Raw genomic sequence first — 115,343 nt, 5'->3', positions numbered from 1 at the left:
TCAGGCAAAAATCAGGGCGATAGATCATCCATTTAGATAAACATCCGTGTTAATCGAGTATGCTGTTTTTAGGTTGGATATCTATCGGGCTTTCGTTTTAAAAGTTGAAAGCGATCTTCATTTTTAGCCACTTTTAGCATTTAACTGATAAAAGCTGAAAAGTTACGCTGGAATTTACAGCAGGGTAGAAATGCCGGAATAGGTCTGTGCTACAATTATCAGCTAATAAGCTTCATTGTTAATTGAGAGAATTTACGTGGAAATTAATCCTTATCTAAACCAATTAAAAGATTTGAACGAACGTAGTCAAACACTTCGGGGGTATCTTTGACTACGATCTGAAAAAAGAGCGTTTAGAAGAGGTTCTCCGCGAGTTAGAAGATCCTGCAATTTGGAATGATCAAAGTCGTGCGCAAGCCATGGCCAAAGAAAAGGGCGAGCTTGAAAACGTGATTCATGTCCTAGAAGGTTTGGCGACACAGTTAGAAGATGCCCAAGCCATGTTGGACTTAGCCGTTGAAGCCGATGATGAAAGTCTGTTGGCTGATGTGCAAGCTGAATTGACTTCTGCAGAAGAAGAACTGGCGAAATTAGAATTCCGCCGTATGTTCAGTAATCCAATGGATCCAAACCCATGCTATGTTGAAATTCAGGCGGGTTCGGGGGGTACAGAAGCACAAGACTGGGCATCGATGCTGTTGCGTATGTATATGCGCTGGATTGAACGTCACGGCTTTAAAGCAGAATTGATGGAAGAATCGGATGGTGATGTGGCAGGGATTAAATCTGCGACCATTCGCGTTGAAGGCGAATATGCCTATGGTTGGTTACGCACTGAATCGGGTGTGCATCGTTTAGTGCGTAAATCGCCATTTGACTCGGGTAACCGTCGTCATACGTCATTTTCTGCAGTGTTTGTTTCACCAGAAGTGGATGACAACATTGAAATTGATATTAACCCTGCCGATGTTCGTACAGATACTTACCGTGCTTCAGGTGCGGGTGGTCAGCACATTAACAAAACCGACTCTGCGGTACGTTTAACCCACGCACCTACAGGTATTGTGGTCGCTTGTCAGAACCAGCGTTCACAACACGCCAACCGTGATCATGCTTGGAAACAGTTACGTGCCAAGTTGTACGAATTGGAAATGAGTAAACGTAATGAGGCCGCTCAAGCTTTAGAAGACTCGAAGTCTGATATTGGTTGGGGCAGCCAAATTCGTTCTTATGTATTGGATGATTCACGTATTAAAGACTTGCGTACAGGCGTGGAAACTTCAAATACAAGTGCAGTTTTAGATGGTGATTTAGACAAGTTTATTGAAGCCAGTTTAAAACAGGGCCTATAAGTTACGGTCTGTAAGATCCTAATGAGCCTGCCCAATTCAGTTGAGTTACTTAAAAATTTACATAAATCGTAAAAAAACGATATTAATATCGAAAAAATACGATATATTAAAAGCAGCTGCTGAATTGGGCTTATATTTACGAATATGTGTCTGAATGATGGATGTCGATTTAATCTTTAAAGCCTTAGCCAATCCTACTCGTCGACAAATTTTAGAATGGTTAAAAGCACCAGAACAATTTTTGTCGGTAGATGACTGTGGCGACTTTAAGCGTGGCGTATGTGCAGGACACATTGAGCGTTTGGGCAAAGTGTCGCAATCGACCATGTCAAATCATTTATCGGTACTGCAACAGGCAGGTCTTATTCGTGCAGAAAAATACGGACAATGGTCGTATTTTTCTCGTAATGAAGCACTCATTCAGCAATATGTCGAATATTTAAAACACTCACTTTAACTGTGAGATTAGAGGCAAAAATGGCTGAATTAGACTCTCCTTTGGTTTTGGGTGATCTGCATCTTAAAAACCGTGTCATCATGGCGCCGCTGACCCGTAACCGCGCAACTACTGATCGCGTTCCAACCCCAATGATGGTTGAGTACTATGCGCAACGTGCAAGTGCTGGCCTGATAATTTCTGAAGCTACCGTGATTTCTGAAGAAGCCAATGGCTATTTAAATACTCCAGGATTGTTTACCGATGCTCAGGTCGAAGGCTGGAAAAAGGTCACTCAAGCGGTTCATGAGAAGGGCGGTCTGATTGTTGCCCAGCTTTGGCATGTTGGTCGTGTATCGCATCCGGATCTGTTAAATGGTGAAACACCAGTATCAGCAAGTGCTGTGCAACAGGCTGGTCATGTCAGCTTACTACGTCCAAAACGTCCTTATGTATTGCCACGTGCTTTAGAAATTGCAGAAATCCACGCCATTACTGAGCAATATAAACAAGCCGCGATCCGTGCCAAAGAGGCAGGATTTGACGGAGTAGAATTGCATGCAGCGAATGGTTATTTGATTGATCAATTCCTGCAAAGCAAAACCAACCAACGTGACGATGAATATGGTGGTTCAGTTGAAAATCGTGCACGTTTCTTGTTGGAAGTGGTGGATGCCTTAATTGAAGTCTGGGGCGCAGGTCGCGTCGGTGTGCATTTAGCACCACGTGGCGATGAGCATGACATGGGCGATGATGATCCACGTGAAACCTTTGGTTATGTCATGCAGCAATTGGGTCAGCGTAAAATCGCCTTTTTCTTTACCCGTGAATATTTGGCCGAAGACAGTATTTCCGAAGAAATGAAAGCACGTTCAGGCGGTGTGCCATATATTGCTAACATGCGTTTAAGTCGTGCCGATGCCGTGGAATTATTGGCTTCAGGCAAGGCCGATGCAGTGTCTTTTGGTAAGGCGTATATTGCCAATCCAGACTTGTATGAGCGTTTATTGGTAGATGCACCTTTAAATGAACTCAAACTGGAAACTATGATTGGCACTGCTGTTGCAGAAGGCTATATCGATTATCCAACTTTGGCTGAAACACAACACGCTGTAGAATAAAAGCCCGTATAGCGCCACATGCAATTAACATGCGCGTGTGGCTCTGTTATATTTTGCCGACAGTCTTTCTTTGGGACGTATCTTTTGGCTACTCCATTTTGGTATAACGCAGCATTAGCGCTGTTAAAACCGATTTATCAGTCACGTATTAGTAAACGTGCCGAACATCCTGAGCAATTACAACAAGAACTGCTTGAGCGTTTTGGCCCATTTCAGCCCGCTAAAAATTTACATGCCATTTGGTTTCATGTGGTGTCGGTAGGGGAAACCAATGCCGCGCAACCTTTAATTGAACATTATTTAAAAGCGGGACATCCCGTTTTAGTCACCAATACCACCAAAACGGGGCAGGCGCGTGCCAAATCATTATTTTTAAAAGCGCCGTATTTAGATTTATTTCAAGCCGTGTATTTACCTGCCGATCAGGTACATTTAATTCGTGAGTTTTATCAGAAATATCAGCCCAAATTATTGGCGTTGGTTGAAACAGAACTGTGGCCAAATTTGATTGATCAGGCGCAGCATTTTAAAGTCCCGTGTTTGTTAATTAATGCACGGCTTTCGGAAAAATCAGCCAAAGGCTATGCCAAAGTTAAAGGATTGACACGGGGCATGTTGCAAAATTTGCAGCAACTTTTGGCGCAAGACCTTGCCACACAACAGCGTTTTATTTCATTGGGGATGCCTACCGAGCGTACAAACGTGGTGGGTAATATTAAATTTGATATTAGTGCCCCAGAAGATTTTGTAGAGCAAGCCGTGCAGTTACAACAGACATGGCAATTGGAAGATCGTAAAATTATTACCCTTGCCAGTACCCATGCACCAGAAGAACAGCAATTATTGACTGCACTGAAACCTTATTTTGCAGAGCATCCTGAACTGTTATGTATTGTTGTCCCGCGTCATCCAGAGCGTTTTGATGAAGTGGCTGCGCAGGTACAAAAACTGAAACTCAATATGCAGCGTCGTAGTTTGGCTGAAGTGATCCAACCCGAAACACAGGTGTATTTAGCCGATAGTATGGGTGAAATGTGGTTATGGTACGCCTTGAGTCAGGCGTGTTATGTTGGCGGCTCGCTGAATGAACCTGGCGGTGGTCATAATATTTTAGAGCCTTTGGCCTTAAGTGTCGCCACAGTATTGGGTAAAAATTATTTTAATTTCCAAAGTATTGTGGATGAGTTTGTTGCAGCAGAAGCGGTGTACGTGGTCGAAGATGCTGAACAAGCTGTAGAGACGTTAACGCAATTGTTGTTTGAACCTGCTTTGCGTGCACAATTGAACCAGAACGCCCAAGTGATAATGTATAAAAATCGTGGTTCTTTAACGGAGCATATTCACGTGATTAATCAGTATCTTTAAATATGAATATCGTTTTGCTTGACCCACGACAGGCCCCAAATGAAGTGTGGTCTATTAGCGACCAGCGCCAAGTGCAGCATTTGCATACGCATGTCGGTGTGCAAGTGGGTGACAGCTTAAAAGTCGGGATTCGCGGAGGCAAGCGTTATTTGACCGAAGTGGTGGAAGTTCGTGAGCAGCGGATTCAAGTCAAAGCGCTACATGAAGAAGCAGTCCCGAAAAAACTGCCTGTGACCCTGATTGTGGCTTTACCTCGTCCCAAGGTATTGCGTCGTTTAATTATGGATAGCGTGACGCTAGGTGTGGAAAAAATTATTTTACTGCACAGCTATCGGGTCGATAAAAGCTATTGGCAAACGCCATTTTTGCAGCAACTCGATCAATATGTAACTTTGGGTTTGGAACAAGCAGGCGATACCATTGCACCTGAGATCCAACTTTATAAACGCTTTAAACCCTTTGTGGAAGATGTTTTGTCCGGTTTGATTTCTGCCGGTTGTCCTGCTTATGTGGCGCATCCTTATACCGATCAAGCTATGCCACATACCATTCAGCATCCATGTAGTATTGTGATTGGTCCAGAAGGTGGATTTATTCCCTACGAAATTGATTTGCTAGAAAAAAACGGCTGCCAAGCGCGGCACTTGGGCAACCGTATTATTCGTACTGAAACTGTGATTGCTTATGTTTTAGGGCGTTTGTTTAGCACGAGCTGAATCATCTTCATTGACTGCTGCATCACCACGATAAATTTTCACTTCCTGCACAGGATAAGGAATGGAAATATGATGTTCGGCAAAAGCGGCAATCACCCGCTCCTGCACTTCACTGATGGACGCTGAGGTACTAGTTTCCGTAGTATTAACCCACCAACGCACATTTAAATTAATCGAAAAATCGGCCAAGGCAGTGACATTGACGCTAAATGCAGGTTGGCTCAAGATTTTGATGTCACGGTCTAAAATGGCCAAAATAATATCTTTGGCTTTTTGCACGTCATCTTCATAACCAATACCCACCACAAACTCGCAACGACGACGGGTATAAGCCGTATTGACCGTTACCGCACTGGTATACACTGTAGCATTTGGAATCACGATGCGACGCCCATCGGGAGAGCGCAGGAAGGTAGCACGAATCTGAATATCTTCTACCGTACCTTCCATATTATTTACGATGATGTCATCACCAATTTTAAATGGCTCGCCAAGCAAAATCAGTACACCCGACAATAAATTCTGGAAAATATCTTTAAAAGCAAAACCAATTGCAACTGAGCCTAGACCCAAAGCACTCATGAGTTGGCTAGGGGTAAAACCTGGAATCGCAATCACCATCGCAATCAGAAAACCAAAGAAAATAATTGCAGAACTACCGACCCGATTCAGCACCAAAACCAGATTTTGTCGGGTATAGGAACGATTGTTTAGGGTCTTGCGGACAGACCATTTAAACACGCGAGCAAGCAGCCAAAACACAATCAGCACCACGGCTGCAATTATCAAATACGGCACACGCTCCCAAAATCCTTCCATAATTTTGTCGATGGTGGAATAGGCGTCATTGTACTTGGCCGTATGATTGATCACGGTCTGCGTAGTTTTTTCAGTGGCTTCTTGCAACAGTTGAGTGGTGTTTTCAGACACTTCACTGAGTGAGGGTTTTGATTCTGCCACAATAATTCCGATTTCAAAATGAAGTGACTATTTTGCCTGAAAAACTCAATTTGGTTAATGCTGCAACGCTTGCTTGTGAGTATTTTAGACAACTTGGAAAGATGTGATGAGCGTACTATTTTGTAGCACTTAGGCTGCTAGTTATATGTTGTTTTTACTATAAGACAGGGTCGCAGGTATGAATGATTGGCTGCGTAAAAAAATGTTAATACTCACGGTTATTAGACGATATTTTCTTTAAAAATAATGCAATGCGCAGTACAGTGGCATGTAAACCTGAAAAGTATGAATGCAAGAACATAGCATTCGGTCAACGATTTGGCATGCTATTGTTTGTATAAAGTTTATGCGACTAAAGCCGAATGGTGAGCCATAAAAAAGAAAGTTCATACTGTGAATATGCGGAAATAATAATCAATAACGTGGCATACATCTCGTGATGAGATGCAAGAACATTAAGGAAGTAGCAGATGAAAGACGTATATCCTGTTCCAGATGAATTTAAAAAGACTGCCCGCACCACTGAGGCAGAATATTTTCAACGCTATCAACAATCTATAGATGACCCTGAAACTTATTGGGCAGAGCAGGCCCAACGCTTAGATTGGATTAAACCTTTTACCCAAGTCAAAAATACCAACTTTGACCCCGAGCATTTTAAAATTGAATGGTTTGTGGATGGGCAACTGAATGTCAGTGCCAATTGCTTAGATCGCCATTTAAAAGAACATCCACATAAACCTGCAATTATTTGGGAAGGAGACCATCCGTCTCGGCATAAAGTGGTTTCTTTTGCTTCTTTGCATGATGAAACCTGCCGTTTTGCCAACGTGCTGAAAAAGAACGGGGTGCAAAAAGGGGATCGGGTGGTGCTGTACATGCCAATGGTTTCCGAAGCTGCGATTGCCATGCTGGCCTGCGCACGGATTGGTGCAGTGCATTGTGTGGTTTTTGGTGGTTTTTCTCCCGATGCTTTGGCTAGCCGAATTGAAGACTGTCAGGCCAAGCTGATTGTTACTGCAGACGCGGCCATGCGTGGTGGCAAGCCAATTTATTTAAAAGCCAATGTCGATGCTGCCCTAAAAGTAGCAGGTACTGACTGTGTACAAAATGTGATTGTGGTGCATCGTACAGGGAATCCGATTGAGATGCTGCCTGAACGCGACTTGTGGTATCACATGGAAATTATGTCGGTGAATGACATCTGCCCACCCGAACCGATGAATGCCGAAGACCCACTATTTATTTTATATACCTCGGGTTCTACTGGAAAACCCAAAGGTGTTTTGCATACCACAGGCGGTTATCTGACCTATGTGAATAGCACATTTCGAGAAGTCTTTGATCTGAAACAGGATGATGTGTTTTGGTGTACCGCTGATGTAGGCTGGATTACAGGGCATTCCTATGTTTTGTATGGTCCTTTATCGAATGGTACATCCACTGTGATGTTTGAAGGGGTGCCAAACTATCCGAGTTGGGCGCGCACAGGGCATATTGTCGATAAACACAACATCACCATTTTATATACTGCGCCGACTGCCATTCGCGCCATGATGCGAGAGAGAGATCGTTTTGTGCGTGAAAGTGACCGTAGTAGTTTGCGTTTATTGGGCTCGGTTGGCGAGCCGATTAATCCTGAAGCATGGAACTGGTATTACAACGTGGTAGGCGAAGGACGTTGCCCAATTGTAGATACATGGTGGCAGACCGAAACAGGGGGGATATTAATTTCAGCATTGCCCGGTGCAACTCCGCTGAAACCAGGTTCGGCAACACGCCCTTTATTTGGGGTACAACCTGCAATTGTCGATGCCGAAGGTCATGAACTTGAAGGAGCGACCGAAGGCAATTTAATTATCAAAGATTCATGGCCGGGGCAGATGCGTGGTATTTGGGGTGATCCTGCGCGTTTTATTGAAGCGTATTTTTCGACTTATCCTGGTGCGTATTTTACAGGAGATGGTGCGCGCCGTGATGAAGATGGCTATTACTGGATTACGGGGCGTGTGGATGATGTCTTGAATATTTCAGGGCACCGTTTAGGGACCGCAGAAATTGAAAGTGCCTTGGTGGCGCATGAAGCTGTGGCTGAAGCGGCAGTGGTGGGTATGCCGCATGAGATTAAAGGACAGGGGATTTGTACCTTTGTAACTTTACAAGTTGGTACACCCGAGTCAGAGGAATTGCGTGAAGAATTAATCAACTGGGTACGCAAAATTTTGGGACCTGTTGCAACGCCTGATGCTTTGCATTGGGCACCTGCTTTACCCAAAACCCGTTCAGGTAAAATTATGCGCCGTATTTTGCGCAAAATTGCAGCGAATGAATTGGATAGTTTAGGAGATACATCTACTTTGGCTGAGCCGCAAGTGGTGGAGCATTTGATTGCAACGGTGTATGGGGAGAGGTAGTTTTTAACCAACCTGTGTTCGATATGAAAAAAGAGGGCTTTGTTGCACAAACCTATGTGTAAAGGCTTTTTTCAGTAATATAATTTACAAATGAAGAAGCCTACACACAAAATCTACCGCACAACCAATTGGCCTGCATATAACCGAGCACTCATGAGTCGCGGAAATATTGCCATTTGGTTTGATCCTGCTACGCAATGGTATACTCCATCAAAAGGCATTCTATTGTTGTGAGCACGATATGGTCACATCTTGGTCACAAAATACAAATTACATTAAGAATATTTTTTTTGAATCGAATAGCGAAAGAAGAAGAGCTTTCCAAAAAATATATTAAAATCAACAATAAAAAAAGCCCCAATCTTTCGATTAGGGCTTTTTGAATTTGGAGCGGGAAACGAGACTCGAACTCGCGACCCCAACCTTGGCAAGGTTGTGCTCTACCAACTGAGCTATTCCCGCATGCGGTGTATAATACATGATGCAAAAATAGGGTCAATCATTTTTTTCATGCCATCGTACTGACTGAATAAATAAACAACATTTTAAGAAAATAGAGTGTTTAAATGACTTAGGTTGTTTGTTTTATAAAAGTTTTTATTGTCTGCTTAAGTCTCAATAACGCTTGCTGTGCACTGGTGTTATGCGAAAAACAAAAAGTATCAGACATAAAAAATCCGCAGTACTAAATTTGTAAAAATGAAGCTGACTGCGGATTTTCAAGTGATTTAAAATAATCTTATTAAATTCAAATTATTGAATTTAATAAATATTATTCAACTGTTACACTTTTTGCCAGGTTTCTAGGTTGGTCGACATCTGTACCGCGTAAAACTGCCACGTGGTAAGACAACAACTGTACAGGAATACTATATACAATTGGCGCAAGCAACGCGCTAACCTGTGGCACATAAACCACATGCTGACGCTCTTTATCTGCAGGAATGCCGCTGTTCTCATCTGCAAATACAAACAGCTCACCACCACGTGCCTGTACTTCTTCCATATTGGATTTTAGTTTATCCAGCATGTCATCTTGCGGTGCTAAAATCACCACAGGCATGTCATTGTCTACCAATGCCAATGGGCCGTGCTTCAATTCACCCGCAGCATAACCTTCTGCGTGAATATATGAAATTTCTTTCAGTTTTAACGCACCTTCCAAGGCAATTGGGAATTGTGTGCCACGACCCAAGAACAAGCAGTGATTTTTCTCTACAAACAATTCAGACAAACGTAAAATTGCCGTATCATTTTGCAAAGTATCTAAAATCACTTTTGGTGTGTGCCACAAGCCTGCAATAATTTCAGCCGTATCTGTCGCTGCTATTGCATTTTTCACCTGACCAATTTTGAGCACCAACAGCATTAATGCTGCCAACTGTGTGGTAAAGGCTTTGGTCGATGCCACACCAATTTCAGGACCAGCAAGCGTCAACAAACTATGTTGGGTTTCACGCACCATAGATGAGGTCGCTACGTTACAAATGGTCATGGTGCTAATATTTAAGCCTTTTGCAGCAGCACGTTTTTGCGTGTCGCGTAAAGCAGCTAAAGTATCTGCAGTTTCACCCGATTGTGAAATGCACACATACAACGTATTATTCACAATCACTGGCGTGCGATAACGATATTCGCTGGCAATTTCCACATGACATGGCAAGTTAATCAGCTGTTCAAACCAATATTTTGCAATCATCCCCGCATGGTAGCTGGTACCACAGGCAATAATCTGTACCTGTTGAATCTTGGCAAAATCAAGCTCAGCATCTTTCAGGAAATCTTCACGTAAAGCGTTGCCATTTAATGCTTGTGAAATGGTTTGTTGAATCGCTTCAGGTTGCTCATAAATTTCTTTGAGCATGTAGTGCTTATATTCACCCTTCGATGCATTGCTTACAGTTGCATCCAGCTCTTTTATAGGGCGTTCAACCGTTTGACCATTTACAAAAACTTCAATGCTGTCGCGGGTTAAGCGGGCAATATCACCTTCTTCCAAATACATGAAACGGTTGGTAATTGGCAATAACGCCAATTGGTCTGAACTGATAAAGTTTTCGCCAATACCGACACCAATCACCAAAGGCGAACCTTCACGCACAGTGATCAACTCATCTGGATAATCGGTATGGATAATTCCAAGTGCATAAGCACCTTTCAGTTGAGGTACCACTTGCTGTACCGCAACCAGTAAATTCGGAGCAGTTTTAAGTGCATGGTCGACCAAATGGGCAACCACTTCAGTATCCGTTTGAGAACTGAACACATAACCTAAAGTTTCCAGCTCGTCTTTCAGTTCTTGATAATTTTCGATAATCCCGTTGTGTACGACAGCAACATTGCCAGAAATATGCGGATGCGCATTGTTTTCTGTCGGTTTACCATGTGTTGCCCAGCGCGTGTGCGCAATACCGAGTGAACCTGTTATTTGAGAATCTACAACTGCTTGCTCAAGATTTGCTACTTTACCGACACGACGCTCACGCAAGACCTGACCCTGACTAATCAATGCCAAACCTGCGGAATCATAACCGCGATATTCTAAACGCTTTAAACCTTCAATGAGGATATTGGTAATACTACGTTCTGCAACGCCACCGACAATACCGCACATAGGAACTTCCTCTTATTTTTTCAATTTTTGTGGACGTTGATAATTTTCTTTAGTGAACTGTTTAGAACGTTCCACAGCTAAACACTGTTCTGCAACATCACGGGTAATGGTCGAACCTGCGCCTACCGTTGCACCATTGGCAATGGTGATAGGTGCAACCAATGAACTATTTGAACCAATAAAGACTTGGTCACCAATAATAGTTTTAAATTTATTGGCACCATCATAATTGCAAGTAATCGTACCTGCACCAATATTGCTGCCTGCACCCACTTCGGCATCCCCTAAGTAGGTAAAGTGGTTGGCTTTGGAGCCTAAACCAATTTGACTGTTTTTCACTTCAACAAAGTTGCCAATATGTACTTCATTGGCCAATATCGCACCCGGACGTAAACGTGAGAATGGGCCAATTTGTGCATCTTCACCTACAATCGCTTGGTCAAATACGCTATACGGCTGAACTTTAGTGCCCGCAGCAATTTTGGTGTTTTTGAGGATGCAGCCTGCACCAATTTCTACGCCATCACCTAGTTCGCAATTACCTTCAATAATCACGTTAATGTCAATGCGAACGTCTTTACCTGCAGTGAGATTACCACGTAAATCAAAACGGGTTGGGTCGATTAAATGCACACCTTGTTGCATCAATTGCTTGGCTTGGAAGTTTTGGAACTCACGCTCTAAGGCAGCCAGTTGCACACGGTCATTTACGCCTTCGACTTCAAAAGCCAATTCAGGTTCCACAGAGGCAACCTCTAAGCCATCGGCAATGGCCATCGCCACAATATCGGTCAGGTAATATTCACCTTGGGCATTGTTATTGCTCAGTTGAGGTAGCCACTCGTGTAATTTGGCATTGCTGACGCAATAAATCCCAGTGTTAATTTCCTGAATTTGACGCTGTGTTTCAGAGGCATCTTTATGTTCAACAATCGCTTGAATTTTGCCGTTTTCACGTACAATACGACCATAACCTGCTGCATCAGCAAGCTTAAGTGTGACTAAGCCAATTTGCGTTTCACGTGAAACGTCGAGCAGCTTTTGTAGGGTTTGCTCTGTAATGCAAGGTACATCTCCCGATAAAATCAGTGATACACCTTCACGTGGTAAAACAGGCAAAGTCACTTGGACTGCGTGACCTGTGCCCAGCTGTTCAGCCTGTTCGACCCACTGTATCTGTTCATGCGCAAAAGCATTTTGAACCAAAGTACCGCCATGACCGTAAATGGTAATAATATGATCGGCTTGTAATTTTTTTGCGGTATCAATCACGTGACCCAAAAGAGGTCGTCCTGCAAGAGGTTGTAATACTTTTGGTAAATTTGAACGCATGCGCGTGCCTTTACCTGCAGCAAGAATAATCACGGTGGTAGACATGTTGAATCCTAGTGATGGCTAAACCAAAGTAAAAGATAAATAAATATATATACATAATGCGGCCCAAAGACCCGCAATAATATCGTCCAGCATGATGCCAAAACCACCGTCGACCTGACGATCAATGACACGAATTGGCCAAGGTTTCCACACATCAAATAGTCGGAATAAGGCAAAACCCACAATTACCCAGCCCCAGCTGATTTGATTGATAAAAATCAGGGGTAAAAAGGTAATCGATTGTCCTGCAAACTCATCCCAAACAATACGACCATCATCATGTACGCCCATAACTTGTGCAGTACGCCCACAGATATATATGCCAACGAGGGACATCATAGCAATGGCAAAAAAGCTTGGACCGAAACCAAGTGCGAACCAAATGGGAATGAAGAGTAGGGCAAAGGCCGAACCAAAGGTACCAGGTGCTTTGGGCAGTAGACCTGAACCGAAGCCAACACCACAGCAGACAATCAGTCGGTCAGTCCAAGACATGGCTTTGAAATTAATCGCGGGTTTGTGCAAAGTGTTGGTATCCATGAAAATGAAGTGAACGATCTACGCCATTCTGTTCAAAGCTTAAGCGGTTTTGGTTGTTAATTTTGCCAATAATATGAATAGGGGTATTCAGCGGTTTTTGCAAAAGCTGCTGATAATTTTGTGGGCTTATTGTAAAGCATAATTCATAGTCATCGCCACCTGCCAAGGCATATTGCCACTGCTTTTGTTGTGGTAATTCGGTTAATGCAGCATCTATAGGCAGTTGGCTGAGTTCAATACAAGCGCCGACCTGAGAGGCTTTGAGAATATGCCCTAAATCTTGTGCCAATCCATCGGAAACATCAATCATGCTTGAAGCCAAGCCTTTGAGTTGTTGTCCAAGTTGACAACGTGGTGTTGGGTAGTCGAGGCGTTGTTTTAAGAGGTGATCGAGATGATCTAAACCAAAAGCGGCATCACCGACTTGTCCGCTGACGCAAATATAATCGTCGACTTGCGCACCTGAACGGGTAATGGCTTGTCCGTGTTCAATCCAGCCTAAGGCGGTAACGGAAATGGTGAGATGGGGACTTTGTGTGGTATCTCCACCGATTAAACTTACCCCAAATTGATCGCAACAATCATACAAACCCTGACTAAACCCTTTGAGCCAATCATGATCAATTTGGGGTAGGCTCAATGCCAGTAAAATACTATGTGGGGTGGCACCCATGGCGGCAATGTCAGATAAATTGACCGCAACCGATTTCCAACCAATCGCATGTGGGTTGGTATCGAGGGGGAAATGTCGTCCAGCGACTAAAGTGTCGGCACAAATGACCAATTGCTGTTGCGGCGGAGGGGTGAGCAGAGCTGAGTCATCACCGACACCTAAATCGACTGCATTTGGACGCGGTCTGTTGAAATAGGTCTCAATAATGGAAAACTCAGCCATACAACAATCGACTCAATATTTTGAATTAGTTGCTTTGTTGCTTTTCTGCTGCACGTAAGCTGTTGGCAAGACGGTCTAATACACCATTGATGTATTTGTGGCTGTCTGCACCGCCAAAGTGTTTTGCCAATTCAATCGCTTCATCCAATACCACACGGTATGGAATTTCCAGATGTTGTTCTAACTCATACGCACCTAAACGTAAGGTAGCGAGTTCAACACCATCTAGGGCTTGAATATCACGATCAAGAACAGGCACCAGTAATGCATCCAATGCTTCATGATTGGCAACCACTTGAGTCAACAATTCATGATAATAGCCGAGATCCACTTTGTGCATGGCATTTTCCACACGGGTACGTGCTTCAATCTCATGTACTGGATTGTGGCTCATCTGCCATTCATAAATACCTTGCACAGCAAAACGACGTGCTTTACGTTTTGCTGCATAAGTTGCTTGAAGTGTTTGCGACATAGCGTTAAATAGCCTTTAACAAGTTAACCATTTCAATTGCAGTTAAGGCAGCTTCACTTCCTTTATTACCTGCTTTTGTTCCAGAGCGTTCAATCGCTTGTTCAATACTGTCCGTAGTCAATACACCGTTAATCACAGGTAAGCCTGTATCTAAACCCACCACGCCTAAACCTTTGGCACATTCGCCTGCAACAAAGTCAAAGTGTGGTGTGCTACCGCGAATCACTGCGCCGAGTGCAATAATCGCGTCATAACCATTCGATGCAGCTAATTTTTTAGCCACAACAGGAAGTTCCCAAGCGCCTGGTGCATGAACAACGGTGATATTATCCTCTGATACGCCATGACGTTTCAATGTGTCAATTGCGCCATCAAGCAAATGCTCAACCACAAAACTATTAAAACGACCGACTAAAATCGCATAACGGCCTTCGCTAGCGAGATGTAATAAACCTTCAATACGGCGAATTGCCATAGCAACCTCGATTATTTCTCTGATGTTGGATCTGCGGTGACGTATTCCACCACTTCTAAGTTAAAGCCTGATAAAGCATTGAAACGTAATGGTGAGCTGAGCAGCTTCATTTTTTCAACGCCTAAATCACGTAAAATTTGTGCACCCACGCCAATGGTTTGGTACTGCTGTGACAATGCAGCATTGGCTTTGCCCTGTTTCGGATTTTTAAGGCTATCTAGGGCAGGGCCCAAGTCTTGCAATTGAGTTTGACCAATCCAGACCAAAACACCACGTTCACTGTTGGCAATTTCTTTTAAAGCGCGGTCTAAATTCCAAGTGGCCGAAGTATCTGCTTTTTTAAGCTTGAGTAAATCACGGGTTGGATTAAAACCATGCACACGTACTGTAGTAACGCCTTCTTTTGGTTCACCTTTGACCAATGCTAAGTGAATGTCAGGATTACCCAGTTCACGGTAGCGATATAAGTCAAAAGTACCATATTCAGTGTCGATGCTTTGCTGATCCAAACGTTCTACGGTTTGCTCATTGGTCATGCGGTAGTGGATTAAATCGGCAATGGTACCAATTTTCAATCCGTGCTTTTCAGCAAAAATTTCTAAATCAGGACGACGCGCCATGGTGCCGTCTTCATTGATGATTTCACAAATCACCGATGCAGGCTCTAAACCTGCCAAACGGGCAAGATCACAACCTGCTTCGGTATGTCCTGCACGGTGCAATACACCACCTGGTTGTGCCATGAGTGGGAAAATATGCCCAGGCTGAACAATATCGGCAGGCTTAGCATGTGCAGCGACCGCAGTTTGAATGGTATGCGCACGTTCTGCGGCAGAAATACCTGTGGTAATGCCTTCAGCCGCTTCAATCGACAAAGTAAAGTTCGTACCGTGTTGTGCGCCATTGGCATCAACCATTAACGGTAAGTTTAATTGCTGGCAACGGTCACGACTTAAGGTCAGGCAAACAAGACCACGTGCGTGTGTGATCATGAAGTTGATATCTTCAGGGCGAACGTGGGTTGCGGCAATGACTAAATCACCTTCATTTTCGCGATCTTCATCATCCATGAGGATGACCATTTTTCCTGCACGGATATCTGCTACAAGCTCTTCGACAGTATTGAGCGGCATCAATCTTCACCTTCTTATTTGTCTGAAACGACATTGAATGAGAGAGATGCATAGTCTAACGGTTTTTTACCTGTTTTGCCTATGCTTATCATTTTCATTGCGTGACTTATGGTTATACACAGTGTCATCAGGCTTGGAAAGAGGCGAAAATAAGGATTTGCAGCGTTGCTGTAGATTGTTTAGGCAATTGAGATGAAATGCAAAATCTGTAAAAAATAAAATTGTATTAGATATTGGGATCATCGTCCTTATCCTTGCCTTCACGTGAACCGACCTGGGTTTTGGGAAAGGCAAGACGTAGGGGTGAGATGATTCATTAAATTCAAGTATAAGTAAATTTCAGTTTAGCGCTCACGAAAGGCTTTTTTGGCTTTGTTGAATGGTTTGATCAGATAATCCAACACCGTTTTTCACACGTTTTCATAGCGACTATTGCGACCGCTAGGGTAATCTCAAACGCTTGTCCTGCTTTATGGTTAAGCTTATCTGAATCGGTGCGAATATAAACCCGATAATAAAACTGATTTTGTTTGACTTCATCGCTTAGGGTATCAGGAGAAATCACTGTGACTTTTCTGAACCGTACGAACCGTACCGAGTTTGTCGCAGACCAACTTTCCTGAGATGAGAATCATCGCTTAGTAAGGGAACATCGAGCGAAGCGAGATCTACATGATGAGTATCATGCTGAGTAAATCAAACGAATTTAGAAAAAGTTCAGGTCGGTATGGCGTTCCTAAAGTCTGGCAACAACTGCAACGAGAAGTTATGTTATTGCGCACTATACGGTTGCTCGATTGATGCAAAAGCTTGAAATACAAGGTGTATTGCATGGTAAGAATAAGCGAGCGACCTGTAACCGAGATGATCAAAAACGAGCAGATGATTTAGTGAAACGTAATTTTACTGCTGATCATCCTGACCAACTGTGGATGAGTGACTTTAGGTATATTCAAACAAATTCAGGTTGGGACTAAACACCTAATCCCTTTTAATTTTATCCATTATATAAATGGATTTTCAATTTCATCCACTTCGGGACGATCTAACTTCACAGGCAAATTGGGGGTCTGTTCCAAAGTCGCAACAACTTCATTTAAAAATGCCTGCAGTGCTTTGGCTGCTTGTAAACCTGCCTGATCTTTGCTGATTTGCAAATTGCCATACATATTGATGCAATCCAAATCATTTTCTAAGGTTAAGTCATGAATCGCATGTGATTCAGTCCCATTTTGAAACGGTTTAAACATTGAATTCACCCTAGAATGAAGGTTGCAATATCCATTATCTTAACCCAGTTTAAGATTTCAACAACTGTAAAATATATTGCAATAAAGCTTCAATCAACTGCTTCACAATTGCATCTTGGGTATTTGCATCAATGCTAGCACCCGATGCTGGACTACTACCCGAGCGTTTAAACTCGGTTTGTAAAGCTTGTAATTGCTCGGCAGATACATCTTCCGCACACTGACTTTCTGCATCCCAATGCGAATAAGCAATTGGTGTATTGGCTTTTACAGCATTTGCAGTCAACGGCAATTTATAGGTATTGCGCTTTTGTTCTTCAGTTAATTGTGGGAATAAATTGATGCCTAACTGTTCTTCTAAATAGCAGACACTCACCACTTGAACCTGTAGCGAGTCGTTATTGGGCGCGTAATAAGCCCCTATCGCGCCTGTTTTAGGCATATACACGGCTTTATACACCGCAGTCGGTACAATAACGCCCTGACCAATGGTTTTTAGACGTTTGGCATTAAAACTAGGCCCCGTAATTACATAGACATCTTGCTTTTGTTTGGTCACCACCGCCCGTGTAGCTTCTTCAAGTTCACGCCAAACCTGCTGATTATTTTTAGGGGCTTGCGGCACCATATTTGCCAAAGAAAAGCTATCAAACTGGGCTGCCAAGTTAGTCATGTCGGCATTTGGTGCCATGTGTCCACGGTCATAACCCGAACCACGATAATCCTGCAAAGTTGCACGATGCTCGGCTTTGACGCGCGGTTCTTCGTGAAAGTTATCTTCACGCGGAATCCGCTGGCTCAAACGCGTAGGCGTTAAGGCTTCTGCCACCCATAACGGGGTTTTAGATACCCCTGAATACATCACATTAAAGTCATTAAAACACAGCGGATAGCTGTCTTTTTTCAGGCTGTTTTTCAGTAAATAGGGCGGCGTTTCCCGATAAAACTGAGTTAAGCAAGCATTATTTCCTGTGCTCGGCACCAGTGAAGTCCACTGACTAATTTTTTCTTGACCAAAAGCAATCACAAAACTGCCTGTTGCTACTACACCGAGTAGCACTTTCAGGCTGTTTTGATTGAAAATTTGAGTCCAAATATTGTTGGAATTGCGCCGTTTTCTTGCCATAACCGTTACTGTGACTTCGCTCTAAATCCGCAGAGTTTGCCTGAGCTTAACAATCCACTCACAGCTTGTATATGAAGCACCTCTTGTTCGCCTAACAATTAAACAAAACCCGCGCCATAACACCACAAAAGCCACACACAGCCTGAGTTTTAAGCACTTTTGACATCAGTCTAGATCAAGTTTGGTAGGTTTGATTGCATCCGTTTCAGCGAATCTGCCAAGCTAAATACACCTTCAAGACATCGCCTAGCGGCACCTAAGCACATTACGATGTTCTCGCTAGGTGTGATTGACGATTTAAATTGGTTTTAACTTTATTTTTACGATTTTTGATGGAGAAATACATGCGTTTTCATCTTTGTGCTTGTGCTTGTGCTTTGGTCAGCAGCATCAGCATTTCTACCTTTGCCGAACCACCCATTCAGGCAGGTGATACTTTGGAAAGCTTATCTAAGGTAAAAATAAGCACCACGATTAATGGACAAGCAGGCTCACTACAAGAATTAATTGCCAATGGTCAAATCCGGATTGTAACGAGTGCAGATGCAAATTTAACGAATCCAACAGAAAATATGGCGCAACAACCTGCAAACCAAATTACCGCCGAACAAGCCAATCTGGCTCAAGAAAATACGCCTATGACGATGCCTGTCGGAACCGAATCTGAACCGCAACACGCAGCGCAGGCTAAACAGATGAGCGAACAACACATACAAGCCCCGTCAGTTCCCTTATTGTCATCTTCAGCCGACTTACCTGTAAATGTTGGAGATGATGTGGATGTCACCGCAGAAGCGCTTAATGCTGCACCACCAAGCCCTGCTGCATCTGAACAGGCAGCAGTCAATCTGCCCACGACTAAGCGGCTTGAAACCACAGCACCTGCAGCACAGGATACAGATATAAACGATATAGATTTAAATCATGTACCGCAAAATGATACGGAAAAATAAGATCTGTTTAAGACCAATCTTGAGCTAAAAATAAAAAACCAGCACGATGTAATGCTGGTTTTTTTTAAGCTGTTGAGTGATTTTAAATTTCGATTTGACTACCCAATTCCACCACACGGTTGGTTGGAATTTGATAAAAATCACTCACTGGACTGGTATTGCGCTGCATTGAAATAAACAGTTTTTCACGCCACGGTGACATACCATCACCCACCGTATGCACAATCCGATCACGCGAAATAAAGAAGCTCATTTGCATCATATCGAATTCAAACCCAAGCTGCTCATAAGCTTGTTGCAAGGCATTTGGAATATTCGGCTGATCTTTAAAACCGTAATACATGGTAATCCGATAAAAACGATCATCCAGTTTTTCGACTTGAATCCGATCTTGCTGCGCCACAAATGGAATATCACGCGTGATAACCGTTACCATGATATTACGTTCATGTAACACCTTGTTGTGCTTAATATTATGCAACATGGCATGCGGCACAATATTGGGCGTACCTGTCAGGAAAATCGCATCGCCAGGGACAAATTTGGTTTCATTGCCCAAACTAACACTATGAATGAATAGGTCTATCGGCAAAGCATCTTTTTCCAAACGATTGAAAACCAATGCACGACCATCTTTCCACGTCATTAAAATGGTATACATGATGGCACCAATTAAAATTGGTACCCAGCCACCCGCTACAATTTTGAGTGAGGTCGAGGCCACAAAAATCAAATCTAGAGTTAAAAATGGCACTGCAAAAAGGGCAACTTTCCACATTGGCCAACGCCAAAAACCATAGGCCAACACTGAAATTAGGATAGTGCCACACAGCATGGTCATGGTCACTGCCACGCCATAAGCACTGGCAAGATTGGCACTATTTTCAAACAGTAAAATTAAGATCAGCACTGAAATAAATAAGGCCCAGTTAATGAACGGCAAATAGATTTGACCACGCTCGACATCCGACGTATGGCGTACGGTCAGGCGCGGTAAATAACGCAATTGAATGGCCTGATTGACCATTGAAAATACTCCTGTGATCACCGCTTGAGAAGCGATCACTGCGGCAGCCGTGGCTAAACCAATCATCGGGTATAAGCCCCATTCAGGCACCAACATATAGAACGGATTTTCAATTGCTGCAGGGTTGCGTAGCAATAATGCGCCTTGTCCCGCGTAATTCAATAACAAACAAGGTAGGACAATCAAAAACCATGCAAGCCGAATGGGCATCCGCCCAAAATGTCCCATATCGGCATAGAGTGCTTCGCCACCCGTCATGGTCAAAATCACCGCGCCCATGGTGAGAAATGCAACAAAGGGTTGCTCTACTACAAAGTTAAACGCCCAATGTGGACTGACCATGGCCAATACAAACGGGGTTTGGATAATACTGAGCAGCCCTGCACCACCAATGGCTAAAAACCACAGCAAAGTCAGTGGGCCAAAAAATTTGCCCATAGTGCCTGTACCATGACGCTGCACAATGAACAGTCCCGCCAAAATACCAATTGAGAGCGGCACGAGCCATTGATTAAAGATAGGAGTGGCAATACTTAGTCCTTCAATGGCAGACAATACTGAAATAGCGGGGGTGATAATACCATCGCCAAAGAACAGGGATGCGCCAATAAAGCCAAGTGCGATCAGGAAGATTTTTTTGTCTTCGGCAATGCGAGTGGTGCGCAGGTTCAATGCCAATAATGACATGATCCCGCCTTCGCCATTGTTATCGGCACGCATAATAATGGTGACGTATTTAAAGCTGATGGTGAGCATCATGCACCAGAAAATTAGGGATAAAATTCCCAATACACTGGCTTGGGTAATTGCAAGATGCGCCGTTAAAAAAGTTTGTCGGAAGGCGTAAAGTGGACTGGTGCCAATGTCCCCAAATACAACTCCGAGTGCAGCCAAGGTAATGACGGGTAAGGCTGCTTTTTTTGCAGTACTTTGCATAGGTGTCTTCGATTTAGACGGTATTTTTGAGAATCATAGCACTACGCTGAAAATTTTTCTCTAAATCAAATGTTTCAACTTGGCTTTGTACTATTTTTTGGTTATTATCCACCGCCTATGGTGAGGTGTCCGAGTGGCTGAAGGAGCACGCCTGGAAAGTGTGTATACGTTAATAGCGTATCGAGGGTTCGAATCCCTCTCTCACCGCCAAATTCTAAGGAATTGCAATCCAACGCAATGAATAAAGACTTAAATCTAAAGGGTTTAGGTCTTTTTTATTGTCTATGGCAAAGAAGTGCATTCCCCTGCAATCGTTGGTATATTGTTGGTATAAGAGTTGGTATGAAAACAATACCAACGCATTTATACCAACAAAGGGGTATAGCAACATGCTCACTGATACAAAGATTAGACGCTTAAAGCCTACTCCAGATAAGAAGACCCCAGACAAATATAGTGACGGTAATGGTCTGCAGCTCCATATATTCCCTACTGGTCGCATGACTTGGATCTTCGCATATCGCTTTAGTGGGAAACAAAAGAACCTGACCCTAGGCTCATATGAGTTTATGAGCCTAGCACAAGCTAGAATAAAGCATTTGGAAGCACGAGCATTACTTGCAAAAGGTATTGACCCAGCTGAACAGAAAAAGCAGCAGAAATCCAAAGCAACAGAGAACACCTCATTTAAAAGCTTAGCGCTTGAATGGATGGAAGGTCGAAAAGGCTTTGTTAAAGAGCCTACATATTTACGAGATCTATCTGTCTTTGAAAAAGACCTTTTCCCTTATCTCGGTAAAATACCTATCGACCAAATCAAGGGAAAGGACATTTTGGAATGTGCACAACGTATAGAAGCTCGCGGTGCTCAAGAAATGGCTAAGCGATCCATTCCATTAGCAGGTCGAATATTTAGATATGCCATACGGAAAGGCTTAATTGAAAATGACCCGACCCCACATCTACACGAGGCATTAAAGCCTAGAAAAGTTAAGAACATGGCTCGACTTGATATATCAGAGTTTCCAGATTTCTTGCATCGTATGGATCGATATCATGGCAACATTCTAGTGAAGACAGCACTCCAGTTGATAACACTAACATTTGTTCGAACAGCAGAACTTCGGATGATGGAATGGGAAGAAATTAATTTTGAAACCAAAGAATGGCGTATCCCACCTCACAAAATGAAGATGGCTTTACTGCATATTGTTCCACTTTCCAGCCAAGCTATTGAGCTACTGGAAAGCCTAAAGCCATTAACTGGGCACAAACAATACGTTTTTTATAATCATAGTACAGGCAAGCCATTAAGCAGTAATGCTCTGTTAAGCGCGATTAGGACTATGGGCTACATGGGCAAAATGACAGGTCATGGTTTTAGAGGGTTAGCGTCGACAACATTACATGAACAGGGATATCTGCACGATGCGATTGAAGTACAACTGGCACACAAAACTGGTAACGCCGTATCCCAAGCATACAACCATGCACAACACCTACAGTATAGAACCAAAATGATGCAGGAATGGGCAGATTTTATAGATAGCTTGAGGAATAATATTATCCCATTCCCAAACGAGAAGCGGGCTTAAGTATATAAACATATTTCAAATTACTTACTCATTGGAAGTGAGTATATTTTTGCTATAGTTGATTTGCTAAGTCTAGCTCGACGGAGCGAAAGTCGGACACCCAATCCGATTGGCTTAGCTCTTATTTATGGGAATGCCGTGGGAAGCAAATGAAAAAACCGAAGCCACAAGCTCTCTTAGAAAGATTACCTTTTCCAGAACTACGTACATTATCGCTATTAAGCAAGTTCCTGCCTGAAGAAGAGCAGCTAAAACATGAAGCTGAAGTTAAAGCTCATAATGATGCTGTAATAGAAAATCTGAAGGAGTTAACTTTTATAAAATTGTTTTTACTGATGAAATATCATGATATTGATCCAGCAGATCCTAATCACTGGCTCTTGTTAGCCACAAAGTTAGCTCAACAATATGAGCCTGGCTTTCAAATGCAGTCTGCACCTTCTGGTAGGTCAAATAAATGGGATTTCGTAAATCTACTAGGCCTTTTCACTCTAGTTGAATACATTTGCGAGAGTAAAAAAAATTGCTCCGTCAGCAATGCTTGTAACATCATTAACAATCAATATCTGCCAGATCTTAAATCTTCCAAAAAAACATTAGAAAATAAATATCTAGATGCCAAAAATAATAAATTATTAGTCAAATGGTATGGCATTGCTCTAAGTGTCGATCAAATCCAAGGTAATTTTTCAGTAAGGAATATGATTTTAAAAGAAGCTTTTGGGATAGAAATTTAGTATCCCGATAACTCTCTTCTCCCCTATTTCTGGGATATTCAAAAAATTAAAACTAGCCCTATCAAGCCGATGCAATGAACTGCAACGGCTATCTATTTTTCTCAATAAATAGGATGGGTGAATATGTCATCTCTTAATAATGCAGACCAGTTTTTACGTATCAAGGACCTTGCTAACTACCCAGCTAAACAAGCGACTAAACACACTTATAAAAGCGGTATTAGCAAAGGCAAAACCAAAAATATAAACGCTCGCCCCGCCTCCAAAGGATTAATTGGTGTGTCAGATAAAACAATCTGGCAATGGGTTAAACGTGGTGAATTTCCTGCGCCAATCAAATTGAGTCCTACCGTTACAGTGTGGCGTCTTTCTGAAGTCCAAACATGGATGAAAGAAAAAGGGCTGGAGGCATAATCATGAATGTTTCGTATGCCCCAACAGTGCTTACCCAGTCATCTTCTCAAATTAATATTGACGGCGATGTTATTAATCAGGATCAATACAGTCGTTATTGCTTGAATGATTTACATAAGGCAAGCGGTGGAGAAGAAAAGCATGCACCTTATCGTTTTATTCGAAATGAGCAAACTCAAGAGTTAATTCGAGAAATTGAGCAGTCACCAAATTTGGTGAGTGCTTGCGAAGTAATAAATGGTGGAAATGGTCGTGGCACATACGTTGTCAAAGAATTAGTTTATGCATATGCCATGTGGATTAGTGCGGCCTTTCATCTCAAAGTCATTCGTATATTTGATACAGCGATCACCCAAAAACCTCAACTACCCCAATCATTCGCTGAAGCACTCCAGTTAGCAGCAGATCAGGCACGAAAAATCGAGCAAGATAAACCTAAAATTGACTACTACGAAAAGATTGTAGTCCGTGACACCTTGCTTAATGCAACGCAAGTTGCTCAAAAACTTAGTATCTCAGCAGTATCTCTAAATAAACACCTTGAAGAGCTAGATGTATACAACAGGTCCATAAAACGCTGCCGTGTTTTCCAGCAATGGTTCGTAGATCAAGGATTAGGGCTACTTAAGCAAACCGAACTTGGCTACTCTCAGCCAATGTTCACTTTGAAAGGCGAAGCATGGGTAATTGAAAAACTGATAAGCGAGGGTGCTATTTCATGAGATTTAAAATTATTTTTTTAATAGCCCTTCTCAAACTAAAGCGATTCGGCTATATTGATTCTGTTCGATGCAAAATCATCGAATCAGCTTTGGTCGGCTGTTTATATCTAGGCGCACAGTCCGCTATCAGGGCTTTTTTTGTGCGTAATCCTTCCGCATCTGCGTCTTATGGCAGGGCTGAAGGGGGACACTTTCGAGTGTGCGAGTCACCTAGATTACTCGTCGACCAACCCCCTTTTGCTTTGCCACCATATCTCTTGGTCGTGATAATTGGCAAAGCTTCTAATAATCTAGGAGCGCATTCATCATGAACGCTAAAGTACAAATTCAATTTCCAGAACAATTAATTCCTTTTTACAGTGTCACTGATATTATCAGTGCTTACTCAATTGCATCTGAAGCTGCCACACAGCTTCGAACTTTAGCTAACCAAATCAACAAAGCAACGGCTTTCGTTAAAGCATTTGTACAAGAAAATGATAGAGCCGACTCCTCTGCTTTTGCTGAACTAGAAAATCTAATCATAATTTCCCAGCAGCTTGCTAATAGCCAGGCAGACACTTACATGCGTGAACTTAACAGACATACGCATAAGCCTGATGATCAGTACGGTGCTGGGGATCTGTTCGATGCTTACTCTCTTGCTCATGAAAATACATCATGGCTTGAGACCATGTTTTATCAAATTAAAGATGAAGTCGAAGTAGTCAAAGAAACTATCAAGCAGAGTACTCATGGCGCCGTCTTTGGGACTCTTGAGCACTTAATTCATATTGCTGCTTATTTAGCAGAGAGTCATAGCAACACTTTCGATGTTGAACGCGAAAAGTATGAAGCAGAATGGGAGGCTACTAAAAATGGATAAGCCTTCTATCCCATCAAAGCAAACTCAAGAACAACTAGAGCCTGTTGTCGATCAGACAGCAATGCCTCCATCAGCTGCATATGTTGAATCAGTACATATTACTCCAGAGCGTCTGTGGAATGCCGTATTGAAAAATCATTATCAGCAAGGAGGGCCTAGTGAGCATTGATGCAACACGCTGGGCTTGGACTGCTCCAGTAAATAACTCTTCACAACGTCTCGTTCTGCTTTCATTAGCGGATCGAGCAGGTGAAGAACATACGGCTTGGCCAAGCATAGAGCGCCTGGCCAAAGATACTGTGCTGGACAAAAAAACAGTTCAAAAAGTTATTCTAGATTTAATCGACTTTGGTCTGATTAAAGATACTGGCGACCGTACGGGACCTACCAGACGTGTTCGCGTTCTCAAACTCAACGGCGTCAAAGGTCGCGAGGAATGCAACCAAAATCAGAATGATTCTAATACACCCAAAAACGGGAACATTAAACAATCCCAAAAACGGAATGATTCCAAAAATGGGAATGATCCCGAAAACCGGACGTTGAACGATCCCCAAAACGGGGTACAGAATCTATCAGGGAATCTACCATTTAATCTCTCTCAAGAGCATGACTGGACTCCTGATGTAGATCAGCTGTCAACAAAGATAAAAATGGCAGGGTATGGGAATAGTCTTGACCTGATCTTTGGTTTGCCTAGTTTTGAGTTCGAGCTTAGTGCATTTAACTCTCATTTTGACAGTCAGGCTCTATCTGAAGGTAAAAAGCTTCATAAGTTCACAGCCTGGATCGTAGATAAGTTTGAGCGCTACAAAAAGCAGAATCCTGAATATGGCATTCAGTCTCTGGCCGAACAGCAAGCTAATACTGCTCAACCATTTCTTAATTTACCGACCAAGCCTAAAAGCCTATTAGGAGGTCCTCAATGAATACGCCTATTCATAATCTACAAATTGAACAAGCTGTACTTGCAGCACTGATGACTGTTTCAAACTCGTATAGCCAAGTTGAGAACCTGCTTACTGAAGATGATTTCCATGCTACACGCCACAAACTGATTTTTCAGGCCGTGGTTGATCTGGATTCGAAGAATTCACCATATGACGCCGTATTAGTAAACCAGTGGTTAGAAACGCATAGCTATTCTGAAGCCACTGGAGGTGAGCAGTATATTATGCAGATTTTAGGTGATGCACCTTCCAGCTTTTATAATCTGGTGTCTTATGCTGAGAAATTGAAAGATCTTACTACATGCCGGCAAGTTGAAGCCGAAGCAATGAAAGTGATTAGTCAGGCTCGAAACCTAACTGTTAGCCGTGGTGAGCTGGTCCAGAATGCGCAAACTGCTTTTGCAGATCTGAATACTGAATCGGGAAGTGAATCCCTTTTTCATATCCATGATGCTGCATCCAATACATTTCTTGAGATGCACCGAAAGATTGAAGCTGCACTTGCTGGCAATTCGATGATTAAAGGAATCCAGACCGGTATATATGACTTAGACAAAAAGTTAGGTGATGTCGAACCTGGATGTCTAATGGTGGTGGCTGCACGGCCCGCGATGGGTAAGACTACGATGCTCCAGCTCATTGCAAACAATGTAGCAGTCATACAAAAGAAGCCTGCCCTGATCATGTCTGGCGAAATGCCAAAAGAACAGATCGCTATGCGTCTCTGTTGCGCGATTGCACCGGCAGATATTGGAGTAGTACGCAATTCCCCTCACCTGCTACCTAAAGAGGAATTTACAGCATATACAAACGCCGTTGTGATGCTTCAAAAAGTACCAATGCAGATCAATGATACTTCCCGTCCATCTATTGCAAATATCAGGGAGTCTATCCGTAAAGTAAAACATCAGTATGGCTCTGTCGGTGTGGTTCTGGTTGATTATCTTCAGATCATGAAGACAACAAAGCAATTCGCCCGGGAGGATTTAAAGATTGCTTATTTTACCGGTGAGCTGAAAGCCATGGCCAAAGAGTTTGATTGCGTCATTGTCCTTTTATCTCAGCTCAATCGTGAGTTAGAGAAGCGACCAAACAAAAGACCAATGATGTCGGATCTACGTGAATCAGGTGCAATTGAACAAGATGCCGACCAAATTATTTTTTTGTACCGGGACGAAGTTTATAACAAAGAATCCCAATACCGAGGTATTGCCGAGGCTATCGTAGGGAAGAATCGTCATGGCGAATCAGGTACAACATATATGCATGCTCAACTAAAATATTGCCAATTTAGTAATTTGGATCCTGAAGCACTTAATGAAATTCAAGGAGTAAAAATTAATGTTGCATAGCATTGATTACACCACAAGCCAGAAGGCAGCAGCTGCTCGATTCATCAACTTAAGAACAAAAAAGAAAGTTAAAGAATTTATTGTAAAACAGCGTGGTTACAAGTGCCCTGATTTTAACCGCATGATTTTAGACCTTTGCAAACTTGGCTGGACACACGAAAAGATTGCGTTTGTCTTGCCAGTCGCGAATGCCTCTACAGTTAGTGAATGGGCACGAGGTGGAATGCCAAACTTTGAGAACGGCGAAGCATTTATAGAACTATGGAAAAGTGAAACAGGTATAGATAGGATTCCACGCAAAGGTGAATGGCAAAGCTACAAATATGAAATTGGACAATTAAACCTGCTGTAATTTCTCATTTACCTAATAAGACTCATATCAAGGCCAGCTTGCGCAAAAAAGAAATGGAGAGACCGAAACGGCGCATATCGGGAAAATAACTGAGATTAGAACCGATGTGCTGCAGTTGCTATAGCTCAGATGTTAACTAGCTAGGAAGTGCTCTTTTTACTCTTAGCCTTCCTAGGCTGCTTAACCTTATCTGCAGGCTTACGAACAGACTTTAGATTTAATACACAGTGTCTTACCTTATATCCACTCAAACCAGAGTGTGGGTGTACTTGCGTACTATAAAAAAGATTAGTGTCTTTATCTGGCCAAGTTAATTCAAGATCTTCCAAATTTGTATTACGAGCTGGATCTTTTCCCGCACTTTCTAGCTCTGTGTACCATGTTTTTAAAATTTTATTTGTCGAATAAGTAGTATTAACAGCATAAATTAATACACCACCACATTTTTCATTTTTTTCACCAGTAGAATAATCCTCTAATAATTGCTTAAATCCACCATCAATTTTTGTGACACCACTCCATATTTTAGATTCCCCAAACCATTTATATGGATAGCCTGCTAGTTCTACATGAATATCTACATGACCATTTTCAAATTTATCATGAGCAGCATCATAACTTAAGATTTTCAGATCCCTAACTATTTGAGTATTAATATCATCCTCGAATACTTTTAGCGCCTCTTTATTTGAATCATTTATAGGATACTTTTGAGCTATGATCTTTCGACTAGCCTGTATCTCTCTTAAAATTTCATCTAAATCAGAATAAAGAAAATCTACAAATTCTTGATAAGACTTTGGATTTAATCGAGTCATCAATTTAATAACTCTAGGATCTAATAAGCCTGGATTAGTGAGCATGTAGATTACTCACAAATAATTGAGATGGGGAGAAATACGTTAATACCTGCTGGTTAAACTCTTCTGCGGTTAATACATCACCATTCAAAGGATGTATATATTCACCAGTAGATATTGAATCTAAGATTTGTCTCACATCATCAAAGTCTGCAACTGTTTCGAACCTATTAACTGCAAAATTATAAGCCTCAAACTTTTGAGTCAGAACATTGATATTATTTTTTGTTAGAAAAAAAACAGCACTATAAAAGATATCTTCTGAAGTCGAGGGATCTACACGCTTGTAGAGATCTACAAAAGTTAGATGACTTTTCTTAGAAGGGGCAATTGAAACGTAATCAACCATATTAAGACACGCACTCAGCATTTCAGTTGAAACGTCTTTCAACTGAATTTCCAATCTTTGCTTTAGCTCTGTCAAATATTGAGAGCGTGTCATTGTAAAATTACCTTAATGTTAAAAGCTTATTGAGAACAAATTCAATATCTTCATAAGATCGACTACCTATTACAAATGCATTGTAAAGATGGCTACCATTAATATTATTTAAAGCGTTATAGCTACTATTTAATGAAATTTCTATATTTCGATCATAGTATTTTTTACTAATCCGATACGGTGTAATTGTTTCATCAAGTTTCACACCATCAACTTCTGTATTTTTTAAGCCATTAACACCAGACTCATGATATATAACTTGTCTGATATCAACGCTATCCCCACGTAATTTTTCATGATGAGCTGTACCTTCAGTAGTTGTAAAATAAATTTCCGTTACACCACTGATCTTATCAACAGCTTCATCATAAAATTCTTGAATGCATGGAAATAAGTCTAATGGGGCTGCTAAGAAATTATATTTTTGCATGATTTCTAGGCCTAATTCTCTTTTAATGAAATGAGAAAAATTACTATGAATTACGTTAAGTTCATTCCTTGGCATAACTCTAGCCAAGTCTACTAGAATAATTAATAGACTACGCTCCTCATCGATTATGACTGAATCAAAACATCTTAATTCAGTAGTTTTGAAGCCAAAAACAGAGCTATATAATCCACTGATACTATCTTTTAAATCATCTGTGTCAATTTCTTGCCTAACTGTTAATTCTCGCACTTGAGAGAATTGATATGAAATTATGAGGTCATCACGGATATCGTGTTTTTGAAATGGATAAAAAGTCCTTTTATTAACTTGTAATTCAGCCTCAGAATCTGGCTGATAATTTTCAAAAATCGCATCTAATTTTTGCTTAATCTCAGTAATATTTTCTACACTTTGGTAAATGGTAAGAAATTTATCATCAAATAGAATATGCTTATCAACTGTATCTGATATTTTTTCCTGTAACTTTTCTAATTTTTCTAAATCATAGATAGATGATAATTTTTGTTGTAAGTCAGAGAATTTTCGACCACTTAAGTTCCTACCGACAGTCTTAAAAATTTTTTGAAACTCTTTCAGAGACATAGCCCTTTCTTCAGCAATATCCAAAGTAGATGCTATTACTTCACGTACATCATCTGTGTCTTGTTTTTGATCACCAGTCATTTTAAGTTAGATACCCTAAAAATTAGAATTAATTTAAAAATTAAATCATACATTCACAGCAACCAATTTATATAATTTTTCTCTAAATAATATTGTAAATATAAGCATCTCTTAGTCGTTTAAATCTTGACTATATCGTAAAACTATCAATTAAATTTTGATAGTAAAAAGCTATAAATAAAAAAATAACCAGATAAAACTATTGACAAGATTTAGCTATTTTTAGCTATAAGTAGCTGTAGTTTAGTTATTTTGTTTTGACATTATTACAGACAAATATTTAGCAAAATATTTCACTTGGTTGTGTAACGGTTTTCAAATTCCCGTGTAACACTTTTAAAATTCCCGTGTAACAGAACCCGAAAAAGTATGTATCGAACATGAAAAAAAGCTCAAAAAAGTATGTATTGAACATGGGCCTTTGTATGTATTGAACATAACTTTTCCTGAGTAACGGTAGATGTGAGCATTATTTGATCAATGTTTCAGGTTTTCTATTCAAATAATCATTAACACTGGCTTAATCAGTTCTCGAAATTTGAGACTTGCAAAATCTATCACTATTAAGCATGTAATAAAGAACACCTGCCGTAATCGAATACATATAAACTTAATTAATTTTAAACTTCATAGGCTGAAAGTCATCGATATGAACTTTTTTTGCCTTCAACAAATCCTCTCTTTGGCCATCCACAACCAAGACGGCGCGCTTAACTTGAACTGTCCAGGTACGATCAGCTGCACACATAGTCTCTGATTCGATAAAGACATTACCAAATGCTTTACCTTGGAGGTTTTGTATATCGCCGTAAGTTATTACATTCTCTGAAGTCCCCTGCACTCTACCGGCTTTATCCTTTGCCACAAGGTCTAAATACAGTTTGTCATAGGTTCCAAGAAAATCATGGATCGTTACATCCACCACTGCGGAACAGATCCCAGAGTTCACATAGCTGGTCTTAGAATGTTGAAGTGTAATTGGAGTGGCCATAACAATAGAACTGCATAGATATGTCATTAGCCCAAGTAGTCTTTTCATGCATCAGTTCCTAATTATTTAATTCAACAATTTCTTTTGCTAATCCATAGACCAAATCTAACCCCTTCAAATCATACTTATATGATGCATATTTATTATCTGATTTGATTGAATAGTTAAAGCGATTTGCTTTTAATAAGCTCGCTATAAAACTATTTGTTTTAGCCGAAGGTGTAATAATGGTGCTAGGCAATGTCTGCATTGGCTTTCCATCTATACGATAATTTACTTCAAATAAATATTTATTAGACTTAACAAAATTTTCTCTATCAAAAAGAACCATCGTTCCTTCTGGAGCAACATGCATAGCAAAACGATTATCTTTGGATAGGATTAAGCAATCTACAGTTGGCAAACCTTTAATGATTGTTTTGGAGCACCCCATGTACCAAAACAGATTGTCCTGTAACCCAATATAAGCATAAGTAATTTTATTTTTAGTATTTTTATAATCGGTAAATACTGAACCGTCTTGAATTAAATATTTTTGCATATCTGGACTGATCATATTTTCACTGGAATAAACTGTTGAGCAAAAGACTATTGATAGCAAAGCAATACTAATTTTCACACGATGTCCCTTTAGAATTCGATAGTTATAAATTTAAGCCACCTTCGTACACACTTGTATAACATAATCTAAAAATTAAAAAAGGAGCCGAAGCTCCTAATTTTATTCCGATAAATCCCACCAGTAACTATTACCTAGGTTCTCCAGGCGCTGCTGTGTTCTTGGTAAATAATCAGGATCAATCATATTCTGCATTTTGGAATACAGCATTCGATCTACGACCAGCTTACTGTACCAAAGATTCTGCAATGGAATATTACTCTTAAGGGTATTAGCTACTTCCATCATCCGGGTAGATTCTTTTCCCTCAATGATGTTATTCCCCATACCAGTCAGCAGCATACCCAACTTCATGCTCTGGCCTAATAGTGGTCCGCTGATAAAGTCGGATGCACTTCTACCAGTAGGATCTGAAAGCGCAGACATAATATCGCCCAAGAAGGAAAGCCCACCACCTTTGAGCATAGATTTGCCAAAGAAATCAATAGTAAATACAGGCTCTGGATTCTTACCATTGGCCAAGTTCTGAGTCTGAACGATCAATGCCCCTGCTAAAGTTTGATAAGCTAATAGCGAAGCCAGGAACGTCACTCTGCTCTTAATATCTCCTTGGGCAAAGGCACGGTGACCAATACGGAACATATAAGCCAATGGAAAGCCCTTAAACTGAAATAATGTACGCCCTAATTCCCCTTGAATAGTACCAGCCTCACCTAAATTGATAATGCTACGCTCCCGTACACCAGCTTCAATAATTGCCACAGACTCTTCGTTAAAGATATGCGTCTGATACTTCATTGCAGCCTTGTAGCGAAAATCAGCAATCGCATTAGCATTGTCCTGCTTATCCAATGGTAAAAACTGCTTAATCACATCATCTGGCGCGTTAAAGAAATCATTCTGAGTTAATACAGCGGTTCCATCTTCACGCTTACTTGGCTCCAGCTGCTGCCATAACTGCCAATCACGCTCAGTAATACCATTCCCTTGTAGAATCTTTAGATCATCAGCACCGAGATCTTTCCAATCTGTTTTACGAGTCATTTCAGCAAGCTTATTCATGTGCACCAAATTAAGCGCTCGTTTCGCTCCAGCAGTGACGGCGTTTAATCCTGACACTTTCATAGTCATTGCAGCAAACGCCTGCATCCTTGCGTTAAATCGACCTGACTTGGTAGCACTACTAACAATATCAGCATCACCAAACCGTGTCATGGAACCAGCCATTTCACTAATACCTAAACCAAATCGCAATGCTTCATCGCGTGCAGCACCCTGTTTCAATTGCTTCATGTATTCAGGAAGAATGGATTTGGTATAAGACAAGCCCAGCATATTGGCTACTTTCTTCATGCTGGCATGATCACCAAAGGTCGTTAATGTGGTGCCACCCAATTTAGATGAAACCATTAAGGCACGAAGACCACCCATAACATTCCCCAGAGTTGAATCAATTGCTCGGGTATTAGCATCCAAAGTGTTGTACATCGACATGGCACGATGAGCCTGCTTATCAATCTCACCGTGTTTCATGCCGTTCTGTGGATCTGCTTTTAGTTTGATCTTGGCTTCATCCAATAGCGACTCAAATGTATGGCGAGGATTGGAACCAAGATTCTGCATCATTGCTACTTCAGTACTCATACGCTGAGTATGATTTTTCAGAATCTCATGAAAGCCTGCTTCATCATAAGTTCCATATTTCTTTTGATATGCCAGCCATGCATCACCATCCTTGAAATGCAAAGCACGTGATTCCTGATGACGATTTGCCATTTTCGAACGACCACCTACAGGCGATGCACCTGTTTTAGCCTGTTTATTCAGTACCGATAAATCTTTATTAGCGCCGTTGGTTGAAATGGTCTTGTAAATATCCTCGAGCATGGATTTAAGTTCCAGCTCATCCATCAGTTCACCGGTCTCTTTGACATATTGATTCCGATCCAGTCCTGCCAATGCATCATTCACCCATTCGGATTGATCGGTTAAGGCAACCTTCTTTTGATCGTGTGAAGTCATAAAACCGAAGTTATCGAGCTTTTTGATATTCCCACCAGCACGGTTAAAAGCTAACCGCATTTCCTCTAGGACGGTGCTCACATCTTTGGCCATTGCTGTTATTTCTGGATTATCAGACTTGCCACCAAACATGACTCGGATAATATCGTCAGTCATTGCCTTGTTCACTGACATTCCAAAGCGCTCTTGAGTCTTAGTGAATACATCAGCAACCAATGACATCCATCGACTGTGTAAGGCTTGAGATTGCTTCTCTATAGATTGGATACCACTTTGATCTGAGAAGTATGCAATTTTCCGCATTAAAGCCTGAACTGGATTTAATTTAGGATGGTTATAAATTTCATTCTGCACCTGCGCCTTAATGACAGCATCTCTGGCAATATTTTGATTATTCTTGGCAATCTGTACGGCGAGATCTGAAGCTGTTTTCTGAGCAATGGCTTCCGCACGCTCAGCAGGACTTTTGAAAATCCAATCTGCATCAGTTCTAGCCAACGTATTTTGTGCTCGAATATACAGTGATGAAATGCGATTACTATCAGCTGCACTGAGTCTTTTTTTTCCTAATGCTTTTGCAACTTGTTCTCTACATTCAGCTCTCATGCTGCTTCACTCCCAAATCTTAATGCGCAGCTAGCCAATGCTTTCACTGCCTGAATTTCGTCTTTTGCGATTTCTTCTTGCTCTTTGACATAGTCCAGTAAATCACGGGATGACATCGTCACAATTTCTTCATCCCCATTTTCATCCAGACGAGTAAAAGTTACTTCCATGTCGGGATCTGCTTCCAGAATTGAAACCGCTTCCCTTCCATCTGCCGTGTCAGTGAATGAACCGTACTCACCTTTACTGGACTTGGTTAAGTCTGGTGCACCATCGACTTTGACCTTACCTGGCTTCCAGAACTCCCGCTCTAATGCCTGAGCAGCCTTATGCTGTACTGCAGTTAGTTCAGCACTATCTGCTTTACCATTTGCAGGATGAGCAAACAGGTCTTCGCCATTACGTGTAGCCTTTACTGGGCTAATAGTGCCGTCCTGATTGACTTGCCGCTGAAAAGTTGTATTAGAGGTCTTATTGTGTAGCTCTTGAATGATGCCCCCATCATCCGTTGATCGCTCTCGTTTAAGGTAGTTTTGCGACCTGGTGGGAGTCCAGTTATCTATTCCGGCAGTAATTGCATTTTGCGGAACATTTGAACCTGGTGTTCTGGCATTAAGATCCAAAGTATTCGGCTCAGGATCTGTAACAATAACTCTTTGCTGTTCAGGTACGAATTGTTGAAGATCGGCGTCTAATGTGTCCAAAGTACGATTAGCACTATTACCAGGCCCAGATAAATCAACCTGAGGTTCAACATACGGCGTCCGGTAAGCACCGCCATTAGAATATTGATAATGCGCCGTAGCCTTGAGGTATTCCAGATCCTCTTTAGTCAATGGGGAGGATAGAGCATCAAACTCTTCCTGGAGTGATTTAACACTATGTTCATCTGCACTGAACACAAAAGGCATTGCCTCAATTTCAGCATCAGATTGGGACTTGTATGCAGGAGGTGCCGCTATATCAGACTCAAACTCTGGAAACTCTGATTCACTTCCACGGACTTCGGTAGACCGCGCTGTGGTTTGTGCCCCCACATCACTATAAAGACTGGCTATTTCATTCCAGCGTTTCTCGTATTTGGCCTTTACCTGTCCTACGGTCATGCCATTAAACTGATGAGAGGAAGTAATTTCTTCCGCTATCTGACGCGCAGTTTTTTTACTATTCCCTTTACTCCAGCGTGTGGCCACATCTACAAAAAGCTCATTATCTTTAGCCTTTAAAAATACTGGTCCACCCCCTTCACCGAAGAAATGCAGATAGTAAAGTTCTAAACCATTAGGATCCCGATTAAAGTGACCACGAAAAACCTTAGCATTATGCTCATAGTAGTTCAGGCCCGCTTTAATTTGATCATTACCATCAAACTTATTCTTCCCACCCATTCGTGCAAAGGTACTATCCAGAGTCTGGAATAAACCTGTTGCAGAAGAAAGTAACTCACCCTTTCTATTCTTTGGCTGGATGGAAGTGCTAAAGGTACCGCCAGTTTCAAGGTGAGATATGATCAGCGCGTCTACTGGATTAATGCCTCGTTTAGAAGCTTCTTGAGCAATCGTTTTTGCCCACGGTTTTGTATTCAATACAGGATTAGACAAGACATCGGCTATTACTGGCGCTTTAGGTTCATCAGTATTGATACCACCTGGTCTTACAATAGCTTTCGGTGTACCTGTTATCGGTACAACAGGTGCAGTGGGTACAGGTACTTTAGGTGTTCCGCTCACTGGTGCTTTTAAGCTCACCAACTCATCATTCAATGCACTCTCCATTGCACTATCCAGTGCATCAAAGTGTGAATTGGCTTCTTTTGCATTAGTTGGATTAAATGGATTCGTCCCCTCTGCATGCTCAATGTTAGCCTGTACATGAGCAGCATCATTCATCGTATCAACATTACCGTGTTCTTTTACCTGCTCAGGTCTCAATCGGCCTTTATTGGCCCACAAGTTGAGTAGGAGTGCCATCCCGCCGTTTGCTGCTAATGTCGATGGACTTAAAGCATTTTCCTTTAATGCTTCACCGTATTGAGCGACCTTTTTATTTTCATTGTTTTCAAGAAATGAACCTTCCAGATAATCACCAGCTGAGCCTGCAGCCGTAGCTAGCGCAGTAGTGCCTACAGCATCCGCCACTGCCGATTTAGCAACACCACGGGTAGGAATAGCAAAACCCAAAGCATCTGTAACCCCTTTAATCGCTCCACCAGTTCGAGCAGTTTTTATGTCTGCCCCTTTATTCAGTAAGTCTGATTTCTCCGCTTCAAAGGTCTGGTACCCAAATAGCCCAGAGTTCAAAACTAAGCCTGGTACACCGCCAGTCCCCAAAGTAGTGACGGCGTTCCATCCAATACGGGTAAAGTCTTTAGTAAGCCCATAAGTAAACTCACCGACTCCTCCCAAGTCATCAGGTTTAAAAATCTCAAGGTTTTGCGCTCTCAATGCAGCTGCTTTCTTATCTCCCCGTATTAAGGCATCTGGAGCAGTGGCAGCCTCAACGGTACCCATGGCAACACCAGAAACAACACCCAAAGCCCCGTCACTAAATCCACCGCGTTCACTTTTAGGTTTAAAACGAGGATCTTCTTGATTTAACGTTAATTCATCATCTGCTAAAAAATCCATCTTTACCTCATCTCACTTTAAATGTTAAACGTGTTTGACGCTTCTTATCGGTGGCATCCATGATGTACTTGGTACCATTCTTGAAGTAGTAGACATATGGGTTTTTAGGGTCTTGTTCCAAAGGAAGATCTAAGAAGAAATCCTTATCAGAGCCACCATAGTTACGCGCATTGCGAGAGTTAAAGTTCTCCAGCTGCTCGCGAAAAGATTTTTCACTGACAGTATGAGGCCGCAGTACTACCGATTTACTTCCGAAATATCCTCCTGAAGTGAATTTGCCACCAGTTACATTTAGAATTGCTTTATTGAACAAATCCTCATCTATGGTTTTATTTAATATGCTTCCCTTTGAATCGGCTACTTTCTCGGACTTTTGAACCAAATAAGCATAGTTAGCTTTAACTGACTCCAAATAAATCTGAAAGTCTGGTTTACCTGGTGAAGTGATGCCAGCTAAGTAGGTTGCGGTATAGGTTCTTAGGGCATTGTCATCAACTTTTACCAAGTTCTTATCCAATAGATCCTGCCCGGTAATAATCTGCCCAGCAATATCTTGCAAGCCACGGTTATTAAGTGAAGCAGATAATCGATATGCACCGCTTTCGCCAGCAATGCTACTAATCATATCTCTGGATGCATTGGCATTACCCGCACTGGATTTGTAAAGACTGGTTAGCAAGCTCAACTTGTCCCCTGGTCTAGCTTTTTCCCAGAACTGTTTTAGTTCAGCTTGCTGCTGGGTAGTGAATGGATTTAAAGACCCTACAGTCCCGTTCAATACGTTGTTCGCATGAATAGATTTGATGTTCTTGGATAGAGCTGCAATAGCTTCAGGGTTACCACTGAGAATTGCATGAGTAGGTACTACAGTTAGATCTTGACCAGTCTTGATCGAATAAGCTAAGGCTGAGTTATTTTTCTCATAGCCAAGCATATTCTCATGCGTTTTAGAGAGAAGATTTAATTTCCAACTCACATCTTTAGCATTATCTTGCGCCGTATTTTGAGCTTCTGAGCGCTTTTTACTAAGGTAGGCTTCACGATCATCTGGACCTAAGCGCATGAACTGTTGTACTTCAACCAAAGCACCGCTGTACTGAATAAACTCAGACTCTCTTTCTGTACCTTTAACACGTGCCAAACGAGATTTGATGACGTCTTCACTTGGAATTAACCCAGTCTCGATGTCCGCCTTCATCTCATTAACAGCATCTTTGGCATCATTTTCTAACTGCTTCTGCTGCAAGGCAGCCGCACGTTTATTCTGATCCATTTGAGTGAGTGCACGACCACTCCAGTAAACGGCTTGTTCCTGAGTCAAGTTGGGATGTTTTTTTAAAACAGCTTCAGGAGTTGATAGCTCTGCCAGTTGCTCATTGTCTGACTTATTTCCTAGATAGAAGGTTGCTACATCATTACCAGCTCTATTGTTCTTATATTCATTAAATGTGCTTTGAACATGCGATACTGGCAACCCTTTTGACTGCGCATATAAAGCTAATCCATTCCAAACATCCTTTTCAGAAGCATTTGGATCTTTAAGATAATTCTCCCTCATATCCTTAAGTTGAACGATAGCTTGTTGTTGTTCTGACTTTTGAGCGATAGGCAAATACTTTGCTGCACTACCATAGGAATGGTGATCAAAATAATTATTGAAACTTTGCTCAAACTGCTTAGGAACAGCAGTCTTATACTGCCCTTTGATTGTTTCTAAACTATCCTGTCTTTGTTTAACTGCATCATCATAAGACAATTCACCACTTTGCATTTTAATGAGCAGATCACTATCAACTACACTAATATCAGCCCCTATTTTGGAAGATTGCAGGGCAAAATCAGCTTTGTCTTTCTTGTCCTGCTCTGCTTTTTTTTGTTCAGCCTGCTGTTTAGCAACCTGGCCTACAGCTTGACCCAAGTTACCCATAGCCTGTGCCAATTGCCCTGTGTTTCGCTGTGGCATTTGGATGCGATCCACTTGCGGTAGTGAATTACCAAAATTGCCCATCGGGATTCTAGCCATTTATTTTTCCATCTAAGCCTAATTAATAGGTTTAATTTTGGATGCATATAACAATCAAAAAATGGGTAAATTTAGAAGTAAAAAAAGGAGACAAGCAAAGCCTCCTTTTTTGAGACTTAAGTATTGCTAAATAGAGTGTAAAATACTCTTAATACCCGACTTGCGACCCACAGCAAGAGATTGTAGTACAGGCTTTATAAACTGTATTTTTTTTAAAACCTGTTCCACTTCAAAATTAAAAGTATTTCTATTAACTAGGCGCTTAAATTCCCGTTCTGGATCAAGATAGAATGCTGTAATAATGAATACATTTGGTGCGCAGCTTATACTTTTAATAATTGCGTATAAATGCCGAAAATAAAATTCCTTGTTATTCTTATTAACCAAATAAATAAGCCTATGAATCAACTCTTCCAGATGGTTAGCAATTTTTAATAATTGTTGTTTATATTCAATTTTATATAGTTGATTAGGCTCCTTGCCATTTGTTTCCCTTTGAAACTCATCGATTAAGTATTCAATGCCATTGCATAACTGGATCGATCTCTCCATATCATCGCAATTTAAAGGCCTGAAATTTTGTGGTCTGTTATTCGCCATGTCTTAAATACTCCAGTATTGAATTCTAGGGATGTCAAAATCAGACTTCCCAGTTAAGGATTTCCAAAGTTCAACAAATAGCTCGCCGTTCTCAAAATTTGGTTTGCTGCCTTGCGCCCATTCAGACACGGTACTGGCGTTCGCAACAGGTAAAACAAATGCAATCTTTTCATGCGTCATTTCATGATGTGCCTTTAATTCATCAAGCATTTCTTTATAGTCAGGTGTGCCGTACCTAATTTCAGTTTTGATAAAGATCAATCTGTTCGGGGTCTCAAAATTATCAAGTTCAACATATATCCCCATACTTATCTCCGCGTATTTTTATCTTATTACGGCGTAATGTAAGCATCTAAAAAATGGGTATTTTTGACAAAACGCGCGCGCGCGCGAGGGAGACCATGAAATCCTATATTTTCAGTGTAAGCATCCAAACTAAAATTTGTGAGATAAGAGAAGTTTGTTAAACGCCATATCTTGCGTTTTAAGACATCAAAGAATTAATTGTGTACCTTTGGTCATTTTTATAATTTAAATCTCGTACAGCTCAAGCCAGTGCAAAATTGACACATAAGCTAGATTGGTTCCAGCTTTTAATTATAAGTATTTTTGAAAAACACCTAAAAACTTGAACAGCTCTCCAAAAGAGATGATCGGTTCAATGGTAGATTCTTTGATAGGTTCTGCATCCCAAAAACGGGTACATTCAAAATCCCAAAAACGGGTACATTCAAAATCCCAATATTGGGAATATTGCCGTTTTCGGAATAATTCCAATATTGGGTATGTTTTTATTCCCCATTTTTTGGGGACAACTTATTTTTTATTTTGATAGTTAATGACGCAATCTTAAATGCTGATCGATGGGTTGAATATCCCAGCCTAATCTATCTATTTCTGTTCTCATCTGTTCATAGACAGGCAATTCAGAGTCAGTGCTTCGAATGGTCAAAACCAAAGTTGCATTTTGAGCATAATCTGGTTTTGGCTCCTCAGCTCTACGAATTACTTTCATTTTAAGACGCCAAGTTTCCACGTCAATTCGTGTAAATTTTTTATAATATGCTTTCACTGGTGACCACTTAAAACCATGCTCAATTTGAGCAGATTCATATCTTTCTTTCATATCATCTGGAGTAGCTGGAACTAGACTTTGAAAGATCGGGTTTCCTTTCTCATCTAGCTCTGTCCGTCCCATACCCACATCGATATTTGTTCGACAATACTCGGAGGCAAAACTCCTATTAATTAAAGGGGAGTAGACCAAAGTCATTAGTATTTCACCTTGAAACTTACCTGAAGTATTTAACAAGCAAGACGCCATAGGAAATGGAACTTTTTCGAACTCAAAACCACCATGCCTAACATCGACATTGAAGAATAAAGTTATGGCATTAGGATCACAGTACAAACTATCTATTACATCTTGGGGACGACCAAACCCATAATAATTTAATGTTTCAGAAGAAACTTTATTTTTATTACTCACTAATGCTGAATGTATTAATAGAGCCTTTACCATTTCAGGTGCAACGGGTTCAGGATTATTTTTAGAGAGATAATGATGGATATTTGCAGCCAAACTACTCACGATAGGTGTCGCGAAACTAGTGCCTACTGATTCTACCAAATTATCATTAGGTCCAAGTGAGAGCACACCTGTTTGAGCATAGTTACCATTGATACAATTATTACCACCATAATGGGTAACCTCAGGTTTAGGAATAAAGCAAGGCCCTGGTCCAATACGTGAAAAAGGTGAAACTTCTTCGGACTTAACCAATGTTTGAGCTGTTTCTCTATGAGCAATACTTCCTACTGTCAACCCTCTAATAGAGTCAGCAGGGGAAGATAATCTATTATCTTCTGAATAAATGCTGTTACTCATAGTTGGCCAACATGTACTATTAACCTGATTACCTGAAGCAATAACAAACAAGCATTGATAGTTATCATGCATTTCATCTAAAAAGCATGCAAAATCAGAGAATTGATCCTGACCTACTGGATTAGAGGCTCCAAGAGAAAGATTCCAAATTTTTACATCTGGATACTTAGGCACCACTTCACTAATAATTGAAATTAAGTCTTCTTCCGAAACATTACCATCATTAGGAAAGACGTTAATATCGACAATTTTAGCCTGTGTATCAGGAAACCTTGTATCTCCATGATTCAGTGATCTCCCATTCACAATTAATCCCGCGACCATCGTTCCATGTAAATAATTTTCCTGACCGGTTGGTACGTATGTTTCTTTCGCAATAATCCACGGAGTCAATAAAGTATTGGATGGACAGATTCCTGAATCAATAAGACCTACCACTGGATAATCTTTCTGAATATCGGGCGGTAAGCAAACATGAGAACTTGCCTTACTAACAATATTCATCTGGGTATAAAGATCTAAAGGCTTATAATGAGGCATGGGTATTAATGACCGAAGACCTATAAATTTTCTTAACGCTTCTTTAGCATCTTGGCTTTGTGTTTCAACTACAAAAAGATTATCAATACTGCCATAACTTAATTCTCTAATTTTTATTTGATAACTTTCTGCTAATTGTCTTAATGCCCCCTTAATTTTTATATTTTTTTCTTCATTCTGGTGATCAAAAACTGAGAGTTTGATTTTATTAGATTCTACATTCTCATTGAACTCAGCCCAATCCAGATTTAATAGTCGCTCTTCTTCTGTATACGGCTCTATTCTCTCAATTGTAGAAATATTTGCGACAGTTTTTTGAGTTTGTGAAACTTCAATTTTCCTCTTAAGTTCCGTTAAACCTTTCCTTGAAGCGCTAATTAATACTTCACCTAAGCCTAACGTACCAATAATTGGACAAGTTCTATTACTAAACAAATCAGTTGGTCTATGAGACTTTGCCACGGCCTCTGGCTTTAAAATCACTTTTGCAACAGCGGGCAATTCAGGCCATTTAGCAAAATCTGAAGCAAATTTTTTCTGTATATTATCAACCTGATGAGATAACTCTTTTCTTCGTTCTAAGGATGCCCCATCATCAAACACCTTAAGCCTACCACTAGGATCGCGTGGTGGGCGATGATCACTCTGTCCTGGTTTAACTATTAATATTGGATTTCGTAATTTATCCATTTATCCACCCTGATTATCTTTTGAAGCTGTTGTAATTTTTGAAATTTTTCCTGTAGAAACATTAAACATCGATGATAGTCTTTGTACTGTGAATAACTTTGAATCAGCACATCTCAATTGAATAATTTTTTCTTCTACATCAATATCTTTTGAAATGATTTCATCATACTGATGTTTAATTAATTTAAAAATTAGATCATCAGAATCAATAACTTTTTTATCATTCAAAATCGCATTACGAATAGCTGCCTGACAGGCTTGCTTGATAACTGCACCGTTCACCCCATGACTAACCTCAACAATAGATTTGAGATTACTGGAAACATATTTTCCTAAAAATTGTTTAAGTAGCAACTCTCTTAGCCCCTTATCTGGTAAAGGGATCTGAAGTCTGTATGCAAAACGGCGCCATACTGCAGGATCTAATAACTCATGGTGATTTGTAGCTGCTAATAAAATCGTATTTGTAGGTAAATTATCAATATTTTGAAGAAGACTCACAACAACTCGCTTAAGTTCCCCTAATTCATGTTGATCATCTCTAGCTTTAGCTAATGAATCAAACTCATCTAAAAATAGGACACATGGTCTACTTGCAGCATGCTCAAATAAATTACGAAGATTTTTAGAGGTTGACCCTAAATATGATGAAATTAATGAATCACATCGAGCAGTAATTAAAGGTAGGTCTAATCTTGCAGCTATATAATTTGCTAATACTGTTTTTCCACAACCAGGAGGGCCGTAAATCAGCATTGAAGGGGCAATGCCTACCCCTTCATCTTCTAAAAGACTAGCTTTTTCAATAAATTTTAAGAATTCATCAATCTGGTTTTGTATATAAGAGCTGAAAAGTACTTGGTTATCTTCCAAAATTGGACGTGACTCATCACCTAAAGACAAGCGACTTTCTTTGTCCAAAGGAATAGAAGTAGTAGAAGATCCTGAATGTAATGATGCAGGTGAATAACTTCTTGTCGAAGATAACGAGCTTTCAATCTTCTTTCTAATATTCTCAGCTTGACGGACTAAACCTTCTTTTTCTAATTTTTCAGCTAGCAAAGTTGCATAGGAATTTACTTGGGTTGTATTTCCTTTTAGTGCTCCCTCAATAATTTTTAAAACCTCTAGAGTATGCTCCATACCACAACCTCAAAACGTCAACCAAGGTTAGTATACAATCAATAATGAAAATTATGCAAAATAAATGAAAAATAGTGAGAATTAATGAAATAAAATTAACATATATGAAAATTTTAAAATTAAACACTAACTATAAGATATATAGATCATCCGTTAACACTTCGATAACTTGTTGGTATAAGTGTTGGTATTTAAAAATTACAGGCTAAACATTTAATTTAAAAAACAATAGCTTAAATCAACAACATGAATCCCTCTCTCCCGCCAAATTAGTTGTTTACGGTATTATCTCGTAGTGTTAAGGGCTTGAATCTAAAGGGTTTAAGCCCTTTTTTATTGCATGTGATAATACGGTAAAACACGGTGGCATACCGACATATTTGTCGGTATATTTGTCGGTATAAATGCAAAATAGCTAAATTTTAATCAGCAAGCTACAAAAGTGCCGATTTTATACCGACAAATAAGGGAGAAACTAAACATGGCAAAACACATAGACAAACTCGATGCTATAAAAGTTCTAAAATCTACGTTTCGATATAAATGGTGCTAAAAAGCAAAGACACCCTGATGGCGGTGGGGCTTAGTTGTGTAAATACCTAAAACTATGATTTATTATATTTATTTTTGTTAAATTTCCCCAAACCTTTAAAAATTAGTATCTTGCAAAATATTTAAGTAACAAAACTCACTACAGCGTAAAACGGTAGCATATCCACAACTTTGTTGGTATCACCCTCTTATCAACCACACACCTAAAAAAACCGCTGCTCAATCCTCGAGATCAACACAGCGGTTTTAAACTCATCTTTTTCAGATCAGTCACATATTACATTTTCTTTTCTTCAATATTTAAAGCATTAATTGCCAATACCGCCTGAGTACGATTTTGCACACCCAATTTACGGAAAATTGCGGTTACGTGCGCTTTAATCGTTGCTTCAGAAACATCTAATTCATAGGCAATTTGTTTATTCAACAAACCTTCTGCCACCATCATCAAAACACGGAATTGCTGAGGCGTTAAAGACTGTATTCGTTCAGCCAAAGCCGTTTCATCTGCTGCGCGAGGGTCAAAGTTAACATTCGCAGCCAAGTTTGGCGGCAACCAAATCTCACCTTCTAAAACTTGACGAATTGCTTCACCAATATGGCTCGGATGTGCAGATTTTGGGATATAACCCATCGCCCCATGTGCAATTGAACGTTGAATAATCGATGCTTCTTCGTGAGCAGACACCACAATAATTGGGATAGATGGATATTGCGCACGTACATGCACCAATGCAGAAAAGCCTGATGCCCCTGGTAAATTCAAGTCCAATAACACAAGATCAGGCTCAGGCCCATTTTCCAAACGTTCGTACAATTCATTAACTGCAGCAGTTTCATGAATTTGAGCTTGTGGTAAGCTATAACGAACCGCCTGAATTAAGGCATGGCGAAACAGCGGATGATCATCAACGATTAATATATTCATAACAGACGTGAGAGATCTTGGGCACAGTTGTTATATTCTAACCACACAAAGACAATTAAGGATATGCAAGACATGACTTTTTTGCATTTATTGTGCAATTAATCACAGAAAAGCGTTTATTTTTTATATTTTCAAGAAAAACTCCTAATTTTTCTGTATTTCACCTCATCGTTTTGTTGCAGTACTCCAATCGCCTCTACGCTTGATCATATAGTTGATATTTCAAGCAATTAATGTTCAAACCTTTAACTTGGAATATTTCGAATAAACGCAATATCACGAGGAGAATACGCGCTTGAATCAGCAGTTGTTCATCCAGTGGCACAATCATCATCAGTTTGCCATTTTGTGAAACGATGCCGCCCAAGGTCATCACATCAATTTCTTTGACAATACCATGTACAGACCATGCACAGGCGATTTGAAAATAGTACGATTGAGAGTGTCTGATTTACTTTTAACCACTTGCGATTGGGTTTTAATATCGGTGTTGGTTTTAGCCAATTCTTCACGTGCTTTCACATATTATTAATTGGGTTTTGTTGTAAAAATATCTAACATTCTGATTTTATTATCTTTATTTTCCACTCAAATTTTCATAAACCTTTAAAAATCAGTATTTTGCAAAACATTTATGCAAAAAAGCCCTTTTGAGTGTTCATAGCATTTCATCAACTTGTAAAAGAGCTGTTGATACAAGGTAGCAGGCTGCTGCTCGTTAATTAGTGCCAGTGTGCTTCGGGGAATAGACTTTGTTCCGAAATGACTCAGTTTGCCTGTTAGCACGCCAGATTGGATCGAATATCTCTCAGACTTTGCCTGCAGGAAAGTTGAGACATCAATATGGCAATAAACTGATCCCACTTTGAAGCTGCTCTAAATTTCTGTCCAAGATGGTGTACTTTGGAAGTTGTTAAAATCCTTTCGCTGATGAAATACGGTATTCCGATGTGACAAAACCTGAATCCTGCTCGTGAAAGTGTTTGTTTGCACTCATATTTTAATGATCTGGACTCGGGTTTTTATTTAAACCAAACCATGGGACAGTAGTGACCTTTTTGCTCTTTTTTTTCTGCCTGTATTTTTGAGCTAAATAAAAAAGTGTAACCCGAAGATTACACTTTTGAAGCTCAAAAATTAAAGTCTAAAACTGTTTTGTTTTGAAAATTATAAACGCATTTCAATGCCTTGCGCTGCCAAATATTGTTTGGCTTCTGGAATAGTATGCTGACCAAAGTGGAAAATTGAGGCAGCCAGTACCGCATCGGCGCCGCCTTTTAAAATACCATCTGCCAAGTGCTGTAAATTGCCCACACCGCCAGATGCAATCGTCGGTACAGTGACACGGTCATTGATGGCACGCATGAGCGCCAAGTCATAGCCTGCTTTGGTACCATCTGCATCCATTGAAGTGACCAATAGCTCACCTGCGCCATAGTCGGCCATTTTTACTGCCCATTCAATCGCATCAATACCTGTTGGTTTACGGCCACCGTGAGTGAAAATTTCCCATTTGTTATCCCCCGTTTTTTTCGCATCAATCGCAACCACAATACATTGCGCGCCAAAACGCTGTGAGGCTTCTTGCACAAATTCAGGGTTAAAGACTGCTGCCGAGTTAATACTGACCTTGTCTGCACCTGCGTTCAGCAATAGGCGGATGTCTTCAACCTTACGCACGCCACCACCCACGGTGAGGGGCACGAACACGGTTTCTGCCATACGCTCAACGGTACGATAGGTCGTATCACGGCCATGATGGGTAGCAGTAATGTCTAAAAAGGTGATTTCATCGGCACCTTGTTCATTATAACGACGCGCCACTTCGACAGGGTCGCCCGCATCACGAATATCAAGGAATTGCACGCCCTTGACCACGCGACCATTATCTACGTCTAGGCAAGGAATAATACGTTTCGCTAGCATAAATTTTTCCAATTATTACAGCCGATTATGAAACTCACCCACACAAGCGCTACACCTTGGCAGATGGAGCGGGTATTCTATCAAACTTAGCTCAGGTTTTTCGCAGGTTTTCTATGTCGGTTTATACTCCTTTGACTTTAAAGGAAGTTCAGGTTTTTGCAGCGCCTTATGGGTTGGAAGTGGTCGAGCTGATTCCCATTCAAGGTGGGATTCAAAATACCAATTATTTTTTGCGCTGCGACAATCAAAACCAGTACGTGCTGACCATTTTTGAAGAATTAGATCAGCAAGCGGCAGGCGAATTAATTCCTGTGTTACAGTATTTGGGGCAAGTCGATTTGCCTGTGGCAGTGCCCTTGTCACACTCAGGACAAGCCATTCATCGTTTAAAAGATAAACCTGCACAAATTGCACCACGTTTAATTGGGCAGCATCCGACACTGACAACAGTGGCGCAAGTGGAAGCGATTGCGATTGCACAAGCAAAAATGCATGTGGCGTTACAAAATTTCTCTTTGCAGCGCGATCATGTACGTGATCATGCTTATTGGGCAGGAGTTGCCCGCCAATTAAAACCAAGCATGCATGTGGCAGATCAAGCCTTATTATCCAAACTTTTGGGCTTGTATGAGGCTTTAACCGCAGTCTATCCGCAGCGTCCTAAAGGTTTTATTCATTCGGATTTATTTCGTGACAATACCTTGTTCGCAGATGATCATTTACAAGGTATTTTAGATTTTTATGAATTAAATCAAGATGAATTGCTATTTGATATTGCGATTACCCTCAATGATTTTTGTACCGATTTTCCCGAGCTGAGCTTAAATGAAAGCAAGGCGATTGCATTTTTAAATGCCTACGAAACGGTGCGTCCTTTAACCCAAGACGAAAAAGCCTGTTTGGAACTGTATTTGGCAATGGCGGCAGGACGTTTTTGGTTAATGCGTTTGCAAGTAGCTGCTAAAAATTTAGCAGAAGGACGGACAGGCGCAGATATTTTGCAGAAAAATCCAGATGAAATGCGGAATATGCTGATTGAACGCTTAAAGTTTGTGACAGCTTGAGGAATATAGAACATGCGTGATCAAGGGCATTTAGTTGAATGGTTTGATGAGCAGGGTTATGGGTTTATTCAGCCGAATGACCGTCAAAAAGATCGCGTGTTTTTACACATTAAGGACTTCGCCCGACAAGGGCCACGTCCAATTGTGGGCTGTGCTTTGGAATATACCTTAACTGTGGATGAACGCGGACGTTACCGAGCGCAGCAAGCGGTGTATTTAAAAGCTTCGCAGACCAAAGCAGCAAAGGCATCTGCTGTGAGTGCGAAAACATCCAACAGCACGCAAAAAATGCAGCCGATGCAAATATTGTGTGTGGCTTATATTGTTGTTTTGGCTTTGCTGACGCTGTTGGGATTGCTCAGTGGCATATTGTTATTATTCATTAGTTTTATGAATGTGCTGAGTTATTGGCTGTATGCACAAGATAAAGAAGCTGCCCAGCAGGGCGGGCGTCGTATCTCTGAAAATAACTTGCATATTGTGGCTTTTTTAGGGGGTTGGCCTGCAGCATGGTTGGCACAACAAAAATTACGCCACAAAACACAAAAACAACCCTTTGGTAAGATTTATTTTTGTACGATAGGCTTAAATATCTTGCTGATTTTATGGCTGATTTCTCCGCTAAATCAGCTCAGTATCTTATTAATACTATTGTTCTAGTAACAGGCTTGTCAGGTGCATTATGTCAGACGCAGAGCATTCATATCCAGTAGATCAAGACCCACATCGTTCATTGACCATGATTTTATATGTGCTGTATATCGTGGCGATTTTTTCTGCGGGGATATTGGCCGTTATTGCCTTGATCATCAACTATTTAAAACGTGGTGATGTGCAAGGTTCAATTTTTGCCAGTCATTTTACTTGGCAAATTCGCAGCTTCTGGTGGTATCTGTTTTGGAATATTGTTGCATTTGTACCTTTCTTTTTGGTGTTCTTTAGTCCAGATGCGCAAAGCTTTGCCAGTATGACTTTGGCTGCGACACTTTTCTGTATCGCAGTGGTTGCTATTTCGTGGCTATGGATTGTTTACCGTGCTATTCGTGGTTTAATTCGCGTGAATGACAATTTGCCAATGTATCATTAATCCACCTTCGTGCTTCTTTGTAAGATGTTTTGAGCAATCTCACTGAAATGCTGTTCATTCAACTTTTTGGGATGATGTGTTTCGATTTAAAAATTTTGGTCGCCATTCGCTGACCAGTACGCCTAAAACCACCAGTAGTCCCCCGAACAATGCCACAACTGCTAAGCGTTCGCCTGCCAAACGTCCAATCAATACGGCCCAAACAGGTTCACCTGCATAAATAATAGCAGCTTGCGCAGGGTCGACTTGTCGTTGCGCCCAGTTCATCACCAATTGAATGACGGCACTGGCAATACCTAAGCCAAGTAAAACAGCAAGGAGCGACCAGTGGAATTCGGGCAATTGAGTTTCTCCGACCAGTGGTGCAATCGCAAAACACAATAACGATGCACAGCCCAGTTGAATGAGAGTAACGCGCTTTAAATTGACCCGATTGGCAAAATAGCCAATTAAAACAATTTCAAAGGCAATCGCAATTGAACCCATTAAAGTTATGGCTTGTCCAAAATTTAACTGAATTGCGTCTAAGCCATTGCCTGTTAAAAAGACCAAGCCGATAAATGCCAAAATAGTACCCAACCAAGTCATGATATGCGGACGTTGACCAAAGCATAACCACAGCAATAGCGGTACAAGCGGAACATACAGCGCCGTTAAAAAGGCGGATTCGCTACTGCTAATACTTTGTAAGCCAATCGTTTGAGTGACATAACCTAGCGCAATCACTGCGCCTATGGCAAAGCCTGCATAGAGTTCATCGAGCCTAAAACCACGTAGGCTTCGCCATGAAATCAATCCCACAGCCAAAGTGGCTGCAGCAAAGCGTAAGCCTACAAACAGTACAGGACTGCTGAAATTCAAACCGTATTGCACGGTAATGAAGGTTGCTCCCCAAATCAAGGTAATCAAAATGAGTGACAGTTGTGGGGCTTTGCTACGAAGTATTGATGAAAGCTGAGACATATAATCAGTAGGAGGTGAAAAAAACTCGAAATGAGTAAAATAAACTTAAAATAAAAAAGAGGTCCGCAGACCTCTTTAAAAAATGCGGCAGAATTACAAAGATTGCTCATCTAAAAGTAACTGTGCTTCACGCAGGCTTAAGGTACCCTCATAAATTGCACGACCTGTAATTGCGCCTAAAATGCCTGGCTGACCTTTTAGGTGACGTACGTCATCTAAATTAGTTACACCGCCAGAAGCAATTACTGGTAAGCCTGAATATTGCGCCAAGTTCACGGTTTGTTCAACGTTCACACCTTGCATCATACCATCACGGGCAATATCGGTATAAACAATGCTAGATACACCTGCATCGGCAAAACGCTTGGCTAAATCTGTTGCTTTAACGTCTGTAACGTTGGCCCAGCCATCGGTAGCCACCATACCATTCATGGCATCAATGCCGACAATGATGTGTCCTGCAAATTTCTTGCAGGCTTCATCTACAAAAGCAGGCTCTTGTACGGCTTTGGTACCAATAATCACGAATGATACGCCTGCATCTAAATAGTGTTCGATGGTTTCGAGTGAGCGAATACCGCCCCCAATTTGAATTGGGAGATCTGGTTGTGATTTTGCAATCGCTTCAACCACAGGTTTATGAATTGGCGTACCTGCGAAAGCGCCGTTTAAATCGACTAAATGCAAGCGACGTGCGCCTTCATTTACCCAATGTTGTGCTGTCGCCACTGGATCGTCAGAAAATACAGTATCATCTTCCATACGACCTTGTTTTAAACGAACACATTTGCCATCTTTCAGGTCAATTGCAGGGATGATCAGCATGCTTTCGCTCCTTGCCAAAAACTTATTGAATTCAATTTATGCATCTTAACAAAGTATTGTTAAATCTCTAAGCATCTGTTGTAGGTTTTGTTTTAGAGGGACGAATCCGCAATTTGAGTGAACTGTTGGGAATATGCTCGGGCAATAGGCCTAAACGTCCCAATTCTTCAAATATCAATACAGGCGCGTAGGCATCGGCAGCAGCATAGGCAATTTGTGCTTCACTGAGCTGTTTGCGTGCCCAGTTTGAGGTACTGATTCTTCGGCTTTTAGGGAAATGAACGTGAAATAATAAGGCCATGGCATTTTTAAGCCCAAGTGGACTTTTAAAACCAAAACTGCCAAAACACTTAGATAATTCAATCACGCTATTCAGTGGTATGCCTTTTTTTCGAAATAAATGCGCATCATTTTTCAGTCCAAACCCCACTTTAATTTGATCCCGATTGGCAAAAATTGGCTGTAAAAATTGCCAAATTTCATCATTGAGCTGAAATAAATACGCTTTTTCTAAGGTTGCAAGCTGAATTAAATGCGGGCCTGTAGAAACTTCACCTACATTAAACGTCGGTTTGGATTCAGAATCGAAACCCAAGACAGCTGCGGTTTTCAGTTCAGCTTCAATCGCTCGACATTGTTCTAGAGTTTGAATCAGAACAATATTTTGACGGGCAATATTTTCAAATAGTGGCAATTGCCGAATTTCATCAGGGCTAGGCAGGGTACGCAGACGAGTTAGATCCATAACATTCAAAGCGGCAAAGAAGCGGTTTTAGCCTAAAGCGTTTTGCAGAATTTGGCAAAGTTTAAACGATTGAAAATACTGTGCAAGGCAGAGATTGACGTGAATATCCTGAAAAAATAGCCCAACAGATGGGCTATTTTGAAAGATCAATCAAGCGGAATATTTTTGCTTAGAGGTTGCTGAATATGCCTGCCGAGAAGCTGCCAATAATCGCCAAAATCATCAGCACAATAAAAATCCAAGCCAGTACTTTTTCCCAACCTGCAGTTTCACGTACTGCACCATAGCTATTTTGACGATCATCGCCAGGTGCAAATACCAAATATAGACCCAAAATAATATTCACCAAAGGCACCAAAATCAGCAAAGACAACCAGCCAGTATGATTACGGTCATGCAAGCGGCGGATGGTGAAAATAAAGCTAAAATAGAATGCGACGATATAAATGATCACAAGCAAGATCATGCCGATGCCCATAGAGCCAGAGCCGAGCTCTAGCAATAAATTGGGTGCAACAACGGCAATAATTGCAATCAGTACTGCAAGCCCCAAACTGAGCAAGCAGTTCCACGCTAAAAATGATAATCGACCAAACCGCCCCGCAGCACTCAGTGCAGAATCTTCTACATATTGACTCATTGTTGTAATTCCTAGATTTTTTGAATTTTCTGTCGCATCACGTATATTTGCTCAAAAATCTTGTGAGATCTCTCTCACAGTACAAAGATAGACAAATTATGGACAGACCCTCAATTTATTTTGAATAAAAGGTATAAAACGCTTTAATTTTAAACACAAATCGATGTGCAATAACAGTGAAAAACATTCACGCATAAATAATGCCGAGATTAACTCGGCTTTAAAGGGAGGATCATCTTGAATATTAGATGTTCCATTCCACAAAGTTTTTTAGTAACTGCAAACCAACAGTGTGACTTTTTTCTGGATGGAACTGTGTTGCAAACAAGTTTTCTTGATGCAGGGCCGTACAGAAAGTTAAACCATAATCACAGGTCGCAGCCACGATTTTTTCATTTTGTGGTTCCACATAAAAACTATGCACGAAGTAAAAACGTGCATCTTGTTCAATGTTGTTCCACATAGGGTGGCTCGGGTCACGTTGATGTACCTGATTCCAGCCCATGTGTGGTACTTTCAAACCTGGTACTTCAGGAAAGCGTTTGACTGTGCCTGCAAAAACACCCAGTGCATCTGCACCACCATTTTCTTCAGAATGTTGCATCAATGCCTGCATGCCTACACAAATTGCAAGTACAGGTTTATTAAAGACCGCATTGCGCACCACCTCATCAATGCCAGCTTCATGCATGCCTTGCATACAGTCACGCATGGCACCCACACCTGGAAACACAATTTTATCGGCTTGTGCAATCAGTTTTGGGTCATTGGTCACATCTACCGTTGCACCCACATGCTCTAAAGCTTTCGCTGCAGAGTGTAAATTTCCCATGCCATAGTCAAGAAGGGCAATTCGGGTCATTAGAGTGTTCCTTTGGTTGATGCCACTGTATTTTCAGCACGCGGATCGACTTCACATGCCATGCGTAAAGCACGTGCAAATGCTTTAAATACGCTTTCAATTTGGTGGTGGCTGTTTTTACCTTTGAGGTTGTCGATGTGCAGCGTCATTAGCGCGTGGTTGACAAAGCCTTGGAAGAATTCTGAGAATAAATCCACATCAAAAGTACCAATACGCGCGCGGGTAAATGGAATATCCATAAATAAACCCGGACGGCCCGATAAATCTACAATCACGCGGCTTAAAGATTCATCAAGCGGTGCGTAAAAGTGACCGTAGCGTCGTAAACCTTTTTTATCACCCAAAGCTTGAGCAAAAGCTTGTCCAAGCGTAATACCGCAGTCTTCCACAGTGTGGTGATCATCAATTTCCAAGTCGCCATCACAATGAATATCAATATCAAACAAACCGTGTCGCTTGATTTGATCAATCATATGGTCTAAAAATGGAACTCCAGTGTTGAGTGTGCCTTGACCCGTACCGTCCAGATTCACACGAACTCGAATTTTAGTTTCGTTGGTATTCCTCACCACTTCACTGATACGTTGGGTCATAGACACGTTCCTCAAAAAAACGTCAAAAATGATTGATGTAAAATGTTTTCGCTGTGACGAAGTCTCAGCATATTAGATTGCTCAGGAGGGTTAATCAATGCCTATTACCGTACATGCCTATACTTCACTAGAAAATACCGAAGTGCGCAGCCAGCTTGAGCGACTGTATGATACCAGCCCTGAATTTGGCGATGGGCAAGATGCGGTAAGCCAACTTGAGCAGAACTTGGCTCAGTATACCCTACTTTACACGGCAGAATTTAATACTAAAGTGATTGGTGCGATTTGGTGTACAGGCCAAGATGATCATCGCACGCTTGAATATATTGTGGTGCATCCTGCAAACCGAGGTCGAGGCGTGGCAGATCGCTTGGTAAGTGAAGTGTGCCGTATGGAAGAAGCAAAAGGTGTGCAGCATTTTCAGCCAGGCTGTGGTGCGATTCATCGTTGTTTAGCGCATTTGGGTAAGTTGTGAGTCGTCATAGCCACTAAGTCTATAATACAAGGTGTTTTTCCATCCAATTCATGCAGATGTTGCTTTAAAAGTAAACATTTACACTGAAAAGCGAAAAAGACTATTGACGATTTACAGCTGAAACTGTTTAATACGCGTCATTGGCGTGATAGCTCAGTCGGTAGAGCAACGGATTGAAAATCCGTGTGTCCCCAGTTCGATCCTGGGTCTCGCCACCATATTCAAAACGGTTAAACGTTTTCAATCCCTGATCCCATCAGGGATTTTTTTTGCATAAAGTTTATGCGATCAAATAAAAAAGTGATGATTTTTATTGACTATTCAGCCGAGATACGGCTTAATACACGGCATTGGCGTGATAGCTCAGTCGGTAGAGCAACGGATTGAAAATCCGTGTGTCCCCAGTTCGATCCTGGGTCTCGCCACCATATTCAAAAAACCCCAAACAGTGTTTGGGGTTTTTTTTATGCCCCAATTTTTTTTATGTCTAAAACAAAGCCTTGTACTCAAAGCCGCTTTGCATCTTCATCTAAAGTCTACGATACCTGTGAAAAAAAGCTGGATTAGAATGAAGGACTCATGGTCCGGGAATGCAGCATGAAAGATTTGTTTTCGCAGGGCAGCGATTTATATCGTCAGGCACGTCCACAATATTCAACCGCAATTGTCGATACGATTTTACAGTATGTGCCAGAGCACGGTTTGGCATGGGACTGCGGTGCAGGTTCAGGGCAGTTTACTCAGTTATTAGCACCACATTTTCAGCAGATTTTAGCCACAGATTTAAGTCAGGCACAGTTGGATCAAGCACCACAATGGGCGAATGTGCGTTATCGCGCTTGTTTGGCGCAAGACAGTGGATTGGCAGATGCAAGTGTGGATTTAATTACCGTTGCGCAAGCGATTCACTGGTTCAATTTTGAAGCCTTTTACGCCGAAGTACATCGGGTGCTAAAACCGAGTGGAGTATTCGCTGCGGTGGGCTATGGGCTGATTCAAGTTGTAGATACTGAGGTGAATGCCGCAATTCAACGCTTGTATTTTCAGACCTTAAAAGGTTATTGGGATGCTGAGCGCCGTTATATTGATGACTTATATCGCACGATTCCTTTCCCATTTAAAGAAATTGTGACACCTGAACTTTGCCTAAAATATCGCTGGTCGGCAGCACAATTGCTGAATTATTTAAACACTTGGTCGGGACTGCAGCATTATTTAAAGCAGCATATAGAGACGCCTTTGCTTGAATTACAGCAATTGTTGCAGCAGCAACCTGCTCAGGACTTGGAAATTGAGTTTCCCGTTTTGCTGCGTTTAGGTTGTTTGGTATAAAAAATCACTGTTTTTAGATGGCATTGAGATTAAAATAAGGCTTGGGTGAAAAAGGATATTTCTCCACACGTGTAATGACGGAATGTGTGAGGTGTTCTATGTTTAAATTCTCTCTCCCTGTTTTATTCGGCCTTGTGCTGTGCCTTCCTGTGACTGCTTTTGCCAATCTTGATCAGCCTTTACAGGCCTTGGATGATCATGCATTAAGTGCTGAATACGGGCAATCCAACACCCTGAATTTAGTACAAGATCAATACCGTTTTACTGCGCAAGATCTGGTGAATCAAGTTCGATTTGAACAAAACCAAGACTTGGCAAGTAACTTTGCAGCTTTAGGTTCTCGTTTTTATATCAATCCGCAAGGTCAAACTGTGCTGCAAATTCAACGTGATGTCGTGTCTTTAGGTGTGATTGAAACCACACTCAGTGTGGATGGTTTACGCCAGTTAGGGCAGCATTTTATAGATGAATTTAAAGCTTTGGCATTTGAGTAAAGTGGAAGGCGTTGTCGCAAATGACCTTGTGGCAATCTAAAACATAAAAACCTAAGACATAAAAAACGCCCTGAAAAATCAGGGCGTTTTTTATTGCACATGAGTTACGCTGGTTGCGCAGATTCTTGTTGTGCAGGAGTCAACATGTGACCATGTTCTTCGAAGTTTGCATGCCAAGACAATGCTTCACGAAGTAGGTGAGGCGTGTGACCACCTTTTGCACATGCACGCTCGAAGTAATCGTTCAAGGCATTGCGGTACATTGGGTGTACACAGTTGTCGATAATCGCACGAGCGCGTTCACGTGGTGCAAGACCGCGTAAATCTGCTAAACCTTGCTCAGTAACCAAAATGTCAACGTCGTGTTCGTTGTGGTCTACGTGCGCAGCCATTGGAACGATAGATGAAATGTCACCGCCTTTCGCAATTGATTTAGTCACGAAAATCGCCAAGTGTGCGTTACGCGCGAAGTCACCTGAACCACCAATACCGTTCATCATTTTGGTACCGCATACGTGTGTTGAGTTCACGTTACCGTAAATATCAAACTCAAGTGCAGTGTTAATACCAATGATGCCTAAACGACGAACTAACTCTGGGAAGTTAGAAATTTCTTGTGGGCGTAAAATGAATTTGTCTTTGTAGTGTGCAAGATTGCCAAATACGCGATCACCACATTTTTCAGACAAAGTCATTGAACAGCCAGAAGCGAACTTCATTTTGCCTGCATCAATCAATTCAAAGGTACAGTCTTGAAGTACTTCTGAGTACATGACCAAGTCTTCAAAGTTAGAGTGTTTGAAGCCTGTTAATACTGCGTTTGCAATTGAACCGATACCTGCTTGTAATGGCGCTAGGTTTTTCGGTAAACGACCTTGTGCAACTTCATTTTCAAAGAATGCGATCAAGTGATCTGCAATAGCTTGAGTTTCGTCATCTGGATCAGTCACGTTAGATGGAGAGTCAAGCAAAGTATCGTTAAATACAATACCTACAACTTTCGCTGGGTCTAACTGAATACCTTTGGTACCGATACGTTGGTCAACGTGAGTTAACGGTACTGGACCACGTGTTGGGCGTGCTTCAGGAATATAAATGTCGTGTAGACCTTCAAATTCTGTGCTTACCGTAGTGTTGATTTCAATAATGACTTTATCTGCAAATTCAACAAAGCTTGCAGAGTTACCTACAGAAGTTGTTGGAATAATTAAGCTGTCTTCAGTAATAGCTACTGCTTCAACAATCGCGATGTCTGGGCGTTTAAGCGTATTGTTACGCATTTGCTCAACAGTTTCAGACAAGTGCTGGTCAATAAACATAACTTGACCTTGATTAATTGCTTTACGCAAAGTGTTGTCTACTTGGAACGGCATACGGCGTGCCAAAACACCAGCTTCAGTCAATTGCTTGTCTAAATCGTTACCTAGACTTGCACCTGTAATTAAATCAATTTTTAAAGGATTGGTTTTTGCACGTGCAACCAATGCAAGTGGAACTGCTTTTGCTTCACCCGCACGAGTAAAGCCACTCATACCTACGGTCATACCATCTTGAACGAATTCAGCAGCTTGTTCTGCGCTGATTACTTTGTCGTGGAGGGAGGCTAAACGAATGCGATCTAAAGACATGGTGAACTCTCGTAAAATACTAAACTGATACCGATTGTACCGATCAAAAAAGGTATTTTGCATAGGTGTTAGGCTAAGGTCTAATTTTTTGCCTAAATGGTGGTATAAAAATATTAAATAATATATAAATAGTTGAATTTATTGTTTATTTATATATCACTTGATAAATGTAAAAATTTATTTGATATATTTTTATACAATTTTGATATGCGCTGTGAGAAGTTTTTGCTTTGATCCTTCCTGCGATTTGCTGTTGGTCTGAAATTGCTATATAGCAAGCCAGATGGAGATCAAATGAATCAGCCGTTTAGAAATGTTCACTCAAACTTTGTTTGATTTTTTCCAGCGTGCCAACATTATTTTTTTCTTCAACGATTTCAGGTTGTAACGGCAGGGTAATGATGGCTTCAAGACCACCGTGTTCACGGTTTTGAATGGTGAGCTCGCCCTGATGAATATCAACAATACGTTTTACAATTGCCAAACCTAAGCCACTGCCTTGTACAGTACGTGCTTCATTGCCGCGTACAAAAGGCTGCATTAAATCGGCAATTTGGTCTTCTGGAATGCCTGTACCGTTGTCTGCCACGCTAATCCGAATGTGTTCATCCAGCACTTCTGCAGACAACTCAATTGGCTCTGCACCATAGCGTTTAGAGTTGTTAATCAAGTTACCAATCAGACGTTTTAGTGACAAACTACGCGCCTGAATTAGAGGTAATTCTTGTGCGTTAAAGCGAATATCCAACGGTTTAAATTGAATAATCAATTCCTGCAGCAAAACATTTAAATCGGTTTCTTGTAATTCTTCATCAGAACCATCACGCATATAAGAAATGAATTGATTCAAAATCGCATCCATATCTTCTACATCGTAAATTAAGCCTTCTTTTAAAAAATCATCATCAGGCATCATTTCAGCACTTAAACGAATCCGTGTCAGTGGCGTGCGCAGGTCATGTGAAATACCCGCCAACATGATACGACGGTCACGTTCAGTCTGTTCCAAGGTATAAATCATGTGGTTAAAGGCTTGGTTGACCTCACGAATTTCCTGCGGGCCGTGATTGGTTTCCAAATAAGGGGCTTTACCTGTTTTACTGTAGCTGTTGGCGGCATTTTGCAGACGACGCAAAGGACGGTTCAGCTGACGCACCAAAGTTAAAATAATAGCGGCTGCGAAAAGTGGGATACCCAAGAGCCAGCCAAACACCAGTTCAGGACTGTAATTGGCATAGGTTTTGAGGGGTTCACGTACCCAGTTGCCATTCATTTCTGGGGTTTGAATCCAAATACGCGGGCTTGGTTTGAACTGGAAATAGACCGTGACATCCTGCATTTTTAATTCAGTTGCTAGCTTCTTTTCAATTTGTCGGGTAAAAAATTCGGCAATCACTTTTTCCCGTACATTCGGATACTCACGTGGATCGGTCACATATTCAATGCCGACCCGATTTTTGAGCCATGCATCAACATCGACTTCGGCTTCATTGTGAAAAATGCGCAAATCTGGATTGTTTAAAATTTCCAGTTCAACCGCTAAATAGCGCGCATGCTGTTGAATTTCAGGTAAATACAAAGTGCGCCAAAAGAACCACAACGACATAAACAGACTGAACAGCACCACAAAAACCACCAGCACCGCAGTGCGCATCGCGGCAGAACGTGGTTTGATTTTGTCCAAAAAACGCTCCCAGCGTGTACGTTTCTTTTCAGAATACGCCACATAATCGGTAAATTCTTGTGGGTCGAGGGGTTCGAGTTTCACATCTTGTCCTGTGGCAGAGGTTGTAAAGCGAATTTGGTGAGTGAAATTTTATGATGAATATACTTTTTATTGGAATGTCTATTCTTTAAATCTTGCACAATGATCGGTATGTATGAATTTCGATCATTGTATGAAGATGTGAGGCTGAAGCCTCACATCATTTCTAACTTATTCCGCACCATCTGGAACAAATACATAACCTACACCCCAAACCGTTTGAATATAACGTGCGCGGGCAGGGTTTTCTTCAATTAAACGACGTAAACGAGAAACTTGAACATCAATTGAGCGTTCCATTGCACCCCATTCACGGCCACGTGCCAAATTCATCAATTTGTCACGGGTCAAAGGTTCGCGTGGGTGTTGTACCAAAGCTTTGAGTACCGCAAATTCACCTGTAGTCAGTGTTACAACTTGACCTTCACGCGTTAAAGTACGGGTCGATAAATCTAGCGACCATGGGCCAAAACCGACCACTTCCATTTGCTGACTTGGTGCGCCTGGTACTTCTCGCACTTGACGACGCAATACGGCACGAATACGTGCTAACAGCTCGTTTGGATTAAATGGTTTTGGCAAATAATCATCTGCACCTGCTTCAAGACCTGCAATACGGTCAGAGTCACTGCCGCGAGCCGTCAGCATAATAATTGGCGTGTCGATGTTAGATTGACGTAAACGACGGCAAATACTTAAACCATCTTCTACAGGCAGCATAAAATCCAGCACGATTAAAGAGAACAGTTCACGCTGTAACAAACGATCCATTTGCGTTGCATCGTGGGCAGTTTTAACCACAAAGCCCTTATCTTCCAAGAAACGTTGTAACAGGGTACGTAAACGCACATCATCATCCACAACGAGAATGCGTTCAACGCGGTCAGTTTCGCTGTGTACGGCATCTGTTTTTTCAGCAGGTACAACTAAACTCATGATGTGCTCCTTTATTCTTTATTGTCATCGTAAACAAAAAGTTGAGTTGGCTTTGAGTATACGATTCATTGGTATCTTTTGCCTATGCTCTAAAGCAACAAATATTGCAGATAAAATCAAGACATAGATACCAAATATATACAGCATTCCCATGCCAAAAACTGACATATTTGCCCGTTTGAGTCTAACATCAGCCTGAATTTTATTTAGATTTATAAAATTTTGCCGAATTGGCAAAAATCGCCAAAACACCACCATTTATAAAATTCATAAAACAATTGTGGATTTTATAGTCTTGGTCTTTATAATCATGGCTTTTAGTACTTATCCTTGTAGGATCACACACGATGACTGACTTAGTTCAGCAGTTAGCAAAAGAACTTGCCGTACGACCAAATCAAGTAGAAGCTGCCATCAAACTTATTGATGAAGGTGCTAGCGTTCCATTTATTGCACGTTACCGTAAAGAAGTGACGCAAGGTTTAGATGACACGCAGCTACGTCAGCTCGATACACGTTTATCGTATTTACGTGATTTATATGAGCGTCGCGAAAAAGTAATAGAATCACTCAAAGAACAAGATAAATTATCTGATGATTTATTGGCACGGGTAAACGCTGCTGAAACCAAAAATGCCTTAGAAGAAATTTATGCGCCTTACCGTCCTAAACGTACTAGTAAATCGTTTAAAGCCAAAGAAGCAGGTTTAGGTCCAATTGCAGCGCGAATTTTTGCAGAACAAGTCGAGCCAAGCGAAGCTTTAGCAGGCTTTAGCCATGCAGACTATCCAGATGTAGACAGTCAGCTAGATGCTGTGCAACACATTCTAATTGATGAATGGGCACAAAATATTGCCTTGACCACCGAATTAAAAGAAATTTTTGCCAAAACAGCGGTATTAAAAAGCTTGGTTGCTTCTGATGAGAAAAAAGAAGTGGGCAAAAAATTCCGCGATTACTTTGATTTTTCAGAAAACCTGAACAAAGTGCCATCCCATCGTTTATTGGCGATGTTGCGTGGTCGCCAAGAAAACGTCTTGGGCTTAAAAGTTGATGGTGAAGACAGTGCACCTTTGGCACGTATTGAAACTGAATACAATTTAGATCAGATTCAGCCGCAAGCACGCCAGGACTTTTTAAAACAAACGGCAAAATTGTTCTGGTTGGGCAAAGTACGTCCACAAATCGAACATTCATTATTGACTGAAAAACGTTTGGCTGCCGAAGCAGAAGCAATGGATGTGTTTGCAGAAAACTTGCGTCATTTATTGCTTTCTGCACCTGCAGGCGCACGTTGTACGCTAGGTGTAGACCCTGGTATCCGTACAGGTGTGAAACTAGCTGTGGTGAACCAATCTGGCGATGTGGTTGCACATAGCACGGTTTATCCATTTGCACCTAAAGAAGACAAAGCAGGCGCGATTGAAGAGCTTGCACGTTTATGCCGTGAGCACCATGTTGATTTAATCGCGATTGGTAACGGGACTGCAAGCCGTGAAACTGAAGCGGTGGTGGCAGAAATGATGGCTGCACACAGCGACTTAAAATTGACGCGTGTATCTGTATCTGAAGCAGGTGCATCGGTATATTCAGCTTCTGAGTTGGCATCGCAAGAGTTGCCAGAGCTAGATGTGTCGATTCGTGGTGCAGTGTCTATTGCCCGTCGTTTACAGGACCCATTGGCTGAATTGGTTAAAATTGATCCGAAATCAATTGGTGTAGGTCAGTATCAACACGACGTGAATCAGGCAGGTTTGGCAAAAACCTTAGAAGCCGTGGTCGAAGACTGTGTGAACTCGGTAGGTGTTGATGTCAATACGGCATCTTCAGCAATTTTAGGTTATATCGCAGGTCTGAATAAAGCCATTGCACAGCAAATTGTAGATTACCGTAAAGAACATGGTCGTTTTGATAACCGCCAAGCCTTGAAAAACGTACCACGTTTAGGCGAGCGTACTTTTGAACAAGCCGCAGGTTTCTTGCGTATTCAAGCGGGTTCTGAGCCTTTAGATGCCTCAGCTGTTCACCCTGAATCTTATGGTTTGGTAGAAAAAATTGTGGCTGCTAAAGCGACTACAGTCAAAGACATCATTGGCAATACCGAAATTATCCGTTCAGTGAATGCTGAAGAATTTGTGGATGATCAAGTCGGCTTACCTACCATTCAAGATGTTTTATCTGAATTGGAAAAACCAGGTCGTGACCCACGTCCTGAATTCCGTACGGCTAAGTTCCGTGAAGATATTACTGAGGTGGCACAGCTGACTGAAGGCATGCAGCTTGAAGGTGTGGTGACCAATGTAACTAACTTTGGTGCATTTGTAGATGTTGGCGTGCATCAGGATGGTTTGGTACATATTTCTGAATTGGCCAATGAGTTTGTGGCTGATCCGCATAAAGTTGTGAAACCTGGTCAAATCGTGCAAGTGCGAGTGTTGCAGGTTGATGTAGAACGTAACCGCGTGAATTTATCGATGCGTCCTGAAGGTTCGGCTGCACCTGTTAAAGCGGCACGTCCAGCACGTCGTGATCAAGAGCAACGTACAGAGCGTAAGCCACAGGCGAAGCGTCCACAGCAGTCGCGCCCTCAGGCGGATCGCCCACAGGCTAAAAAGCCACAAGCTGCTAAACCACAAGAGAATAAAATTGGTGGTTTAGGTGCATTGTTGTTGCAAGCGGGAATTAAAGGTTCGAAGTAATCTTGAATTGTTCCAATAAAAAGCTCCCGAATTTCGGGGGCTTTTTGTTTTTGTTTTCAGTATATTAAATAAAAACAAAACTGAAGTTTGAAGATATTGAAAAGCTATTACCAGAATGAGTTCAAAAATTTCTTAGAAGCAACAGATGTATCTATATTGGGGAGTTTGGCACGACATCATGAGTTTGCATTAGATGAACTGCAGAAGAATGCTTGGTTAAAATAAATTCAAATATTGAAACAGCATTTAGGGGTTTTTAAGAGTGGGCAAGTCTTTTTTGAGTTTAGTATCCCGCGTATGGGGAAACGGGTAGATAATATTCTAATTATTCGTGATTTAATTTTTGTGGTCGAATTTAAAGTGGGTGATCGACAATTCACTTCACAAGCAAAAACACAGGTGATTGATTATTGTCTGGATTTATTAAACTTTCATGCGGGATGTCATCACCAAAAAGTGATCCCAGTTTTGGTTGCAACACAAGCCAATTCAATTGAACAGGACTGGCAGGCGATTCGGGAGCTGAATGATGCTTTATGTTGTAATACGGAGCAACTAACAAATTATTTACTAGAAGCCATACAGTATTTTTCTGAATCTACTTACTTTGATTTATCTACGTGGATTAATTCAACTTATAAACCTACCCCCACAATTATTGAAGCTGCGCAGGCGTTATATCAAGGGCATCGTGTTGAAGATATTTCACGAAGTGATGCGGGTGCAATTAATTTAGAAATCACATCAAAGCGAATTGAGCAGATTATCGAACTCACTAAGCTGAATAAACATAAAGCCATTTGCTTTCTAACGGGTGTGCCCGGAGCAGGAAAAACCTTGGCAGGTTTAAATATTGCCAATCAGCGCTTAAAAGCAGATGAGTCTGAGCACTCTGTATTTTTATCAGGAAATGGCCCACTTGTGGATGTGCTACGAGAGGCCTTGATACGTGATACTGTGAATAGTGCTAAGCAAAATAACCAATTGATCAAGCGTACAGATGCTGAGCGTCATGCTAAAACATTTATTCAAAATATTCATCACTTTCGTGATCATTATTTAAAATCATCAGAAGCGCCGATTGAGAAAGTCGTTGTTTTTGATGAGGCTCAACGTGCTTGGCAAAAAGAGCAAGTTTCCAATTTTATGAAACAAAAAAAAGGCATTGAAAATTTTGCGATGTCAGAGCCAGAATTTTTAATCAGCGTTATGGATCGGCACTCAGATTGGTGTGTGATCGTGTGTTTAATTGGTGGCGGGCAAGAGATTAATACAGGTGAAGCGGGTGTTTCGGAATGGATTTCCGCTTTGCAGAATAGTTTTAAAGATTGGACCGTATATTATTCACATCAAATCTTACAGCAGACAGTCTATCTTGAGTCAAATGAACAGATCGCTTGGTTGAAAGCTTTTGGGCAGCATGAGTCAAATTTACATTTAGCAGTTTCTGTTCGCTCATTTAGAAGTGAGCGTGTTTCTAATTTAGTCCAAGCGATATTGGACAATCAACCAGACATTGCAAAGCAAATTTATCAGGAAATTAAGCAAGATTATCCGATCGTGTTGTGTCGTAATTTAAATCAAGCAAAAGATTGGCTAAAAGAAAAAGCGAAAGGTTCAGAGCGTTACGGTATTGTGGCAAGTTCGGGTGGGCGTCGTTTAAAGGCAGAGGGTTTGGATGTTAAAAACAAAATGGAGCCATCGGATTGGTTTTTAAATAACAATTTTGATGTGCATTCCTCTTATTATTTAGAAGACGTTGCAATTGAATTTGATATACAGGGCTTGGAAATAGATCATACCTGTGTGGCTTGGGATATTAACTTTTATTTTGATCAACAATGGTGTTACCAGAGTTTTAGGGGAAGTAAGTGGCAGCAAATCCATAATGATGCCAATAAAAAATACTTATTGAATGTCTATCGGGTTTTATTAACGCGTGCCCGTCAAGGTATGGTGATTTATGTACCATGTGTTTACGATGATGATTGGACACGACCTGCGCGACAATATGATTTGACGTATGAGTTTCTGTTGAGCTGTGGGTTTGATGTGTTAAAAACCAAAAGTATAGGCAGCTTATAAGTCTTTTAGCTCTCTTGGAATAAAGGATGATTTTTTAAATCAACGGCACAATCCAACTCACTAAAATCAGCATAATTCCCAAATGCCCAAGTTTACGCGTCACTGCCACTAGTTTTGATGGTGGTGCTTCAAGCTGACGAGCATATTCCTGAAGATTTAAACCTTGTGAGGCTTTGCTGCTAAATAAAAATACGCCCAAATCAATACAAATTAAAATCGTGCCTACATCGGCAACAACTTCTAAGAGTTCATATTCTTGCTGATAAAGCGCCGTTGCAACTTGATAACTCAAAAATAAGGCAAAGGCAAAACAGCCATACTGTAAAATGAGGGCTAGTGCTCGCATAATCCATTCAAAATACTCAAAACAGCTGTGTTATAGCATAAACGATCTATAAATTGAATGTTTGTTTGAGCTGCATGGACACAAGATAAAGCTTGTTAGCGTTATCTCTTGCAATAGATGTGGCAAGATTGAAAACGTAGGATGAAGTGATTGCTAATAAAATAGGCGACCCGTAGGTCGCCTAAAGCAAAACTTGAATGTGTATAAATTACCAGTGTTCGCCCGGGAACAGGCGTGCATATGCTCTTTGTACCCAGTTCAGTTTTTGCTGCTCGCCTACAGAAGCGGTTGAGCTTGGGAACAAGTTATAACCAATTGACATGAGTTTGTTGTTGATATCTGGTGCAATCGCATATGTAATTGAAGCCAGGCGACCCAAGTGTGTCGCAATTTTCTTCGGACGTTTCACAATCGCATAAGCAATTAAATCTGCAGCTTGTTCAGGTGAAAGCGTTGGGACGTACTTATAAATTTTAGTTGGTGCGATCATCGGGGTGCGTACCAATGGCATATACACCGACGTAATCGCAATTTTGTGCGTATGCGCTTCTGCAGATAGACAGCGACTAAATGCATCCAGCGCAGCTTTAGATGCCACATAAGCCGAGAAGCGAGTTGCGTTGGCTAATACGCCAATTGAGCTAATGTTGATGATATGACCATCTTTACGGTGCATCATTTGCGGTAAAATATTCAGCACCAAACGCACAGCACCAAAATAGTTGAGTTGCATGGTACGTTCAAAGTCGTGGAAACGATCAACCGACTCGTGAACTGCACGACGAATTGAACGTCCTGCGTTGTTAATTAAAATATCAATATGGTCGACTGAAGCAAGAATCTGTTGTGATACCGCATCAATAGAGTCCATATCGTTTAAATCACAAGGAAAAACTGAAGCTTTGCCACCACGTGCTTCAATTTCGGCTTTGACTTGTTCTAAGGTTTCCTGAGTACGTGCAACTAAGAGCACATGCGCACCCGCATCGGCTAGTTTATGTGCTACGGTTAAACCAATACCACTCGATGCACCTGTAATAAGGGCAACTTTACCATTTACACGCTGTTGAAAAAGTTTCTCTAATTTTGGCTTCACGCTAATATTCCTGATTTTGATTCCTGAGTTGTCATTTTTATTGAGATTGACGATTCAAATTTCAGGCTGAATTTGAACTGTTTTCCTTGGCTTTATAATAGCCGATTTCACAAAAAAAGCTATGCAATAAGTGGTTGAATTTAAAAATGAATTTAGAGTAATTGCTCTATTTTTGTGAGCTGTATATCTTTATTTTTACCATAAACTAAAGCTAATGCAAAGACATACAAAGAAAAATTAAAATAAAAAAGCATCCTGTTGAAATTAATCAGCAGGATGCCAGTACAAAGCTTGAACTGATGAGTTTTTATACGGCTGCTAAAGCTTGCTCTAAATCAGCAATTAAGTCATCGGCATGTTCAATCCCGATGGATAAACGCACCATATCTTCACTCACACCTGCAGCCTTGAGTTCATCTGCACTCAACTGACGGTGAGTGGTGGTCGCAGGGTGGCAAGCCAGACTTTTGGCATCGCCAATATTGACCAAGCGTGTGAATAATTGCAGCGCATCAATAAAACGAGTTCCGCCTTCACGACCATCTTGCACGCCAAAGGACAGAATTGCAGCAGGTTTTCCTTTCACATATTTTTGTGCCAACGCATGTTGTGGATGATTTCTTAAACCTGCGTAATTGACCCATTTCACTTTTGGATGTGCCTGTAGATATTCCGCAATTTTTTGTGCATTTTCAGTATGACGTTCCATGCGCAGGCTTAATGTTTCTAAACCTTGTAAAATCAGGAACACATTATGCGGGCTAATTGCTGCACCTGTGTTGCGTAGTGGAACCACACGCGCACGTGCGATATATGCTGCTTCCCCCAAAACTTCGACATAGTTCACGCCATGGTAGCTTGGATCAGGCGTATTCAGGGCAGGGAAACGTTCAGGATATTTACCCCACGGGAATTTGCCGCTATCCACAATAATGCCGCCAATTGAATTGCCATGACCACCGATATATTTGGTCAGGGAATGCACCACAATATCCGCACCAAAGTCGAAAGATTTTTGTAGTACTGGGGTGGCAACGGTATTGTCGACAATCACCGGTACGCCATATTCATGTGCAATTTTAGCAATGGCTTCCAGATCAATAATATTACCCAGTGGATTACCAATCGATTCGACAAAGACCAGTTTGGTTTTTTCATCAATCAAGTCACGCAGACTTTCCGGCTTTTCATAATCAAAGAAACGGACTTCAATGCCCTGTTTTGGTAGGGTATGGGCAAAGAGGTTATAGGTACCGCCATATAGCGTTGACACAGAAGCAATGTTGTCACCCGCTTCCGCAATGGTCTGAATCGCATAAGTAATCGCAGCCATGCCAGAGGCCAAAGCCAGCGCGCCAATTCCACCTTCCAGTGCTGCGACACGTTGTTCCAGAACCGCAGTGGTCGGGTTCATAATTCGGGTATAGATATTGCCCTGAACCTTTAAATCGAAGAGATCGGCCCCATGTTGAGTATTGTCAAAGGCATAAGACGTGGTTTGGTAAATCGGCACTGCAACAGCTTTGGTGGTTGCTTCTGGGGTATAACCTGCATGAATCGCAAGGGTTTCTGCTTTATAACTCATTCTGTTTGATCTTCTAGTTTAAGTTTATGGCTTGAGTGTAGCATTTTCACATATGAGTAAAAGTGCAATTTTATTGAAATAAATATATGAAATATTCATATATCGACCTGGATTTGAGTCGTTTATTTTACTGAAAACAACTGTTTAAAAAAACATCATCAATAAACTTGTAACAATGCATTGAAGTTCATGGCAATGGCTTATGTTTTCGCAGCTTTCTGCGTATAATACCCGATTATTTTTTCGCTCATTAGAGCAGGGGCTGCTCATCTGAGCCCCAGATTTGGTTTTCTATTGAGGAGTCCTACGTGGCCCAATATATTTATACGATGAACCGAGTGTCGAAAATGGTTCCGCCTAAGCGCGAAATCCTGAAAGACATCTCTTTATCATTTTTCCCAGGCGCTAAAATTGGTGTGCTTGGTTTAAACGGTGCAGGTAAATCTACCTTGCTTCGTATTATGGCGGGCGTAGATAAAGATTTCTCTGGTGAAGCACGTGCGCAACCGGGTATAAAAATCGGTTATCTTGAGCAAGAACCACCTTTAGATGAAACTAAAGACGTTCGTGGTAACGTCGAAGATGGTTTACGTGAACCGCTTGATGCCTTGGCACGTCTGGATGAAGTCTTTGCTGAATATGCAGCAGAAGATGCGGATTTCGATGCACTTGCGAAAGAGCAAGAGAAGCTTGAAGCGATTATCCAGACTTGGGATGCGCATAACCTTGCGAACCAGATGGATCAAGCAGCTGCAGCATTGAACTTGCCTGCTTGGGATGCAGATGTATCTAAGCTTTCAGGTGGTGAACGTCGTCGTGTGGCGCTGTGCCGATTACTTCTGTCTAAACCAGATATGTTACTTCTAGACGAACCAACGAACCATTTAGATGCTTCATCTGTATCTTGGTTGGAACGTTTCTTGAAAGACTTCCCGGGTACCATCGTCGCTATTACGCATGACCGTTACTTCTTGGATAACGTTGCTGAATGGATTCTTGAGCTTGACCGTGGTATGGGCATTCCGTATCAAGGTAACTACTCTTCTTGGCTTGAGCAGAAAAATGCCCGTTTAGAGCAAGAGAACAAGCAGGAAGAATCTTTTGCTAAAGCATTGAAAAAAGAACTTGAATGGGTTCGTTCTAATGCCAAAGGTCAGCAAAAGAAAAACAAAGCGCGTATGGAGCGTTTTGAAGAGCTTAACTCGCGCGAATTCCAGCAACGTAACGAAACTTCTGAAATCTACATTCCACCTGGCCCACGTCTGGGCAACAAGGTTGTAGAAGTTGAAGGCATCAGTAAATCGTTTGGTGATCGCTTACTGTACAAGGATTTAACCTTCACAGTACCACCTGCTGCAATTGTGGGTATCGTGGGTGAGAACGGTGCGGGTAAAACCACGCTATTCCGTATGATGACTGGCGAACAGCAACCAGATACCGGTACGGTAACGCTGGGTGAATCGGTTAAAGTGGCTTATGTCGGTCAGATCCGTGACACGCTAGACAACAACAAAACGGTTTGGGAAGAAGTGTCTGGTGGTTTAGATATCTTGAAGATTGGTGATTACGAAATCGCATCTCGTGCGTATATCGGTCGCTTTAACTTTAAAGGCCAAGATCAGCAAAAGCGCGTAGGTCAATTGTCAGGTGGTGAGCGTAACCGTTTACAACTTGCGAAAATCCTGCAAATGGGTGCAAACGTGATCTTGCTGGATGAACCATCGAACGACTTGGACATCGAAACCTTGCGTGCACTTGAGGATGCCATTCTGGTATTCCCGGGTACTGTGATGGTGATCTCGCATGACCGTTGGTTCCTGGATCGTATTGCAACGCACATCTTGTCATTCGAAGGTGAAACACCTGAATTCTTCACTGGTAACTATGCTGAGTTTGAAGAATATCGCCGTAAGCGTGATGGTGATGATCTTGTAGCCAAGCGTCAAAAATATCGCAAAATCGGTGTTTAATCATCTCCGACTTTTGTAAATAAAAAAACCAGCCTCAGGGCTGGTTTTTTTATGTTTATTATATGGTGGAGGGTAAATTAGATTTCCCACTCATGATTACATTCACGGCATTTCCATTGTTTTTGCGACTGCATAAAAGCTTGCATAGAAATTTTAAAATCAGGCAAATCTCGGTAGAACAGGAAACCTGCAATCACACACAGTACAAATACCGCTACAGTAATGCTTTGTAAGGCTGTACCTGCACCATCACCAAAAATCCACATGGCAATACTGATCAAGACAAGAAGTAATAAGACAAATACCGCTGGAATAAGCATCACCAAGCTTTTTGGCACCACAGGACGTGGTGTTGCTTGTCCTGCCTGCGCAACAGGCATGATTTTTGGGCTTTGGCATTTAGGGCATCGGTATTGCATTACAACTCCAAAATTCTAATCTGATCGTTATTCTAACCAAATGTACAGCAAATCAAAAACAGTCTGTCAGAAAACAGGGCAATAAAAAAGCCCAAGTCATTGCTTGAGCTTTGTTATAAGATGAAAAAAATAGATTTATATTCATCTTGAATATGGCGTCCCTACGGGGATTCGAACCCCGGTTACCGCCGTGAAAGGGCGATGTCCTAGGCCTCTAGACGATAGGGACTTGATGAGGCAACACAGGTAAAGCCTGAATTAAACTTGGTGGAGTCAAGCGGGATCGAACCGCTGACCTCTACAATGCCATTGTAGCGCTCTACCAACTGAGCTATGACCCCAGTCTGTGTGAGCGCAATATTAGGGCTATTGCGCTTACACGTCAACAAAAAAATGAATTAAGCAGGATCAATTGCATTATTTTTCGGCAATTTGATGCTTTCATTCAGTTTTTCCCAGACTTTCACTTCTTTTTTGCTTGGTCCGCCAACCACTTCTAAGGCATGACGTAAACGCGCAAAGGTCAGATCAGGGCCAATGGTGACCATGGTTTGCATTACAGGTGTAGATGCGGTTGAACCTGCAATTGCAATAAAGAATGCAGGCATGAAATCACGCAATTTGATTTCCATTTGGTTCGCTAAATCCATCAGGGTTTGGCTTACCGTGTCGTTGTTCCAAGTAAATAGACTTTCTAAACGCCAAATTGCAAATTGCAGGCTTTGGCGCACTTGTTCTTCAGACAGTTTTTTACTTTCAAACTGTTGCTTGCTCAAAGTTGGGAAGTGGTTGAAGTAATGTGCAGACCAATTCACTGCTTCTGAGAGCAAATGAATACGTGGTTGAATCGCGGCAGCAATCTCTTCCAATTTGGCACGATCTGCTTTCCAGGTCAATAAGGTGTCTAATAGTTCAGCAGGTGAAAGTGCTTTAATCCATTGACCATTTAGCCAATTGAGTTTTTCCACATCAAAGATAGGGCCGCCTAATGAGACACGTTGAATATCAAAGTGTTCAATCATTTCGGCCAAGGTGAATTTTTCGCTTTCATCGGGCATTGACCAGCCCATGCGACCTAAATAGTTCAGCAACGCTTCGGGTAATACGCCAATGTCTTTGTAGTAGTTAATTGAAGTCGGGTTTTTACGTTTAGATAATTTTGATTTGTCTGGGTTGCGCAACAGTGGCATGTGGCACAACACAGGCATATCCCAACCAAAATACTGATAAAGCAATTGGTGTTTCGGTGCCGATGGAATCCATTCTTCACCACGAATCACGTGGGTGATTTGCATCAAATGGTCATCGACCACGTTTGCTAAATGATAAGTTGGCAAACCATCTGTTTTCAGTAGAATTTGCATATCGACTTGCGCCCATGGAATTTCCACTTCACCGCGCAGCATGTCATTAAATTTACATACGCCTTCGGATGGCACTTTCATACGAATAACATGCGCTTCGCCTGCGGCTAAACGACGCTGCACTTCATCTGCAGACAAGTTTAAACCACGACCATCGTAGCGCGGGCTTTCACCACGTGCTTGCTGTTCTGCACGCATTTGATCTAGTTCTTCGCTAGTAGCGAAGCAATAGAAAGCATGTCCTTGTTCAACCAATTGCAAAGCATATTGCTTATAAATATCCATACGTTCAGATTGGCGATACGGTGCATGCGGGCCGCCTACATCTGGACCTTCTGCCCAATTTAAGCCTAACCAACGCAATGAATCCAAAATCATTTTTTCAGACTCAGGGGTTGAACGCAGTTGGTCTGTATCTTCAATACGAAGAATAAATTCACCACCGTGTTGTTTGGCAAAACATAAGTTAAACAAGGCGATATACGCTGTTCCCACGTGCGGGAAACCAGTAGGAGAAGGCGCGATACGAGTACGAACAGTCATAAGCAAAAATTAATTCAAAATGTAAATTGCAACCATTATAACGAAAAAGCCCAAGTACTTAATGTTAAATTCAACATTCTGTACTTGGGCGTTTCAACTGCATTTGAAAAGGGGATCAAAGGCAGTGAGTTTGATGCAGGCTTATGAGTTGCCTTGCGGGAATAAGGCTTGTACGAAACGGCTAAAACGCTGATTTTGTAAGGCAAAGAAATTTTGAGTTGGAGCGACATGAATAGAAGTCAGCACTTTTAAATCATTATTTGATTCAAACTTTTGCTTGTCTGCCTGTTTTTGTTGGGTAATGGCTTTTTCAATTAAAGAGCCTTTTTCCGCAGTTAAATTGGTTTTACTTTCAGCAGACTTGATCACGGCACTGTGACCGACTGTACTTAAACTGAGTAATGCTGCGAACATGAGTTTAGATTTCATCTTGATTCCCCCCTTTCCTTTATGAATGAACTCACAATTTATAAATTGTTTTAATCACCTTAATATTTAATCACAAGAATCATAACAAAAGTAGACTTAAGTCACACTTTTAATAAAATCTGTATCATTATTTACTCACTATATACAGGTTTTTCCAATGATCCTTGATTTAGAACATGTTGTAACAAACAACTGTGGAGATATCGTGAAGATTTTTACAAAAGTCACAATAAAATTAATTTGAGAAGGTTGGTTTGATGTGATGTTGTTTATTTTGCCATTAAGTTTGAAAATGGATCAAATTTTTATTCACTTTTCATATATCTAATTCATAAAAAGGTATAACTTTTGAATAAACGCTGTATCTTAAATTAAATTGAATAAAAACAAATAAATAAAGCTGAATTTATTGAGTTTAATCAATTTTTTTGTATTTTTTACAAATTGCGCAGTGCCTAAGCATTACATATATTGAGTGACAGATTAAAAGTGATGTGTATTGTGATGAAAACTCAATTGAAAGCTTTATTGACTGCTGCTCTATTGGCAACAGGTTTAGCTGCAACGACTGCTCAGGCTGCAGATCGTCAGTTTTTAAATGTATCGTATGATGCAACCCGCGAATTTTATGATGAATTTAACAAGTCGTTTGGTGGGTACTGGAAAAAACGTACAGGTTTAGACGTAAACTTTAAACAATCACATGGTGGTTCGGGCAAGCAAGCGCGTTCAGTGGTCGATGGCTTAAAGGGCGATGTCGTCACTTTGGCATTGGCGAATGACATTGAAGAAATTGTAAAGTCAGGTCAAATCCAAGCAGGTTGGCAAAAAGAATTTCCTCATAACTCTGCGCCTTATACCTCGACCATCGTCTTTATGGTGCGTAAAGGCAATCCGAAAAAAATTAAAGACTGGAATGACTTAACCAAACCAGGCGTACAAATTATTACCCCAAACCCGAAAACAGGTGGTTTGCCACGTTGGGTGTATTTGTCGGCTTGGGGTTATGCAGAAAAGCAACCAGGTGGTTCTAAAGCCAAAGCTCAAGAATTTGTAGGCAAGATGTACCACAACGTAAAAGTGATGGATTCAGCAGCACGTGCGTCGATGACGACATTTGCTGAACGTGGCATTGGTGACGTGTTGTTGACTTGGGAAAATGAAGCCCTGGTAACCTTAAAAACTTTAGGCAAAGACAAGTTTGATATTGTTTATCCATCTATTTCTATTTTGACTGAGCCTTCTGTGGCAATTGTAGACCGTACAGTAGAAAAAAATGGCAATAAATGGTTGGCGACCGGTTATATCAACTATTTATATTCACCTTTAGGTCAGGAAATGGCAGCTAAGCATTTCTACCGTCCACGTAATGAAAAAGTTCTTGCAAAATATGCAGCGCAATTTCCGAAATTAAAAACTTTCACCATTGATGAAGTGTTCGGTGGTTGGGAAAATGCACAAAAAACACATTTTGTGAATGGTGCGATTTTTGACCAAATTTATAATGCTAAGCGTTAAGCACATATTCATTTCTGTCTAATCTTTGATTGGATTGGCGCACAAAAAAATCTCTACGGAGATTTTTTTGTGCTTTAAAAAAGTCAAAAACGGTTTTCCCTATGAAAAGTAATATTTATCTACAAAAAGACGTTTGGAGCTTTGCTAAAACAAGGTAATAATGTGCAGTTACATTTTAGCTGTATTGATTGAACCTTATGTCGCATATTTCTGTATTACTTCATGAAACTGTTGATGCCGTGTTGGCAGATCGCAATACAGGAATTTATGTCGATGCTACCTTTGGGCGAGGTGGGCATACGCGTTTGTTATTAGCTAAATTGGATGCGCAGGCACGAGTCTATGCCTTTGATAAAGATCCACAAGCTTTGGCTGTGGCAGCAGAATTGGCGCAGCAAGATTCTCGCTTTCAAATTATTCATGCCAGTTTTGCCGATATGCAGCAAGCGTTGAATGATATGGGTGTCACTCAGGTCGATGGTGTGATGGCCGATTTAGGCGTGTCGTCACCACAGCTAGATCAGGCAGAACGCGGTTTTAGCTTTATGAAAGATGGCCCGCTTGATATGCGAATGGACAATTCACAAGGCCCGACTGCAGCAGAGTGGTTGGTGGATATTGAAGAAGAAGCCTTAGCCAATGTAATTTTTCAATATGGTGAAGAGCGTTATAGCCGCCGTATTGCCAAAGCCATTAAACAGGCGGGTTATATTCAAACCACCGCACAATTGGCTGAAATTGTAAAAGTTGCCCATCCGAAGTGGGAAAAAAATAAACACGCTGCAACACGTACTTTTCAGGCAATTCGTATTGCGATTAATAAAGAATTAGAAGATATTGAAAACTTCTTGCCGCAGGCGGTTGAGGTGTTAAAACCCGAAGGTCGTTTGGCAGTAATTAGCTTCCATTCTTTGGAAGATCGTTTAATTAAACAGTTTATTCAAAAAGAATCGAGCCTGCCTGAAGATTCAGGTTGGGGCTTGCCACAACAGCAACAAGATACACGTCGATTGAAAAAAATCTCACGTGTGCGTGCCAGTGATGAAGAAGTCAAAGCCAATCCACGCTCACGCAGCGCATGGTTACGTGTTGCAGAACGATTAGCTTGAACAGGCCAATAATGAAAACTGAAAGCGTTGAAAAAAATCAATCTCAAGTGCGACTGAAAAAAATGGTCGCCTATTTTATTTTATTGGCGCTGGTGTTTATCAGCGCGATTATGGTGGTGTTTCAGGTGTTTGAATATCGGCATGATTATCGTGAGCTGAGTTCTTATATGCGCGAGCGAGATGACTTAAATGCCGAGTGGGGGCGTTTGTTAATTGAACAGCAGACCTTTGGTGCAACTGCCCAAATTGGCACCCGTGCGGTGACGCAATTGCGCATGTATTCACCGCCTGCACAGCAAACGGTGGTGATTTCTTTGCCTACAACTTCAGCACAACAATAAGGCGAGTTGCACATGGTAGATACGCGCAAAAAGCAAACCCGAAAGAAACAGCAATCGGTAACTGGAAAAAATGCCATTCATGTAGAAATGTGGCGTTTTTACTTAATGTGGGCTGTGGTACTGCTGGTGTTCGTGGCACTGGTGGGGCGTGCGTTTTATGTGCAAATTGTGAACCATGACTTTTTACAGAATAAAGCCAATGCGAATATTTTAAGAACAGAAAAGCTCAAAGCCATGCGTGGGGTGATTTATGATCGCAACGGTGTGCCTTTGGCAATTAGTACCCCTGTAATGAAAGTGGTGATTGATCCACGTGATTATTTTGATAATAAAAAACTGTTTGAAGAAATTACAGCCGATTTAGCAAAAAATCCGACCAGTCGTAAATTGCAACGCCAATTGCCAGATAAAAACCTAAATTTAGATGAACTTGCCGATGCGGTGGGGATGGATCGTCAAGAACTTAAAAATAAAATGAACGAGCGTCCACGTTCACGTTATTTGGTTTTGCAAAAAGAAGTGCCACCGCAACAGGCAGAGTTGATTCTGAAGCGTAACTTCCAAGGGGTATATACCGAAAAGAACTATAAGCGTTATTACCCGCAGCCACAGCCGAATGCACAAATTATTGGTTTGACCAACAGTGAAGGCACAGGCATTGAGGGCTTGGAAATGCAGCTAAATACCCGCTTGGCAGGGGTAGATGGTGAACAACAAATCGTACGTGATAAAAAAGGTAACCGTGTCAAAGACCCTGAAGTGGTGAAGGAGGTTGAACCGGGTGAAAATATTACCCTGAGTATCGACTCACGTTTGCAATATATTATGTATCGTGAATTGACTGCGGCAGGGGTAGCAAATAATGCCCGTTCAGCTACAGCAATTGCGGTAGATGTTAAAACCGGTGAAATTTTAGCGATGACCAGTTGGCCGTCGTATAACCCGAATGATAAAAAAAGTTTGTCCAATAAAGATGCCATGCGTAACCGTGGTGCGGTGGATTCCTTTGAACCAGGTTCGACCATGAAGCCTATGACTGTGGCAATGGCACTGGAAAGTGGTAAATATTCACCGAATACCGTGGTCAATTTAAGTGGTGGCTCAATGCGAGTGGGCAATCATACCATTCGTGATACCCACAACTATGGCTCACTGACTTTGGCCGGGATTATCCAAAAATCGTCAAACGTGGGTGTGGCGAAAATTGCTTTATCTTTACCGTATGCTACCTTACCGACTTTTTATAAGCGTTTAGGATTTGGTGCGCGTTCTGCGGTGAAGTTTCCTGGTGAAAGTGCAGGTTTAATTTTGCCGCCAAGCAAATGGAATGTGTCGGAAGTGGCGACCATGTCTTATGGTTATGGTTTGAATGCCACTGTGCTGCAATTGGCAGATGCCTATGCCATGCTTGCCAATAAAGGCGTTAAAATGCCGCTGAGTTTATATAAATTAGAAGAACAGCCTAAAGGCGAACAAATTGTCGATGCTAAAATTGCTGACCAAGTTCTACTGATGATGGAAGCGGTGACGTTGCCAGGTGGTACAGCACGTCAAGCCAATATTCCAGGCTATCGAGTTGCAGGCAAAACGGGAACAGCGCATAAACTTCGTGCAGACCGCAAAGGCTATTCACAGACTGAATATCGTGCCTTGTTTGCTGGGGTTGCGCCAGTCAGTGATCCACGTTTAGCTATGGTGGTCGTGGTGGAAAATCCAAAAGGACAGTATTATGGTGGTTTGGTGGCAGCGCCTGTATTTGCTCGTGTGATGCAAGAATCTTTACGTTTAATGAACGTACCTTTAGATAAACCTTTAGAAACTCCCAACATCCAATAACAGGTGACGCATGTCTATCAGCTTTCAACATATTTATCGCAGTTCTTGCGTTGCAGATTGGATGACACAAGACTTTCAGGGCTTTCAACTTGACAGCCGCCATGTTACAGCAGGGCAAATTTTTATTGCCCTGACCAGTTTGTCGCAGCCTGAAAAAACCGCACAATTTGCACAAGCCGCTTTAGATCAAGGGGCTTTGGCGGTGATTTCGGAAACTGAACTGGCAGTTGCCAATAATTTGGTGGTGCCTGATGTGCGTCAGCGCATGGGACACTGGCAAAAACAATATTTACAAGCGCGACAGTCTATACCTTTAGCACGTATGCTTGCCGTCACGGGTACCAATGGTAAAACCACTATTTCACGTTTAATTGCCGAATTGTTGATGTTGCAAGCTCAACGCTGTGCAGTCATGGGCACCACAGGCAACGGAATTTTGCCTAATTTGGAAGCTTCAACGCATACGACTTTAGATGCCTTACAACTGCAAAATGCTTTATACAGCTATGCACAACAAGGCGCAAAATTTGCCGCAATTGAAGCCAGTTCACACGGTTTGGAGCAAGGGCGCTTAAATGGCTGCGATATTGAAATTGCGGTATATAGCAACCTCAGCCGTGACCATTTGGATTATCACGGTACTTTAGAGGCGTATGCTGCAGCCAAAGCGATGCTGTTTCAGTTTGCCAGTTTAAAAGTGGCTATTATCAATTTAGATGATGAATATGCAGGGATCATGTTGCAAGCGGCTCAACAGAATCCTGCACAACCAAAAATTTTGACTTATTCCACGCAGCAGACGGCAGATTATCAAGCACAGCAGATTGAATACAGTCTGAATGGTGTACGTTTTCATCTCCAAACTGCTACGGCAGAATATGTGGTGCAAAGTCCGTTGCTCGGACATTTTAATGTTGAAAATTTGCTGGCGAGTTTAATTGCCGCAGAGCAAGCAGGTTTTGCATTGCCAGATTTAATACACACGACTGCACAACTCAAAGGTGCACCGGGGCGTATGCAAGTGTTGCGTGATGCAGAGCGTTTATTTGTAGTGGATTATGCGCATACGCCAGATGCCCTAATTCAAGTGTTGCAAACTCTAAAACGTCATGTCAGCGCACAGCTTTGGGCGGTATTTGGCTGTGGTGGAGATCGAGATCGTGGCAAGCGCCCACTGATGACCCAAGCGGCATTAGATTATGCCAATATTGTGCTTTTGACCTCAGATAACCCGCGTACAGAAGATCCTTTGCAAATTTTTGCCGATATGCAGACAGGTGTCGATTTATCGGTGGCACAGAGCCATGAAATTCATGATCGTCGTGAAGCGATTAAATATGCCGTCAATCATGCACAGTCAGGTGATATTGTCTTGATTGCAGGCAAAGGCCATGAAAATTATCAAGAAATAGATGGGGTAAGACACTGGTTTGACGATGTGGTTGAAGTGCAATCTGCGATTGATGCACAACATTGTTCAGCTTCTGCTTATCCTGCCCAATAAGGAATTTGTATGCACACTTCCACCACCAGTACCGCAATTTTAGAACCTTGGACTGTCGAACAACTCCAACAAGCAACACAGGGTCATTGGTTCAATGGACAAGCACCGCAAGGTGACATTAAACGTATTTTGACCGATTCACGCCATGCCGAAGCAGGCGATGCCTTTTTGGCTTTAAAAGGTGAGCGTTTTGATGCGCATGACTTTGTGGCACAAGTGGCGACACAGGGCTGCTCTATGGCAATTGTCAGCCAGCCTGTCGATGCGGATATTTGCCAATTGGTGGTGCCTGATACCCGTTTAGCCTTGGGACACTTGGGCGCATTTCGTCGTCAGCAACATCCACAATTAAAAGTGATTGCGTTAACCGGTAGTAGCGGTAAAACCACCACCAAAGAAATGCTGGGTAGTATTTTGTCACGTTTGGCACCGACTTTAATTACCCGTGGCAACCTGAATAATGACTTGGGTGTGCCGATGATGTTATTGGAGTTGAATGCAAACCATCAATATGCAGTGATGGAATTAGGCGCCAGTCATCAAGGTGAAATCGATTACACTTCAAACTTGGTGCAGCCGCAGGTGGCAGGCATTATCAATATTGGTACTGCGCATTTGGGTGAATTCGGTGGGCGTGAGGGTATTTGTCGGGCTAAGTCTGAAATTTATGCACATATTGCCCCACAAGGCACAGCCATTATCCCTGCTGCCGATGATTTTGCCGAACAGATTCAGCAAGCGGTTCAGTCAGAACAGCGTCTAAGTTTTGGCGAAGGCGGTGATGTGTTTGCGACAAACATTCAGTTGCAGCCACAATCGGCACGTTTTTGTTTAAATACCGCACAAGGTATGCGTCAGATTCACTTGCCATTTGCGGGTGAGCACAATGTACAAAATGCTACGGCTGCTACCGCTTTTGCACTGGCAATTGGCGTGAGTTTAGATGATATTGTCGCAGGCTTGGAGCAGGCGCAAGGCGCAAAAGGTCGCTTGAACTTTATTCAGCAAGGCGCACATTTATTCATTGATGACACCTATAATGCCAATCCAACTTCTATGCGTGCTGCAGGCGAAGTCCTTGCACAGCAAACAGGTGTGCGGGTTATGGTCATTGGTGATATTGGTGAACTTGGCAATAGCGCAGCACAACAGCACTATATGTTGGGGCGTGATTTGGTGTCTATTCATGGCATCAACTTTGTGGTGGCGGTGGGTGAATTTGCACCTGCGATCCAAGAAGGTGCACGCAGTACCCAATATGGAAAAAAATTACAGGCTTTTGTCACTCAAGAACAAGCCTTGCCGTTTTTAATTGATCTGGTAAAAACACATCAACCTCAGTCCATGAGTTTCCTATTTAAAGGTTCTCGATATACCCATATGGAAACGTTGATGGCTGCATTGATGGAGAGAATTTAAATGCTGTTATGGTTATTTGAACAGCTGGCGGGCTATCACAGTTCGTTTCAAGTGGTTCGTTATTTAACATTACGTTCATTACTGAGTGTATTGACTGCGCTTGGCATCGGTTTGGTGCTAGGCCCTGTGATGATTCGTAAACTGCAAGCATTAAAATACGGTCAAGCAGTCAGCTCTTATGCACCTGAAGGGCATGCCAAAAAAATGGGTACGCCAACCATGGGTGGTGTATTAATCCTGCTTTCCATTGGTATTTCGACTCTATTATGGGCAGATTTATCTAACCCTTATGTCTGGATTGTACTGGCGGTCATGGTCATTTTTGGCGCTGTAGGCTGGGCAGATGACTGGATTAAAATTCGTTACAAAGACAATGCGGGTTTGCCTGCGCGTAAAAAATTCTTCTGGACTTCGGTAGCATCATTGGGTGCAGGTATTGCGTTGTATGTGATTGCAACCCAACAGCCAAATCCTGCCCAAACTGCAGATATGTTGGATGTGTTGATTCCATTCTTTAAAGATTTCAGTATTCCTTTGTCACTAATTCCACTCGGTATTGGCTTCATTATTTTTACCTATTTGGTCATTAACGGTGCCTCAAATGCAGTCAACCTGACCGATGGTTTAGATGGCTTGGCGATTATGCCAATCGTGTTGGTTGCAGCAGGTTTGGGTGTATTTGCCTACTTGGCGGGGGATGTTCGTTTTGCTGATTATCTGCATATCCCTTATGTGAAATATGCGTCTGAGTTGGTGGTAATCTGTGCCGCAATGATTGGTGCAGGCTTAGCCTTCTTGTGGTATAACGCGCATCCTGCACAAGTTTTTATGGGCGATGTCGGTGCACTATCTTTGGGGGCAATGCTAGGTACGATTGCCGTCATGGTGCGTCATGAAATCGTATTTGCGATTATGGGCGGTGTGTTTGTGGTTGAAGCGATTTCGGTCTTCCTGCAAATTGGTTCACTCCGTATGCGTAATAAACGGGTATTCTTAATGGCGCCTTTGCATCACCACTATGAAAAGAAAGGCTGGCGTGAAACTCAAGTGGTGATTCGCTTCTGGATTATTACAATTATGTTGGTGGTTTTAGGTTTAATGACCTTAAAATTACGTTAGGCCTATCCAACCGAAAATTTTAAAAGTCGGCACTCGCCGACTTTTTTATGTGGTCCACTCTGGAGAAAATGATGAATTTGCTGATGTGTCCTGTGTGTCGTCAGGTATTGCAACTGCACGATCGAACATGGCGTTGTGCCAACAATCACAGTTATGATGTTGCAAAACAAGGCTACGTCAATTTGCATCTGGTGCAGCATAAGCACAGTAAAAATCCAGGGGATACAGCTACTTCGGTACAGGCGCGTCGCGCATTTTTAAGTGCAGGGCATTATGCACCCTTGCAACAGGCAGTGGTGCAAAAAATTCGCACCTTACGCATCGAAAATTTGCTGGATATTGGCTGTGGCGAAGGCTACTACACTGCTGCTATGCAAGGTGAGGTGTTGCAGTGTATCGGGGTGGATATTGCCAAGAATGCCGTACAAGTGGCGACAAAACTGAATCCCGCAGTGACTTGGGTAGTGGGGACAGGGGCAACTTTGCCTGTTTTGGAACATTGTATTGATTTATGTAGCAGCTTGTTTAGCCCAATTCCACAACAGGAAATTTTGCGAGTCTTAAAACCACAAGGCTATTTATTAGTGGTGACGCCTGCGCCAGAGCATTTATTGGCGATGCGTCAAGCTTTGTTTGAAGAGGTAAAGCCACATGAGCCTGAAAAATTTATCACCCAATTACAAGATGCCTTTGATTTGGTTGATGCCAGTGTGGTGGAAACACCATTACAGCTCAATCAAAGCGATTTAAATCATTTAATTGCTATGACACCTTATGTCTATAAAGCCAAAGCAGAGCGCCGTCAGACATTGGAACAGCAAACCCAGTTTGACGTGACAGCACAGCATCAAATTTATCTGTTTCAGAAAAAGTAAGTTTGAATAGCCGATAAAAAAAGCCCTCATCTTTGCGTAAGAGGGTTTTTTTTATGGCTGCTTGTCTGTTGTTACAAGACTTCGTCAATTAAGTTTTCTAAGGCATCGGGAGCAGGTTTGGGTGCTGTATTCGGTTTGGCAGGGCTGTTGTTTGGCGCTTGCATGGCAGGCGGTGCGGCGTTGTCAGGAATTAACACTTCCTCGCTTGGTAAATCGTCAAAATCAAGCTCAGGCGCACGAACTGGCGCAACAGGTGCAGGTCGATACAATGGTCGTGCCAATGGCGGTGAAGCACGATAATCCAGCTGCTGTTCTGCACTCATTTGATTGAGTTCACGTTGTGGCGCTTTGGCTTTGCTGTCTAAACTGACCCAGGCTTCAGGTGTGCCTTTGAGTGCATTGCCCATAAAATCTGTCCAAATTGGCAGCGCTGCGACACCACCATATTCACGACGTCCTAAAGTGGTTGGTTGGTCAAAGCCGACCCAAGCTACAGTCACCAGTTTAGCATTGAAACCTGCAAACCAAGCATCTTTGGCATCGTTGGTGGTTCCTGTTTTACCGCCAATATCACCACGACCAATTCTCAGCGCAGCACGTCCTGTACCGTGTTGAATCACGTCACGTAAAATATTGGACATATCATATGCCGAGCTAGATTTTAAAATACGTTGTGCCTGTTTGTACTGACTACGCTCTGCCAATAATTTTGGATCTTGTTCCGCTTGAGCCAGTTTTTTATTGGTCACTTCAATCACTTCATCATCTGGCGTGGTGGCTTCGGCACTTTCAAGCGTTTGTTCTTTGGTGTTAATACAAGCAATACACGCATATTCAGGATTGGCTTGATAAATCACCTTGCCATAAGCATCTTCAATACGGTTAATGAAGTGCGGTTGAATACGGTAACCCCCATTCGCAAAAGTGGCATAGCCCGTAGCCATTTGAATAGGCAAAACTTGTGGCGTACCCAATGCAATGGTGTAGTTACGCGGAATTTGATCTTCCTGCAAACCAAAATCCATGAATAGTTGGCGGGTACGCTCAATACCGACTTCTTGTAATAAACGTACCGAAACCGTGTTACGAGATAAATAGAGTGCACGTCGTAACGGAATCATGCCTAAATGACGACCATCGGAGTTACGTGGTGACCATTTACCAATGGTGATTGGACTGTCATTGACCATAGTATATGGTGTCATACCACGCTCTAAAGCCAGTGCATACACAAAAGGTTTAATGGTAGAACCTGGTTGGCGCCAACCTTGTAAAGTACGGTTGAATTTGGATTGATAGAAATTATATCCACCGACCAATGCTTCAATGGCGCCGTTATTCGGGTTAATTGCGACCAATTGACCTTGCACTTTTGGTACTTGTACTAATGACCAAGCGGTTTTATTTTCATTTGGACGTAAACGGACAATATCTTTGACTTTTACAATCTGTGCCGCACGACTTGGCGCATTGCCTACACTATTGGCGTTGCGATAGGGACGCGCCCAAGACATGCCTGACCACGGTACAGTAACCGTTGTTCCATCTTGCATCAACGCTTCAAAAGAATTATTGAGTACTTTGCTAACTTGCGCAGGGTAGGTATTGGCATAAGCACGAAATTCATTCAGCGGTTTGTCATGTGCCTCTGCACCACGCCATCCATGACGACGATCATAGGCTTCTAGACCTTCTTGCACCGCCTGTTCAGCATACATCTGACGTTTGCTGTCTACCGTCGTGTAAACTTTATAGCCCGAATCAACCGCTTGTTCGCCAAATTTACTGACCAGTTCAGCACGTACCATTTCACCAATATATGGATGTTTATTGCTAATGCTACGGTCTGGCATATCTAAATTAATGGTTTCAGCAATCGCTTTTTGGTACTCATTTTGGTTGATATACCCTAATTGCAACATGCGTCCTAAAATCCAGTTGCGACGCTCTAAAGCACGTTCAGGATTGACGACAGGATTGTAGCGTGAAGGTGCTTTAGGTAAGCCTGCAATCATCGCCATTTGTGCAATCGACAGTTCTTCTAGGCTTTTGTTGTAATAAATTTTGGCAGCTGCCGCGATACCATAAGCATTTTTACCCAAAAAGATTTTATTAACATATAAGGTTAAAATTTCTTCTTTGCTCAGGTTTTGTTCAATTTTACGTGCTAAAAAGATTTCGGTAAGTTTGCGCTTTAAGGTGCGTTCAGGACTGAGATAATAGTTTTTTGCCACCTGCATGGTAATGGTCGAGCCGCCCGTTTGCACATTGGAGCCTGTTACCGCCTCGCTCACCGCGCGTCCCAAACCTTTGAAGCTGATTCCACTGTGTTCAAAAAAAGCAGAATCTTCAGCTGCCAAGAACGCAAAAATGAATTTTTCAGGAATATTTTCATAATCGACAGGCACAGAAAGCTTGCCGCCATACTCAGCAATTAGCTCATTATCGGCACTATAAACCTGCAACGGTTTTAATAATGGCGCTTTTTTTAAGGTGGTCATTTCTGGCAAAGATGGGGCAATATAGAGATACATGCCATAGAAACCCATCGGTATTGCGACCAAAATTATTATAATGATCAAAAAAAATGGATGAACACGACCCGAACAAGATAGCTTTTTCATAACAAGTGCGTTTTAATAAGAGCTAATAGCAAACTAATTGCTGGTCAGTATAGCGAGTAGACTTACGGATTGTTAGATGAATTATTGTATCCGTAAAAAATTATAGACCAGCGCGCATTAGTAGGTTAAATTTTTTTGGGGATAAAAAAATAATAGGAATGGTATTATTGTGCGTAGGTTATATCGTAAGCCAAGTAAGGGGTTAATAGGTGTAGATATTAGTTCTACTTCTGTTAAGTTATTAGAACTCTCTGTGAAGAATGGTAGATACTGGGTCGAGAGCTATGCGTTGGTCCCACTTCCAGAAGGCAGTGTGGTTGAAAAAAACATTCTCAATCCAGAAGCAGTCGGGGATGCGCTTGAACGTGCATTGAACTTAGCAAACACGCAATCTACATCTGCAGCATTTGCAATACCAACCTCAATGGTGATTACCAAAATCATTGAAATGGATGCAGATATGACCAGCGATGAGCGTGAAGTTCAAATTCGTATGGATGCCGAGCAATATATTCCATTCCCATTAGATGAAGTCAGCCTAGACTTTGAAGTCCAGCCAGACCGTTTGGCTAATCCAAACCGCGTCAATGTGTTGCTGGTTGCGACACGTTTAGAAAACGTAGAAGCACGAGTAGAAGCTTTGGACTTGGGCGGCTTGACAGCAAAAATTGCCGATGTCGAAAGTTTTGCCATCGAAAATGCCTTTAAAGTGTTCTCCGATACTCTACCAATGGGTGTGAACACCATTGGTATTTTGGACATTGGTCATACCATGACTACCTTGTCGGTGCTACAAAATAACAAAATTATTTATACCCGCGAGCAAACTTTTGGCGGTAAACAGCTGACACAAGAAATTCAAAACCGTTATGGTTTGTCGTATGAAGAAGCAGGGCGCGCCAAAAAAAGCCGTACTTTGCCAGATGACTACGATGTAGAAGTGCTCGAGCCGTTCTTAGAAGCGGTGGTGCAACAAGCTGCACGTTCATTGCAGTTCTTCTTTTCTTCTTCACAATTTAATGAAATTGATCACATTTTATTAGCAGGGGGGAATGCCAATATTCCAGGTCTTGCGAAGTTGTTGCAGCAAAAACTGGGCTACCGTGTGACCATTGCCAATCCATTCTTGCAAATGGGCTTCTCTCCACAAATCGACATTAAAAGAATTGAAAGTGATGCACCGTCATTGATGGTGGCATGTGGTTTAGCAATGAGGAGTTTTGATTAATGGCAAAGATTAACTTACTCCCTTGGCGCGATGAGCTAAGAGAAAAACGAAAAAAAGAATTTATTGTATTTTGTATTGTAGCGGCGGCTGTTGGGGCGTTATTGGTGGCTTTAGCGTGGTTCTTCTATAACGCGAAGTTACAAGATCAAGAACAAGCCAATCAATTGGTGATCAGCACCAACCAAAACCTAGATGTACAATTAAAATCTTTAGAAGGCTTGCAAGAACAGCGTAATGCTATTGTTGAGCGCATGAAGCTGATTCAGGGTTTACAAAGTCAGCGTCCGATTGCTGTGCGTTTAGTGGATGAATTGGTACGTGTGACACCAAGCAATATGTACTTAACCAAAGTGAGTCGTACAGGCAATAAATTCACTTTTGAAGGCAAGGCTGAAAGTCCAAATACTGTGGCTGAATTCTTGCGTAATTTGGAAGCATCGCCTTGGTACCGCAATGCATTTATGAATTCATTCTTAGCCAAAGAAGAAAATAAAGATAAAGCACCAAGCTCTGTGGTTCCTCGTGTAGAGGAAAGTTACGGTACTTTTGTAGTGACTTCAGATTTAGAAGAAATTGCAATTCCAGTAACACCAACAGAACCTAATCCAACATCAGCAGCGGGGGCAGCACAATGAGTCTCGATGAATTTGATGAAGTAAATCAGGATGCTGCTGTTGCTCCGAAAAAGAAAATGACTGTTGAAAAGTTTTTTCAACAGTTCAATACCCTAGATCCAAACAATTATGGTGCTTGGCCGCTTTCGGTCAAAATTACCTGCTGGATTTTTATTACTTTCCTGATTTTGGCTTTAGGTTATTTTGTTGTGATCAAGCCAAAGTTAGATGCCATTGCAGCAGCACATGCACAAGAACAAAACTTGTTAAATGAGTTCCGCGAAAAAGATTCTAAATTGCGTAATTTGCAGCAATATCAAGCACAATTACAAGAAATGGAAGCGAACTTTAATCAACAACTTGAACAATTGCCAAAAGAAACTGAAATTCCAGGCTTGGTTGAAGATATTAACGTGACCGGCGTGAATTCAGGTTTAAAGTTTAAAAACATTCGTTTAGAGAACGAGATTAAACAAGAGTTCTTTGTTGAACAGCCAATTTCGATTGAAGCAACAGGTGACTATCACGCTTTTGGTTCTTTTGTAAGTGGTACCGCAGCATTGCCGCGTATTGTGACCATGCATGATTTTGAAATTGTGGCAACTGAAAATACAGACAAGAAAACTGATATTCCGCAAGTAACCTATAAAGCGCAAGCAAAAACTTATCGTTATGTAGGCAGTGCAGATGCACAAGCTGCGGGTAATACTACAAATGCAGCTGGAGGGGCACAGTAATGAAAATTGAAAAGCTTTCGTTAGCCCTGTTGGCAACTGTGTTAATGGTAGGTTGTGATTCTCGAATTGATGCAGTCAATGCACAAATGGCTGAAATCCGTAATCAGCCACCATTGCCGATTGAGCCTGCACCCGTGTTTGAGCCTGCGCCAACATTCAATTATGCAGCACACCAGCTCAAAAGCCCATTTATGCCTAGTTCATTGGCGGCAGAGCTTAAAATAATGGCAGGGAAACGCGTTTATCCGAACCTTGCTCGCCAGTTACAACCCTTGGAAAATTACGCACTTGAGTCACTGACCATGAAAGGCAGTATGCGTCAAAATGGTAAAATTTTGGCACTGATTCAAACACCAGACGGTGAAATTGAGCGTATCCAGCGTGGTAGCTATATGGGGATAAATCATGGTCGTGTAGTAAATATTACACCTACACAAATTGATTTAATCGAAATTATTCCAGATGGTCGTGAAGGTTATGTAGAGCGTCCAAGAAGTTTGGTTTTAATTGGGCCTGCGCCATAAATTAAAGGAATAAAAATGAATAACAGTGTGAAAGATTTTATTTTTGGGGATGGTTATACAATGAACAATTTGTTCCGTCAGTTTTCAATGGGTGCAATCGCAATGGCCGTAATGCAAGTTGCCAATGCCCAAGTCAGCATTACCAACATCGTACCCATGCAAATTCCGGGACAGGGCACCGAAATTCGTGTCATGTTTAATGGTTTGCCACCTCAACCTGCTGCATATCAGCTGGAACAACCTTCCCGCTTGATTCTAGATTTTGATAAAGCACAACAAACCCTGAAACAAAACAGCGTTGCTGTTGCGACCAAAGAAGCCAGCTCTGTAGAGGTAAGTTCAGATGCACAGCGTTCACGTTTAACTGTGAATTTGGCAGATGCGGGTGCATTCACCACGCGTGTTGAAGGCAATACCTTTATTTTAAAAATCAACTCAAAAACGGCAACCCCTGTGGCTGCCGTGACTGCTCAACGTAGTGCGCAAGGCGTTTCGAATATTGGTTTCCAGCGTGGCGGTGAAGGCGAAGGTCAGGTGGTGATTGATCTACTCGGTAGCAATACGCCTGTAGATGTGCAGCAGCAAGGCAGCAAAATTGTGGTACGTACTTTAGGCAATAAAGTACCTGCACATTTGGCGCGTCGTTTAAATGTCAATGACTTTGCAACGCCTGTTTCGACCATTGATGCACACAATGATGGCAGCAATGGCGTGATTACTATTCAGGCTGCAGGCAGCTATGAATATATGGCGTATCAAGCAGAAGACAAACTAACGATCAGCTTAAAACGCCCAGTCGATAAAAACCCGTTTAAGCCACGTGCAGCACAAAGCTACACAGGTAAAAAGATTTCATTGGATTTCCAAGACATTGAAGTGCGTCGTGTATTGCAGTTATTGGCTGATTTCACAGGCATTAACATGGTGGCAGCAGACACCGTGCAAGGCAACATTACCTTACGTTTAAAAGATGTGCCTTGGGATCAGGCTTTAGATATTATCCTGAAAAGCAAAAACTTGGATAAGCGTCGTAATGGTAACGTAATCTGGATTGCGCCTGTTTCTGAATTGATTAAAGCCGAGGAAGAAGAAGCCAAAGCGATTGCACAAAGTGTGAAACTGGCGCCATTGCAAACTGAATATATCCAATTGAACTATGCTAAAGCGGCAGATATTGAGAAGCTGATTACCGAAGGTAAAAACGCGTCTAACTCACGCAGTGGTTCCAACACAAGTTCAGGTACTGACCCATTAGGTGATAGCGTGGGCAGCTTGCTCAGCCCACGCGGTACAGTGTCTGTAGATCCACGTACCAATACCTTAATCATTAACGATACTTCCGCTAAAATTGATCAGATTCGTCAGATGATTGATTTGCTTGATGTGTCTGTGAAGCAGGTGATGATTGAAGCACGTATCGTACGTGCAACCACAGATTTCACCAAAGAGATGGGTGTGAAGTGGGGTATCTTGTCACAAGGGATCACCAACAATAATCACTTGTTGGTCGGTGGTAGTGATACAACCTTGTGGAATTTGAGAGAACCTGATGATGATGGAAAATATACCATAGAACGCCCTGATAACCTGAATGTCGATTTAGGTGTGACCAGTGCAGGTGCGAGCCGCATTGCTTTTGGTTTAATCAGTTTATCTGACTTTATGCTAGATTTGGAATTGTCTGCATTACAAGCCGATGGTTACGGTGAAGTGATTTCAACACCAAAAGTACTGACTGCAGACAAGCAAAAAGCCAAAGTTGCATCGGGTACTCAAATTCCATACCAATCTTCTGAAGGTGGGGGCGCTAATGCTGTCTCGACCACAGAATTTATTGATGCGACTTTAAGTTTGGATGTGACTCCAAGTATAACGCCAGATGGCAAGGTGCAAATGCAATTGAATATCACCAGTGACTCACCAGGTGCGCCTACACCAACCGGTCAGCTCACGATTAACAAGAATGCAGTCAATACCAATGTCTTGGTAGATAATGGTGAAACTGTGGTCTTGGGTGGTATTTTTGAGCAACAAACTGCCAACTCACAAACCAAGGTTCCGTTCTTGGGCGATATCCCTTATATCGGACGTTTATTCCGTAAAGATATCAAGTCGGATAACAAACGTGAGTTGCTGATTTTTGTTACACCACGAATTGTTAATGACAGTGTTTCAAGAAATCATTAATATATTTTCAATTTAAACAAAATTTATAGGTGACTCCTTGCTAAGCAAAGAGTTTGACACCCTACCAAATATCTATTTGGTAGGGCCGATGGGGGCAGGGAAAACCACTGTAGGACGACATTTAGCGGAATTGTTAGGGCGTGAATTTCTAGACAGTGATCATGAAATTGAGCGTAAAACTGGCGCTACGATTCCTTGGATCTTTGAAAAAGAAGGGGAATCAGGGTTTCGTAGTCGTGAAACAGCGGTTATTGATGAGTTAACCACACGGCATAATCTTGTACTTGCCACAGGTGGTGGTGCAGTAACTCAAGCCCCTAATCGTGAATTTTTAAAACAACGCGGTATTGTTGTTTATCTGTATACTCCTGTCGAAATTCAACTTCAGCGAACCTATCGCGACAAAAACCGCCCTTTACTTCAAGTCGAAAATCCCGAACAACGACTACGTGATTTGCTTGCAGTGCGTGATCCGTTGTATCGTGAAGTAGCACATTATATTATTGAAACCAATCAGGGTGCTGCGCGAGATTTGGCGCAAAAAATCTTAAATACGATTGTTTCTGAGCAAATATCTTAGGTAGAAAGCGACTCTTTTCATGCAAACTTTACATGTTGAACTCGGCGATCGCCGTTATCCCATTTTCATAGGCAGTGACCTTCAACCCAAAGACTTATTGGCTCCTTATATTAAGGGGCAGCAAGTTATGATTGTGACCAATACCACGGTTGCAGCTTTGTATTTAAGTCACTATGTGACGGCTGTTGAAGCACTGGGCAAGAAAGTGGCAACTTGTATTTTGCCTGATGGAGAACAATACAAAGATATTCAGCATCTGACCCTTATTTTTGATGCCTTACTAGAAGCAGGTTTTAACCGCGACTGTACAGTGCTGGCTTTGGGTGGTGGCGTGATTGGCGATATGGCAGGCTTTGCTTCGGCAAGCTTTCAGCGCGGGGTGTACTTCATTCAAGTACCAACCACTTTATTGTCGCAGGTCGATTCAAGTGTTGGTGGCAAAACCGGGATTAATCATCCACTGGGTAAAAACATGATTGGCGCATTTCAGCAACCCCAAGTGGTGCTGGCAGATATGTCTCAACTGAATACTTTACCTGAGCGTGAGCTTTCTGCAGGCTTAGCCGAAGTTATTAAATATGCACTTTTGGGGGATGTTGAGTTTCTAGAATGGCTGGAAAAGCATATGGAAGCGTTAGTGGCACGTGATCCTGTTATATTGGCAGAAGCGGTATATCGCTCATGTGCACATAAAGCACGTATTGTTGCCAATGATGAAAAAGAGCAAGGTGAGCGCGCTTTATTGAATCTTGGGCACACCTTTGGGCATGCAATTGAATCTTATTTGGGTTATGGTGAATGGTTGCATGGTGAAGCCGTGGCGACAGGGATGGTGATGGCCGCTGATTTATCGCAGCGCATGGGCTGGATTTCTTCCGAAGATCTAGAGCGTACAAAAAAAATCATTTCTCGTGCCAATTTACCGATAGTATGTCCGCAAATTCCACTGGACAAGTTTTTGGCTTATATGGCACATGATAAAAAAGTGTTGAATGGTCAATTGCGTTTGGTGCTCATGAAGCAATTGGGTCAAGCCATCATCACCAAAGAGTTTGACTTAGAATTGATGAAACAGGCGATTTTAGCCAATCAAGCATAAAGGCAGCATATGACAGCACTGCGGACACACTGGCAAAAAATTCAACAGTCGATTTGGTTGCTGGGCGCGGTGCTGTGTTTATTGGCGGCACTGATTTTTTGGGCGGTGACTGACCGCGAGGAACTGGTTGAAATTGAAAAACAACCTGAGTCTGAAATTGCACTGCAAATTCAACCTGAAAAGGTTGCTGCAACCACCTATTTGGGTGGTTTACAAGAAGAAGTTCGACCTTTGGAGCTCACCACGCGATTAACAGCTTCAGGCTTGCATGAGGCTGAATTTCGCGGTACTAAATTTATTCAGGAACAAAAAAATAACAGCACAATTGAACTGTTTCGGGTCAGTGATGAAAACATCATTAAAAGTTTTATTAAAAAGCAAACAGATCGGAGCAAGCTGTTTTATATCCGTTTAAGCGGTGAGGGGCAGGTTGAACAATATGTGATGCTATATGGCAGTTTTGGCAATAAACGTGAAGCTGCACAAACCTTAACCGCATTGCCATTTAAATTTCCTGAAACCATTCAACCCGTAGTGGTGCAATTTGCAGATTATCGTCCTTATGTCAATGATTTAGGGGCAGATGAAATGGGATTAAGCACCAAATTATATGCAGTAAATTTACGTCCTGCAGCTGTGCCTACAATAGATGAAAGTGTTTTAGCGCGTCCACCTGCAACCTCAACGACTGCACCGAGTACGCAGGCTGTTGCCCCACAAAATAGTACCACCAGCACCACGATTACCCGCCGTGATCAGGAGGGTAATGTCGTGGATGTACAAAAATCACAAAGTGGTACAGCACCAACTCAGCCAGATGCACCTGAACCTGAAGTGCGCGACCCTTTTAACTAATCTTAAACACTTCCAATATTCTTTTAGCTTCATTTAGGTCATTCAAACCATCGCTTGCCTTTATTTGTTCTATCCATTTTGTCTATGATTCGGATTGAGCTATTCTGGCTCAATTGCACCAATTTGATCAAAAAAAACTACTCTTCTCCCGAATAAATGCGTTCTAAAATGGCGCAGCATGGTGTACAAAAAGAATCAAGTGCACAAAAACAGTGCGAATTTGACTTAAAAAAGCGATTTTATTTTACATTTATGCGCTGAATGCTGAAATTTAGCTCATGGTTGAAGAAAAATAAAGTTGGCATTGTTTTTGCTTTTATTGGTGCGTGAATTGAGTTGTTGTCCCTATTTTGGCGCAAAAAATTCAATGATTGTGCGAAACTGTCAAATTTACCTGCTACATTCAAGTATAAAAGTTGCGTAAATGAGAGATAGGTCATTTACTCAAAGTTGATGTTTAGAGTTGTAAATTGAGTTAAATCGCAAAAACAGATTGTTTAATTGGCCCAATTGGGCAAGTAAAAGAAGGGTACGCTATGCACATGCCATCGCCTAATACTGTAGCTCCCACTCAAGGTTTATACCAACCAGATGAGTTTAAAGATAACTGTGGTTTCGGTTTAATTGCCCATATGCAGGGTGATGCAAGCCATGATCTCGTCAAGACTGCCATTCATAGTTTAAGTTGCATGACCCACCGTGGTGGTATTGCTGCAGACGGTAAAACGGGCGATGGATGTGGTTTGCTGTTGGCGATGCCAAAGCAATTTTTCCGCGAAGAAGCAAAACGCTTAAGTGACATTACCCTCAGTGAAATTTTTGCCGTGGGTACGGTTTTTCTGAACCTTGATCCTGCTTTGGCTGTTCATGCTAAAAATATTTTGACTAAAGAAATTGAAGCGGAAGGCTGTAAAGTTTTAGCTTGGCGGGTGGTGCCCACCAATAATGACGCATTGGGCGAAATCGCCATGCAGTCTTTGCCTGCGTTTAAGCAAATTATTGTCAATTGCCCATTGGGTGTGACTGAAGTTGAATTTAACCGCAAATTATTCTTGGCGCGTCGTCGTGCCGAGCAGCAATTGACTGCCGATCCATATTTTTATGTGACCACGCTATGCTCAACCGTGATCAGCTATAAAGGCTTGATGATGCCTGCAGCGATTGCAGACTTCTATACCGACCTTGCCGATGAACGTTTGGCATCACATATTGTGGTGTTCCACCAGCGTTTCTCGACCAATACTTTGCCACGTTGGCCGTTGGCGCAGCCTTTCCGTTACTTGGCACACAATGGTGAAATCAACACCATTACCGCCAACCGTAACTGGGCGATGGCACGTACCCCTAAATTTGAAAATCCATTATTGCCAGGTTTGACAGAGCTAAACCCAATTGTAAACCGTACAGGTTCAGACTCCTCTAGCTTAGACAATATGCTGGAAATTCTGGTGGGTGGCGGAATGGATTTATTTCGTGCCTTGCGCATGTTGGTTCCGCCTGCATGGCAGAACGTCGAAACAATTGATGCCGATTTACGCGCCTTCTATGAATTTAACTCTAAACATATGGAAGCATGGGATGGTCCTGCAGGTTTGGTGATTCAGGATGGTCGACATGCCATCTGTATGCTAGACCGTAATGGCTTACGTCCTGCACGTTGGGTGATCACTAAAAACGGCTACATTACTTTGGCCTCTGAAATTGGGGTGTGGGGTTATGAGCCTGAAGATGTAATTTCTAAAGGACGTGTTGGCCCAGGTCAAATTTTGGTGGTGGATACCTTTACAGGCAAAGTGCTCGATACGCAGGATGTAAATAACCATCTGAAAAGAATGCGTCCTTACCGTGAATGGTTACGTGAAAATTCAATCCGTTTACAAGGTAGCCCAGAGCTTGAAGAATATTTGTGTGATCAGGGTTTAAAAGGTGATGCCTTAAAAGCCGCACAAAAAATGTTTATGGTGACCTTTGAAGAGCGTGATCAATTATTGCGTCCAATTGCAGAAAGTGGTCAAGAAGCCGTGGGTTCTATGGGTGACGATACGCCAATGGCAGTATTGTCGCGTCAGGTACGCCATGTGTCGGATTATTTCCGTCAGCAGTTTGCACAGGTGACCAATCCACCGATTGATCCATTGCGTGAATCGATTGTGATGTCGTTGGAAACTTGTTTAGGTCGTGAACAAAACGTATTTGAGCAAGGCCCAGAACATGCAGACCGCTTGATTATTTCAAGCCCTGTACTGACCAATTCCAAAATGCATCAGATTCGCACTTTGGGACGTAAAGGCTATGAAATTGCCGACATCGACCTGAACTATGCTGAAAATGAAGGTTTACAAGCTGCGATTCAACGGATTTGTGAAACTGCTGCACAAGCGGTGCGTGAGGGTAAAACTTTATTAGTACTCACCGATAAAAAAATCCGTGAAGGTCATTTACCGGCCAATGCAGTCATGGTGACTGGTGCTGTGCATCACCACTTAATTCAAGTCGGTTTACGTACCGATGCCAACATTATTGTGGAAACAGGTTTTGCTCGTGATCCGCACCAATTTGCAGTATTGCTTGGTTTTGGTGCAACCGCAGTGTACCCATATTTGGCTTATGATGTGATCAATGACTTGATTGCCAAAGGTGAGTTATTGGGCGACCCTGTTTATGCACAAAGCAATTTCCGCAAAGGCATTGAAAAAGGCTTGCTTAAAGTCTTATCCAAAATGGGCATTTCAACTGTAGCTTCTTACCGCGGTGGACAATTATTTGAAGCAGTCGGCTTATCTGCTGAAGTGGTGAATACCTGCTTTATTGGTGTACCAAGCCGTATTCAGGGTGCTACTTTTGCCGACCTTGAAAATGATCAGAAAAAACTGGCAGACACTGCGTGGAAATCACGTAAGCCAATTGATCAGGGTGGTTTGCTGAAATTTGTCTTTGGCAAGGAATACCATGCTTTTAACCCAGATGTGATCAATGCGTTACATAAAGCGGTGCGTTCAGGCAATTACTCAGATTTTAAAGAATATGCAGAAATCGTGAACAATCGCCCTATTGCGACCATTCGTGATCTATTCAAATTAAAAACAGACCATTCCATTCCCTTAGATCAAGTGGAATCGGTTGAGCAAATCCTGCCACGTTTTGACTCTGCGGGGATGTCTTTGGGTGCGTTATCGCCAGAAGCACATGAAGCGATTGCGATAGCCATGAATACCATTGGTGGACGTTCAAACTCAGGTGAGGGCGGTGAAGACCCTGCACGTTATGGCACGATTCGTAACTCGAAAATCAAACAGATTGCTTCGGGACGTTTTGGGGTAACGCCTGCTTACTTAACCTCTGCAGAAGTGTTGCAGATTAAAGTGGCACAGGGTGCAAAACCAGGCGAGGGTGGTCAGTTACCAGGCGGTAAAGTGAATGGGTTGATTGCACGGTTACGTTATTCTGTGCCAGGTGTCACTTTGATTTCACCACCACCACACCACGATATTTATTCGATTGAAGACTTGTCACAATTGATTTTTGATTTAAAACAAGTCAATCCACAAGCCATGGTATCAGTCAAGTTGGTATCTGAACCAGGTGTGGGGACCATTGCAGCAGGTGTAGCCAAAGCCTATGCCGACTTCATTACCATCTCGGGCTATGATGGCGGTACAGCAGCATCGCCACTGTCATCTATTCACCATGCAGGTTCGCCATGGGAGTTGGGTTTAAGCGAGGCGCACCAGGCATTACGTGTGAATGACCTACGTGGCAAAGTTCGTGTGCAAACCGATGGTGGGTTAAAAACTGGTTTAGATGTGGTGAAAGCGGCAATTTTAGGTGCGGAGAGCTTCGGCTTTGGTTCAACCCCAATGATTGCCTTGGGTTGTAAATACTTACGTATTTGCCACTTAAATAACTGCGCAACAGGGGTAGCGACTCAACAAGATCATTTGCGTCAGGAACACTATATTGGTGAACCACAAATGCTGATCAACTTCTTCACTTTCATTGCGGAAGAAACCCGTGAATGGTTAGCCGCATTGGGTGTGGCGAGCTTGAAAGACTTGATTGGCCGTACCGACTTGCTGGAAATTTTACCAGGTGAAACTGAAAAACATGCGCACTTGGATTTAAGTGCTTTGTTGGAATCGCACCCTGCGGCAGAAGGCAAAGCGCAATACTGTCAGGTTGAAGGCAATGCGCCATTTGACAAAGGTGTTTTGGCTGAAAAAATGATTGCAGAGATGTTGCCTGCAATTGAAGCAGGTACAGGGGGCGATTATTACTTTAATGTGAGCAACTGTGACCGTTCAATTGGTGCGCGTATTTCAGGTGAAATTGCGCGTCGTTATGGTAACTTGAGCATGGAACATCATCCAGTCAAATTGAACCTTACGGGTACAGCGGGACAATCTTTAGGTGTTTGGAATGCAGGTGGTTTGCATATCAAACTTGAAGGTGATGCCAATGACTATGTGGGTAAAGGCATGGCGGGGGGGCGTATTTCCATCTTCCCACCAAAAGGTTCGCCTTTCCAAACGCAGAATACTGCCATTATTGGTAATACCTGTCTCTATGGTGCAACCGGTGGTAAATTATTTGCTGCAGGTACGGCAGGTGAGCGTTTTGCGGTGCGTAACTCAGGTGCTTTCGCGGTGATTGAAGGTGCAGGCGACCATTGCTGTGAATACATGACAGGCGGTATTGTGACTGTATTGGGCAAAGTGGGACATAACTTTGGTGCGGGCATGACCGGTGGTTTTGCCTATGTACTGGACTTAGATAATGACTTCGTTGACCATTACAACCATGAACTGATTGAGCTGAATCGTATTTCGACTGAAGCGATGGAAGAACATAAAGAGTTCTTGTGCCGTATTTTAGATGAACATATTAAAGAAACAGGCAGTGCGTGGGCGTATAAAATCCGCCATGAGTTTGATTTCTATAGCCGTAAATTCTGGCTGGTAAAACCAAAAGCTGCCAACTTGCAGACTTTGTTAAAAACTACCCAAGCAGATCCACAATAATCCACGACTCAGCATTCGGCAGATGTGGATAACTTTAGACTTATACCCAGTGTAAATGTCGCGTTATCCACACCCACCTACGGAGAAAGACATGGCAGAACGCCTACATAATGACTTTCAATTTCTGGATGTAGCACGCCAAGATCCAGAGAAAAAAGATCTCGATGTCCGCAAAAATGAGTTTGTGGAAATTTATAAACCGTTTACTGCAGAAGTGGCGGCTAATCAGACCCATCGTTGTTTGGGCTGTGGTAACCCGTACTGTGAATGGAAATGCCCTGTGCATAACTACATTCCGAACTGGCTTAAACTAATTTCGGAAGGCCGTGTTTTTCAGGCGGCAGAATTGTGTCATCAAACCAATACGTTGCCTGAAGTTTGTGGACGGGTATGCCCACAAGACCGCTTGTGTGAAGGTGCATGTACCTTGAACGATGGTTTTGGTGCAGTAACCATTGGCAATGCTGAAAAGTACATCAACGATACCGCTTTTGCCTTGGGTTGGCGTCCAGACATGTCGCATGTGAAATGGACCGATAAAAAAGTGGCGATTATTGGTGCAGGCCCTGCAGGTTTGGGCTGTGCCGATATTTTGGTGCGTAACGGGGTAAAGCCTATCGTCTTTGACAAACGCCCTGAAATTGGTGGCTTACTGACCTTTGGTATTCCAGAATTTAAAATGGAAAAAGATGTGATGAAACGCCGCCGAGAAATTTTCTCAGGCATGGGGGTTGAATTCCGTTTAAATACAGAAATTGGGACAGATATCACGATTGAACAATTGCTTGCCGATTATGATGCCGTGTTTATGGGCATGGGCACTTATACCTATATGAAAGGTGGATTTGCAGGCGAAGATTTAGATGGCGTACACGATGCGCTGGATTTCTTGATTGCCAATGTCAACCGTTGCCAAGGCTGGGAAAAAGACCCTGCAGACTACATTAGCGTTGAAGGCAAAAAAGTGATTGTACTGGGTGGTGGGGATACTGCCATGGACTGTAACCGTACATCAATTCGTCAAGGTGCGCAGCAAGTCACTTGTGCCTATCGTCGTGATGAAGCCAATATGCCAGGTTCACGCCGTGAAGTGACCAACGCCCGTGAAGAAGGGGTGAATTTCTTATTTAACCGTCAACCCATTGAAATTATCGGTGAAAATGGCAAAGTCACTGGTGTTAAAGTGGTGACCACGCAATTGGGTGAGCCAGACAGCCGTGGTCGTCGTAGTCCAGAGCCTGTTCCAGGTTCAGAAGAAGTTCTTGCTGCTGATGCAGTATTGCTTGCTTTTGGTTTCCGTGCCAGCCCTGCAGATTGGTTTGCCTCTGCCAATGTTGGAGTAGACGGTTCAGGTCGTGTGCTGGCAGCAGAACAGCAAACATTTAAGTTCCAAACCTCTAACCCGAAAATTTTTGCAGGGGGCGATATGGTGCGTGGTTCTGATTTGGTCGTGACTGCAATTTGGGAAGGTCGTCAGGCGGCAGAAGGTATTTTAGATTATTTAGATGTCTAAACGAGTTTGTTTTGCTTAGATCTTGAAAGGGCTGAGTTTTAAGGAATTCAGTCCTTTTTTATTGAATATTTTATCCAGCTCATCTTCTTGTGGAATATATTGCCATCCCTGATTTATATAAGGTTTAAGAGCAGAAACCTCAATATCAATTCAATCTACTGTGCAAGGTTATTGTTTGATGTAACCAGTCTGCTGATATCTCCGATTAAACAAAATACACAAACAGGTCAGAATTTCACGTTAGAATGATATCATTTCAAATAAATACCAAGAAAATTTAGAGGTTAATGTATGAATTTCACAAAAAAAACCATGCTCGCAGTGGCTTTAAGCAGTACCTTGACTTTAAGCGGTTGTGGCTATAACACCTTACAGGTGAAAGATGAAGCCGTAACAGCGGCTTGGTCAGAAGTCCAAAACCAATATCAACGCCGTGCCGATTTAGTGCCAAACTTGGTGAATGTGGTCAAAGGCTATGCCAAACATGAAGAACAAGTCTTGACTGAGGTCACTCAGGCACGCGCCAATGTCGCAGGCTTAAAAGTGGATAAGTCGGTATTGGAAGACCCTGCGTTATTCCAGAAATATCAGGAAGCACAGGCGCAAATGACCAGTGCCTTATCACGTTTAATTGCGGTGTCTGAAAATTATCCAGACTTAAAAGCCAATGAGCAATTCCGTGAGTTACAAGTACAACTAGAAGGCACCGAAAACCGTATTGCCGTTGCGCGTAACCGTTACATCAGCACAGTGCAAGACTTTAACAGCTATGCACGTCAGTTCCCGCAAGTGATGACCGCAAAAGTCATTGGCATGGACACCAAACCAAACTTCAGTGCCGAACAAAGCGCACAAACAGCACCGAAAGTTTCGTTTGAATAACGCCTAGGAGGATGTCTGGATGCTGCAATTGCACAGCAAGACCCACATGAGTCTAGCGCAGATGCTGCTGCTGATGGTTGTCATGTGTTTTAGTGGCTTGGCATATAGTGAAGTTGCTACAGCAACCGATGAAACCGCCGAAGCTGTGGTGCTGGGTAAAATTGTGCAGCAACAGCATCCTCAAAGTGCAAACCCCATCCCAGATCTTACAAATTCACGCCAGCCTACATCGAGCACTCAGCAAGCACCTATAGAAACACCCGTTCAGCAACCGCAAATTGCCCATGATATGGCAGAGGGTGAATCTATCCGTGCTTTGCCGACCTTGAATCAGCCCGTGGTCGATCAAGCCAATTTGCTCACTGCTGCAGAAAAACAGCAAATCAGCCAGCGAATTTTAAATTTACATCAACACGCCAAAGCGCAAATTGGGGTGGTGATTGTACCGACCACAGGGCAGGAAGATATTTTTGATTTTGCCATGCGGGTCGCAGAACAATGGCAGTTGGGTTCTGCCAAGCAAGATAATGGTGTGTTGATGGCAATTGCAGTTAATGACCGCCGTATTCAGATTTTAACGGGTTATGGTTTAGAGGGCGTGCTGCCCGATATTGTGGTCAGTCGGATTATTAACCAACGTATTACGCCGTATTTTAAACAAGCGCAATATGCACAAGGCATAGATGCAGGCTTGGCAGAAATTGAACGGATTTTAAACTTAGACCCCGAAGTTGCTGCACAGGCTGCGCAAGAACTGAAACAGCGTCAGGAACAAGCGTTGCAAGAGCAACAGGCACGTGAAAAAACTTTGAGTAGCGCCTTGTTTATTTTAATTGCAGGGGTAATTGGCTCACTGATTGTTGGAAAACGCTTAAGTGCTTCAACCGCTGCCGTGGCAGGTACAGTGGCAGGTTTGGTCAATGGTGCAGGCTTAATCACCAGTTTAATGATTGGCGCGGGAATTTTCTTTTTACTCATCACTGCCATTGCACAGACCATTTTCCAAATTTTCTTATCTTCTGCAGGGCGTGGAGGCGGACGGGGCGGTGGTTTTGGCGGCGGTGGCTATAGTGGCGGCGGCGGTGGCTTTGGTGGGGGAGGAGCATCAGGATCATGGTAACAACAACCGATACAACAGAAATTATTACTCAACCGAAAATGGGCATTGTAGCCCGTCCGAGTGTTAAGCGCTGGCTGAAGCATTTCTTTTATTTACCTGCCACCAAACGTTTTTTTAATGCACAAGATCAGCATGCCATTGCAGAAGCGGTGACCGCCGCCGAGCATGGGCATGTGGGTGAAATTCAGGTGGTGATAGAAGGTTGTTTACCCTCGCGTTTGGCTTATTATGTCGATACTCATGCCCGCGCACGCCAATTATTTGCTGAATTGGGTGTTTGGGATACTGAACTAAACAGCGGGGTTTTACTGTACCTGAATTTGTGTGAGCGCAAAGTGGAAATTGTGATTGACCGTGGCATTAAAACCGCGACCACGCAACAGATGTGGGATGAAGTCTGTGCGCATATTGTGCAGGGGTTGGCACAGCAGCAGTATCGGCAAGCAGTAATCACAGGCGTACAAGAAATTGGTGAAATTTTGGATGTGTTTTATGACTGTCAGTTGCTAGATACACAGAATGAATTGGGCAATACGCCGATTATTTTGGGGTGATTTATTATACATTGATTAAATAAGAGCAGAAATTCACTTAGAGCGACTAAAAGCCAACAAACCGATTGTTCTACCGCAAGGCTCTGCGATTAATAACGATACGGTTGCAATGGAGGCTGGACGTAAACGAGGCTCGATCAAGAAGAGCCGTCATGCTGCATTGATTGAAGCAATTGAACAAGCTGCACAGGCAGCAGGGCAAAATGTTCTTTCGCCTGAACAACGGATTGAGCAAGTGAAAAGTAAGACCAAAGCGGTGAAAAGTGATTATGAGCAGCTGAAAGAAGATTATGAAAAATTGCTGGAAAAGTGTAATTCGCTGTTGGTGGAAAATTTTGAATTGAGGCAAAGTACTCGGACTTTATAATTGAGATAGCCACTAAATTTTGTAATTTAGTGGCTATTTGATTTTAATTCGCCTTACAAAAAGATGAATTTATTGCTAAAATTTTATATACTCCATAAACCCTTTAAATTAATTAGGTGGTTTATGTCGCACTTCAAGTTTTACTCTGCCATTGTTTGCCTTGATCTATACCATAACGAATAGTCGATTCTATATTTTATTCATAATTCAGGGTAATATAGCTAAATTTTCAATCTACCAAGTCAACTAGCATAAATAAAAAATTCTTGTTGTGATTTGGAATCTGCTCCACTGATTGGGGGGTTAGCAGTTGAAATTGTGTATTAATGTATCAATTCATTCTATATTTATTTAGAGGAATTATGACTAAATATAATATTTTCATAATTGGAACTCGTGCCCAATTAATAAAAGTTGCACCAACCTTAAGGGTATTTGAAAAACAAGGCCTTCCATTAAAATTTATCTTGACGGGGCAGCATAATGATACTATGGACGACATCATTGAAGAATTTGGAATAGAAACCCCAGCAATACCATTAATTAAAAATAAAGAGCACTCTTCAATTTTAGCTTTATTGTTATGGTTACCTCATATTTTTTTATTAATTATTCTTACATTAAGAAAGTATAAAAAATCAAATATTTTTGTTCATGGTGATACATTAACAACCTTGATGAGTACATTAGCTGCAAAGCTTACAGGTCATTCTGTTATCCATTTGGAAAGTGGTTTGACATCTAATAATATTTTTAATCCGTTTCCCGAAGAGATAATACGAAGAATTGTCTTTCGATGTACAGATGTTGCTTGCTGTCCTAGTGAACAAGATACTCAGCACATGAAAAAATACCCTAAAGCTAAAATTCTTTATACTCATGGTAATACCATTTTAGATAGCATTATCTATTTAAAGATTGGAGAGAATACAAAAAAAGAGTCTAAGACAATTCTAGTATCATTACATCGCTTTCATAATATTTATAATAAAGAAAGATTGCTGTCTATTGTAGAAATACTTATTACTTTGAGTGAAGAATATACGATTAATTTTGTTCTTCATCCAGCAACACAGAAAAAGTTATCTCAATATGGTTTGTTGGAAATACTAAAAAAAAATAGAATTAATCTATTACCAAGGATGGTTTATCAGAAATTTCTAAATTTTGCATTATCAAATGAAATTGTTATTACTGATGGTGGTTCGAATCAGGAAGAATTAGCATATTTTGGTCATCCTACTATTATCTTAAGAAAGACAACTGAGAGGCAGGATGGTATAGGTGAAAATGCTATTTTAATTAATGAGCCATTGAATATTGTTAAATTTATTATATCCAGAGAATACACTCGTCTACAAAAACAAAAACTGAATCTAACGTCCTCACCCAGTGAAATAATTGCTAATTACTTTAGATCATAAGATATTGAATACAGGAATAACTTAATGAATATATTAAACTCACCAACCACCATTTCCCAGTCAAACATATTCCCTAAATACCTAGAGAATTTTGGTATGGTGGCAATAGAAGCTGCTGCACATGGTTTACCTACAGTCGCGTTTGCCACAGGTGGTATTGTGGATGCGGTAGCCGAAGGTGTCTCGGGTTATCTGGTCGAAAAGAACAACTATAGCCAGCTGAGTAAACAAGTTATTACCTTGTTAGCCACCCCCTTACCAAAAGAGAATATCCAAGATTTTGCGAGGCAGTTTGAGTGGGGGCGTTTTGGTAGTAAGATTAAAAGTGTGTGCTCTAGAATATGATAAATATTTTATTTATAGGCAAGCGTTTTAATACCAATCGTGATGCACTAACTGAAAAGTTTGGGCGTATTTACCAGCTCCCCTATCATTTATCTAAAGAAGAAGATATAACACTTAAACTATGGATGGTTGATTACCATACTTACAAAAAAGAACTAGTTCAAAATAACAAACTTCATATTATTTCAACGCCAGTAAAAAATGGAATGGTATTTAGCCAGTACTTACAAGAAAATTTTAGTAAAAATAAATATGATATTATTATGGCTAGTGGTGATTGTTATATAGGTCTTATGGCTTATCTGTTAGCAAAATCACATAAAGCAAAGTTTGTTTTTGATATCTATGACAAATACGATGAATTTGGTGGATATATCAAACCATTTGGTTTTGACTTATTTGGGTTTTTACTAAAAAAAGCAGATATACGGCTTTTTGCTAGCCGTATACTATTGCAAAATTTAGGGCAATCACAATACGATGCAATCTTGAGTAATGGTATAGATGCCAAACATTTCAGACCAATAGATAAGACCGAAGCACGAACAAAGCTACAACTGCCACTAACACAAAAATTTATTGGTTATTTTGGTAGTATGGAACCAGATAGAGGTGTACAAGACCTGATTACTGCCGTAAATATATTACGTCTGCAAGGTCAGAATGTGGAGTTGCTTCTTGGCGGTAAGTCTGATCCCAGCTTAGACCTAGATCAAGCGGGTATTCGATATTTGGGCAATGTTCCGTTTGAGAATATTCCTTATGCGTTGGCAGCTTGCGATGTGTTAGCAATACCACACCGCCGCTCGGCTTTTTTGGATGCTGCTGCACCTAATAAAGTCAGTGAAGCTCTAGTGATGCAGCGTCCTATTGTTGCAACACAGTCACCAAATTTATTTGCCAATTTTCCTAAGCAGGCTATAGAATTAGAGCCATATTTAGCAGAACCAAGTAATCCTGAAAGCTTAGCACGAGCGATCATAAAGCAGCTTGATCAGCGTCATTTGGTAGGTGAGCTAGATAATATATATTGGGATCAGATTTCATTGGTGGTAATAGATCGTTTAAAAGAATTGTATGATGCAAAAGTCTAAAACCATAATATGTATCTCCGGTACACGCCCTGAAGCAATAAAAATGGTACCCGTTATCCGAGCACTAAAAAATAGCGACTGGGCTAACTGTGTGGTTGTGGTAACAACTCAACACCGAGATCTATTGGATCAGATGCTGACACGGTTTGGTATAGTAGCCGACTACGATCTAAACTTGATGCAGACGAATCAAGGGCTTACTACAGTACTTGCTCGCATGTTACCCACTCTAGAAGAGATTATTCAAAAAGAGCAGCCTAATGCAGTATTAGCAAAAGGAGATACTGCAACTGTATTTGGTGCAGCATTGGCAGCTTTTCATACAAACATTTCGTTTGGGCATATAGAAGCAGGGCTACGAACTCATAACCTTGAGCAGCCCTTTCCAGAGGAAGGTTATCGGCAAATGGTTTCTCGTATTACTCGCTGGAACTTTGCTCCCACAAAATCGGCATCCCAGGCATTACAACAAGAAGGTATTAGCCCAGAACAAATCTATGTGGTCGGCAATACATGTATTGATACATTGCTACAAACTGTACAAACACATCCAGCACCATCCGGACAGAATGATAAACGGGTTATATTGCTTACGGCACACCGTAGAAAAAGTTTTGGTGAACCACTAAAAAATATTTTTACAGCAGTCTTGGCGATTTTAGACCAATATTCGGATGTCCATATCTTATATCCAGTACACCCAAATCCAAATGTACAGCAATTAGCACATGACATGCTCGGGAAGCATGCTAGAATTAGGCTGGTAGAGCCTTTGGATTATTTCGAGTTTGTATCTGCTATGCAGGCTGCATACTTCATCATGACAGATAGCGGAGGCGTACAAGAAGAAGCACCCGCTCTAGGTAAACCTGTCCTTGTTTTGCGAAAAACTACAGAACGTCCAGAACCTGTTATGGAAGGTGTGGCAAAACTAGTAGGTACAGAAGTGCATGATATTATCTTAAGTGCTAAAGCTTTATTCGATGATAGGGAATATTACCAGCGTATGGCTAGGGCGTATATGCCTTATGACGATGGAAAAGCAGGGGAAAAGATAATAGGTGTATTAAAAAACTAATGAAAATATATATGATAAGCCTTGAGAGAGATTACATACGTCGTAACGAATTAAAGTGCCGATTTCCGATAAATTATCCACTGTTTTCATGGATTAAGGCTGTTGATGCTACTCAAGAAATGATAAAAGAATTTGATAGTAAATTTGGATGTAATTCAAAATATAGGAATAAAAAACCGCTGACATTTGGTGAAATGTGTTGTGCTGTATCTCACTTATTGGCTTTAGAAGATTTTGTTAAATCAGATTCTAATTATTGTTGTATTATTGAAGATGATATAATTGGTAGTGATAAAGATTTTGAGATGGTTCTAAAAAATGTTGAAAAATTTCCATTAAATTCTAGTGTGTGGATATTGGGTGGTCAGCAAGGGATGAAAAATGCACGGTATCTATCAGGATATAGATTAGCTAGTAATTTATGGAAAATCCCAAAGGAATCAATGTATTTTTTAACAAGAGCTTGCTGCTATGTAATAAATCAGGAAGCAGCGAAAAAAATTATTGAAAGTCAGAAAAATCTGTTACGTAGATCAGATATTTGGGAATACTATTCAACATTAGGGATTAATTTTTTTTACTCTAATATTTTTGAGCACCCAATTGATTTAAAAAATAGTAGATTAGAATATGATAGAAAAGACAACAATACTTTAATATCAAAAATTATGACTGATGGTATTTTAAATTTGGTATATAGAAATATTTTAAAAATATATATTAAGTTACTACGGTTTTTTTCAAAATTAGATAAAGTACCCATAAAAAATAATTAAAAATCATTCTTTTAAGCTAGCGTATATATCACTACCATCTTTTTTTAAAGTATAATTTGATAATATGTCTATTGCTGTATTCAGTTCTTCTCTATTTAAGTTGGAATATTCAAATCTTATTAACTTTGGGGATATACAATTAAAATCAATCATCTTTAGCACTTCAACATCAAAGCCTTCTGTATCTATTTGTAAATAGTCAATTTTTTCTAGGTTATTATTTGTAATTAGTTCCATTAAATTTATGCATGGAACTATTTCCTCAATAATATCTCTTTCTAAGATATTATGCTTTATTAAATGGTTTTTATTAAATGATGCAATACCATTTGCCCAGTATCCATAATCACAATATTTTAGTGGGTTCAGTTTGAATATGGTCATATTTTTTTCAGTAGGGTGCAACGCATATCTAACAGGTCTTACAAGGTTATAAAAAGAATAATTAAGTTGAAGCTTTTTAAAAAATTCTTCTAAAGGCTCTACAGCAACTCCTTGCCATTTATATTTAAGGACTATTTTATATAAGCAATCATGTGAAATACCATCATTAGCCCCAATTTGTAAAAACTTAATATTTTTGTTTTTTTTAGCGAATGCTGTTAAGATTTCTTCGCTATGATTTGGTACAATTTTTACCAATTTTAAGTTAAAGATTTTTAGAAAATTCTTCCCTATAACTCTAAATATATTATATAGCATATATTGCTTTCCTTCAGCTAAACTTTTACTGCATCTAAGAGCAAAACCATACCAACCATTCCCCATTCCGAAATAGCCAGTGCCAATACCATACCGACCACACCAAGCAAAGGATAAAAAATAACAGCCCCGACAACAAGTGCAAACATACCAAAAATTTCGACACCTGCTCTAGCCCAAGGTCGGTCTACCGCCATTAACATACTCGCAAGACTAAGCCTAAGCGCAAGAGCAGGTATAACCCAACAGAGCCATTGCAGGATTTGGGTAATACCTTGGTATTGTTGCCCAAATAGCCACTCTACCCACGGCGCAAACAACCATAACAGCCCAGCCAAAATAACACCATATACCAGTACCGAGACCAATATCCAACGATTCAGCCGTTCTGACTGTGCTTTTGTCTCAAGCTGCCCTCGGAATAATCGAGGTAATGCCGCCAGTAATAAGGCGGTGACAGGCAAAGTGGCAGCACCCACTACTCTTGAGGCTGCAATATAAAGTCCGCCTATTCCTAGAGGCAGTAGCTTCACAGCCAGCATCTTATCTAGCTCACTAGGTCCTGCAGCGGTGAGTGCTAATGTGGCATAGCCTGCACTATGTTTAAGCTGTGGTGGGGTTGCCAGTTGCCACTGGTGAGGATGGAGCCAAGCATTTTGTTTGTACCATTTCATACAGAATAATGCCACTACCGCACTAATCAAGTATAGCCAAGCAAACACAACCAAAGGATGAGATACCGCGAGCAGCATGACCACGAATGCTGCTAAAGTTCGTAAGGCTAAAGGAAAAATCATCAATAGTTGGGAACGGGCGGTTTTTTCAAGCGCCAGCTCTTCGGTGGCAGGAATCAAAAACAAAGGAAGCAGTATGGTTTCCGTTAGCCCGATACAAAATATAATCGACCCAGATAACCCAATATTTTGAAAAAATAACAGATAGCTGGCAATATAAACAAAAAATAGAATACTGCCCGTGATCAACGTCGTCGGTACAGCATAGCTGAGTACATGTGATCGTCGTTCTGGATCTTTGGCAACCTCAGCAAACAAAACAAGATGCGTCCCAAAAGTTGAAAATGTACCCAGTAATACAGCTAAAGCTGCTATCCCAGCAAAAGCAGCGTATTGGTCGGGCCCAAGCATGCGGGCGATGACAAGCAAAGTACCTGCTTGGATGAGTAAACGTAAACCCAGTACGGCACTAGTGCGTAATGTAGAGCGAGCTATCGGGCCCATAGAATATTATTGACTATCCTTATACATCAAAGCCGTCACCTGCTCTGAAATAAGACCCATTAAAAAAATCATAATACTTCCTGTATAAAGTAGAGCACTCATATTGGTAAAACGACCTGCATCCCACAAAGTATAGCCATACCAGCCCGTTCCAATCATAAATAGGAGAATCGCGATTGGTAAAAACATCTTTAAAGGTGAAAATAGTGTGGCAATTTTAAAAATAATTAGAAAGAAGCGCACACCGTCTTTCAGGGGGTGAATATGACTTTTACCTATGCGTTTTGCTGCATGTATTGGAACATAAGTTACGGAGTAACCTGCGCGGAAAAAAGCCATGGTGCTGGTGGTTGGGTATGAAAACCCATTCGGTAGTAAATATAAAAACTCACGGAATTTGTCTGCTCGAACAGCACGAAAACCAGAGGTGAGGTCTTCTACTTTTTGTTCAGTCATATACGTTGCAAGATTGTTGTAAAGTGCATTGGCAATGCCGCGACCAACACTAGCTTGTGAGCCTTTTTGTCTTGCACCAACAACTAAATCATAGCCTTGTTCAATTTTCTCAATCAAGCGAGGGATATCTTGTGGATCATGCTGCCCATCTGCATCCATAAATACAATAATGTCACCTGTTACAGTACGTGCCCCTGTTTTAATGGCTGCACCATTACCTTTGGAGTAGGGATGAGTAACTACTTTAGCACCAGCAGTTTCTGCGACTTGTTTTGTTTGGTCTGTAGAACCATCATTCACCACAATAATTTCATGAGCAAGCTGTAATTGTTGAATCTGTGCAAGGGTTTGACCAATTGCAGCAGACTCATTTTTTGCAGGGAGAACGATACTAATTTTCATGGTTTGCTCTTTTTTTTAGTAAGCATAGCATTATCAATATTACGCTGTTCAATCTCAATCTCTTTGATCCAAACATTCTGAGTATCGAGTTGCTTTGCTCGTTGCAATTGTTGTTTAGCTTGGGTCAATTTATCTTGTAGACGATATACTTGCGTAAAAATTAAGCGTCCATTAACATCCTCATGTAACGTGATCGCATGTTGCATAAACTCTTCACCTTTTTTAAAATCAGAAATCACTCCCACAAAATATTGTGTTAATAATTTATAAATTTCTGATTTTAAACGATTGTCTATTCCTTTGTTATCTAGTCCAGCAGCAATAATCGATATAGCTTGCTCATGAGGCACTTTACAAAAGCCATTAATTTGACAATTTGAAAAGGCACTCAAAAAACTGACATTACTATTTTGGAAGGGTTTATATTCCAAACGCCAGATTAATTCATTAATGGTTTGCTGTGAAACAGGCTTTTCAAGATAAGATGCTAAGTGTAACTCAGCAAACCAAGCACCATTCGCAGGTATGTAGCTATTTTTCGCTTTATTTAAGGCGTGTTGAGCAAGCTGTGCATAATGCATTTTTTGTTGTGAATTAGGCTCGTTTTGCATTAGTTTCATATAAATACGAGCCAATTGATAATTAGCGCGATCTGACTGTGGGTGCATCGCCGCTTCATACACTGCATGATCTACAAGATTTGACCAAATTTCGGAGCGCTGCCATGTTGTCCATGCTAAATTTGCAATATAGATAGCACTTAATATATAAATAAAAGGTTGAATTTTTTTATTATTAATTTGGGCAATATAATAGACTGCTGCAACTATAAAGCCAATGATGCCAAAGTAATTACGGTGTTCATGGACTAATTCAAGACTAACAAAAGTTGATTCGAGCAACTGACTTATCACATACCAACCCCAAGCAAAAAGTAACATAGGGTGTTTTTTAAACAAGGCTATACAAGCTAGGCTAATTCCAAGCAGTCCAGCAAAAGAGTATAGTGTTGTTATTGGCTGAGTGATTGATTTGGAAATAGTAAAATCATCATGATATAAACTTAAATCCGAAAGTAATGGATAAAAGGTCATTTTTAGATAATAAAAAATCACTCGTGATTCGGTAAGTAGTCGCTCATCTAAAGTAAAATCACGTCTTGCGAAATTTACAGGGTTAAGATAGGGTGGCAATAAATATAAAAATATTAATCCAGCAGCAATTACTCCACCCCAAAGCATATGAATTAATTTAATTTTTTTGATATAAATCGGTTGAAATTGTAGGTTTCTAGCTTGGAAAACAATCAATTCAACCCAGTAAATTAAAGGAATAAATAAAATTCCAGATTCTTTGCTTAGCATTGAGGCTAATAGACTTAAAGCTACACCGCATAACGCAAATATAGTATTTAACCCCGTGATTGCTCGAGTACGCCAAATACAATAAATAGCAAATGCGAATAATCCAAATAATGTGGATAGGCTAGTCATGCGTTGTACAACGTACAATACGCTGGTTAGATTTAAAGGGTGAATGAGCCAGATTAAACTGACTAAACAAGCAAGATATACGGCAGATTGAAGTGAAATTCTTTGGTATTGGTGGCTTAGCCATTGAAATAATTTTAGGCTAATAATAAAAACCAATAAACCATTGATTAAGTGAATAAATAGATTCGTAAGTTTAAAATAAAAAGGCTCAAAACCCGTAAAATAATAATTTAGTGCAAAAGACAGCATACTGATTGGTCGACCCAAAGGTCCTGCGCCCCCCGACCAAAATGCAGCACTTAAACTATTCCAGTCTAATGAAGTAATGGCTAATTTTTTATTTTCCAGAATATTTGCAGAATCATCAAAAACATAGTCACCCCATAATCCAGGGTAATAGATTAAATATGTTGCCCCTAGAATCAGGATAAAAACAATATATAAATTATATTTCTTTAGAAAGTTAAGCATAAATTTTCTTTTTAAAATAAAAAAGAAGCACCATCAAGATGCTTCTTTTTATCTAACTATTAACGACAGTTAGATGGTAAATATTTATTATCAACCTTGGCAGTAATACCTGCAGTTGTACATGTCCAAGTTACACCACCAGCAGTATTCGCACCTTGTAATTTAAGCTCTGCGTTATCGGTAACTTTACCATTATAAGCTACAGTAATTGCACTGCCGTTTACTGTAACAGATTTAACTGCATTACCCGTAATACTTGCAGCTGTTGCTAAACCAGCAGATGTGTTATTTGCTGGCCAGCGACCATTAGAAGAGTAGAACTCTGTTACCGCAGCTTTAGCACCAGCAGCCAAACTAAGGCCTTCAGAAACGTGAGAACGCTTCGTGTAGTTTTGATAAGCAGGAATCGCAATTGCAGCCAAAATACCAATGATCGCTACAACGATCATAAGCTCGATGAGCGTGAAGCCCTTCTGCATTGTATTCATAACATTCTCCACAAATGTTGTTAATTTAGTTATAAGCTTTGTAAGCTATTTTAATCTTAGCACTAAACGTGCCAACTTTTATTATAGACAATTTACACAGAAAAACAGCATCTTATACATAAAAAAATTCAGACTATAAATTTCACTGTATATTTTTGTTAAAAAGTGACAAATTTTGTCAGGTTAAATTTTGTACTTTGGACAAATATTGTCATTGTGTGATGCGTATCACATATATTCGGTTGTTCTTTTTTAGGTGTTGTGATGTCGTTCTTTATGTTGAAGTCCATTGCTTGAAATTTTCGGGGTATAGTAGGGCGCTATTTCTACCATCGTCTGTGCATCTCAATCTCACTCTTTACTGAGTTTATGACACGTTATTTCAGTTGCTTTAATTTGCGCGATTGAATCGCGTAACCGTTTTGTATTGGCTGGGCTTTTGAGTAGGTGCGCTGTTTCTTTAAAGGTATTACAATCATCTAGACTTATCACCACCACGGCTTGTTTATCTTCTCTATTAATAAGTACAGGTGCATGATCGTCTATAACGTAATCGAGTGTATCCGCTAAATTGTCTTGCAGCTCAGCACATGTAATGACTTTCATTTCTGCTCCTTAAAAATTTTCTTTATCTAAAAGCTTGGCAGCCTGTTTTAATCGGGTAGGACCTTATTTTGAGTTTGACATACTTCAACAAATTGCTCGAACTGAGCATGACTTAACTGAATATGAGAGTGTTCTTGTAAAACTTGCGGTGCGTGATTTTGAATTAAATAAATAAAAAACTCGGTGAGTGTAGCGTAACCTAGAGTAGTGGCAGTTCGTTATGCCAATTGCTTTGTTTCAGCATCTAGATGTATTTCTATAAACTCGTTGTTGGTCATTAGTCATCTGTTTTTGAGCATAAAATTTTAAGGTCGGGATGAATACAAAAAATATATTTTGGTGACTGCTCATTTTTAATTAGGCGGAATAAAACACGTTTTTAACATCTTACGCATTTTTGAGGATATGGACAAACTTGAAAAATTTGTCGTTATAAAAGCATGTCCATATGGACAAAATATAAAATGGAGTAAATGAATAGAATTCAAAAGTTTGGAGCGTGTCCATATAAAGTGACTTATGGAATGTTAAAACATTGATGATCGTTGTAGCGATCATTGGTATTTTGGCTGCGATTGCGATTCCTGCGTATCAAACTTATATTGCAAAATCTCAAGTCACCCGAGTAGTTGGAGAAACTGCAAATTTAAAAACTGCAGTTGATACTTGCATGAATGATAGCCGTTTAACAATCGGTGATGGTTCTGGTGAATGTGATCCAGCTGCAACTGGTTCAAACTTACAAGCAACAGGTGGTAACGCTGCTCCTTCAATTGCTACCTTACCTACAGGTACAGGTGTTCCAGAAGTAACTTTGAATACTGACGGTTCAGCAACAATCGTTGCTACTTTTGGTAACAATGCATCAACAGCGTTGACTCAAACTCCTGGCACCATTACACAAACACGTGCTGCTGATGGTACTTGGACATGTGCAGCTGCTGGCTTTGATGCTAAGTTGGCACCAGTTTCTTGTCCTATTTAAGTTGTGTGTTAAAAAGATATTTATTATTAAATATTTTGTAAATAAAAGTCTCACATATATGTGAGACTTTTTTATAGAATTTAATATATTAATTTATTTTAGGGTGTTAATTCAATTATTTTAATAAAAATTAATTACATAGGGTTATTTACAGAAGATCCAAATAATTAGGTTTTAATGTAAAAGTTTAAATTTGTATTTCAATAGTTATTGAAACTTAAATTATTTTATAAGCTGTCATTAAAAAGTAAACATGTATTCTTTTCCGAATTGGTTTGATACTCTCTCCACCCATTGCTCTATTTTATCAGCTGTCATGACTTGAAAATCTCGCCAATAATATTTCATCTGCTTCCATACCATCTCGATTCGATTTAACTCAGGGCTATAAGCTGGAATAAAATACAAATTCGTCGAAAAGTTACTTTTAAGTAGCTCTCTGTAATCAGCCATCTTTTTACTTCTATGAATCGAGGCATTATCAACAATAAGAA

101 protein-coding genes, 6 tRNA genes and 6 pseudogenes are annotated in these 115,343 nt (G+C 41.3%); 58 read left to right on the top strand and 55 right to left on the bottom strand.

Annotated features, from left to right (window positions below):
• Positions 1–256: 256 nt before the first annotated feature.
• From prfB to B2W49_RS09980, 5 genes are all read left to right on the top strand, one after another.
• Positions 257–1,352 (top strand): peptide chain release factor 2 gene (gene prfB, locus B2W49_RS10000; RefSeq protein WP_291340579.1). Its coding sequence is split into 2 segments (ribosomal slippage): positions 257–328 and positions 330–1,352, totalling 1,095 coding nucleotides; the frame shifts between segments, so codons are not numbered across the junction.
• Positions 1,353–1,509: 157 nt separating this feature from the next.
• Positions 1,510–1,809, top strand: coding sequence for an ArsR/SmtB family transcription factor (locus B2W49_RS09995; RefSeq protein WP_045796221.1), 300 nt, complete (start codon positions 1,510–1,512; stop codon positions 1,807–1,809).
• A gap of 20 nt (positions 1,810–1,829) precedes the next feature.
• On the top strand, positions 1,830–2,909 hold the full coding sequence (locus B2W49_RS09990) for an alkene reductase (RefSeq protein ID WP_291340574.1): 1,080 nt from the start codon (positions 1,830–1,832) through the stop codon (positions 2,907–2,909).
• Positions 2,910–2,993: 84 nt separating this feature from the next.
• A complete protein-coding gene (locus B2W49_RS09985) occupies positions 2,994–4,274 on the top strand; it encodes a 3-deoxy-D-manno-octulosonic acid transferase (RefSeq protein ID WP_291340572.1) in 1,281 nt (426 codons plus the stop codon).
• A 2-nt stretch (positions 4,275–4,276) separates the two neighbouring features.
• Positions 4,277–4,990: a 16S rRNA (uracil(1498)-N(3))-methyltransferase gene (locus tag B2W49_RS09980; RefSeq protein WP_291340570.1), complete on the top strand. Its 714-nt coding sequence runs from the start codon at positions 4,277–4,279 to the stop codon at positions 4,988–4,990.
• Here the strand turns inward: B2W49_RS09980 and B2W49_RS09975 are convergent.
• Complete coding sequence (locus B2W49_RS09975; RefSeq protein ID WP_291340568.1) at positions 4,964–5,950, bottom strand: mechanosensitive ion channel family protein; 987 nt, start codon at positions 5,948–5,950, stop codon at positions 4,964–4,966. The two genes, B2W49_RS09980 and B2W49_RS09975, sit on opposite strands and share 27 nt — an antisense overlap.
• 470 nt (positions 5,951–6,420) lie before the next feature.
• Between B2W49_RS09975 and acs the strand changes: the two genes are divergently transcribed.
• Positions 6,421–8,364, top strand: a complete 1,944-nt coding sequence (acs, locus tag B2W49_RS09970; protein WP_291340566.1) for an acetate--CoA ligase — start codon at positions 6,421–6,423, stop codon at positions 8,362–8,364.
• Between the two features lie 90 nt (positions 8,365–8,454).
• A pseudogene (locus tag B2W49_RS09965) lies at positions 8,455–8,583 on the top strand (IS5/IS1182 family transposase); the annotation flags it as partial.
• A gap of 167 nt (positions 8,584–8,750) precedes the next feature.
• Here the strand turns inward: B2W49_RS09965 and B2W49_RS09960 are convergent.
• The 9 genes and pseudogenes from B2W49_RS09960 to B2W49_RS09920 form a co-directional block, all read right to left on the bottom strand.
• Positions 8,751–8,826 (bottom strand) — tRNA-Gly (locus B2W49_RS09960).
• A 310-nt stretch (positions 8,827–9,136) separates the two neighbouring features.
• Positions 9,137–10,978, bottom strand: a complete 1,842-nt coding sequence (gene glmS, locus B2W49_RS09955; RefSeq protein WP_291340564.1) for a glutamine--fructose-6-phosphate transaminase (isomerizing) — start codon at positions 10,976–10,978, stop codon at positions 9,137–9,139.
• Positions 10,979–10,990: 12 nt separating this feature from the next.
• On the bottom strand, positions 10,991–12,355 hold the full coding sequence (glmU, locus tag B2W49_RS09950) for a bifunctional UDP-N-acetylglucosamine diphosphorylase/glucosamine-1-phosphate N-acetyltransferase GlmU (protein WP_291340562.1): 1,365 nt from the start codon (positions 12,353–12,355) through the stop codon (positions 10,991–10,993).
• 18 nt (positions 12,356–12,373) lie between these two features.
• Entirely contained in the window at positions 12,374–12,895 is a 522-nt protein-coding gene (locus tag B2W49_RS09945) for a phosphatidylglycerophosphatase A family protein (protein WP_291340560.1), read from the bottom strand.
• Complete coding sequence (thiL, locus tag B2W49_RS09940) at positions 12,861–13,790, bottom strand: thiamine-phosphate kinase (RefSeq protein ID WP_291340558.1); 930 nt, start codon at positions 13,788–13,790, stop codon at positions 12,861–12,863. The genes B2W49_RS09945 and thiL overlap by 35 nt, the downstream gene beginning before the upstream one ends.
• A gap of 25 nt (positions 13,791–13,815) precedes the next feature.
• Entirely contained in the window at positions 13,816–14,265 is a 450-nt protein-coding gene (nusB, locus tag B2W49_RS09935) for a transcription antitermination factor NusB (RefSeq protein ID WP_004974349.1), read from the bottom strand.
• A 4-nt stretch (positions 14,266–14,269) separates the two neighbouring features.
• Entirely contained in the window at positions 14,270–14,740 is a 471-nt protein-coding gene (ribE, locus tag B2W49_RS09930; protein WP_004974350.1) for a 6,7-dimethyl-8-ribityllumazine synthase, read from the bottom strand.
• A gap of 11 nt (positions 14,741–14,751) precedes the next feature.
• Complete coding sequence (gene ribBA / locus B2W49_RS09925; protein WP_291340556.1) at positions 14,752–15,873, bottom strand: bifunctional 3,4-dihydroxy-2-butanone-4-phosphate synthase/GTP cyclohydrolase II; 1,122 nt, start codon at positions 15,871–15,873, stop codon at positions 14,752–14,754.
• A 344-nt stretch (positions 15,874–16,217) separates the two neighbouring features.
• A pseudogene (locus B2W49_RS09920) lies at positions 16,218–16,447 on the bottom strand (secretion protein HlyD); the annotation flags it as partial.
• 73 nt (positions 16,448–16,520) lie between these two features.
• On the opposite strand from B2W49_RS09920, the pseudogene B2W49_RS09915 reads away from it, so the two are divergent.
• Positions 16,521–16,844: pseudogene (locus tag B2W49_RS09915) on the top strand (IS3 family transposase); the annotation flags it as partial.
• 33 nt (positions 16,845–16,877) lie between these two features.
• On the opposite strand, the gene B2W49_RS09910 reads toward B2W49_RS09915, so the two are convergent.
• Both B2W49_RS09910 and B2W49_RS09905 read right to left on the bottom strand, forming a co-directional pair.
• Complete coding sequence (locus B2W49_RS09910; RefSeq protein ID WP_291340554.1) at positions 16,878–17,123, bottom strand: hypothetical protein; 246 nt, start codon at positions 17,121–17,123, stop codon at positions 16,878–16,880.
• 49 nt (positions 17,124–17,172) lie between these two features.
• Positions 17,173–18,249: a DNA/RNA non-specific endonuclease gene (locus tag B2W49_RS09905; protein WP_291340551.1), complete on the bottom strand. Its 1,077-nt coding sequence runs from the start codon at positions 18,247–18,249 to the stop codon at positions 17,173–17,175.
• A 344-nt stretch (positions 18,250–18,593) separates the two neighbouring features.
• Between B2W49_RS09905 and B2W49_RS09900 the strand changes: the two genes are divergently transcribed.
• Complete coding sequence (locus B2W49_RS09900; RefSeq protein WP_291340549.1) at positions 18,594–19,202, top strand: hypothetical protein; 609 nt, start codon at positions 18,594–18,596, stop codon at positions 19,200–19,202.
• An 82-nt stretch (positions 19,203–19,284) separates the two neighbouring features.
• Here the strand turns inward: B2W49_RS09900 and B2W49_RS09895 are convergent, their stop codons facing one another.
• The gene (locus B2W49_RS09895; RefSeq protein ID WP_291340547.1) at positions 19,285–21,165 is read right to left on the bottom strand and encodes a potassium transporter Kup; all 1,881 of its coding nucleotides are present in this window, start codon (positions 21,163–21,165) and stop codon (positions 19,285–19,287) included.
• Positions 21,166–21,284: 119 nt separating this feature from the next.
• Here B2W49_RS09895 and B2W49_RS09890 point away from each other — a divergent pair.
• The 10 genes from B2W49_RS09890 (at position 21,285) to B2W49_RS09845 (ending at position 28,152) form a co-directional block, all read left to right on the top strand.
• Positions 21,285–21,375 (top strand) — tRNA-Ser (locus B2W49_RS09890).
• 179 nt (positions 21,376–21,554) lie between these two features.
• On the top strand, positions 21,555–22,760 hold the full coding sequence (locus B2W49_RS09885; protein WP_180009301.1) for a tyrosine-type recombinase/integrase: 1,206 nt from the start codon (positions 21,555–21,557) through the stop codon (positions 22,758–22,760).
• Positions 22,761–22,909: 149 nt separating this feature from the next.
• Positions 22,910–23,497 (top strand): hypothetical protein, encoded by a 588-nt coding sequence (locus B2W49_RS09880; protein WP_291340543.1) that lies wholly within the window; start codon positions 22,910–22,912, stop codon positions 23,495–23,497.
• Positions 23,498–23,620: 123 nt separating this feature from the next.
• The gene (locus B2W49_RS09875) at positions 23,621–23,911 is read left to right on the top strand and encodes a helix-turn-helix transcriptional regulator (protein ID WP_291340541.1); all 291 of its coding nucleotides are present in this window, start codon (positions 23,621–23,623) and stop codon (positions 23,909–23,911) included.
• Between the two features lie 2 nt (positions 23,912–23,913).
• The gene (locus B2W49_RS09870; RefSeq protein ID WP_291340539.1) at positions 23,914–24,633 is read left to right on the top strand and encodes a KilA-N domain-containing protein; all 720 of its coding nucleotides are present in this window, start codon (positions 23,914–23,916) and stop codon (positions 24,631–24,633) included.
• A 307-nt stretch (positions 24,634–24,940) separates the two neighbouring features.
• On the top strand, positions 24,941–25,498 hold the full coding sequence (locus B2W49_RS09865; protein ID WP_291340537.1) for a hypothetical protein: 558 nt from the start codon (positions 24,941–24,943) through the stop codon (positions 25,496–25,498).
• Positions 25,491–25,667, top strand: a complete 177-nt coding sequence (locus tag B2W49_RS09860) for a hypothetical protein (protein ID WP_291340535.1) — start codon at positions 25,491–25,493, stop codon at positions 25,665–25,667. The genes B2W49_RS09865 and B2W49_RS09860 overlap by 8 nt, the downstream gene beginning before the upstream one ends.
• The gene (locus B2W49_RS09855) at positions 25,657–26,427 is read left to right on the top strand and encodes a helix-turn-helix domain-containing protein (RefSeq protein ID WP_291340533.1); all 771 of its coding nucleotides are present in this window, start codon (positions 25,657–25,659) and stop codon (positions 26,425–26,427) included. The genes B2W49_RS09860 and B2W49_RS09855 overlap by 11 nt, the downstream gene beginning before the upstream one ends.
• Positions 26,424–27,800, top strand: a complete 1,377-nt coding sequence (locus tag B2W49_RS09850; protein ID WP_291340531.1) for a replicative DNA helicase — start codon at positions 26,424–26,426, stop codon at positions 27,798–27,800. The genes B2W49_RS09855 and B2W49_RS09850 overlap by 4 nt, the downstream gene beginning before the upstream one ends.
• Positions 27,790–28,152, top strand: a complete 363-nt coding sequence (locus tag B2W49_RS09845; RefSeq protein ID WP_180008812.1) for a hypothetical protein — start codon at positions 27,790–27,792, stop codon at positions 28,150–28,152. The genes B2W49_RS09850 and B2W49_RS09845 overlap by 11 nt, the downstream gene beginning before the upstream one ends.
• 140 nt (positions 28,153–28,292) lie before the next feature.
• Here B2W49_RS09845 and B2W49_RS09840 read toward each other — a convergent pair whose 3' ends face one another.
• The 16 genes and pseudogenes from B2W49_RS09840 to hisF form a co-directional block, all read right to left on the bottom strand.
• Positions 28,293–29,015 carry a hypothetical protein gene (locus B2W49_RS09840; protein ID WP_291340528.1) on the bottom strand — a complete coding sequence of 241 codons (723 nt, stop codon included), beginning with the start codon at positions 29,013–29,015 and terminating at the stop codon, positions 28,293–28,295.
• A complete protein-coding gene (locus tag B2W49_RS09835) occupies positions 29,005–29,454 on the bottom strand; it encodes a hypothetical protein (RefSeq protein ID WP_291340527.1) in 450 nt (149 codons plus the stop codon). The genes B2W49_RS09840 and B2W49_RS09835 overlap by 11 nt, the downstream gene beginning before the upstream one ends.
• 7 nt (positions 29,455–29,461) lie before the next feature.
• Positions 29,462–30,568: a hypothetical protein gene (locus B2W49_RS09830; RefSeq protein ID WP_291340525.1), complete on the bottom strand. Its 1,107-nt coding sequence runs from the start codon at positions 30,566–30,568 to the stop codon at positions 29,462–29,464.
• A 610-nt stretch (positions 30,569–31,178) separates the two neighbouring features.
• Positions 31,179–31,607 (bottom strand): hypothetical protein, encoded by a 429-nt coding sequence (locus B2W49_RS09825; RefSeq protein ID WP_291340523.1) that lies wholly within the window; start codon positions 31,605–31,607, stop codon positions 31,179–31,181.
• A 10-nt stretch (positions 31,608–31,617) separates the two neighbouring features.
• Positions 31,618–32,178 (bottom strand): hypothetical protein, encoded by a 561-nt coding sequence (locus tag B2W49_RS09820; protein WP_291340521.1) that lies wholly within the window; start codon positions 32,176–32,178, stop codon positions 31,618–31,620.
• Positions 32,179–32,280: 102 nt separating this feature from the next.
• Positions 32,281–34,806, bottom strand: a complete 2,526-nt coding sequence (locus B2W49_RS09815) for a hypothetical protein (RefSeq protein WP_291340519.1) — start codon at positions 34,804–34,806, stop codon at positions 32,281–32,283.
• Positions 34,803–37,433 carry a hypothetical protein gene (locus B2W49_RS09810; RefSeq protein WP_291340518.1) on the bottom strand — a complete coding sequence of 877 codons (2,631 nt, stop codon included), beginning with the start codon at positions 37,431–37,433 and terminating at the stop codon, positions 34,803–34,805. The genes B2W49_RS09815 and B2W49_RS09810 overlap by 4 nt, the downstream gene beginning before the upstream one ends.
• 7 nt (positions 37,434–37,440) lie before the next feature.
• Positions 37,441–39,456 (bottom strand): hypothetical protein, encoded by a 2,016-nt coding sequence (locus B2W49_RS09805; protein ID WP_291340515.1) that lies wholly within the window; start codon positions 39,454–39,456, stop codon positions 37,441–37,443.
• A 126-nt stretch (positions 39,457–39,582) separates the two neighbouring features.
• Positions 39,583–40,056 (bottom strand): hypothetical protein, encoded by a 474-nt coding sequence (locus B2W49_RS09800; protein WP_180008806.1) that lies wholly within the window; start codon positions 40,054–40,056, stop codon positions 39,583–39,585.
• Between the two features lie 3 nt (positions 40,057–40,059).
• On the bottom strand, positions 40,060–40,362 hold the full coding sequence (locus B2W49_RS09795) for a hypothetical protein (RefSeq protein WP_180008805.1): 303 nt from the start codon (positions 40,360–40,362) through the stop codon (positions 40,060–40,062).
• 529 nt (positions 40,363–40,891) lie between these two features.
• Positions 40,892–43,174 carry a S8 family peptidase gene (locus B2W49_RS09790; RefSeq protein ID WP_180008804.1) on the bottom strand — a complete coding sequence of 761 codons (2,283 nt, stop codon included), beginning with the start codon at positions 43,172–43,174 and terminating at the stop codon, positions 40,892–40,894.
• Positions 43,175–44,317: an ATP-binding protein gene (locus B2W49_RS09785; RefSeq protein WP_180008802.1), complete on the bottom strand. Its 1,143-nt coding sequence runs from the start codon at positions 44,315–44,317 to the stop codon at positions 43,175–43,177.
• A gap of 829 nt (positions 44,318–45,146) precedes the next feature.
• Entirely contained in the window at positions 45,147–45,797 is a 651-nt protein-coding gene (locus tag B2W49_RS09780; protein ID WP_004974358.1) for a response regulator, read from the bottom strand.
• A gap of 260 nt (positions 45,798–46,057) precedes the next feature.
• Positions 46,058–46,322: pseudogene (locus tag B2W49_RS09775) on the bottom strand (secretion protein HlyD); the annotation flags it as partial.
• A 123-nt stretch (positions 46,323–46,445) separates the two neighbouring features.
• Positions 46,446–46,754: pseudogene (locus tag B2W49_RS09770) on the bottom strand (DUF4372 domain-containing protein); the annotation flags it as partial.
• Between the two features lie 210 nt (positions 46,755–46,964).
• Positions 46,965–47,723 carry an imidazole glycerol phosphate synthase subunit HisF gene (gene hisF, locus B2W49_RS09765; RefSeq protein WP_004974384.1) on the bottom strand — a complete coding sequence of 253 codons (759 nt, stop codon included), beginning with the start codon at positions 47,721–47,723 and terminating at the stop codon, positions 46,965–46,967.
• 113 nt (positions 47,724–47,836) lie between these two features.
• Here hisF and B2W49_RS09760 point away from each other — a divergent pair, with 113 nt between their 5' ends.
• The 3 genes from B2W49_RS09760 to B2W49_RS09750 are packed head-to-tail and all read left to right on the top strand — an operon-like array spanning position 47,837 to position 49,874.
• Complete coding sequence (locus tag B2W49_RS09760; RefSeq protein WP_291340507.1) at positions 47,837–48,787, top strand: homoserine kinase; 951 nt, start codon at positions 47,837–47,839, stop codon at positions 48,785–48,787.
• A 12-nt stretch (positions 48,788–48,799) separates the two neighbouring features.
• On the top strand, positions 48,800–49,447 hold the full coding sequence (locus B2W49_RS09755; RefSeq protein ID WP_291340505.1) for a DUF1294 domain-containing protein: 648 nt from the start codon (positions 48,800–48,802) through the stop codon (positions 49,445–49,447).
• Between the two features lie 22 nt (positions 49,448–49,469).
• Positions 49,470–49,874 carry a DUF4870 family protein gene (locus tag B2W49_RS09750; protein ID WP_291340503.1) on the top strand — a complete coding sequence of 135 codons (405 nt, stop codon included), beginning with the start codon at positions 49,470–49,472 and terminating at the stop codon, positions 49,872–49,874.
• 54 nt (positions 49,875–49,928) lie between these two features.
• Here B2W49_RS09750 and B2W49_RS09745 read toward each other — a convergent pair whose 3' ends face one another.
• From B2W49_RS09745 to hisB, 6 genes are all read right to left on the bottom strand, one after another.
• Entirely contained in the window at positions 49,929–50,837 is a 909-nt protein-coding gene (locus B2W49_RS09745; protein WP_291340501.1) for a DMT family transporter, read from the bottom strand.
• 93 nt (positions 50,838–50,930) lie between these two features.
• The gene (hisA, locus tag B2W49_RS09740) at positions 50,931–51,662 is read right to left on the bottom strand and encodes a 1-(5-phosphoribosyl)-5-[(5-phosphoribosylamino)methylideneamino]imidazole-4-carboxamide isomerase (RefSeq protein WP_291340499.1); all 732 of its coding nucleotides are present in this window, start codon (positions 51,660–51,662) and stop codon (positions 50,931–50,933) included.
• A 67-nt stretch (positions 51,663–51,729) separates the two neighbouring features.
• On the bottom strand, positions 51,730–52,407 hold the full coding sequence (locus B2W49_RS09735; RefSeq protein ID WP_291340497.1) for a 3'-5' exonuclease: 678 nt from the start codon (positions 52,405–52,407) through the stop codon (positions 51,730–51,732).
• Between the two features lie 169 nt (positions 52,408–52,576).
• Complete coding sequence (locus tag B2W49_RS09730) at positions 52,577–53,047, bottom strand: DUF805 domain-containing protein (protein ID WP_291340495.1); 471 nt, start codon at positions 53,045–53,047, stop codon at positions 52,577–52,579.
• Between the two features lie 244 nt (positions 53,048–53,291).
• Positions 53,292–53,909, bottom strand: coding sequence for an imidazole glycerol phosphate synthase subunit HisH (gene hisH / locus B2W49_RS09725; protein ID WP_291340493.1), 618 nt, complete (start codon positions 53,907–53,909; stop codon positions 53,292–53,294).
• Positions 53,909–54,502, bottom strand: coding sequence for an imidazoleglycerol-phosphate dehydratase HisB (gene hisB / locus B2W49_RS09720; RefSeq protein WP_096902642.1), 594 nt, complete (start codon positions 54,500–54,502; stop codon positions 53,909–53,911). Before hisB ends, hisH begins: the two co-directional genes overlap by 1 nt.
• Before the next feature lie 97 nt (positions 54,503–54,599).
• Here hisB and B2W49_RS09715 point away from each other — a divergent pair, with 97 nt between their 5' ends.
• The 5 genes from B2W49_RS09715 to B2W49_RS09695 all read left to right on the top strand — a co-directional run bounded on the left by B2W49_RS09715 (position 54,600) and on the right by B2W49_RS09695 (position 56,803).
• Positions 54,600–54,977 (top strand): GNAT family N-acetyltransferase, encoded by a 378-nt coding sequence (locus B2W49_RS09715; RefSeq protein ID WP_096902643.1) that lies wholly within the window; start codon positions 54,600–54,602, stop codon positions 54,975–54,977.
• Positions 54,978–55,119: 142 nt separating this feature from the next.
• Positions 55,120–55,195 (top strand) — tRNA-Phe (locus tag B2W49_RS09710).
• A gap of 134 nt (positions 55,196–55,329) precedes the next feature.
• Positions 55,330–55,405, top strand: a tRNA-Phe gene (locus tag B2W49_RS09705).
• A 169-nt stretch (positions 55,406–55,574) separates the two neighbouring features.
• The gene (locus B2W49_RS09700) at positions 55,575–56,309 is read left to right on the top strand and encodes a class I SAM-dependent methyltransferase (RefSeq protein WP_291340489.1); all 735 of its coding nucleotides are present in this window, start codon (positions 55,575–55,577) and stop codon (positions 56,307–56,309) included.
• A gap of 98 nt (positions 56,310–56,407) precedes the next feature.
• The gene (locus B2W49_RS09695; protein WP_236769266.1) at positions 56,408–56,803 is read left to right on the top strand and encodes a hypothetical protein; all 396 of its coding nucleotides are present in this window, start codon (positions 56,408–56,410) and stop codon (positions 56,801–56,803) included.
• A 104-nt stretch (positions 56,804–56,907) separates the two neighbouring features.
• Here B2W49_RS09695 and B2W49_RS09690 read toward each other — a convergent pair whose 3' ends face one another.
• The 3 genes from B2W49_RS09690 to ompR form a co-directional block, all read right to left on the bottom strand.
• Complete coding sequence (locus B2W49_RS09690; protein WP_180043470.1) at positions 56,908–58,431, bottom strand: acetyl-CoA hydrolase/transferase family protein; 1,524 nt, start codon at positions 58,429–58,431, stop codon at positions 56,908–56,910.
• Between the two features lie 307 nt (positions 58,432–58,738).
• Positions 58,739–60,199 (bottom strand): ATP-binding protein, encoded by a 1,461-nt coding sequence (locus tag B2W49_RS09685; RefSeq protein ID WP_291340488.1) that lies wholly within the window; start codon positions 60,197–60,199, stop codon positions 58,739–58,741.
• Between the two features lie 168 nt (positions 60,200–60,367).
• The gene (ompR, locus tag B2W49_RS09680; RefSeq protein WP_104852661.1) at positions 60,368–61,132 is read right to left on the bottom strand and encodes a two-component system response regulator OmpR; all 765 of its coding nucleotides are present in this window, start codon (positions 61,130–61,132) and stop codon (positions 60,368–60,370) included.
• Positions 61,133–61,479: 347 nt separating this feature from the next.
• On the opposite strand from ompR, the gene B2W49_RS09675 reads away from it, so the two are divergent.
• Both B2W49_RS09675 and B2W49_RS09670 read left to right on the top strand, forming a co-directional pair.
• A complete protein-coding gene (locus B2W49_RS09675) occupies positions 61,480–63,831 on the top strand; it encodes a Tex family protein (protein ID WP_291340487.1) in 2,352 nt (783 codons plus the stop codon).
• 93 nt (positions 63,832–63,924) lie between these two features.
• A pseudogene (locus B2W49_RS09670) lies at positions 63,925–65,916 on the top strand (DNA/RNA helicase domain-containing protein).
• Between the two features lie 34 nt (positions 65,917–65,950).
• On the opposite strand, the gene B2W49_RS09665 reads toward B2W49_RS09670, so the two are convergent.
• From B2W49_RS09665 to B2W49_RS09655, 3 genes are all read right to left on the bottom strand, one after another.
• Positions 65,951–66,262: a hypothetical protein gene (locus B2W49_RS09665; RefSeq protein ID WP_019838218.1), complete on the bottom strand. Its 312-nt coding sequence runs from the start codon at positions 66,260–66,262 to the stop codon at positions 65,951–65,953.
• A gap of 208 nt (positions 66,263–66,470) precedes the next feature.
• A complete protein-coding gene (locus B2W49_RS09660; protein WP_291340485.1) occupies positions 66,471–67,358 on the bottom strand; it encodes an SDR family NAD(P)-dependent oxidoreductase in 888 nt (295 codons plus the stop codon).
• Between the two features lie 307 nt (positions 67,359–67,665).
• Entirely contained in the window at positions 67,666–68,943 is a 1,278-nt protein-coding gene (locus B2W49_RS09655) for an O-acetylhomoserine aminocarboxypropyltransferase/cysteine synthase family protein (RefSeq protein WP_291340484.1), read from the bottom strand.
• Positions 68,944–69,251: 308 nt separating this feature from the next.
• On the opposite strand from B2W49_RS09655, the gene ettA reads away from it, so the two are divergent.
• Complete coding sequence (gene ettA, locus B2W49_RS09650; RefSeq protein ID WP_005263915.1) at positions 69,252–70,913, top strand: energy-dependent translational throttle protein EttA; 1,662 nt, start codon at positions 69,252–69,254, stop codon at positions 70,911–70,913.
• 77 nt (positions 70,914–70,990) lie between these two features.
• Here the strand turns inward: ettA and B2W49_RS09645 are convergent, their stop codons facing one another.
• The 5 genes from B2W49_RS09645 to B2W49_RS09625 all read right to left on the bottom strand — a co-directional run bounded on the left by B2W49_RS09645 (position 70,991) and on the right by B2W49_RS09625 (position 73,668).
• Positions 70,991–71,332: a hypothetical protein gene (locus tag B2W49_RS09645; protein ID WP_291340483.1), complete on the bottom strand. Its 342-nt coding sequence runs from the start codon at positions 71,330–71,332 to the stop codon at positions 70,991–70,993.
• A gap of 153 nt (positions 71,333–71,485) precedes the next feature.
• Positions 71,486–71,561: transfer RNA gene (locus tag B2W49_RS09640), tRNA-Glu, on the bottom strand.
• A gap of 36 nt (positions 71,562–71,597) precedes the next feature.
• A tRNA-Ala gene (locus B2W49_RS09635) sits at positions 71,598–71,673 on the bottom strand.
• A 57-nt stretch (positions 71,674–71,730) separates the two neighbouring features.
• The gene (gltX, locus tag B2W49_RS09630) at positions 71,731–73,239 is read right to left on the bottom strand and encodes a glutamate--tRNA ligase (protein WP_291340482.1); all 1,509 of its coding nucleotides are present in this window, start codon (positions 73,237–73,239) and stop codon (positions 71,731–71,733) included.
• Between the two features lie 141 nt (positions 73,240–73,380).
• Positions 73,381–73,668, bottom strand: coding sequence for a hypothetical protein (locus B2W49_RS09625; RefSeq protein WP_291340481.1), 288 nt, complete (start codon positions 73,666–73,668; stop codon positions 73,381–73,383).
• 504 nt (positions 73,669–74,172) lie between these two features.
• On the opposite strand from B2W49_RS09625, the gene B2W49_RS09620 reads away from it, so the two are divergent.
• From B2W49_RS09620 to B2W49_RS09585, 8 genes are all read left to right on the top strand, one after another.
• A complete protein-coding gene (locus B2W49_RS09620) occupies positions 74,173–75,186 on the top strand; it encodes a sulfate ABC transporter substrate-binding protein (protein WP_291340480.1) in 1,014 nt (337 codons plus the stop codon).
• 197 nt (positions 75,187–75,383) lie between these two features.
• Entirely contained in the window at positions 75,384–76,295 is a 912-nt protein-coding gene (gene rsmH / locus B2W49_RS09615; protein WP_291340479.1) for a 16S rRNA (cytosine(1402)-N(4))-methyltransferase RsmH, read from the top strand.
• A gap of 11 nt (positions 76,296–76,306) precedes the next feature.
• The gene (ftsL, locus tag B2W49_RS09610) at positions 76,307–76,636 is read left to right on the top strand and encodes a cell division protein FtsL (RefSeq protein ID WP_372238848.1); all 330 of its coding nucleotides are present in this window, start codon (positions 76,307–76,309) and stop codon (positions 76,634–76,636) included.
• 12 nt (positions 76,637–76,648) lie between these two features.
• Positions 76,649–78,472 carry a penicillin-binding protein PBP3 gene (ftsI, locus tag B2W49_RS09605; RefSeq protein ID WP_291340478.1) on the top strand — a complete coding sequence of 608 codons (1,824 nt, stop codon included), beginning with the start codon at positions 76,649–76,651 and terminating at the stop codon, positions 78,470–78,472.
• A 10-nt stretch (positions 78,473–78,482) separates the two neighbouring features.
• Entirely contained in the window at positions 78,483–79,976 is a 1,494-nt protein-coding gene (locus B2W49_RS09600; RefSeq protein ID WP_291340477.1) for a UDP-N-acetylmuramoyl-L-alanyl-D-glutamate--2,6-diaminopimelate ligase, read from the top strand.
• A gap of 9 nt (positions 79,977–79,985) precedes the next feature.
• Complete coding sequence (locus B2W49_RS09595; protein WP_291340476.1) at positions 79,986–81,395, top strand: UDP-N-acetylmuramoyl-tripeptide--D-alanyl-D-alanine ligase; 1,410 nt, start codon at positions 79,986–79,988, stop codon at positions 81,393–81,395.
• Positions 81,396–82,514 carry a phospho-N-acetylmuramoyl-pentapeptide-transferase gene (gene mraY / locus B2W49_RS09590; protein WP_291340475.1) on the top strand — a complete coding sequence of 373 codons (1,119 nt, stop codon included), beginning with the start codon at positions 81,396–81,398 and terminating at the stop codon, positions 82,512–82,514. It begins immediately after the preceding gene.
• A gap of 71 nt (positions 82,515–82,585) precedes the next feature.
• Positions 82,586–83,389, top strand: a complete 804-nt coding sequence (locus B2W49_RS09585) for a putative RNA methyltransferase (protein WP_291340474.1) — start codon at positions 82,586–82,588, stop codon at positions 83,387–83,389.
• Between the two features lie 71 nt (positions 83,390–83,460).
• Here B2W49_RS09585 and ponA read toward each other — a convergent pair whose 3' ends face one another.
• Positions 83,461–86,013 carry a penicillin-binding protein PBP1a gene (ponA, locus tag B2W49_RS09580; RefSeq protein WP_291340473.1) on the bottom strand — a complete coding sequence of 851 codons (2,553 nt, stop codon included), beginning with the start codon at positions 86,011–86,013 and terminating at the stop codon, positions 83,461–83,463.
• 169 nt (positions 86,014–86,182) lie between these two features.
• Between ponA and B2W49_RS09575 the strand changes: the two genes are divergently transcribed.
• The 19 genes from B2W49_RS09575 to B2W49_RS09485 all read left to right on the top strand — a co-directional run bounded on the left by B2W49_RS09575 (position 86,183) and on the right by B2W49_RS09485 (position 108,008).
• Positions 86,183–87,241, top strand: a complete 1,059-nt coding sequence (locus B2W49_RS09575) for a pilus assembly protein PilM (protein ID WP_278518700.1) — start codon at positions 86,183–86,185, stop codon at positions 87,239–87,241.
• Complete coding sequence (locus tag B2W49_RS09570) at positions 87,241–87,876, top strand: PilN domain-containing protein (protein WP_291340472.1); 636 nt, start codon at positions 87,241–87,243, stop codon at positions 87,874–87,876. Before B2W49_RS09575 ends, B2W49_RS09570 begins: the two co-directional genes overlap by 1 nt.
• Positions 87,873–88,592 (top strand): type 4a pilus biogenesis protein PilO, encoded by a 720-nt coding sequence (locus B2W49_RS09565; RefSeq protein WP_291340471.1) that lies wholly within the window; start codon positions 87,873–87,875, stop codon positions 88,590–88,592. The genes B2W49_RS09570 and B2W49_RS09565 overlap by 4 nt, the downstream gene beginning before the upstream one ends.
• A complete protein-coding gene (locus B2W49_RS09560; RefSeq protein WP_291340470.1) occupies positions 88,592–89,116 on the top strand; it encodes a pilus assembly protein PilP in 525 nt (174 codons plus the stop codon). The genes B2W49_RS09565 and B2W49_RS09560 overlap by 1 nt, the downstream gene beginning before the upstream one ends.
• A gap of 60 nt (positions 89,117–89,176) precedes the next feature.
• A complete protein-coding gene (locus B2W49_RS09555; RefSeq protein WP_291340590.1) occupies positions 89,177–91,303 on the top strand; it encodes a type IV pilus secretin PilQ in 2,127 nt (708 codons plus the stop codon).
• A gap of 37 nt (positions 91,304–91,340) precedes the next feature.
• Positions 91,341–91,883 carry a shikimate kinase AroK gene (gene aroK / locus B2W49_RS09550; RefSeq protein WP_291340469.1) on the top strand — a complete coding sequence of 181 codons (543 nt, stop codon included), beginning with the start codon at positions 91,341–91,343 and terminating at the stop codon, positions 91,881–91,883.
• Positions 91,884–91,902: 19 nt separating this feature from the next.
• A complete protein-coding gene (gene aroB, locus B2W49_RS09545; RefSeq protein ID WP_136143668.1) occupies positions 91,903–92,982 on the top strand; it encodes a 3-dehydroquinate synthase in 1,080 nt (359 codons plus the stop codon).
• A gap of 9 nt (positions 92,983–92,991) precedes the next feature.
• Positions 92,992–93,837: a hypothetical protein gene (locus tag B2W49_RS09540; RefSeq protein WP_136143667.1), complete on the top strand. Its 846-nt coding sequence runs from the start codon at positions 92,992–92,994 to the stop codon at positions 93,835–93,837.
• A gap of 542 nt (positions 93,838–94,379) precedes the next feature.
• A complete protein-coding gene (gene gltB / locus B2W49_RS09535) occupies positions 94,380–98,855 on the top strand; it encodes a glutamate synthase large subunit (protein WP_291340468.1) in 4,476 nt (1,491 codons plus the stop codon).
• A gap of 91 nt (positions 98,856–98,946) precedes the next feature.
• On the top strand, positions 98,947–100,368 hold the full coding sequence (locus tag B2W49_RS09530; RefSeq protein ID WP_291340467.1) for an FAD-dependent oxidoreductase: 1,422 nt from the start codon (positions 98,947–98,949) through the stop codon (positions 100,366–100,368).
• A 291-nt stretch (positions 100,369–100,659) separates the two neighbouring features.
• The gene (locus tag B2W49_RS09525) at positions 100,660–101,250 is read left to right on the top strand and encodes a LemA family protein (RefSeq protein ID WP_291340466.1); all 591 of its coding nucleotides are present in this window, start codon (positions 100,660–100,662) and stop codon (positions 101,248–101,250) included.
• Between the two features lie 19 nt (positions 101,251–101,269).
• Positions 101,270–102,370, top strand: a complete 1,101-nt coding sequence (locus tag B2W49_RS09520; RefSeq protein ID WP_291340465.1) for a TPM domain-containing protein — start codon at positions 101,270–101,272, stop codon at positions 102,368–102,370.
• On the top strand, positions 102,364–102,924 hold the full coding sequence (locus B2W49_RS09515) for a TPM domain-containing protein (protein ID WP_291340464.1): 561 nt from the start codon (positions 102,364–102,366) through the stop codon (positions 102,922–102,924). Before B2W49_RS09520 ends, B2W49_RS09515 begins: the two co-directional genes overlap by 7 nt.
• A gap of 19 nt (positions 102,925–102,943) precedes the next feature.
• Positions 102,944–103,291 carry a hypothetical protein gene (locus B2W49_RS09510; protein WP_291340588.1) on the top strand — a complete coding sequence of 116 codons (348 nt, stop codon included), beginning with the start codon at positions 102,944–102,946 and terminating at the stop codon, positions 103,289–103,291.
• 362 nt (positions 103,292–103,653) lie between these two features.
• The gene (locus tag B2W49_RS09505; protein ID WP_291340463.1) at positions 103,654–104,715 is read left to right on the top strand and encodes a UDP-N-acetylglucosamine 2-epimerase; all 1,062 of its coding nucleotides are present in this window, start codon (positions 103,654–103,656) and stop codon (positions 104,713–104,715) included.
• 96 nt (positions 104,716–104,811) lie between these two features.
• Positions 104,812–105,060, top strand: a complete 249-nt coding sequence (locus B2W49_RS09500) for a glycosyltransferase (protein ID WP_291340462.1) — start codon at positions 104,812–104,814, stop codon at positions 105,058–105,060.
• The gene (locus B2W49_RS09495; protein ID WP_291340461.1) at positions 105,057–106,154 is read left to right on the top strand and encodes a glycosyltransferase; all 1,098 of its coding nucleotides are present in this window, start codon (positions 105,057–105,059) and stop codon (positions 106,152–106,154) included. The genes B2W49_RS09500 and B2W49_RS09495 overlap by 4 nt, the downstream gene beginning before the upstream one ends.
• Positions 106,141–107,232, top strand: coding sequence for a non-hydrolyzing UDP-N-acetylglucosamine 2-epimerase (gene wecB / locus B2W49_RS09490; RefSeq protein WP_291340460.1), 1,092 nt, complete (start codon positions 106,141–106,143; stop codon positions 107,230–107,232). Before B2W49_RS09495 ends, wecB begins: the two co-directional genes overlap by 14 nt.
• Positions 107,233–107,243: 11 nt before the next feature.
• A complete protein-coding gene (locus B2W49_RS09485; protein ID WP_291340459.1) occupies positions 107,244–108,008 on the top strand; it encodes a glycosyltransferase family 25 protein in 765 nt (254 codons plus the stop codon).
• 3 nt (positions 108,009–108,011) lie between these two features.
• On the opposite strand, the gene B2W49_RS09480 is transcribed toward B2W49_RS09485, so the two are convergent.
• The 7 genes from B2W49_RS09480 to B2W49_RS09450 form a co-directional block, all read right to left on the bottom strand.
• Positions 108,012–108,776, bottom strand: coding sequence for an FkbM family methyltransferase (locus tag B2W49_RS09480; RefSeq protein ID WP_291340458.1), 765 nt, complete (start codon positions 108,774–108,776; stop codon positions 108,012–108,014).
• Positions 108,728–109,948 carry a lipopolysaccharide biosynthesis protein gene (locus B2W49_RS09475; RefSeq protein ID WP_291340457.1) on the bottom strand — a complete coding sequence of 407 codons (1,221 nt, stop codon included), beginning with the start codon at positions 109,946–109,948 and terminating at the stop codon, positions 108,728–108,730. Before B2W49_RS09475 ends, B2W49_RS09480 begins: the two co-directional genes overlap by 49 nt.
• A 6-nt stretch (positions 109,949–109,954) precedes the next feature.
• On the bottom strand, positions 109,955–110,806 hold the full coding sequence (locus B2W49_RS09470; protein WP_291340456.1) for a glycosyltransferase family 2 protein: 852 nt from the start codon (positions 110,804–110,806) through the stop codon (positions 109,955–109,957).
• Positions 110,803–112,770, bottom strand: a complete 1,968-nt coding sequence (locus tag B2W49_RS09465; protein WP_291340455.1) for a hypothetical protein — start codon at positions 112,768–112,770, stop codon at positions 110,803–110,805. The genes B2W49_RS09470 and B2W49_RS09465 overlap by 4 nt, the downstream gene beginning before the upstream one ends.
• Positions 112,771–112,829: 59 nt before the next feature.
• On the bottom strand, positions 112,830–113,249 hold the full coding sequence (locus tag B2W49_RS09460) for a pilin (protein ID WP_414630597.1): 420 nt from the start codon (positions 113,247–113,249) through the stop codon (positions 112,830–112,832).
• A 360-nt stretch (positions 113,250–113,609) separates the two neighbouring features.
• On the bottom strand, positions 113,610–113,864 hold the full coding sequence (locus B2W49_RS09455; RefSeq protein ID WP_291340453.1) for a type II toxin-antitoxin system Phd/YefM family antitoxin: 255 nt from the start codon (positions 113,862–113,864) through the stop codon (positions 113,610–113,612).
• A gap of 47 nt (positions 113,865–113,911) precedes the next feature.
• Entirely contained in the window at positions 113,912–114,028 is a 117-nt protein-coding gene (locus tag B2W49_RS09450) for a DUF1778 domain-containing protein (protein ID WP_291340586.1), read from the bottom strand.
• Between the two features lie 374 nt (positions 114,029–114,402).
• Between B2W49_RS09450 and B2W49_RS09445 the strand changes: the two genes are divergently transcribed.
• Positions 114,403–114,849: a pilin gene (locus B2W49_RS09445; protein ID WP_291340584.1), complete on the top strand. Its 447-nt coding sequence runs from the start codon at positions 114,403–114,405 to the stop codon at positions 114,847–114,849.
• A gap of 240 nt (positions 114,850–115,089) precedes the next feature.
• Here B2W49_RS09445 and B2W49_RS09440 read toward each other — a convergent pair.
• On the bottom strand, positions 115,090–115,343 hold a 254-nt coding region (locus B2W49_RS09440; RefSeq protein WP_291340452.1), incomplete at its 5' end, for a transposase.

It is taken from the genome of Acinetobacter sp. UBA801 (assembly GCA_002296655.1).
In the GTDB taxonomy this organism is placed as follows: domain Bacteria; phylum Pseudomonadota; class Gammaproteobacteria; order Pseudomonadales; family Moraxellaceae; genus Acinetobacter.
Note: the sequence above shows the minus strand (reverse complement) of the source record. Positions and strands in the feature narration are given on the sequence as shown.

What these genes read in the sequence shown, in the direction of transcription:
- B2W49_RS09995 (WP_045796221.1), top strand. Translation starts at nt 1,510, where the DNA reads ATGGATGTCGATTTAATCTTTAAAGCCTTAGCCAATCCTACTCGTCGA.
- B2W49_RS09990 (WP_291340574.1), top strand. Translation starts at nt 1,830, where the DNA reads ATGGCTGAATTAGACTCTCCTTTGGTTTTGGGTGATCTGCATCTTAAA.
- B2W49_RS09980 (WP_291340570.1), top strand. Translation starts at nt 4,277, where the DNA reads ATGAATATCGTTTTGCTTGACCCACGACAGGCCCCAAATGAAGTGTGG.
- acs (WP_291340566.1), top strand. Translation starts at nt 6,421, where the DNA reads ATGAAAGACGTATATCCTGTTCCAGATGAATTTAAAAAGACTGCCCGC.
- glmS (WP_291340564.1), bottom strand. Translation starts at nt 10,978, where the DNA reads ATGTGCGGTATTGTCGGTGGCGTTGCAGAACGTAGTATTACCAATATC.
- glmU (WP_291340562.1), bottom strand. Translation starts at nt 12,355, where the DNA reads ATGTCTACCACCGTGATTATTCTTGCTGCAGGTAAAGGCACGCGCATG.
- B2W49_RS09945 (WP_291340560.1), bottom strand. Translation starts at nt 12,895, where the DNA reads ATGGATACCAACACTTTGCACAAACCCGCGATTAATTTCAAAGCCATG.
- thiL (WP_291340558.1), bottom strand. Translation starts at nt 13,790, where the DNA reads ATGGCTGAGTTTTCCATTATTGAGACCTATTTCAACAGACCGCGTCCA.
- nusB (WP_004974349.1), bottom strand. Translation starts at nt 14,265, where the DNA reads ATGTCGCAAACACTTCAAGCAACTTATGCAGCAAAACGTAAAGCACGT.
- ribE (WP_004974350.1), bottom strand. Translation starts at nt 14,740, where the DNA reads ATGGCAATTCGCCGTATTGAAGGTTTATTACATCTCGCTAGCGAAGGC.
- ribBA (WP_291340556.1), bottom strand. Translation starts at nt 15,873, where the DNA reads ATGCCGCTCAATACTGTCGAAGAGCTTGTAGCAGATATCCGTGCAGGA.
- B2W49_RS09910 (WP_291340554.1), bottom strand. Translation starts at nt 17,123, where the DNA reads ATGTTTAAACCGTTTCAAAATGGGACTGAATCACATGCGATTCATGAC.
- B2W49_RS09905 (WP_291340551.1), bottom strand. Translation starts at nt 18,249, where the DNA reads ATGGCAAGAAAACGGCGCAATTCCAACAATATTTGGACTCAAATTTTC.
- B2W49_RS09900 (WP_291340549.1), top strand. Translation starts at nt 18,594, where the DNA reads ATGCGTTTTCATCTTTGTGCTTGTGCTTGTGCTTTGGTCAGCAGCATC.
- B2W49_RS09895 (WP_291340547.1), bottom strand. Translation starts at nt 21,165, where the DNA reads ATGCAAAGTACTGCAAAAAAAGCAGCCTTACCCGTCATTACCTTGGCT.
- B2W49_RS09885 (WP_180009301.1), top strand. Translation starts at nt 21,555, where the DNA reads ATGCTCACTGATACAAAGATTAGACGCTTAAAGCCTACTCCAGATAAG.
- B2W49_RS09880 (WP_291340543.1), top strand. Translation starts at nt 22,910, where the DNA reads ATGAAAAAACCGAAGCCACAAGCTCTCTTAGAAAGATTACCTTTTCCA.
- B2W49_RS09875 (WP_291340541.1), top strand. Translation starts at nt 23,621, where the DNA reads ATGTCATCTCTTAATAATGCAGACCAGTTTTTACGTATCAAGGACCTT.
- B2W49_RS09870 (WP_291340539.1), top strand. Translation starts at nt 23,914, where the DNA reads ATGAATGTTTCGTATGCCCCAACAGTGCTTACCCAGTCATCTTCTCAA.
- B2W49_RS09865 (WP_291340537.1), top strand. Translation starts at nt 24,941, where the DNA reads ATGAACGCTAAAGTACAAATTCAATTTCCAGAACAATTAATTCCTTTT.
- B2W49_RS09860 (WP_291340535.1), top strand. Translation starts at nt 25,491, where the DNA reads ATGGATAAGCCTTCTATCCCATCAAAGCAAACTCAAGAACAACTAGAG.
- B2W49_RS09850 (WP_291340531.1), top strand. Translation starts at nt 26,424, where the DNA reads ATGAATACGCCTATTCATAATCTACAAATTGAACAAGCTGTACTTGCA.
- B2W49_RS09845 (WP_180008812.1), top strand. Translation starts at nt 27,790, where the DNA reads ATGTTGCATAGCATTGATTACACCACAAGCCAGAAGGCAGCAGCTGCT.
- B2W49_RS09840 (WP_291340528.1), bottom strand. Translation starts at nt 29,015, where the DNA reads ATGCTCACTAATCCAGGCTTATTAGATCCTAGAGTTATTAAATTGATG.
- B2W49_RS09835 (WP_291340527.1), bottom strand. Translation starts at nt 29,454, where the DNA reads ATGACACGCTCTCAATATTTGACAGAGCTAAAGCAAAGATTGGAAATT.
- B2W49_RS09830 (WP_291340525.1), bottom strand. Translation starts at nt 30,568, where the DNA reads ATGACTGGTGATCAAAAACAAGACACAGATGATGTACGTGAAGTAATA.
- B2W49_RS09825 (WP_291340523.1), bottom strand. Translation starts at nt 31,607, where the DNA reads ATGAAAAGACTACTTGGGCTAATGACATATCTATGCAGTTCTATTGTT.
- B2W49_RS09815 (WP_291340519.1), bottom strand. Translation starts at nt 34,806, where the DNA reads ATGAGAGCTGAATGTAGAGAACAAGTTGCAAAAGCATTAGGAAAAAAA.
- B2W49_RS09810 (WP_291340518.1), bottom strand. Translation starts at nt 37,433, where the DNA reads ATGGATTTTTTAGCAGATGATGAATTAACGTTAAATCAAGAAGATCCT.
- B2W49_RS09805 (WP_291340515.1), bottom strand. Translation starts at nt 39,456, where the DNA reads ATGGCTAGAATCCCGATGGGCAATTTTGGTAATTCACTACCGCAAGTG.
- B2W49_RS09800 (WP_180008806.1), bottom strand. Translation starts at nt 40,056, where the DNA reads ATGGCGAATAACAGACCACAAAATTTCAGGCCTTTAAATTGCGATGAT.
- B2W49_RS09795 (WP_180008805.1), bottom strand. Translation starts at nt 40,362, where the DNA reads ATGGGGATATATGTTGAACTTGATAATTTTGAGACCCCGAACAGATTG.
- B2W49_RS09790 (WP_180008804.1), bottom strand. Translation starts at nt 43,174, where the DNA reads ATGGATAAATTACGAAATCCAATATTAATAGTTAAACCAGGACAGAGT.
- B2W49_RS09785 (WP_180008802.1), bottom strand. Translation starts at nt 44,317, where the DNA reads ATGGAGCATACTCTAGAGGTTTTAAAAATTATTGAGGGAGCACTAAAA.
- B2W49_RS09780 (WP_004974358.1), bottom strand. Translation starts at nt 45,797, where the DNA reads ATGAATATATTAATCGTTGATGATCATCCGCTGTTTCGCCATGCCTTA.
- hisF (WP_004974384.1), bottom strand. Translation starts at nt 47,723, where the DNA reads ATGCTAGCGAAACGTATTATTCCTTGCCTAGACGTAGATAATGGTCGC.
- B2W49_RS09760 (WP_291340507.1), top strand. Translation starts at nt 47,837, where the DNA reads ATGTCGGTTTATACTCCTTTGACTTTAAAGGAAGTTCAGGTTTTTGCA.
- B2W49_RS09755 (WP_291340505.1), top strand. Translation starts at nt 48,800, where the DNA reads ATGCGTGATCAAGGGCATTTAGTTGAATGGTTTGATGAGCAGGGTTAT.
- B2W49_RS09750 (WP_291340503.1), top strand. Translation starts at nt 49,470, where the DNA reads ATGTCAGACGCAGAGCATTCATATCCAGTAGATCAAGACCCACATCGT.
- B2W49_RS09745 (WP_291340501.1), bottom strand. Translation starts at nt 50,837, where the DNA reads ATGTCTCAGCTTTCATCAATACTTCGTAGCAAAGCCCCACAACTGTCA.
- hisA (WP_291340499.1), bottom strand. Translation starts at nt 51,662, where the DNA reads ATGCTGATCATCCCTGCAATTGACCTGAAAGATGGCAAATGTGTTCGT.
- B2W49_RS09735 (WP_291340497.1), bottom strand. Translation starts at nt 52,407, where the DNA reads ATGGATCTAACTCGTCTGCGTACCCTGCCTAGCCCTGATGAAATTCGG.
- B2W49_RS09730 (WP_291340495.1), bottom strand. Translation starts at nt 53,047, where the DNA reads ATGAGTCAATATGTAGAAGATTCTGCACTGAGTGCTGCGGGGCGGTTT.
- hisH (WP_291340493.1), bottom strand. Translation starts at nt 53,909, where the DNA reads ATGACCCGAATTGCCCTTCTTGACTATGGCATGGGAAATTTACACTCT.
- hisB (WP_096902642.1), bottom strand. Translation starts at nt 54,502, where the DNA reads ATGACCCAACGTATCAGTGAAGTGGTGAGGAATACCAACGAAACTAAA.
- B2W49_RS09715 (WP_096902643.1), top strand. Translation starts at nt 54,600, where the DNA reads ATGCCTATTACCGTACATGCCTATACTTCACTAGAAAATACCGAAGTG.
- B2W49_RS09700 (WP_291340489.1), top strand. Translation starts at nt 55,575, where the DNA reads ATGAAAGATTTGTTTTCGCAGGGCAGCGATTTATATCGTCAGGCACGT.
- B2W49_RS09695 (WP_236769266.1), top strand. Translation starts at nt 56,408, where the DNA reads ATGTTTAAATTCTCTCTCCCTGTTTTATTCGGCCTTGTGCTGTGCCTT.
- B2W49_RS09690 (WP_180043470.1), bottom strand. Translation starts at nt 58,431, where the DNA reads ATGTCTTTAGATCGCATTCGTTTAGCCTCCCTCCACGACAAAGTAATC.
- ompR (WP_104852661.1), bottom strand. Translation starts at nt 61,132, where the DNA reads ATGAGTTTAGTTGTACCTGCTGAAAAAACAGATGCCGTACACAGCGAA.
- B2W49_RS09675 (WP_291340487.1), top strand. Translation starts at nt 61,480, where the DNA reads ATGACTGACTTAGTTCAGCAGTTAGCAAAAGAACTTGCCGTACGACCA.
- B2W49_RS09665 (WP_019838218.1), bottom strand. Translation starts at nt 66,262, where the DNA reads ATGCGAGCACTAGCCCTCATTTTACAGTATGGCTGTTTTGCCTTTGCC.
- B2W49_RS09655 (WP_291340484.1), bottom strand. Translation starts at nt 68,943, where the DNA reads ATGAGTTATAAAGCAGAAACCCTTGCGATTCATGCAGGTTATACCCCA.
- B2W49_RS09645 (WP_291340483.1), bottom strand. Translation starts at nt 71,332, where the DNA reads ATGCAATACCGATGCCCTAAATGCCAAAGCCCAAAAATCATGCCTGTT.
- gltX (WP_291340482.1), bottom strand. Translation starts at nt 73,239, where the DNA reads ATGACTGTTCGTACTCGTATCGCGCCTTCTCCTACTGGTTTCCCGCAC.
- B2W49_RS09625 (WP_291340481.1), bottom strand. Translation starts at nt 73,668, where the DNA reads ATGAAATCTAAACTCATGTTCGCAGCATTACTCAGTTTAAGTACAGTC.
- B2W49_RS09620 (WP_291340480.1), top strand. Translation starts at nt 74,173, where the DNA reads ATGAAAACTCAATTGAAAGCTTTATTGACTGCTGCTCTATTGGCAACA.
- rsmH (WP_291340479.1), top strand. Translation starts at nt 75,384, where the DNA reads ATGTCGCATATTTCTGTATTACTTCATGAAACTGTTGATGCCGTGTTG.
- ftsL (WP_372238848.1), top strand. Translation starts at nt 76,307, where the DNA reads ATGAAAACTGAAAGCGTTGAAAAAAATCAATCTCAAGTGCGACTGAAA.
- ftsI (WP_291340478.1), top strand. Translation starts at nt 76,649, where the DNA reads ATGGTAGATACGCGCAAAAAGCAAACCCGAAAGAAACAGCAATCGGTA.
- B2W49_RS09600 (WP_291340477.1), top strand. Translation starts at nt 78,483, where the DNA reads ATGTCTATCAGCTTTCAACATATTTATCGCAGTTCTTGCGTTGCAGAT.
- B2W49_RS09595 (WP_291340476.1), top strand. Translation starts at nt 79,986, where the DNA reads ATGCACACTTCCACCACCAGTACCGCAATTTTAGAACCTTGGACTGTC.
- mraY (WP_291340475.1), top strand. Translation starts at nt 81,396, where the DNA reads ATGCTGTTATGGTTATTTGAACAGCTGGCGGGCTATCACAGTTCGTTT.
- B2W49_RS09585 (WP_291340474.1), top strand. Translation starts at nt 82,586, where the DNA reads ATGAATTTGCTGATGTGTCCTGTGTGTCGTCAGGTATTGCAACTGCAC.
- ponA (WP_291340473.1), bottom strand. Translation starts at nt 86,013, where the DNA reads ATGAAAAAGCTATCTTGTTCGGGTCGTGTTCATCCATTTTTTTTGATC.
- B2W49_RS09570 (WP_291340472.1), top strand. Translation starts at nt 87,241, where the DNA reads ATGGCAAAGATTAACTTACTCCCTTGGCGCGATGAGCTAAGAGAAAAA.
- B2W49_RS09565 (WP_291340471.1), top strand. Translation starts at nt 87,873, where the DNA reads ATGAGTCTCGATGAATTTGATGAAGTAAATCAGGATGCTGCTGTTGCT.
- B2W49_RS09560 (WP_291340470.1), top strand. Translation starts at nt 88,592, where the DNA reads ATGAAAATTGAAAAGCTTTCGTTAGCCCTGTTGGCAACTGTGTTAATG.
- B2W49_RS09555 (WP_291340590.1), top strand. Translation starts at nt 89,177, where the DNA reads ATGAACAATTTGTTCCGTCAGTTTTCAATGGGTGCAATCGCAATGGCC.
- aroB (WP_136143668.1), top strand. Translation starts at nt 91,903, where the DNA reads ATGCAAACTTTACATGTTGAACTCGGCGATCGCCGTTATCCCATTTTC.
- B2W49_RS09540 (WP_136143667.1), top strand. Translation starts at nt 92,992, where the DNA reads ATGACAGCACTGCGGACACACTGGCAAAAAATTCAACAGTCGATTTGG.
- gltB (WP_291340468.1), top strand. Translation starts at nt 94,380, where the DNA reads ATGCCATCGCCTAATACTGTAGCTCCCACTCAAGGTTTATACCAACCA.
- B2W49_RS09530 (WP_291340467.1), top strand. Translation starts at nt 98,947, where the DNA reads ATGGCAGAACGCCTACATAATGACTTTCAATTTCTGGATGTAGCACGC.
- B2W49_RS09525 (WP_291340466.1), top strand. Translation starts at nt 100,660, where the DNA reads ATGAATTTCACAAAAAAAACCATGCTCGCAGTGGCTTTAAGCAGTACC.
- B2W49_RS09520 (WP_291340465.1), top strand. Translation starts at nt 101,270, where the DNA reads ATGCTGCAATTGCACAGCAAGACCCACATGAGTCTAGCGCAGATGCTG.
- B2W49_RS09515 (WP_291340464.1), top strand. Translation starts at nt 102,364, where the DNA reads ATGGTAACAACAACCGATACAACAGAAATTATTACTCAACCGAAAATG.
- B2W49_RS09505 (WP_291340463.1), top strand. Translation starts at nt 103,654, where the DNA reads ATGACTAAATATAATATTTTCATAATTGGAACTCGTGCCCAATTAATA.
- B2W49_RS09500 (WP_291340462.1), top strand. Translation starts at nt 104,812, where the DNA reads ATGGTGGCAATAGAAGCTGCTGCACATGGTTTACCTACAGTCGCGTTT.
- B2W49_RS09495 (WP_291340461.1), top strand. Translation starts at nt 105,057, where the DNA reads ATGATAAATATTTTATTTATAGGCAAGCGTTTTAATACCAATCGTGAT.
- wecB (WP_291340460.1), top strand. Translation starts at nt 106,141, where the DNA reads ATGCAAAAGTCTAAAACCATAATATGTATCTCCGGTACACGCCCTGAA.
- B2W49_RS09485 (WP_291340459.1), top strand. Translation starts at nt 107,244, where the DNA reads ATGATAAGCCTTGAGAGAGATTACATACGTCGTAACGAATTAAAGTGC.
- B2W49_RS09480 (WP_291340458.1), bottom strand. Translation starts at nt 108,776, where the DNA reads ATGGGGAATGGTTGGTATGGTTTTGCTCTTAGATGCAGTAAAAGTTTA.
- B2W49_RS09475 (WP_291340457.1), bottom strand. Translation starts at nt 109,948, where the DNA reads ATGGGCCCGATAGCTCGCTCTACATTACGCACTAGTGCCGTACTGGGT.
- B2W49_RS09470 (WP_291340456.1), bottom strand. Translation starts at nt 110,806, where the DNA reads ATGAAAATTAGTATCGTTCTCCCTGCAAAAAATGAGTCTGCTGCAATT.
- B2W49_RS09465 (WP_291340455.1), bottom strand. Translation starts at nt 112,770, where the DNA reads ATGCTTAACTTTCTAAAGAAATATAATTTATATATTGTTTTTATCCTG.
- B2W49_RS09460 (WP_414630597.1), bottom strand. Translation starts at nt 113,249, where the DNA reads ATGCAGAAGGGCTTCACGCTCATCGAGCTTATGATCGTTGTAGCGATC.
- B2W49_RS09455 (WP_291340453.1), bottom strand. Translation starts at nt 113,864, where the DNA reads ATGAAAGTCATTACATGTGCTGAGCTGCAAGACAATTTAGCGGATACA.
- B2W49_RS09445 (WP_291340584.1), top strand. Translation starts at nt 114,403, where the DNA reads ATGATCGTTGTAGCGATCATTGGTATTTTGGCTGCGATTGCGATTCCT.